Raw genomic sequence first — 113318 nt, forward strand, 5'->3', positions numbered from 1 at the left:
CAATGACAGAGCCGAGGCGACCAGGCCGCCGGCGGCGCCGATCGCGAGCGTGAGGACAAGATCGCGCGAGCGCGCGAAAGCTGGCCCCCTCATGCCGCCGTTTCGGAGCGCGTGATCCAATCGGCCAGCCGGTTCGCCGCTTCTTCGACCTCGTCCAGCCGGCGATGGAAGCAGGCGCGCAAGAACGGCGCGCCCGCAGGGCCGAACGCCGTGCCCGGAGCAATGGCGATGCGCGCTTCGTCGGCGATGGTGAAGGCGGCGGCCCGCGTGTCCTCGATGCCGTCGATCTTGAAGAAGGCGTAGAACGCTCCGTCCGGCGGCGTGATCGAAACGCGGTTGGTGGCCTGAAGACGCGAGCAGAAAATGTCGCGCGCCCGGTGCGCCCGTTCGATCTGGCTTTCGACGAATCTCTCGCCCTGTTCGATCGCCGCGACCGCGCCGCGCTGCATGAAGGCCGCGACGCCGGAATTCGAGTATTGCACGAGGTTCTCGACGATCTCCCCCAGTTCCGGTGCCGTCTCGATCCAGCCGACGCGCCAGCCGGTCATCGCCCAGTTCTTGGAAAAGGAGTTGATGAAGATGATCGGGTCGTCATCCGCCATCACGTCATGGAAGGACGGCGCGCGGGCGCCGGCATAGTAGAAGCGGCTGTAGATCTCGTCGGCGATGATGACGAGGCCGCGCTCGCGGGCGAGCTTCAGGATCGAGGCCAGGGTTTCTCGATCGGCGGTCCATCCGGTCGGGTTCGCTGGCGTGTTGACGAAGAGCGAACGCGTCTTCGGCGTGATCGCAGCGGCGAGCTTGTCGAGATCGAGTTGCCAGCCGGCCTCGGAATAGTCGAGCGCGACCTCGACCGGCCGCGCGCCGGCCAGTCCGGCCGCCGCCGCGAAATTCGGCCAGGCCGGGCCGAAATAGATCGCCTCGTCGCCGGCTCCGGTGGTCGCCGCCAGCGCCATGTGGATCGCATGCATGCCCGAACCGGTGACGAAGAAGCGCTCGGCGGGGAGATCGCGATCGTAGAGCCGGCTCGAATAGGCCGACAGCGCCTCACGCAGCTCCGGCAGGCCGCGCTGATAGGTATAGAAGGTCTCACCCGCCTTCAGGCTCTCGGCCGTCGCCTCGGCGATGAAGTCCGGCGTCGACAAGTCGCCCTCGCCCGCCCAGAGCGGAATGACGCCCTCGCGCCCCCGCACATGGTTCAAAATCGCGACAATGCCGCTCGAAGGCGCCTCGACGGCTTCGCGACGCAGGCGTGACAGATCGATCATGGAAATGGACGCATCTGGAGTGGAGCTCTCGCACTGACACAGCGCAGGGAGCAGACTTTGCAAGCCAGATAGCACTCCCCGAGGCGGGGTGAAATCCGAAAACGTCGTTTTGGTCGACTTATGGATTTAGACCCCGGGGACGAACAGCCTAAACCCGCCTTTCCGCTCCTTCCCGCGCGGCCAAAAGGTCCCGGATCTCTTCCAGGAGCTTTTCCTCGCGCGGCACTTTGGCGACTTCCGGGGGCTTTGCCTCTTCCTTTCGCTTCAGGCGGTTCATGCCCTTGACCACGAGGAACAGGATGAAGGCGACGATCAGGAAGTTGATCGCCAGCGTCACGAAGTTGCCATAGGCGAAGACCGGACCCTGCTCGCGGGCCTGGGCGAGACTCGTTGCGGTGACACCCTCGGCAAGCGGCACGAACTTGTTGGTGAAATCCACCCCGCCCGTGATGACGGCGACCAGAGGCATGAAAAGATCGGCAACGATCGAATTGACGAGGCCGGAAAACGCCGCACCGATGATGATGCCGATCGCCAGATCGACCATGTTGCCCTTGAGGGCGAATTCCCGAAATTCGTTCAGCATTTCCTTCCTGCCTCGCTGCCTGCCCGGTCCGTCCGGCTCCGCAGAGCAGAACTTAGGCGCCTTACTAAGGCGAACAACATCCATGTGTCGCCGCGCGGAAAACCGATCCGGTCTCCGATCGGACTTGAGCTTTCCCGGCCACTTGCTACAACTTTCCCCAAGGGCCGCGTGGGTCCGATGGGAGGAGATTCATGAAACATTTCGCGCGCCTCGCCGCGTCTGCCGTTGCCGTCGGCCTGGCCTTTGCGCCCGCCGCCGCCTCGGCCCAGCAATTCATCAATGTGCTCACCGGCGGCACATCCGGCGTCTACTATCCGCTGGGTGTCGCGCTCTCCAAGGTTTATGGCGACAACATCGAAGGCGTGAAGACGCAGGTGCAGTCCACCAAGGCGTCGGTCGAGAACATCAAGCTGGTCAGCCAAGGCCGCGGCGAGATCGGCTTTGCGCTTGGCGATTCGGTCAAGGCCGCCGCCGAGGGCAACGAGGAAGCGGGCTTTGCGCAGCCGGTCGAGAATCTGCGCGCGATCGCCGCCATCTATCCGAATTACGTCCAGATCGTCGCCTCCGAGGAATCGGGCATCACCGATCTCGAAGGCCTCAAGGGCAAGGGCCTGTCCGTCGGCGCACCGGCCTCCGGCACCGAGCTCAACGCTCGCGCGATCTTCGAGGCCGCCGGCATGAGCTATGACGATCTTGGCAAGACCGAGTATCTGCCCTTCGCCGAATCGGTGGAACTGATCAAGAACCGCCAGCTCGACGCGACGCTGCAATCGGCCGGCCTTGGTGTCGCCTCGATCCGCGATCTGGCGTCCTCGATCTCCATCAACATGGTCGCCGTCCCGGCAGAGATCGCCGAGACGCTGGGCGCGCCGTTCCAGGCCGCCGAAATTCCCGCCGGGACCTATGAGGGCCAGGACGAGGCGGTGCCGACGCTGGCGATTACCAACATCCTCGTCACCTCGTCCGAGGTCGACGAGGAATTGGCCTATCAGATGACCAAGCAGCTCTTCGAAAATCTCGACCAACTGGTCGCCGCCCATAATGCCGCCAAGTCGATCGACCCTGAAACGGCGGCCAAGAACCTGCCGGTTCCGCTGCACCCGGGCGCGGAGCGCTACTACAAGGAAGCCGGCCTCCTCTGATCCGGGGAACCGCTTCCGATGCCCGGCGGCCGCGCTTTCAAAGGCGCGGCCGAATTTTTTGGGGCGGTCCCTTGCTCGCCAGGGGGTGGACGATAACGTTTCAACGCGCGGTGAAACGCAACCCTCCCCCCCTCTGCGCAGAACCCGTGAAATCAAAGAAAGACGTTCCATGCCCGAAACCGATCCCGCCTCTCTACCCTATCGACCCTGTGTCGGCATCATGGTGCTCAATCGTGCAGGGCTGGTCTGGGCGGGACGCCGGCTGATCGAGGACAGGGGCGAGATGACGGGGGCGGATAAGCTCTGGCAGATGCCCCAGGGCGGGATCGACAAGGGCGAGGATCCGCTGGAAGCGGCGCGGCGCGAACTCTATGAGGAGACCGGAATGCGCTCCGTCTCGCTCCTCGCCGAAGCGCCGGACTGGATCAATTACGATCTCCCGCACGAACTCGTCGGCATCGCCTTCAAGGGGAAATATCGCGGCCAGACCCAGCGCTGGTTCGCCTTCCGCTTCGAGGGCGATGAAAGCGAGGTGCAGATCGATCCGCCGCCGGGCGGCCACGACGCCGAGTTCGACCGCTGGGACTGGAAGCCCATGCACGAGCTTCTCGAACTGATCGTGCCCTTCAAGCGTGGCGTCTACGAACAGGTGATCGCGGCCTTCCGCCATCTCGAAAAGCCCGTGCCGTGAGAAGCGGCACCAGAACCGGAGCGCCGATGGACGACACCTCCCTTGCCCTGCTGCGAGAGGGTCTTGTGAAACACGGCAGGCTTCGTGTCGCGATCAATCTCGGCAACGCGTCGCTCGCCCGGCGGGATCCCGGGTCGGGGGCGCTTTCCGGCGTCAGCCTCGCCCTGGCGCGTGCGCTCGCCGAAAAACTGGGAGCAGAGCCCGATTTCATCCTCTATCCCGGCGCTGGCAAGGTGGTGGCCGATGCCGGCGCGGACCGTTGGGACGTCGCCTTTCTCGCCATCGACCCGAAACGGCGCGAGGTCGTTGCCTATTCAAGCCCCTATGTGTTGATCGAGGCGAAGGCGATCGTGCGGGCGGACTCGCCGCTCCAGCATGTCGACGAACTCGATCGCGACGGCGTCTCGTTGCTGGTGGCCGAGAACTCGGCCTACGATCTCTATCTCAGCGAACACGCAAGCCATGTGGCCTTGGTGCGCGCCGAAACGCCGGGCGCTTCCTTCGACCGGTTCAAGGCCGATCCCTCGTCTGCCGACGCGGTGGCGGGCGTTGCCCAATCACTGGAAAAGGCCTTCGCGGGCGACACCGGATTCCGCTTTCTCGACGGACGGATCACCGCGATCGAACAGGCCATGGCGGTGCCAGTCGCCAAGACGGGACTCGTGGAAGCGCTCACCGAATTCGTCGAGTCCAGAAAACGCGAGGGCTTCGTGCGCGAGGCCCTCGATGCCACTGGCATGCAAAGCCTGCTTGTCGCGCCGCCCGCCTGACCGGCTGACCAGCTGGAAGGCACAAGAAAACGGCCCGGAAGCCGAAATGGCTGTCCGGGCCGAAGGTCTTCGCACGCAGATTGAGACGTTCAGCCGGGCAGACCCGCCCGAGCCTCCCGGAGCTGGTCAAGGGCGTGCTGAGCCTTTGCCTTCTCTTCCGGGTCCGACGCGTCGGAGACGTCTTCCTCCGCATCCTTGATGCTCTGCTCGAGGGCAGCGATGTCCACCTGATCGGCTGGCTCGGCCTGTTCGGCCAAGAGCGTCAGGCCCTTCTCGTTGACGTCGGCGAACCCGCCCCGCACGAAGATCTTCTCCTCGGTGCCACCTTCCTTGGTGACGATGACGATGCCCGGCTTGACCGTCGTCATGACGGGGGCATGGCTCGCCATGACGGTGAAGAAGCCTTCGGACCCCGGCACGCTGACGGCCGTGACCGCTTCCGACATCAGAAGCTTTTCCGGAGAGACGAGTTCGAACTGGAAGCTATCGGCCATCGGTCTTTCGTTCCTTCGCGGCGGCCTCGAAATGCCTGACCGCCGTCTCGAACTGATCGCGGCAACCGGGGTTGCAGAACCCGACCACCGCGCCGTTATGGATTGTCAGAGAATCGCCCGCGATCGGCTTTCCCGACCACGGGCAGGTCTCGTTGATCGCGTCCTCGATCCTGAGGCCGCGACCGTCATTCATCAGGCGGCGTCCTGGGCGAGCTTCTTGGCCTTCTCGACCGCCTGCTCGATGGAGCCGACCATGTAGAAGGCGGCTTCCGGCAGGTGATCGTACTCGCCATTGACCAGGCCCTTGAAGGACTTGATCGTGTCTTCCAGCGCGACGAGCTGGCCCGGCGTGTTGGTGAACACCTCGGCGACCGCGAAGGGCTGCGACAGGAAGCGCTCGATCTTGCGGGCGCGGGCCACGGTGAGTTTGTCCTCTTCCGACAGCTCGTCCATGCCCAGAATGGCGATGATGTCCTGCAGCGACTTGTATTTCTGCAGGACCTGCTGCACCCGCCGCGCCACGTCATAATGCTCCTCGCCGATGATCATCGGCGACAGCATGCGCGAGGTGGAGTCCAGCGGATCCACGGCCGGGTAGATGCCCTTTTCCGAGATGGCACGGTTGAGAACCGTCGTCGCATCCAGGTGGGCGAAGGAGGTCGCCGGCGCAGGGTCGGTCAAGTCGTCGGCAGGCACGTAAATCGCCTGCACCGAGGTGATCGAGCCCTTGGTCGTGGTGGTGATGCGCTCCTGCATCTGGCCCATGTCGGTGGCGAGCGTCGGCTGATAGCCCACCGCCGAAGGAATACGGCCAAGAAGCGCCGACACCTCGGAGCCCGCCTGGGTGAAGCGGAAGATGTTGTCGACGAAGAACAGAACGTCCTGGCCCTGGTCGCGGAAGTGCTCGGCGATCGTCAGACCGGTGAGCGCAACGCGGGCGCGGGCTCCCGGAGGCTCGTTCATCTGACCGTAGACGAGAGCGGCCTTCGACCCTTCGGCCGAACCGTTGTTCTCGTGCGGGTCCTTGTTCACGCCGGACTCGATCATCTCGTGATAGAGATCGTTGCCCTCGCGGGTGCGCTCGCCGACGCCGGCGAACACCGAGTAGCCACCATGCGCCTTCGCGACGTTGTTGATCAGTTCCTGAATCAGAACCGTCTTGCCGACGCCCGCGCCGCCGAACAGGCCGATCTTGCCGCCGCGAGCGTAAGGCGCGAGGAGGTCGATAACCTTGATGCCGGTGACCAGGATCTGCGATTCCGGCGACTGCTCGATATAGGGCGGAGCCGACTGGTGAATCGCGCGCTTCTGGGAGGTGTTGATCGGCCCGATCTCGTCGATCGGCTCGCCGATGACGTTCATGATGCGCCCGAGCGTCTCGTCGCCCACCGGCACCTCGATCGGCGCGCCCGTATCAACGACGTCCTGTCCGCGGACCAGACCTTCGGTCAGGTCCATCGCGATCGTGCGGACGGTGTTTTCGCCGAGATGCTGCGAAACCTCGAGCACCAGGCGCATGCCGTTATTGTCGCATTCGAGCGCGTTCAGGATCGGCGGAAGGTGGTCGTCGAACTCGACGTCGACGACCGCGCCGATGACCTGATGCACGCGGCCAATGTTCTTGTCAGCCATCGATAAGGCCTCCTCTCGATACTAGCGTCAAAGCGCCTCGGCGCCCGAAATGATTTCGACCAGCTCGGTCGTGATCTGCGCCTGGCGCTGGCGGTTGTAGGAGATCGACAGCTTGTCGATCATGTCGCCGGCGTTGCGCGTCGCGTTGTCCATGGCCGTCATCCGCGCGCCCTGTTCGGAGGCGGCGTTTTCGAGCATGGCATGCAGGAGCTGGACCTTGATGTTGCGCGGGATCAGGGCATCGAGGATCGCGCCCGGCTCCGGCTCGTATTCGTAGACCGCGGCGTTGGATCCCTCGTCGGACTCGTCCTCACCGCCCGAAAGGTCGGCCGGAATGATCTGCTGTGCGGTCGGCACCTGTGTGATGACGTTCTGGAATGCCGAATAGAAGATCGTGCAGACGTCGAATTCGCCCTTGTCGAAGAGCTGCATGATCATCTCGCCGAGCTGGTCGGCCTCGTCGAAGCCGATCTGCTTGACCTCACGGAAATCGACGCGCTCGACCACCTTGTCGGAAAGGTCGCGACGCATCAGGTCCCACGCCTTCTTGCCGACGGCGAGGAACTTGACCGTCTTGCCCTGGCCTTCGAGTTCACGCTGGCGCTGGCGCGCGAGCTTGACGATCGAAGCGTTGAAGCCACCGCACAGGCCGCGCTCGGCGGTGAAGACGACGAGGAGATGCACGTCGTCCTTGCCGGTGCCGACCATCAGCGGCGGGCCGTCGCCCTCGACGGCGCCGGCGATGTTGGCGAGAACCGACGCCATGCGATCGGCATAGGGCCGGGCCGCAGCCGCAGCTTCCTCGGCCCGACGCAGCTTCGCCGCCGCGACCATCTGCATGGCCTTGGTAATCTTCTGCGTGGATTTGACCGACGCGATGCGGTTTCGAAGGTCCTTGAGTGATGCCATGGTCTGGCGCAGTCTCCCGCTGGCGCGGCCTCATCCACCCTCGGGCGGAAGAGGCCGTAGCACCTCGTTTTCCGGATCAGGCGAAGGTCTTGGCGAAGGAATCGATCGCCGACTTCAGCTTCTCGCGGATCTCGTCGGAGAGAGCCTTCTCGGTCGCGATCTGCTCCAGAACGCCCTTGTGCTCGGTGCGCATGGCGTTGAGCAGGCCTTCCTCGAACTCACCGACCTGCTCGACCTTGAGCTTGTCGAGATAGCCCTGGGTACCGGCGAAGATCACCGCCACCTGCTCCTCGGTCTTCAGCGGCGAGAACTGCGGCTGCTTGAGCAGTTCGGTCAGGCGCGCACCGCGGTTGAGGAGACGCTGGGTCGAAGCGTCGAGGTCCGAGCCGAACTGCGCGAAGGCGGCCATCTCGCGATACTGGGCGAGTTCGCCCTTGATCGAGCCGGCAACCTGCTTCATCGCCTTGATCTGCGCGGACGAACCGACGCGCGACACCGACAGGCCGACGTTCACCGCCGGGCGGATGCCCTGGTAGAACAGCGTCGTCTCGAGGAAGATCTGGCCGTCGGTGATCGAGATCACGTTGGTCGGGATGTAGGCCGACACGTCACCCGCCTGGGTCTCGATGACCGGCAGAGCGGTCAACGAACCGGCACCGTGATCGTCGCCCATCTTCGCCGCGCGCTCGAGAAGCCGCGAGTGAAGATAGAAGACGTCGCCCGGATAGGCTTCACGTCCCGGCGGACGGCGCAGAAGCAGCGACATCTGGCGGTAGGAGACGGCCTGCTTGGACAGATCGTCATAACCGATCACGGCATGCATGCCGTTGTCGCGGAAGAACTCGCCCATCGCACAGCCGGTGAAGGGCGCGATGTACTGCATCGGCGCCGGATCGGAGGCGGTAGCGGCGATGACGACGGAATATTCCATCGCACCGCGCTCTTCCAGCGTGCGAACGAACTGCGCGACCGTCGAACGCTTCTGACCGACAGCGACGTAGATGCAGTAGAGCTTGTCGTTCTCGCGGTTCTCGTCGTGAGCCGGCTTCTGGTTGAGGAAGGTGTCGAGCAGGATCGCGGTCTTGCCGGTCTGGCGGTCGCCGATGACAAGCTCGCGCTGGCCGCGGCCGATCGGGATCAGCGCGTCGATGGCCTTCAGGCCCGTCGACATCGGCTCATGCACCGACTTGCGCGGGATGATGCCCGGCGCCTTGACGTCGACGCGGCGACGCTCGCCGCTGTCGATCGGGCCCTTGCCGTCGATCGGATTGCCGAGACCGTCGACGACGCGGCCGAGCAGGCCCTTGCCGACCGGCACTTCCACGATCGCGCCGGTGCGCTTGACGGTGTCGCCTTCCTTGATCTCACGGTCGGAGCCGAAGATCACGACGCCGACATTGTCGGCTTCGAGGTTGAGCGCCATGCCCTGGATGCCGCCCGGGAACTCGACCATCTCGCCGGCCTGGCAGTTGTCGAGGCCGTAGACGCGGGCGATGCCGTCGCCGACCGACAGGACCTGACCGACTTCCGAGACTTCCGCCTCGTTGCCGAAGTTCTTGATCTGGTTCTTCAGGATCGCGGAGATTTCCGCGGCGCGGATGTCCATCAGCCGACCTCTTTCAGTGCAAGCTTGAGCGAATTGAGTTTGGTGCGAAGCGAGGTGTCGATCTGGCGGGAGCCGATCTTGACGATCAGCCCGCCGAGAATGGCCGAATCGACCTTCTCGCGCATGGTTACGGTCTTGCCCGCGTAGCCCGACAGCGTCTCGGCGAGCGCCGAACGCTGATCGTCGGTGAGCGGATGCGCGCTCGTCACGTCGACCTCGACCTCGCCGCGCTGCTCGGCGGCGAGCTGACGGAACCGGCGAATCATGCCGGGCAGGACGAAGAGACGGCGATTCGACGCCACCACTTTCAGGAAATTGCCGGTGAGCGGGCCCGGCTTGGTCTCTTGAACCACGGCCTCGATGGCGCGCAGCTGATCGTCGGAGGAAAAGGCCGGGCTTTCCACCAGACGACGGAAATCGGCGCTCTCGTCGATCAGCTGATTGAAGGAAGCGAGCTCGGACTCGACCGTCTCGAGCGCATTTTCTTCGAGCGCGAGTTCAAACAGGGACTGGGCGTAGCGGTCTGCGACCCCCGAAACGGGAGAGGATGATTGTGCCACGGACGACCGTTTCTCTTTCGCGTTTCTTCAATGCTCGCCGCGCGGTGTGAGCCGGATGCTTCAAGCCATTGAAACCGTTGATGAGGCAGGACAGACGACTGGCGGGACGCCGGCCCTCCTCCCTGAAGACAGCGACCGTCTAGCATAGGGATTTCACCGCGACAACACGGTTTGGACGCTTCCCAGGGCCGGTTTAGGCCGATTGTTCCCGTACTTTTGGATAATTCCGCATGCGAAGGTTCGAGAGGCTGCCAGACGATCGCCCTCGCCGCTCCCTCATACCGCGATCAGGCCGAGCGCTGGACCCAGCAGAGCCACGGCCAGAAGCAGCTCGATCAGCAGATAGAAGAGCGCGCGTGCGGTGGTGCCGTCCGACAGGAGCGAGACCAGGCGACCAAACGCCGAAAACAGCCATCCGGCGCCGAGAGCGAGCTGCACGAAGGGCTGGTCATAGAGAGCGGCACCGAGGATGCCGACGCCGAGCCAGAAACCCGCGAGACTCGCCCGCGCCCCGCCGAGCGCGTCCTTGCGAACGGCGCTCGGCGCAAGCCCGATCGCCGCCAGAGTGGTCACCGGCGCAAACAGGGCGAAGAGCCCGATCAGAGCCGTAAAGCAGGCAGCCGCGAAGGGCAGCCAATCGGCATTCGTGGTCGGCAGGGCGAAGTCCATGGGTATTCCCGGCTCAGTTTCTCGCGGACGGCCCGGTCGGGATGAAGCGCCCCGGCTCAAAATGCCGTTCGTCGGCGCCCGGTTTGTCGGCCGATCGAGTCGGGGCTGTCAAGCAAGAGGCCCGACCGCCATCTTCCGGATCCGCCCGTGAACCCACTCGCGGGTTCAAGACCGTTCGCCGACCAGTTTCTCGATTTCCATAGCACTCGTCTCGGCGCCTTCGAGATCGATTGCAGCACGGTCCTCGCGTCGGCGCTCATAGGCGGCGGTGATCGCGTTCGCCAGCGTCTGCGGCGTGAGCGCGGTCGATTCGACCACCGACAGGAGTCCCATCGTTTCCATCCGGCGCGAGCGGAACGACTGCTCGGTCTCCTCACCGTCGTCATAGGGCACGACGACGGCGGGAATCTCCGCCCGCATCAGATTCATCACAGTGTTGTAGCCGGCCTGGGAAACCGACAGCGCCGCACCGTCGAGCAAGGCCTGGAAGCGCGAGGAGAACCGCTCGACGATCGTGCGCTCATCAGCCAAGGCACTGAGGCGCGCGAACTCCGCGGCATCCGCGCGCGGCCCGGTGAGGATGTGCCACACCTTGTCGCGGATGGCAGGCGGCGTCAGCTCGCGGGCGGCGAGCGCCGTCTTCATGAGCGTGCCGGCCGCGGCCCCGCCGCCGGCGGAGACCACGACGCGATCATTGGGCTCGCCCCGCTCGCGCGCGGCTCCCTCGGTCACGTAGCCCGTATAGGTGACGAGATCGGCGAGTTCGCCGGCATGGGGGTAGGTCTCGTCGAAGGTGAACAGGGTCGGGTCGGAATGGACGAGGACGGCGTCGAGATGCTCGCGCGCGAGATCGGCGCCGAAACGCGCCCGCTCGGGATGCTTCGTCGCAACCAGAATGTCGCGCACCGAGGTCACGCATTTCACTCGCGGTTTGTCCTCTGCAGCCCGTTCGAGAAGCGGCACCAGCTCGAACCGGAAGCGCCAGCGGCCGAAGGGAAACATTTCCAGAAGCACGACGTCCGGCTGCACCTTTTCATAAAGGTCGATCAGCGCTGCCGTGCGCATCGCTCGCCATTCATCGGTGATCGGCGCACCGGTCTCGTCATAGAGATGCTTGAAGTCTGCGCCTTCGATCGAGACCGGCGGCAATTGCACCACTTCGGCATCGGCGAAGGGCATCTGCGGCACGGGATGGCCGCCGAGCGCCACGGTGACGTCGATGCCCCGGCGAGCCAGCGCGCTGGTGATCAGCTCGCCCCGCCTGAGATGGCCGACACCCAGGAGATGCTGGACGTGAAAGAGCACGCGCATCAATGGCACTCCGTTTTCGAGGGAACGCCGTTGGCGCGGCGGTAAAACCGATCGATCGTCTCCCGCAAAGCCCCGTCAAGACGGGAGGCGGCGACCGAAATGTCGTGGCAGGCGACCGCCCGCCACGCTGCGGCCATGGAGAAGCGTGCCCGGCGCTGCGGATCGAGCAGCGCGGCCACCGCCCTGGCGAAAGCGAGGGCGTCTCCTTCCGGGACAAGCAGCGCCGTCTCGCCGTCGGCGACCACGGTCGCGACACCGCCCGAGCGCCCTGCCACGACCGGCAGGCCAGCCGCCTGTGCTTCGATCAGTGCCATGCTCCAGGCCTCCTTGACCGCCGGCCAGACATAGAGATCCGAACTCGCCAGGATACCGGGCAGATCATGCGGCCCGACTTCGCCGAGCAATGTGGCGGAAACGCCGCCAGCCTCGAAGGCGGCGCGCACCTCCGCCTCGGCGGGGCCGGTGCCCACGACCAGAAGCTCGAACGCCTCTCCGTCTAGCGCCGCAAGCGCCTCCGCCAGCACGCGGTAGGAGGCAAGCTTCTGGTCCGCCCGCATCATTCCGACGGTGACGAGCCACGGGCGCCCGAGCGAAAGGCCGAAATCCGCTGCAAGCCGCGCCCGCCCGGTTTCCCGCGCCGGGGGAGCGCTCGCGAATGGCGTCGTGTCCATGAAGGGCGGCAGGGCGAGCATGGGCACACCGGCGCGAAGATGCGGCTTCACTCCGGCTTCGTCGGCGGGGTTCAACGTCACGGCGAGATCGGCATGGCCGAGCGCCTCGAGACTGGCGCGGTAGCCGAGGTCCCAGGGCCCGCCCCGCTGCTTGTTCGCGACCGAGGCCTCGGCCACCACATAGGGGATGCCCAGAGCCTGCGTCACAGCCGGTCCGAGCCAGTCCGGCGCCTTGTGATAAAGGTGATAGGTGAACCAGAGATCGGGCGCCTTGCCGCTCTTCCGGACACGATTGAGAGCGCGGCGCGCCTCGCGCTCGCCCAATGCCCGAAGCCGTTCCTGGCGTGTCGGATCGCCGCGATCGTAGCTGCGCAAGCGCGAGGCAAGCGCGACCTCATGGCCGGCCCGCCGCAATGCGGCGACGAGGTTGCGGCCGACCGTCCGGTCGCCGGATGGCGTCGGATCGTCCGGCGCCTTCATCGGCGCGTAAAAGGCGACTCTCATTGAAGCCTCGCCCTACGAGGCTGCGGTGCGCGACACCCGGAAGCCATCTTCTGGAACCCGGTCCGTTCCGCCCCCGCGCCGTGTTCGGCCTTCGGCAAGTGCCTGATCCACGAGGCGCCGGATCGTGTCGACCCCACCGAGCAGGCCGGGAATCTCAGTGGATTGCGGCTTCTGCTGGCCGGGAAGCGCCTTGATCGCCCGGGCCATGACGGCGGGATCGTGCGCCTCGTCGTCGCACAGCATGGTGAGAAGGCCGAGTTCCTCGGCGCGCGAGGCCCGGATGAACTGTTCGAGCCGCGGCTGCCGGCGCGGCACGATGACCGCCCGCTTGTCGAAGGAGAGGATCTCGCAAAAGGTGTTGTAGCCACCCATGGCGACAAGCCCGACCGCCTGTTCGATCAAAGGCTCGATGGAAGCGACGAAGGTGATCAGATCGACCTTGTCGAGTTTGGCCGCCCGGGTCTGGAAATCGGCAGCGTAGCCCGTCTCCATGAACGGGCCGAGCACGATCTTGGCGCGCGGGGCGATGGTCGGGTCGCTCTCGTAGGCCTTGAGCACCCAGTCGACCAGACGCGCCCCGTCGCCGCCGCCGCCGGTGGTGACGAGAACATAAGGGTCTTCCTCGATGAGAATCGGATCGTACAGGGCGCCCGAGGGCTCGTCGGCGCGGGGCAGATATCCGGTGAAGACCGCCTTGTCGCGCACGCTCTGAGAGACGCCGATCCCTTCCAGCGGATCGCAGATCTCCGGCAGACCGTAGATCCAGATATCGTCATAGCGATCTTCCACGGCCGCGAAAGCGTTCTTGCGTGTCCACTCCTCGATCAGGCGGGAGGGCTCGTCCATGATGTCGCGCAGGCCGAGAACAAGCCGGCAACCGGTGGTCTTGAGGTAGTCGAGGCTTTCCTCCACCTCGCCGCGCATGCCGAGCGGCTCCTTGTCGACCAGGAAGATGTCGGGATCGAAGATTTCGGCCGTCTTCTTGATGATCGCCGAGCGGATCTCGGTCAGATCCTCGATCGAAAGGCCGGGATTGGATGGGGCGTAGGAGTCGGCGCCGAGCTTGACGACACCGGGGACGCGGATGAAGTCGACCTGCGGGGGAAAGCTGAATGATCCGACGACCGGCGATCCGGCGACGATCAGGATCGAGATCTCCGGACGATGGGCCACAAGCGCCTGGGCGATGACCCGACTTCGTCTGAGATGGCCGAGCCCGAACGTGTCATGGCTGTAGATCAGGATACGCGCCGACCGAGACTGCATGCTGACTCCTGGCGCAGCCCTGATGTTCGCTCGGCAGAACGAAGGCGTATTTGCTGCCGTTCTGCCCGTTCGCTGCGGTGGCCGATCCTTGTCCGCCTCGGATGCATCCCGGAGGCACGGCCCGACCACCGGTTTCCTCTTCCTATTGCGTTGCAGCGGCGCGATCAAGTCGACCGGCATCCTGGCGGTCACGCAGCCGGGAAAAAGCCGCTAGAGTGCGTCAGGAAGACCACGCCCCCTGACGTCACGAGGACTTGAGCGTCGAGCGGCGTAAGGAGTTGCCGTCGACGGCGAAGGACAAGGCGATGGATGGATCAGGAGGGACGCGAATGGCTGCCGGCGGTGTTGCGATTCTCAAATCCCTGCGGCCATCGCGAAACGCCGTCAGCCTGCCGGCCCGGGTCGCCGAAGACATCCGCAGCTTCGAAGCGCGGAGCGAACAGCTGACCGGCTGGATCCAGCTGGCGATCGGCGTCTTCATCCTGACGCTCTTCGTCATCGCGCCGAAACCGGCCGACGGGGACCTGGTCAGCCCCGTTCCGTTAGGGCTCGGCGCCTACATCGCGCTGACGGCACTGCGGCTCTACCTGTCCTATCGCATCGGCCTGCCGCGCAGTTTCCTCTTCGTCTCCGTTCTCCTCGACATTGCGCTGCTCTACGGCCTGATCTGGCTGTTTCACCTGCAATACGGGCAGGTGGCGGGATTTTCGCTGCAGGCGCCAACAATCCTCTACGTGTTCATCTTCATCGCCCTTCGGGCGCTGCGCTTCGAGCCGGTCTGGGTGCTGGTGACGGGCCTCACCGCAGCGGGTGGCTGGGTCGGCATGACGATGCTGGCCATCTGGTACGACGGCACGGCACAGATCACCCGCAGCTTCGTCGAATATGTCGCCAGTACGAAGATCATGATCGGGGCCGAGGTCGACAAGATCGTCGTCATCGTCGCGGTGGCGGGCATCCTGGCGGTTGCCATCGGGCGCGCCCAGAAGCTCCTGCTGAAAACCATTCGCGAAGGCGTCGAGCGTGCGGAAATCCGCCGTTTCCTGCCGGCCGAGGTCGAAGCGCGGATCACCAGCGCCGAACTCGCGGTGGCGGCCGGCGACGCGGCCGAGCGCCATGCGGCGGTAATCTTTCTCGACATTCGCGGCTTCACCAGCTTCGTGCGCGAGAGCGATCCGAAGAGCGTCGTCCAGGCGCTGGTGCGACTTCACGCGGTGGTGGTTCCGATCGTCGAGCGCCATGGCGGACTCGTCGACAAATATCTCGGCGACGGCCTGCTCGCGACCTTCGGCGCTGCGCGCGAGAGCGACACGGCCGCGGCCGACGCCCTCAGCGCACTCTGCCAGATCATCGACGCCTCGCAGGCCTGGACGTCCGAGATCGCAGCGGAATCCGGGCTGGCACTCTCGGTGAACGGAGCGGCCGTGGCGGGGCCGGTTGTCTTCGCCGCGCTGGGCGACACCCGGCGTCTGGAATACACCGTCATCGGCGAGGCGGTGAACCTCGCCGCCAAGCTTGAAAAGCACAACAAGCAGGAGGCAACGCGAGCCCTGACCACAGCGGAAACTCTGGCACAGGCGTCGGAGCAGGGTTTCGTGCCGAGCGCCCATGAGGTCGTTCGGCGGGAGCGTGCAGTCGCCGGCGTCGACGAGCCCCTCGATCTGGCAGTCCTCGCCTAAGGCTGAAAGCCGTCTGGCCTCGGAACGCCGAGCGTGCAAGAACCCCCGGCTCGGGGCGAGCCAGGGGCACCTCCTGCCACTGGAGAACCCGTCAGCGGCAGATGGTCTTGTAGCCGACGATGATGCGGTGGCCGTGGCGGCGGCTGTAGCGCTTGATCGGCCTTTCGAAGCATTCGGCGTCGTCGTGGCGGTCGATGTGGTGACCGCCGCGGGGATAGCCGTGGCCGCGGGGGCGTTCGGCCTTGACCCCGGCTATGGCGCCGACGAGGCCGATCACGGCACCGATGACAGCGCGGTCGCGATCCCGGTCGCGGGCCGAAGCGGTGGTGGTGGAGACGGAGACAGCCGAGGTGGCGAGGACGGCGGCGGCGACGGTGGAGAGGATGGTCTTCTTGAACATGGGGTGCTTCCTTCGGGTTGGGGCGGCTCGTCTCGTCCGCCGATGGGAAGACACTACCCACACCCTCACCGGCCCGCTGTGACGGGGATCACATCGCGAAAACGAGCGGCCGGAAGCAGGCCGCCCGCGTCGTTCCTCTCCAAGGTCTTGAAGAAATCGCGCGACGCAGCGCGCGGTTCCTACTCCGCCGGCGCCGCGCTCTGTTCGGCGGACGGCGCATCGTCCGCGCTGTCCTTCGACCGGCTTCGTACGAAGATGCGATAGACGACCACGAAGAGCAGCGGGATGAAGAACACGCCGAGAACCGTCGCCGAGAGCATGCCGCCGAGAACGCCGATACCGATGGCGTTCTGCGCGCCCGAGCCGGCACCGGTGGCGATCGCGAGCGGCAACACGCCGAGCATGAAGGCAAAGGACGTCATCAGGATCGGACGAAGCCGCATGTACGAGGCTTCGATCGTGGCTTCCAACAGTTCCTTGCCCTGCGCCTGGAGTTCGCGCGCGAACTCGACGATCAGGATGGCGTTCTTCGAGGCGAGACCGATGGTCGTGAGCAGGCCCACCTTGAAGTAGATGTCGTTCGCCTGCCCGCCATAGGTGGCCGCGAGCACCGCGCCCAGAATGCCGACGGGAACCGTCAGGATGACGGCAAAGGGAATCGCCCAGCTTTCGTAAAGCGCTGCAAGACACAGGAAGACCACCAGCACCGACAGCGCATAGAGCGCCGTCGCCTGGGAGCCGGACAGGCGCTCCTGATAGGACAGACCCGTCCATTCCGAGGTGAAGCCGTTGCCGAGACCGGCAACGATCTGTTCCATCTGGTCCATGGCGTCGCCGGAACTGACGCCGGGCGCGGCGGAACCCTGGATGTTCACTGCCGACACGCCGTTGTAGCGGGCAAGCCGGGGCGGCCCCTGCGACCAGGAACTGCGGGAAAAGGCCGAAAACGGCACCATCTCGCCATTGCTGTTGCGCGCATACCAGCGATCGATGTCGGAGGGCTGCATGCGGAACGGCGCGTCGGCCTGGACATAGACCGGCTGGATATCGCCATTGTTGTTGAAATCGTTGACGTAGCTGCCGGCCCAGGCCGTCGACAGATTCTGGTTCACCGAACCGAGATCGAGATTGAGCGCGCCCGCGAGCTTCTGATCGATGTCGATGTGGAATTGCGGCTGGTCGGTCTCGCCATTCGGCCGCACGCCGGTCAGCAGCGGATTCTGGTTGGCGGCGCCCAGAAGCTGGCCCTGCGCGGCCATCAGCGCTTCATGACCCTGATTGCCGGTGTCCTTGAGATAGAGTTCGAAGCCGCCCGACGTGCCGAGACCCTGGATCGCCGGGGGTGTCAGGGCGAAGACCTGGGCGTCGCGAATCTGGAAGAAATTGCCCATGGCACGCCCGACCACCGCCTGAGCGTTGACGGCAGGATCCTCGCGCTCCTCGAAATCCTTCAGCTTGACGAAGACGATCGCGTTGTTCTGGCCCGAGCCGGAAAAGGAAAAGCCGATCACCGCGAAGACGGACTGGACCGCCTCTTCCTCCTGCTCGAGGAAATAGCCCTCGACCCGTTCCACGACGGACAGCGTGCGCTCGGCGGTCGCGCCGGCGGGAAGCTGGATCAGGGTGAACAGCACGCCCTGATCCTCCTGCGGCAGGAAGGAACTCGGCAGTTTCAGATAGGTGTATCCGGCGGCGGCCGACAGCATGAGAAACAGGATCATCACCCGGAACGGGCGGCGCACGATGCCGCCCACCGTCTTCGTGTAGCCGCGATTGGTCTTGTCGAAGCCCTTGTTGAACCAGCGGAACAGGATGAAGCGCGATTCCCGCGAGGAGGGCTTGAGAAGCGTCGCGCACAGGACCGGGACGAGGATCACCGCGAACACCACCGACAGGAACATGGCCGTGACGATGGTGATCGAGAACTGCTTGTAGATGATGCCGACGGAGCCCGAGAAGAAGGCCATGGGCAGGAACACCGCCGACAGGACGAGCGCGATGCCGATCAGCGCGCCGGTGATCTCCGACATCGACTTGATCGTCGCTTCGCGGGGCGAGAGCTTCTCCTCCTCCATCACGCGCTCGACGTTTTCCACGACCACGATCGCGTCGTCGACCAGAAGGCCGATTGCCAGCACCATGGCGAACATGGTCAGCGTGTTGATCGAAAAGCCTGCCACCGCGAGCACGGCGAAGGTACCGAGAAGCACGATCGGCACCACGATCATCGGGATGATCGTCGCCCGCCATGTCTGCAGGAAGACGAGCATCACCACGAAGACGAGGACGATCGCCTCCAGAAGCGTCTCCACCACCTTCTCGATCGAGAGTTCGACGAAGGGCGTCGTGTCGTAGGGATAGACGATGTCGACCGAAGAGGGCAGCGTGCTTGATAGGGTATCCAGCGCCGCGCGGACGCCGTCAGCCGTCTCGATGGCGTTGGCGCCGGCCGCGAGATTGACACCGAAACCGGCCGCCGGCCGTCCATTGTAGCGCCCGGCGGTCGCGTAGCTTTCAGCCCCGATCTCGACCCGCGCCACGTCGTTCAGGGTCACCACCGACCCGTCGGTCGCCGTCTTGAGCACGATCGCCTCGAAGGCTTCCGGGCTTTCGAGCTGCGACTGGGAGGTGATGGTGAAGTTCTGCTGCTGCCCGTCGACCGCCGGCAGCGCACCGAGCTGGCCGACGGAGACCTGCGTGTTCTGCGCGCGGATCGCCGCCGTTACATCGGACGGCGTCAGCTGATAGCGGGCGAGCTTGCTCGGATCGAGCCAGACCCGCATCGCGTAGCCCGAGCCGAAGATCTGCAGATTGCCGACGCCATCAACGCGCCGGAGCGTGTCTTCGAGACGTGTCGAGATGAGATTGGCGAGGTCGATCGAGGTCAGAGACGGGTCGTTCGAGACGAGGGACCCCACCATCAGGATGCCGCCCGAGGATTTGGTGACCTGAACACCCTGATCCTGAACGGGCTGGGGCAGCTGCGCCTCGACCAGTTGCAGCTTGTTCTGGGTCTGCACCTGGGCGGTATCGGGGTCGACTCCGCTCTCGAAGGTCAGCGAGATCTGAGACGATCCCGATGCCGACGATGTCGAGGAGATATAGACCAGCCCATCGATGCCGGTCATGTTCTGCTCGATGATCTTGGTCACCGAGTTTTCCACCGTCTCAGCGCTGGCGCCGGGATAGGTCGCGGAGATCTGGATCGTCGGCGGAGCGACGTCGGGATATTGCGAGACCGACAGGCTGTAGAGCCCGAGGAGGCCGGCCAGCATGACCGACAGCGCGATCACCCAGGCGAAGACCGGGCGGTTGACGAAGAAGATGGACAGCACGAGAGCCTACTCCGTCTTGGCCGACTGGGCTGAATCGGGCGTTTCTCCGCCAGCTCCGGACGGGGTCGCGACGCCGTCGACCGTGCCGTCGCCGGCATCGGCCTCAGAGGCGGCCTCTTCGCCGTCCGGCTGCGTGTCCGCCGCGGCATCGGCGGATCCCGCCGCGTCCGAAGCGGCCTCATCCGAAGCCGCGGGTTCGGCATTCGCACCATCCGAATCCGTGGCATCCGTGTCGCCGGAGCCGGCCTCGGTCCCTTCGCTCGCACCTTGCTGCGCACCGGCGTCATCGGCGGAAGCTTCGGCCACGAGCCCATCTTCGCCGACCGTCACGGGAAGCGGATCGACGGGGGCTCCTTCGCCAATCTTCTGAATCCCGTCGACGATCAGCCGGTCGCCCGACGACGCGCCGCCGGTGACGAGCCAGTTCTGGTCGACGTCGCGGGCAATCGTCAGCTGTCGGCGCACCGCCGTGCCCTCTTCCGAGACGAACCATGCCACCGGCTCGCCCCGCTGATTGCGGGTGACCGCGCGCTGCGGCACCAGGATGCCGTTACTGGTCTCGCCGAGCGTGACGGTGGCGCGCATGTACATGCCGGGAAGGAGCAAGCGGTCGGGATTGTCGAAGACGGTGCGGAAGATCAGCGTCCCCGTGGTTTCGCTCACGACCATGTCGGCGGCCGAGACCGTTCCCGTCAGCGGATATTTCCGGCCATCGGCGAATTCCAGCGTGATCGTTGCCGATGGCTCGTCGGAATCCTTGCCGTTCTGGGTGATCTCCCCCGTCTCCATGCGACGGCGGAAATCGACCAGCCTCTCGCTGGATTCGGTGAGGTCCACATAGATCGGATCAACCTGACGAATGGTCGTCAAAGGCGTGGACTGCCCGGCCGTCACGAGCGCGCCCTGATTGACACTGGAGCGCTCGGCGAGACCGGCGATCGGCGCTTGGATGACGGTCCGGCGCTGATTGATCTCGGCGCTCTTCAAGGCTGCCTGAGCCTGGGCGACGCCGGCTCGGGCCTCCAGATAAGCACTGCGTGCGTCCTCGGCTTCCTGCTCGCTGATCGCGCTCGAATTCAACAGTCGCTGATAGCGCTGCCACCGCGATTCGGTGCTCGACAGGGAGGCTTCGGCCCTGGCGACATCGGCCCGCGCGGCCTCGACCTGCGCGGTGTAGGAATCGTCGTCGATCCGATAGAGAACGTCGCCCGGCTCCACCTCGGTCGCGTCCTCGTAGACCTGTTCGGCGATCACGCCATCCACCTGGGGCCGCACCTCGACGGTCTTGTAGGGCGTCACCCGGCCCGCAACCTCAGTCGTGATGTCGACGTTCCGCGCCTCCAGCGTGATCACGCCGACCTGCTGCGGCGGGCGTTGCTGCTGCCCCTGGGCCTGAGCCTGCGAGGCTTCCTCGGAACCCGTGCAGGCGGCGGACAACGAAAGCAGCCCGATCATCGTGGCGGAAATCGCAAGACGCGCCGGACGGAGAGGCCGGTCAGCCCTGAAAGAAACGTTCGAGACCATGAAATCTTTCTGCCACCGAGTGGGAAACGCGCCAGCTGCGACACTGCGGCTCGCCGGGACGCTGCCAACCAATTATAAGTCTGACATCGCAATCAGCAAGTTACGGTGTGTCGCCGCAGACCGAACGCGACCTTCCCGACACTGGAATGTGATTAGCCGAGTTTCCGCTGCAATGCAGCAAACACCTTCGTTATCGAAGTCGCAGGCGGACGAGGGTTCTCCCGGAAATCGGGTCGCTGCCGGCAGCGGGTCGCAATAGCGTCCTTCAAAATTCTGAAGGAAACGTCAAAGATGCCGGACCCGCGAGCCCCCGAACCGTCTCGTCGCCCGTTGCCTGAGCGCCGCATGGGGACCGCGCAGTGGATGACACTGATCGCGCTTTCGATTCTCTGGGGTGGCTCGTTCTTCTTCACCGAGATCGCACTTGGCGAACTGCCAGTCTTCACGCTCGTCGCGCTTCGGGTCATGCTGGCAGCGGCGGCGCTCCATGTCGTTCTTCGCGTGCTCGGCGTCAAAATGCCATGCGACAAAGCGGTCTGGACCGCCTTCTTCGCCATGGGCTTTCTCAACAATCTCGTGCCGTTTTCCCTGATCGTCTGGGGTCAGACCCATATCGCCTCGGGTCTCGCCTCGATCCTGAACGCGACGACACCGCTCTTCACCGTCCTCGTCGCCCACGCCGTGACTCGCGACGAACGCCTGACGTCGAACCGGGCGTTCGGCGTGGTGACCGGCTTTCTGGGCGTGGTCGTTCTGATCGGCCCTTCCGCGCTGAATTCTCTCGGCACCGACGGTCTCGCCCAGCTCGCCTGTCTCGCTGCGGCCTTTTCCTATGCCTTGGCGGGCGTCTTCGGTCGACGCTTTCGGCGCATGGGGGTCTCGCCCATAGCAACAGCCACCGGCCAGGTGACCGCTTCGGCGACGATGCTGGTTCCCCTCGCCCTTCTCCTCGATCGGCCATGGACGCTCGCCATGCCCGGGGCGGACACGATCGCGGCCATCCTCGGCATCGCGCTGCTTTCGACCGCCCTTGCCTACGTGCTCTATTTTCGGCTGCTCGCCACGGCGGGCGCGACGAACCTCCTCCTCGTCACCTTCCTGATCCCGGTCAGCGCCATCCTGCTCGGCGCGCTGGTGCTGGGCGAAGTTCTGCAGCCCCAGCACTTCGCGGGCATGGCGCTGATCGGGGTGGGCCTCGCCGCGATCGATGGCCGGCTTTGGCGGCAAAGGGAGCGATCGAGCTGCGTATAACGCGAGTCGAATGGCGGTCGGGGCAGCCTATCGCCCGCCGCGCCGCCAGCCTCTGGCCGACGGAGGCGCCAGCCGATCCTAAACGTGGATCGGCTTGGCAAAAGCCGCGAAAGCCGCCTCGCGCACGGCCTCCGACAAGGTCGGATGAGCGTGAGAGGTGCGCGCGAGATCCTCCGACGAGCCGCTGAACTCCATGAGGAGCGCGGCTTCGGCGATCATGTCGCCGGCATCGGCGCCGAGAATGTGGACGCCGAGCACGCGGTCGGTCTTCTTGTCGGCGAGGACCTTCACGAACCCGTCGGTCTTCAGCATCGACCGGGCGCGGCCATTTGCCATGAAGGGGAACTTGCCGACATTGTATTCGACGCCAGCCTTCTTCAGCTCTTCCTCGGTCTTCCCGACCGAGGCGACCTCGGGCTCGGTGTAGACCACCGACGGGATCGCATCGTAGTTCACATGGCCAGACTGGCCGGCGAGAATTTCGGCGAGCGCCACGCCCTCGTCCTCGGCCTTGTGGGCGAGCATCGCGCCCTTCACCACGTCCCCGATCGCATAGATGCCCTCGACATTGGTCCTGAAATGAGCGTCGATCTCCACCCGGCCGCGATCGTCGAGGGCCACGCCGGCCTCCTTCAGGCCGAGGCCTTCCGTGTAGGGCTTGCGGCCGGTCGCCACCAGGACGACGTCGGCGTCGATCGTCTCGGCATCACCGCCCTTCACCGGCTCGAAGGTGACCGATGCGCCATTCTTGCTCTTCTCGACGTCCGTCACCTTCGCGCCGAGCTTGAAGGTCAGGCCCTGCTTGACGAGCAGTTTCTGGAAAGCGGTCGAGACTTCGCTGTCCATCGGGCCCAGGATCTTGTCGAGGAACTCGACGACGGTGACTTCGGCGCCCAACCGCGCCCAGACCGAGCCGAGTTCCAGCCCGATCACGCCGCCGCCAACCACGACCATCTTCTTCGGAACCTCGGGAAGCGCGATCGCATGGTCGGACGAGACGATGGTGGTCTCGTCGAACTGGACGTCGAGACCCGGAATGCCGGCGACATCGGATCCCGTCGCGATGCAGATATTCTTGGCCTTCAGCGTCTCGGTGGAGCCGTCGTCCTTCGTCACCTCGACCTCGCCGACCGACTTGATCCGGCCGGTGCCGATCAGGCCGGTGATCTTGTTCTTCTTGAACAGGAAGGCGATGCCCTCGACATTGGACTTCACCGTCTTGTCCTTGTGGGCCATCATCTTCTCGAGATTCAGCTTTGGGCTGACCTCGATCCCCATCTCGGCGAAGGAATGGCCGGCTTCGGCGAAGGCTTCCGAGGCGTAGAGCAGGGCCTTGGACGGGATGCAGCCGACATTCAGGCAGGTGCCGCCATAGGTCTTGCGTTTCTCGACGCAGGCGACCTTGAGGCCGAGCTGCGCCGCTTTGATGGCGCAGACATAGCCGCCCGGTCCGGAGCCGATGACGACGAGATCGTAGGTGTCAGCCATTGCAGAGTCCTGTCATGCCAGGGACGGGCAATTCCCGCCGAAAAAGAAGACCAGAAGATCGGCCCGGATGTCGAGCCGACAAGGACGAGGGTTCGATGTGGGGATAGCCGCATCAGGGGCGAGTGCAAAGACATGAGGCCCGAAAATCAGGGCAGAATCGCTCGCGCACCCGAAACATCCAGGATCGCACCGGTGGAGTAGGAGGCCTCCGGCGAGGCGAGCCACAGGATCGCACGGGCGACTTCCTCGGCCGTACCCGGCCGCTTCAGCGGCAGGGTCGCGGAGATTTCCGCGACCCTGTTGGGCTCTCCGCCCGAGGCGTGAATGTCGGTCTCGATGATGCCGGGGCGGACGGCGGTGACGGAAATTCCCTCCTCCGCGACTTCCTTGGCCAGGCCGACGGTGAAAGTGTCGATCGCACCCTTGGTCGCGGCATAGTCGACACGCGAGCCACCGGCACCCAGCTTGGCGGCGGCGGACGACAGGTTGACGATCGCCCCGCCCTGGCCGCCGCGTTTCGTCGACATGCGCCGGATCGCTTCGCGGGCGCAGAGGAAACTACCGGTGACGTTGATGCGGAAGATCCGCTCGAGCCGCTCGGCGCTCATCTCGGCAACGGGACCGAGTTCGTCGACGATGCCGGCATTGTTGACCAGCACCTTGAGCGTGCCGAGTGCGTCCGCCGCCTCGAACAGCGCGAGAATGTCGGCCTCGGCGCCGACGTCCCCTTTCACGGCGATCGCCTTGCCGCCGGCGGCTTCGATCTCCGCCACCACCTTTTCAGCGGCCGCGCGGTTCGAGGCATAGTTCACGACGACCGCATAGCCGGCCTTGGCGCCGAGAATGGCGGTCGCCGCGCCGATGCCGCGCGAGCCACCGGTGACGATCATGACGTCGGTCAAGTGAGGTTCCCTTGGATGTGCGTTATTCCACCGGCGCCAGTGTCAGCCGCGAACGGTCAATATAGTCGGGAAGCCGGGTGTTCTCGTCGACAATGGCCACCTGCAGCTGCTCGATGGTTAGATTCTTCGCACCCGTCAGATCCGCTCCGCGCAGATCGGTCCCGGTAAGGTCTGCATTGCTGAAGTTCACGCGCGCGAAGATCGCATTCTTGGCGTCCGCATTCCGAAGATTGGCGTCGCTCAGATTAATCCCGGTAAAATCGAGCCGCCGAAGAAAGACGCCTGGAAACTGGAAATGATGATGGCTGCCGGCGTTCAACGAATCAATTCGCGCGCTCATCTGCGGCTTTCCTCCTCAACACGTCCAAGACAGCCTTCAAATCCTGTGGAGGCTGCTCATCACCATATTCGCCCGAGCGCCGTTCGAGATAGAATTCGAGAAGCTTAAAGACCGGCTTCGCAAGATCGGGAAAATCCTCCGTCACGTCCCCGAGAATATAGATCGCCGCGAGGCGAACTTCCATCTTGTCGTCGCCGAGTTGGCCGGCCGCTCGGTTGAAGAGTTCCATGACATGGGCGCGGCGGGCCAGCGTCGCCTGAACAACGGCCGAGCCAGCCTGGGTCGTCTCCGGTCCAAGCTTTTTCCAGGCGAGATAGGCGCCGACGGCGGCGGCCGCCGTCAGCGCCAGATTGCGCAGGATCTCCGAGAGATCGACCAGCGTCTCCATCCCGAAGCTCTTTCACGCAGGGATCAGAGGTCGAGGACCAGCCGCTCGGGATCTTCCAGGCTCTCCTTGACGCGAACCAGGAAGGTCACGGCTTCCTTGCCGTCGACGATCCGGTGGTCGTAGCTGAGCGCCAGATACATCATCGGCCGGATGACCACCTGGCCGCCGATCGCCATCGGTCGCTCCTGGATCTTGTGCATGCCGAGAATGCCGGACTGCGGAGCGTTGAGGATCGGCGTCGACATCAGGGAGCCGTAAACGCCGCCATTGGTGATCGTGAAGGTGCCGCCCTGCATGTCGGACATGCCGAGCTTGCCATCGCGCGCGGCGCGGGCAAGACGGCCGATCTCCTTCTCGATCTCGGCGATGGTCATGGCGTCGGCGTCGCGGATGACCGGGACGACGAGGCCCTTGTCGGTGCCGACGGCCATGCCGACATGGCAGAAGTTCTTGTAGACGATCTCGTTGCCGTCGATCTCGGCATTGACCGCCGGAATCTCCTTCAGCGCGTGGCAGACGGCCTTGGTGAAGAAGCCCATGAAGCCGAGCTTCACGCCATGCTTCTTCTCGAACAGATCCTTGTATCGCGACCTGAGATCCATCACCGCCTTCATGTCCACCTCGTTGAAGGTGGTCAGCATGGCGGCGGTATCCTGCGCGTCCTTGAGGCGCCGGGCGATGGTCTGGCGGAGGCGAGTCATCTTGACCCGCTCCTCGCGCGACTCGTCGTCGGGCGCGGATGGGGCGCGGGCGGCCTTGGGCTTCTCCTGCGGCGAGGACGGTGCGCCCTTGGCGGCCGCTTCGAGGACGTCGCCCTTCAGCACCTGGCCTTGCTTGCCCGATCCCTGGACGTCGCCGTCCTTCAGGCCCTTTTCACGCATCAGCTTGGCGGCGGCGGGCGCCGGCGCCCGGCCCTCTTCCGCCTCGACCTGACGGCGCGGCGTCTCGTCGGTGCCGCCACCGACGGCGGTCGAGCCAGAGGCGGAAGGACCCTTGGCGCCGTCGCCGGAGCCGGCCGAGGCGCCTTCCTCGATCTTCATCAGCAGCGCGCCGACCTGCACCTCGTCGCCTTGAGCGACAGCGAGTTCGCGCACCACACCCGCCACCGGCGAGGGCACTTCCTGCGCAGCCTTGTCGGTTTCGAGTTCGAGCAGCGCCTCGTCCATGGACACGCTGTCGCCGACCTTCTTGAAGAGCTGGCCGACGGTCGCCTCAGTGACGGACTCGCCCGCCGCCGGGACGTTGACTTCGACAAGCTTGCCAGACCCGGCCGAAGCGCCATCAGCCGAAGCCTTTTCGTCGCCGGAACCGCCGCCGCCATAGTCGGACGCCGTCTCTGCGGCCTGGTCCGCCTCGGCAGCCTTGCTCTTCGGCTTCTCGGTCGCATCCGTGGTGCCGCCGGCCTTGCCTTCGCCCTCACCGATCGCGCCGATCACCGCGCCGACCCCGACCGTCTCGCCTTCCTTGACGGCGATGTCTTCGAGGACACCGGCCGCCGGGGCCGGCACTTCGACCGTCACCTTGTCGGTCTCGAGTTCGGCGACGGTCTCGTCCTGCTCGACCCGGTCTCCGGGCTTCTTGAACCACTGGCCGATCGTCGCTTCGGTGACGGATTCACCCAGGGTCGGGACTTTGATTTCGGTTGCCATCGGTCTCGTTCGTTTCGTTGTCAGGCGTCAGATGCGGGCGGTTTTCGGCGGCATCAGCCGAGCGCGTCTTCGAGGAAGTCCGCGAGCTGCTTCAGATGGTTCGCCATCGTTCCGGCGGCCGGCGATGCGGCGGCCTGGCGGCCCGTATAGCGAACCCTTCGTTTCTCCGCCCCGATATGGTCCAGAACCCATTCGAGATAAGGGTCGATGAAGGACCAGGAGCCCATATTCTTCGGCTCTTCCTGGCACCAGACCATCTCTGCCTGCTTGAAACGCGAGAGTTCCTGGATGAGGGCCTTGGCCGGGAACGGGTAGAGCTGTTCGAGGCGCAGGAGGTAGACGTCGTCGATGCCGCGCTTCTCGCGCTCCTCGTAAAGGTCGTAATAGACCTTGCCCGAGCACATGACGACGCGGCGGATATTGTCGTCGGAAACGAGCTTGGTCTCTGCGTCCTTGTTGGTCTCGGCATCGTCCCAGAGCAGGCGATGGAAACTGGTCTCGCCCGCCATCTCCGTCAGCTTCGAAACCGCCCGCTTGTGGCGCAGCAGCGATTTCGGCGTCATCAAGATGAGCGGCTTGCGGAATTCGCGCTTCAGCTGACGGCGCAGGATGTGGAAATAGTTCGCCGGCGTCGTGCAGTTGGCGACCTGCATGTTGTCTTCCGCACACATCTGCAGGAAGCGCTCGAGCCGTGCCGAAGAGTGTTCCGGCCCCTGCCCTTCGTAGCCATGGGGCAGAAGCAGAACGAGGCCTGACATGCGCAGCCATTTGCGTTCGCCCGACGAGATGAACTGGTCGATCACGACCTGGGCGCCGTTGGCGAAATCGCCGAACTGGGCTTCCCAGAGGGTCAGGGCGTTCGGCTCGGCGAGCGAATAACCGTATTCGTAGCCGAGCACCGCTTCTTCCGAGAGCATCGAGTTGATGACCTCGTAGACCGCCTGGCCCTTGGCGAGATTTGCGAGCGGAATGTAGCGGCTCTCGTCTTCCTGATCGTAGAGCACCGAATGGCGCTGGGAGAAGGTGCCGCGCTCGACGTCCTGGCCTGACAGGCGCACCGGATGGCCCTCGGTCACCAGCGTGCCGAAGGCGAGCGCCTCGGCCGTCGCCCAGTCGATTCCTTCGCCGCTGTCGATGATCTTGGCGCGATTGTCGAGGAAGCGCTTCACCGTGCGATGGGCGTTGAAACTCTCCGGCACGACCGCGAGCTTCGAGCCGATATCCTTCAAGGTCTTGAGCGGCACGCCGGTGATGCCACGCCGTGGCTCGGTCTCTTCTTCGGCCTTGCGCAGCCCGGTCCAGGCGCCGTCGAGCCAGTCGGCCTTGTTCGGCAGGTAGCTCTGGCCGGCCTCGAACTCCTCCTCCAGCGTCTTGCGCCAGTCCGCCTTGCGGCTTTCGATCTCCTCCTCGGAGATCAGACCCTCCGCGACGAGCTTCTTGGAGTAGATCTCCAGGCTCGTCGGATGGTTGCGGATGGTCTTGTACATGATCGGCTGGGTGAAGGCCGGCTCGTCACCCTCATTGTGGCCGAACCGCCGGTAGCAGAACATGTCGATGACCACCGGCTTGTGGAACTTCATGCGAAATTCCGTCGCCACCTTGGCCGCATAAACGACCGCTTCCGGATCGTCGCCATTGACGTGGAAGATCGGCGCCTCGACCGTCTTCGCCACGTCGGAGGGGTAGGGCGAGGAGCGCGAGAAGCGCGGATTGGTGGTGAAGCCGATCTGGTTGTTGATGATGAAGTGCAGCGAGCCGGCGACACGGTGACCGCGCAGCGCCGACAGGCCGAAGCATTCTGCCACCACGCCCTGCCCGGCGAAGGCCGCATCGCCATGGATCAGGAGGGGCAGTATCTGCGAGCGCTGATCGAGCGGCACGATATCGGAGCGCGAGCGCCCGGCGATCTGGTCCTGCTTGGCGCGGGCCTTGCCCATCACCACCGGATCGACGATCTCGAGATGCGACGGGTTGGCCGTCAGCGACAGATGCACGTTGTTCTGATCGAATTCGCGGTCGGAGGAGGCGCCGAGGTGATATTTCACGTCGCCGGAGCCTTCCACGTCGTCGGGCTTGAACGAGCCGCCCTTGAACTCGTGGAAGATCGCCCGATGCGGCTTGCCCATCACCTGAGCGAGAACGTTCAACCGGCCGCGATGGGCCATGCCGAAGACGATCTCCTTGAGGCCCATCTGGCCGCCACGCTTGATAATCTGCTCGAGCGCCGGGATCAGCGCTTCGCCGCCGTCGAGGCCGAAGCGCTTGGTGCCCTTGTACTTGACGTCGATGAACTTCTCGAAGCCTTCCGCCTCGATCAGCTTGTTGAGGATCGCGCGCTTGCCCTCATTGGTGAAGGCGACACCCTTGTCCGGACCTTCGATGCGCTCCTGCAGCCAGGCCTTTTCGGCCGGGTTCGAGATGTGCAGGAACTCGATTCCCATGGTCGAGCAATAGGTGCGCGTCAGAATGTCAACGATCTGGCGGATCGTCGCGAACTCGAGCCCGAGCACATTATCGATATAGATCTTGCGGTCGTAGTCCGCCTCGGTGAAGCCGTAAGCCTTGGGCGACAATTCGTTGTAGTCGTCGTCGGCGGGCTTGGCGATACCGAGCGGATCGAGCTGGGCGTGCAGATGGCCGCGCACGCGGTAGGCGCGGATCAGCATCAGCGCGCGGACGGAATCGCGGGTCGCCTGGTTCAGCGCTTCCTGCGAGAGCTCGGCGCCCTGCTTCTGCGCCTTTTCCTTGACCTTGGTCTCGATGCGCGCTTCGACCGGCCCCCAATTGCCGTCGAGCGCCGAGACCAGTTCGCCGTTCAGCGGGATCGGCCAGTTCTGCCGCTCCCAGGACGGGCCGCTGGCATTCTTCCGAACGTCATCCTTCGCGTCGCCCAACTCCTGGAAGAAGTCGCCCCATTCGGAACCGACCGAAGACGGATCCTCCTCGTAGCGGGCGTAGAGCTCCTCAATATAGTCGGCATTGCCGCCATAGAGGAAGGAGGTGAGGGCGAGAGACTGGTTCGCTTCGCTGCGTGCCATGTGAAGATCGCGGCGCGGGAGCCGGCGCCGCCTCCTATCGAAAATTCTTCGACCGACCGGGCGAATCCCAAGAGCCGGTTACAAAACGCCGTGGCCTTTCGGCCCCGAAAACGGCCCTGCCAAGGCCAGAATATGGCAAGAACGGGAACGGGACCCGCCAAACCGCGGGTCCAGTTACACGCTTATCCTTTCAAAACTTCGACCAGGGTCTTGCCGAGCTGCGCCGGCGACGGCGAGACCTTGATGCCGGCGGCTTCCATGGCCGCGATCTTGTCTTCCGCGCCGCCCTTGCCGCCGGAGACCACCGCGCCGGCATGGCCCATGGTGCGGCCCGGAGGCGCCGTGCGCCCCGCGATGAAGCCGACCATCGGCTTCTTGCGACCCTTGGCCGCTTCGTCCTTCAGGAACTGCGCCGCGTCTTCCTCGGCCGAACCGCCGATCTCGCCGATCATGATGATCGACTCGGTCGCCTCGTCCGCGAGGAACATCTCCAACACGTCGATGAACTCCGTGCCCTTGACCGGATCGCCGCCGATGCCGACCGCCGTCGTCTGGCCGAGACCCTCGTTCGTCGTCTGAAACACCGCCTCATAGGTCAGCGTTCCCGAGCGCGAGACGATGCCGACATTGCCCTTCTTGAAGATGTTGCCCGGCATGATGCCGATCTTGCATTCCTCCGGCGTCAGAACGCCCGGGCAGTTCGGTCCGATCAGGCGGGAGTTCGACTTGTCGAGCTTGGCCTTCACCTTGATCATGTCGGTCACCGGAATGCCTTCGGTGATGCAGGTGATCAGCGAAATTCCCGCGTCGATCGCCTCCTCGATCGCGGCGGCGGCGCCTGCCGGCGGCACGTAGATCACCGACGCGTCGGCCCCGGTCTTGTCCTTGGCCTCGGCGACGGAGGCGAAGATCGGAAGCTGCACGGTCTGCCCGCCGGCATTGCCCTCCCACATCTCGCCGCCCTTCTTCGGGTGCGTGCCGCCGACCATCTTCGTGCCGAAATAGGCAAGCGCCTGTTCGGTGTGGAAGGTGCCGGTCTTGCCGGTCAGGCCCTGGACGATGACCTTGGTGTTCTTGTCGACGAGAATGGACATGGTGTTAGCCTTTACGATTACGCCAGAAAGTCTTCGATGAAGGGATTGCAGACCCGGACGTCGCCGTATGTCTGACCGTGGTTCAGGTCCTCGCTGTAGACAAGGTCGAGCCCGGCCCGCGCGGCCGCTACGATGATCAGTCCGTCCCAGTGAGAGATATCGTGGCGATGCGCCGTCTGAAGCGCTTCGATCACATCCGAAGGCGCCAGTGCCACGACGTCATCGTCCTGAAGCGTCCGGACCCATTGCATCGCCGCGTCCGCTCCGTAGGCCAGCTTCCTGCGGAGGACGCTATAGAGCTCCAGCATGACCTGCGTCGACGTGACGATCTGCCGGATCTGCATCAGACGCCGCGCCGCGTCCCGCTTTACAGGGTCGGGCGAAGCGGTATCGGCGGCATAGACGATGATATTCGTGTCAAAGAAGGCCGCGCTCACGCATCACCTCCTCGTAGAAGAGTTCCCTGTCGAACAGCGGCTCGCCTTCAGTCAGGCGCGGCGTGCGCCGCTCGGCATTGTTGTCCGCCGTCTCGAACACTCGGCTCCACGCTTCAGCACGGCTCGACTGCGTCGCCTCGCGCTTGACCTCCCTCTCGAGAAAATCGCGCACCATCGCATTGACGCTCGTCCGCTTCATCGCGGCGAGCACGCGCACCTTGTCGAGAAGATCTTCGTCGATGGCGAGGGTGATGTTCTTTGCCATGGGCAATCTCAACACGGGTTATGCGTTACACATAATCCGTGTTGAACGTCCCTGCAATCTTCATCCTACCGCCGCGACGATCTTCTTCGCCGCGTCGTCGAGATCGTCCGCCGACGTGATGTCGAGGCCGCTCTCGTTCAGGATCGCCTTGCCCTTGTCGACGTTGGTGCCTTCCAAGCGCACGACCAACGGAACCTTGAGGCCGACCTCCTTCACCGCCGCGACCACGCCTTCGGCGATGACGTCGCAGCGCATGATGCCGCCGAAGATGTTGACGAGAATGCCCTTCACGTTCGGGTCGGCGGTGATGATCTTGAAGGCCGCAGTGACCTTTTCCTTCGACGCGCCGCCGCCGACGTCCAGGAAGTTCGCCGGCTCCTTGCCGTAGAGCTTGATGATGTCCATTGTTGCCATGGCGAGGCCCGCGCCGTTTACCATGCAGCCGATGTCGCCATCGAGCGCCACATAGGCGAGGTCGTATTTCGACGCCTCGATCTCCTTGGCGTCCTCCTCGGTCTCGTCCCGCAGCGCCTTGATGTCGTCGTGGCGGAAAAGGGCGTTGTTGTCGAAGGAGACCTTGGCGTCGAGAACGCGTAGATGCCCGTCCTTCATGACGATCAGCGGATTGATCTCCAGAAGGCTCATGTCCTTTTCGAGGAAGGCCTTGTAGAGGATCGGGAAGAGCTGCATACCGTCCACCTTCGCCGCCCCGCCGAGCTTCAGCGCCGTGCAGAGCTTTTCGGCGTCGCCGGCGGTGACGCCGGTCTGAGGGTTGATTGGCAGGGTGAGGATCTTTTCGGGCGCCTCGGCGGCTACCGTCTCGATGTCCATGCCGCCCTCGGTGGAGGCCACGAAGGCGATCTGGCCGACGGTGCGATCGACAAGGAGAGAGAGATAGAGCTCCCGGTCGATGTCGGCGCCGTCCTCGATATAGAGGCGGTTCACCTGCTTGCCGGCGTCACCCGTCTGCTTAGTGACCAGCGTGTTGCCCAGCATTTCACGGGCGTTCTCGACGACCTCCTCGATAGACTTCGCCAGCCGCACACCACCCTTGGAATCGGGGCCGAGCTCCTTGAACTTGCCCTTGCCGCGCCCGCCGGCATGGATCTGGCTCTTGACGACATAGAGCGGTCCGGGAAGCTGCTTCGCCGCGGCTTCCGCCTCATCGGCCGACGTGATCGCGACGCCCTCGGCGACCGGCGCGCCATAGCCCTTCAGGACTTCCTTGGCCTGATATTCGTGGATGTTCACGCGTCGTGCTCCTGTTCGCAGAGAATGGTCATGACGGCAGGCATGGCGCGAGAAACTCGCGCATCACCGCTGCCGATCCGGAAAGTGAAATGGTGTAAGGCGCCGCGCCTGTCTTGGCCGGCGGAAAGACTGTGAGTGTCTGTCCGCGCATCAAGGCTCCGACGAGCGGGTCGCCTCCATGGACTGGCAGCGAAGGAAAATGCGCCGCGCCTTCGGCACCATAGATCGCGTTCGCCACCTGCCTGAACTCCGCACCGTCGACTTCCAGACGAACATGGGGATCGGCCAGAAAATCGGGCGGAAGATCGAAGCGGAAGTCGATGGTCAGGGACCGATCCCGGCCAGGGCAGGTGATGGTCAAAGGCGTCGCGTCCGTCTCCGGAATGCCGAATGACGCCGAACCGCGTCCGTCATAGCGGTAACCGTGCCAGATGAGGCCCTCCTGGGCCATGGCACTCGCGAGCGAGGCCGCGAGGCCGATGGCAAGGATGGCCGGTCGAACCAGCCTTGAGACGACGGACGCCGGCATGGCTCGTCAGGCCAGGTTGGGCGCGATGCCCTGGCAGGCTTCCATCAGGCCCTTCACCGCATTCACGGACTTGTCGAACTGGGCCTTCTCGTCGGAGTTCAGGTCGATCTCGATCACCCGCTCGACGCCATCGGCGCCGATGATGCAGGGCACGCCGACATACATGTCCCTGAGGCCGTATTCGCCCTTGAGCGCTGCGGCGCAGGGCAGAACGCGCTTCTTGTCCTTCAGATAGGATTCGGCCATCTGGATCGCGGACGCCGCCGGCGCGTAATAGGCCGAGCCAGTCTTCAAGAGGCCGACGATCTCCGCGCCGCCGTCGCGGGTGCGCTGGATGATCTCTTCCAGCCGCTCGTCCGAGCACCAGCCCATCTTGACGAGATCGGTCAGCGGGATGCCGGCGACGGTCGAATAGCGCGGCAGCGGGCACATGGTGTCGCCATGGCCGCCGAGCACGAAGGCCGTCACGTCCTCGACGGAGACCTTGAACTCTTCGGCGAGGAAGGTGCGGAAGCGCGCCGAGTCGAGAACGCCGGCCATGCCGACGACCTTCTCCTTCGGCAGGCCCGAGAATTTCTGCAGCGCCCAGACCATGGCGTCGAGCGGATTGGTGATGCAGATGACGAAGGCGTTCGGCGCATATTTGGCGATACCTGCGCCCACCTGCTCCATGACCTTGAGATTGATACCGAGCAAATCGTCGCGGCTCATGCCGGGCTTGCGCGCCACACCGGCGGTGACGATGCAGACATCCGCGCCTTCGATGGCAGAATAGTCATTGGCGCCGGAAAGATGGGCGTCGAACCCTTCTACGGGCCCGGATTCGGCGATGTCCAGCGCCTTGCCCTGGGGCGTGCCCTCGGCGATGTCGAACAGGACGACGTCGCCCATCTCCTTCAGGCTCGCCAGATGGGCGAGCGTGCCGCCGATCATGCCGGAACCGATGAGTGCGATCTTGCTGCGAGCCAAAGCCGGTATTCCTTCTCCCTGGCGGTCGGAACGAGGCTCTCGCCCTCGCATGACCGCGACCAACGCCACGCCTGCCCGCCGATACCGGCCTGCGCGGCTCGAACTACAGGGGCAATGACATCTGCCGGGAATGAACAACCGGACGGCGCGGTTCCGCCCGCAAACCGCCATGCTGCAATGCAACGGTGCCCCCGTTTGGTGGGCAGGATTAGCCCTGTGCGGAACGGCTTGCAACAGCCAAAATAGGGCATCAGGAAATACAATCGGTTAGATTGATTGCAGCTTACGTAAAGGTGAGAATTTTGATGTTGAAGGCCGGGAGTGGACCGGCGCTCGGCCAGCAATAGAGGCGGCTCCCGTCACCGCCGAGAAAGCGCGTTTCCGCGTGCTCAGCGCACCGGCCGGGCCGCGTTCCGACGGTTCTTCTGCCGGGCGGCCGCGGTTTCGCTGACGGCTTCCAGCGCATCGAGCACGCGTTGGACTTCCTGCCGATCTAGGATGGCGATCGTCTCCGCCAAGCGGTTGGCGAGAAGCGTTGCCTCCGGGCCAAGGCCCGCCGTCTCCACGGTCACCCGCGGATGCGACAATTCGGCCAGCCGTTCGAGCTCCTCCGCATCGTCCCAGATGACGTTCAGATAGCCGATGATCCGCTGCAGGAGATCCCATGTCGGGCGACTGCGGCGGCCATGCTCCAGCGCCGACAGATAGGCCGACGAGATGTTGAGAGCCCTTGCCATCTGCTGCTGGGTGATGCCGCGCTCGCGCCGTAGCGCCCGGATCTTCTCGCCGAACGGGGTCATTTCAGGCGCCGCACCCGGACATAGAGCGCCCCGTCACCACCATGCCGGCGCTCGGCGGCCTCAAAACCGGCCACGAAGGACCGGAAGGCCGGCCCCGCGAACCATTGCGGCACGACCCGTCGCAGGATGCCGCGCGCGCCATCCGGCGAACCGCGGCCGGTGATCACGAGAACGTGGCGCATCCCCATCGCCTGGGCCTGGGCGAGGAACCGGGCGAGCGCGCCGTGGGCGGCGGTCTGGGTCATCTCGTGCAGGTCGATCCGCGCGTCGATTTCGACCCGGCCCTTGGCGAGCTTGCGCCGCAACGGCCGCTCGATCGGGTGCTGGCTCAGACGCTTCGGCGGCTGAGCCTCCCGGCCCGGCAGTCCGGCGGGACGTGTCGTCCACGGTTGCGGGGGCGAATTGGCGGAAGCCGCGTCACTCGCCGGTGCGCCATTCACCCTGGGCTTGGCCTCGGGCTCCGGCATGGCGCGGCCCTTGAGCGGCACTGTCTGGCGGGCAACGCTTGCCCAGAGCCGCTTGTCTTCTTCGCTCAGCCCCCGCTTGCGTCTCATGGGACGAGGTCCCGGGCAAGCTCCGGCGGAACCAGAACGGTAAAGTCGGCCGCGTGGCGAATTCGACCGGCGATCGCTCCGGCCTCATCCCCAGAGCCAACGAAAATATCGGCCCGGCGCGGGCCGAGGATCGCCGAGCCCGTATCCTGGGCGATCATCAAGCGGCGAAACGGCTGGCCGTCGATCGCCAATTCTCTGGCCGCAATGAAATAGGGAAGGCCGTATGTGGCCAGCTCGCGATCGACCGCGATCGAGGCCAGCGGCGTCAGAGGAACCTTGGCCGCGCCGACGGGGCCAAGCTCGGGGTCGATCACCGACCGGTCGTGGAAGAAGATGAAGGACCGGTTGCGGTGCAAGATCTCGTCCTGCCGGTCCGGATGGGCGGCAAGCCACGAGCGAATGCCCTGCATGTCGGCCTCGCCAAGGGTGAGTTCGCCTGCCTCGACCAGGCTGCGGCCGATCGCCGTGAAGGGATGGCCCGATTTCGCGGCATAGCCGACGCGCCGATGGCTGCCGTCCTGCATGACCAGCCGCGCAGAGCCCTGAATGTGGATGAAAAAGGCGTCGACCCTGTCGGCAAGCCAGACGATTTCGAGCCCACGCCCTTCGAGCGCGCCGGTCTCGATCGCCGCGCGGTCGAAATATTCGGTCAACATGCCGCAATCCATCCGCCGCGCGAAGCGGTAGGAGGGGTCGAGCCCCGGCGGACGCGAGACGTCATCGACCTTCACGAGATCGTCGGGCGGACGATAGAGCGGGAAACGGAAACGATCGTCAGGCCTTGCGGAAGCTTCGACGACGGGCTCGTAATAGCCGGTAACGAAACCGGTCTCGGTCCGGGAGGGCCGGATGCCGAGCGGCACGAAGCGGGTCTCGAAGAAGTCTCGCGCCTCGCTCGCGCTTGGGTCGCCGGCCGCGAGAGCCACCTCAGCCGGATCGCGATACGCCGCAGCCCTCAGCCCCAGGGTTCCGGTCGGAAACGCTCCCTCGAGCAGGCGGCTGGCGCTGCGGCGAAACGCATCGAAGGCGAGACCATGATCGGCCTCGCCCCAGCCTTCGATCTCGGCAAAGCTTCGGCGGGAAAACTCGGCCATGGCCCGCTCCGGCGAAGCGTCAGCTTTCGTCGGATTCCGTGCCGACCAGCTTCCAGTTCGGGTCACGCGACCGCAGATCGCGCGCGAAGACCCAGACGTCGCGCACTTCGACCACGGCTTCGGGATCGCCGTCGATCACCTCGCCCTCGGGACCCAGGGTCGCGCTGATCAGCTGCGAGACGAAGCGCACGGTGATCTGTGCCTCGCGATCCTTGACCTCGGCCGCGACGATCTTCGCCTCGTCGATCCCGACGAAGGAGGAGTTCATCTTCTGGCCCTTGGCCTCGCGATCGGCAATCGCCGCCTCGAAATCGGCATAGACCTCGGGCGACAGCAGATTCTTCAGCAGGCGCCGGTCACCGTCGGCGAAGCCGTTGACGATCATCTCGTAGGCGATCCGGGCGCCCTCGATGAAGCTGGTCGGGTCGAATTCAGAATCATTGTCGCGCAGCTTGCGCAGTTCGCTGTTGAGCGGACTGCCGGGGACGGCGATCTTGTCGACCTTCTCGTAGACGACGCGAGCGGGCAGGCCTTCGCCTTCCTCACGGCGCTGCGGCAACGTCACGACATTGCCGTTCGAGGCCGCTTCTTCCTGGGTGCGCTCGGTGCGCGAATAGGGATCGAAGGGAGGACGCTCGTTGCCTGTCCGCCGCCCAAGCACATTGCGCAGCTGAAACAGGACGATCGCCGCGAGAACTATGAAGAAGATCGTCCCGAAACTCATTGCGCGCTGCCACCTCGATTCCTTGGCCTTGAACGGCACACATATAGAGATCACGCGGCGCGCATTCAAATCATCGATCGCGATCCCTATGTGACACTTGCGCGTGGCGGGGCAGAACGACCGCAAATCTCCCGATACGCGGTCCCATCACGCAAGCTTGAGCACGGAAAGGAACGAATTTTCATGCCTTTTGCACTCATTCCGTTCCTCCTTCTGGTGATTCCCGTTCTGGAAATCGCCGTCTTCATTCTGGTCGGCAATCTCATCGGCCTGTGGCCGACACTCGCTCTCGTGGTTGTGACGGCGATCGGCGGCTCGATTCTCTTGAAGCAGCAGGGGATCGGGACTCTGAACCGCATCCAGTCGGAAATGGCGGCGGGTCGCGTTCCGGGCCGTGAACTGGTCGACGGCGTGATGATCCTCGCCGCAGGCATCCTGCTCCTGACGCCCGGCCTCGTCACCGATGCGATCGGCTTTCTGCTCTTCGTCCCGGGCGTTCGCAGCACCATTCGCCGGGTGCTCAGCCAGCGGATCGTCGTGATGACCTGCGACGGCACAGCCGAGCGCTGGCAAAGCCGGCGGCCGGGCGGCCCCAGCGGCGGCGAGACCCGCCGGGGCGGACCGGACGTGGTCGATCTGTCCGGCGATGACTATCAGCGCCGTCCCGATCCCACCTCGCCCTGGCATGGCGACGAGCAGCAGGATGAGTCGCCGCCGAACAGGACGCTGCATTGACACCATGCTGAATCACGGGAGTGGCTGAAAGGTGCTGTGCGCGCTTCGACGGCGTGAGGATTCAACAACCCTATGAAATTCCGTCATCCTCGGGACAAGCCCGAGGATGACGTCGCATAGGGATAAGCGACGGAAAAATCATATATTTTAGCGTTTAAAGCGACTCGCCATTCCGCCCCGGGAAGCGATTCGCCGGAAACGCGGGAATGCTGCACGCTCCGGCGACGGTCCCTAGGCGGCCATCTGTCGCGCGTTGATCGCCTGCATTGCCCGGGCCGCGATCGCAAAGGACTCCAGCCGGGCCTGATGGTCGTGGATCTGACCGGTCAGGATCACTTCGTCCGGTTCCCAGCGCGCGATGAAGGCCGACAATGTGCGCTCGACTGTCTGAGGCGAACCTGTCGCCGAGACCGTCAACGCCTGGGCGAGCATCGCCTGTGCCGACGGGTCGAGATGCTCGAGATAGCCCTCGACCGGCGCCGGGAGCTTGCCGGGATTGCCGGTCCGCAGATTGACGAAGGCCTGCTCCATTGAACTCTTCAGCAGTGCGCCTTCTGCGTCCGTTTCGGCCGCGAAGACGTTGGCGGCCAGGATGAAATGAGGACGCGGCCAGCGCTCCGACGGGCGATAGGTCTCGCGATAGACTTCGAGGGCCTGATCGAGGGCACCAGGCGCGAAATGTGAAGCGAAGGCGTAAGGCAGGCCGAGATGAGCCGCCAGCTGGGCTCCATAGAGGCTCGATCCGAGAATGATGACCGGAACCTGCGTGCCAGTGCCCGGTACGGCCTTCGGCCCCGGCGCCCCGGTCTCGGGTTCGAAATAGCCGATCAGTTCCAGAACGTCTTCGGGAAAGCGGTCGCCGCCGGCGAGATTGCGGCGCAGCGCCCGGGCCGTCGCCATGTCCGTTCCGGGCGCACGCCCGAGCCCGAGATCGACCCGGTCCGGAAACAGGGTCGCCAGCGTTCCGAACTGTTCGGCGATCACCAGCGGCGCATGGTTCGGCAGCATGATGCCGCCGGCGCCGATGCGGATCGTCGAGGTGGCGTTGCCCACATGCGCCAACGCGACGGCCGTCGCCGCGCTGGCGATGCCCGGCATGGAATGATGCTCCGCCATCCAGTAGCGCTTGTAGCCGAGCGATTCGGCATGACGGGCGAGTTCGGCGGAGTTCTTCAGGGCGGTCGCGGCGTCGCTTCCTTCGGGAACGGGCGAAAGGTCCAGAACGGAATAGGCAGGCATCGGAGCTTCCAATACGAAGTGATACTGAGGATTTTTACTTACATGGCGACGCCAGGCGCGAGGGGAAAGGTCGCATGCCTGCGGGCAGGAATGTCTCCTGCGTTCGCGATCTGAAGACAATCTGTCGCCTGGGATGCCTCCGCGACGTCTCCGCCGATGCGGTCCGAGCCTCCGCCTTCCCATTCGCCGCTCGGCGAAGCGCAGTTGCCCTAGGGTAAACTTTGTGCCTAATCATATGGCGGCCTGATCACGGTAGCGTGAAGCCGGCACGACCCGGCGCGCCCAGGGGAATCGTGTAGGGGGATTTCTGCAATGCGTCTCATCATTGCCGGCGCCGTTCTGGCGGCCGGGCTGTGCGTGTCCACGGCCAACGCACAATCTTTCGGCGTCACGAATATCGGCTCGCTGTCGGGCAACGCCAATCGCTGTTATGGCGAGGCCCGGGGCTGGGAAGTCGCCGCCGGCTACGATCGCGGCCACTTCGAATATTGCTACGCCGCGCGCGACCGGGACGGAAACGGCGACGACATCCGCATCGGCTACGGTTCCGGTCAGTGGCAGATCGCCGTTCTGGTCGACTCCCGACCCGACTGGTATGGGCAGCTGGAAATCGACGGCCGAGCGATCGGTGCGAGCGGCACCGCCGCACAGCGCTGGACCTACGCCTGGATCGGCCTGCCGGAACTCGATGCCTTGCGCGGGGGCAGCCATGCGGTCCTCCGCATCGGCCCCTATGACATCGACTTTTCGTTGTCGGGCGTGACCGCAGCGACGCTTCTCGTCGCGGAGCTGACGAGATGATGACCGAGTTGTCGTAAACTACGTATCAATCATTAATAGAGTAAAAACCAGATAAATAAAGATAGCCAATAATGGGAAAGACGTTCTTTTTTCAGTGTGTTCTCGCGTCTTTTCCATGGATATATATTTATCTTATACGAGAAAGACGAAAATGGCGAAATAATTACGATGAAAATAAAAAGAGATACAAGCATTATTATGTATATTATATGCTTTCCCCCGAAGTACCAGGAAAAAAATACTTTATAATCAATGTATGTTGGATGTTTTTTTCTTTTGTTTTTATTGAGGTAATTTTATAATAATAGAATTTATCGTCAAATTATATCCCTCCAGCAGAAAAGTTCTCCTATCGATAGCACTGAGCATCTTGAAAAAAGTCAAATAATATCAGCCGCAGCTTCTTTGGGTGTCAATACAACAACAACTCGTGTTGTTGGCGTATACACCGAATTTGGGGGCGGTCAAAACATTTGGGGATTTGGTGGTGAGGGCGTTTTTGGAGAGTGCGTCGGACCGCGAGGGCCATGGCGGCGGGCGCGGTCAGCCGGCCCCCTCTGCCAATTATAGGCCGCCGTCACCTGCCTCGACCGGCGTGGGCTGGGCCGATCAATCCGGCGGCGCGATCGATCGCGAGGCGATGCCGGTCGGCCACGAAGCCAATGGCGAGACCCTTTACGCCTGCACGGCAGCATTCAACAACGGCAATCATCCGGGCAAGCTTCGGCCGGCCTTCGGCGGCTGCGTCATCGGCTATGGCGGGCGGGAATACACGGTTCGCCAATATTCGACCCTGCTCGGCCAGGGTCGTTGGATCACGGCCTCATCACAATATCAGCTCCCCGAAGGAGCGTATGATGGCGGTAACGAGGCCAATGACAGCCCGCTCTACGTGTGCCGGGCGCCCTTCAACGGCGGGCTGCATCCCGGCAAGGTCGGCCCGTCCACCGGCGGCTGCAACGTCACCTATGGCGGCGTCGAACACACGATCTACCAGTTCGAGGTCCTCGTTCCGTAAAACGGCTCGTCAAGGCGTCATCACACTTGGCCCCGCGCCTTGTCGTCGCCGGGCCTGCATGATAGCGCTCGCGCCCAAAGAAATTCCTGCCAGGCCATGCAACAGCATGACCCGGCGATTGGCGCGCGAGGCTACAGCATTCCGGCGCGCCGAACTGCGAACGAGAAAGGTTGACCATGTCCGACACCAACGACGCCACCGGATCGAACGGCACCGCCACGGGCCAGCAGGCAACGCCGCCCGCGATCAACATCCTGACCCAGTACATCAAGGATCTCTCCTTCGAGAGCCCGAATTCCCCGGCCATCCTGCGCACTCAGGCGCGCGGACCGGCAATCAATATCGGCGTCAATGTCGGTGCCAACGCGATCGAAGGCTCGGACGGTGAATACGACGTCCGGCTGACGCTGAACGCCAAGGCCGGCGAAGGCGCCGAGATGATGTTCCATGTGGAACTGGAATATGGCGGCGTCTTCCGCCTTCAGAACTTCCAGCAGGAGCATCTGCTTCCGGTTCTGTTCATCGAATGCCCGCGCCTGCTCTTCCCCTTCGCGCGTCAGGTCGTTGCGGATGTCACTCGCAATGGCGGCTTCCCGCCGCTGATGATCGACCCGATCGACTTCGCCAAGCTGTTCCAGCAGCGCATGGCCGAGGAGCGGGCCCGTCAGCAGGTCCAGACCAGCTGAGCCAAGTTCTCCAGGATTTCCCGGAATCGAAGCGCCGGCTGCACCATGCGGCCGGCGCTTTTTTTGCTTTCGGAAACCTGCGCCGCAATCACGCCTTGGCGGCGACTGCCTGCTGCGGCTCTTCCTCGAGCTCTGCTGCCGGCCGGCCGAGATAGCGCCACCAGATCGCCTCCTCGCCGAGACTTTCGACGAAGACCAGATGGCGGACGGCTTCGTCTTCCGAGAGCCGAGGCTTCAGCGGAGCGGGCCGGCTCCTGACGCGCCGTACCGTCTCATCCCCTTCCTCGCTCTCCTCACCACCGCCGAAGACGAGGCCAAGGGCCGCCTGCCGGCCGCCGATCAGCTCGATGTATACTTCGGCGAGGAGCTGCGAATCGAGCAATGCGCCGTGCTTGTCGCGGCGGCTGGTATCGATCGAGAAGCGCGAGCAGAGGGCATCGAGGGTCGCCGGCGCCATCGGAAACTTGCGCCGCGCCATGGGCAGTGTGTCGATCACGCGCTCCGGCTCGATCGGCGGATGGCCGAGCCGCTTGAGTTCGGCATTCAGGAAGCGAATGTCGAAGCTTGCATTGTGGGCGATCAGCTTGCCGTCCGAGAAGAAATCCAGGAATTCGTCGGCGACTTCCGCAAAAAGCGGCTTGTCCGTCAGGAATTCGTCCGAAATGCCGTGAACGTCGAAGGCGGCAGGGTCGACCTTGCGATCGGCCGGGCGGATGAAGACGTGGTACTCGCGACCAGTCGGGATGTGGTTCCAGAGCTCGACACCGCCGATCTCGATCACGCGCTCCACATCCGGATCGAGGCCGGTGGTTTCGGTATCGAAAACGATCTCGCGCATGGTTCCTCAGCTCCCCGCTCGCCTTTCTCGTCGCAGACTGACCGATGACGGGCAAGTCAGTCGACCGAGTTGCCCTTCCTTTCCACAGGCGATGCCGATCGGTTAGGATCGAGGACGGACGCCAGCCAGCCATGAGGAGGCTAAGGGGGCATCATGAACATTCAGACACCGACCATCCGCACTGTCGACGATTTTCTGCGCTGGAACGAAGGACGGGAAGGCCGGCGGGAATTCGTGAGAGGGAGGATCGTCGAAATGATGACGGGCGGGACCGAGCAGCATGCTGAATTGATGCTGCAAGTGGCGTTCTGCCTGAAATCGAAACTCCCTGTCTCCGACTATATCGTCACAGCCGCCGATTATGCCGTCAGAACACCGCTCGGGATCCGTTACCCCGACGTTCTGGTGAAGCCGCGCTCGGGCGAAACACGTCGAAGCCTTGCCACGAATGAGGCTGTCCTCGTCGCGGAAATCCTCTCGCCCTCTTCCCTCGCGACTGATTTTGGCGAGAAGGCTCAGGAGTACACCGCACTCGATAGCCTCGCCCATTATCTCGTTCTATCCCAGGACGAGCCTCGCGTCTGGCTCTGGTCTCGCGACGAGGAGGGCGTCTTCAAGCGGCCGGAAATGATCGTCGGCCAGGACGAAACCGTCGAACTGGCCGGACTTGGCATCGCCATCACCCTTGCCGAGCTCTATCGCGGCATCGCATAAGGACAGGCGATAACAAGCGCACGCGGCGACATGCGCGCGGTCGCCATCGAAGATTGTCCGAGCGATGACCCTCAAAGCCCGCATCATCCCTTGCCTCGACGTGAAGGACGGCCGCGTCGTCAAAGGCGTCAATTTCGTCGATCTCGTCGATGCCGGCGATCCGGTGGAGGCCGCGCGTGCCTATGATGCGGCCGGGGCGGACGAGCTCTGCTTTCTCGACATCACAGCCTCTTCCGACAATCGCGAGACGATCTACGACGTCGTCGCGCGCACCGCCGAGGAATGCTTCATGCCGGTGACCGTCGGGGGCGGCGTCAGGACGGTGGCCGACGTGCGCAAGCTGCTTCTGGCCGGCGCCGACAAGGTTTCGATCAACACGGCGGCCGTCAATCGGCCCGAATTCGTCGCCGAGGCTGCCGACAAGTTCGGCGACCAGTGCATCGTCGTCGCGATCGACGCACGACGCGTGGCGGACGATGGCGACGAGCCGCGCTGGGAGATCTTCACCCATGGTGGGCGGACGGCGACAGGCATCGACGCCGTCGAGTTTGCCCGCAAGGTGGTGGCGAACGGAGCCGGTGAGATCCTTTTGACCTCCATGGACCGGGACGGCACCAAGTCCGGCTTCGATATCCCGCTCACACGGGCCGTTGCCGATGCGGTGGCCGTGCCGGTGATCGCATCGGGCGGTGTCGGGACCCTCGATCATCTGGTCGAAGGCGTCCGCGACGGGCGGGCCGATGCGGTGCTCGCCGCCTCGATCTTTCATTTCGGCACTCACACGATCGCCGAAGCCAAGACGCACATGGCCGAAAAGGGTATCGCCATGCGTCTCGACAAGGTCGGCTGAGACCGGCCTCACGAACGCGCAGAAGGGCAGGAATGGAACGCTTCAGCCTCGAAGACCTGGAAAAGATCGTCGCTGCCCGAGCGGGATCGGACGATGCCTCGTCCTACACCGCATCGCTCGCGCAAAAGGGCGTGCCCCATACGGCGAAGAAACTCGGCGAGGAAGCGATCGAGACCGTGCTTGCGGCCGTCGGCGAAGACGACGAACGGATGGCCTCGGAGGCGGCCGACCTTCTCTATCACCTCCTCGTCCTTCTCAATCTACGGCAGGTTCCGCTTTCTGCCGTGATGGGCGAGTTGGCCCGCCGCACGGCCCAGACCGGCCTTGAGGAAAAGGCGGGGCGCGCTGCGGGCGGCGAGACAGCGGAGGACCGCGACTGATGGACCAGCTCGCGCCGGCAAAATACTCGCCCTACAGGGTGTTTGCGGCCGAGGACTGGGCCCGTTTTCGTGCCGACGCGCCGATGACATTGAGCGAGGACGAGGTCGCCCGGCTGCGCTCGCTCGGAGATCCGATCGATCTCGACGAGGTGGCGCGGATCTACCTGGCCGTGTCCCGCCTGATCTACGCCCATGTGGAGGCGACGCAGCTTCTTTTCAGCCAGCGCCAGCGCTTCCTGTTCGGCGATGCGCCGGGCCGCAAGACGCCCTTCATCATCGGCATCGCCGGCTCGGTCGCCGTGGGCAAGTCGACCACCGCCCGCATCCTGAAGGAGCTGCTCGCCCGCTGGCCCACCTCCCCGAAGGTCGATCTGGTCACGACCGACGGTTTCCTGTTCCCCAACGCCGTGCTCGAAGCCGGCGGGCTGATGCGGCGCAAGGGCTTTCCCGAGAGCTACGACGTCGGCGCGATCCTGCGCTTTCTCTCGGCCATCAAGGCCGGACGACCGAAGGTCGAGGCCCCGGTCTATTCGCATCTGGTCTATGACGTCATGCCGGGCCAAAAGGTGGTGGTCGACCGGCCGGACATCCTGATCTTCGAGGGGCTGAACGTGCTTCAGGTGCGCGAGATGCCGAAGGACGGGAAGGCGATCCCCTTCGTCTCGGACTTCTTCGACATCTCGATCTACATCGATGCCGACGAGACCGATATCCATCGCTGGTATATCGACCGCTTCATGCACCTGCGCGACACTGCGTTCCGCAGCCCGGAATCCTTCTTCCACCGCTATTCCAAGGTCTCCGCGGAGGAGGCGCATGCGATCGCCGAGGGGCTGTGGGCGGATATCAACGCCAAGAACCTGCACGACAACATCCTGCCGACCCGACCGCGCGCAGACCTGATCCTGCGCAAGGGCCCCGAGCACCTGATCGAGCAGGTGGCCCTGCGCAAGCTGTAGCCTCGGCTGGCGGAACCGACCCTCACGGCTGTGTCGCATCCTTGGGCTTGCGCCAGTATTCCGGCCAGGGCGCCAGGCGATGCCGGTTCCAGGGCGGGGGATCGCTCGGCACCGCACGAGCCACGATCGGTCGCCGCGTGACAGGATCGAGCGAGACTTCGAGCGAGCCGCTTTGCCGCAATGTGCGCAGTGTGACCAGAACCGCGCCAGAGCGGCATTCGCCAAGGCGGATCGCACGGGCGACGATCGCGACGTCTCCCGTATCGCAGGCCTGACCGGTCTTCCGGTAATCGTCGGTCCAGGCGACGCGAATGCCATTGCGGGTCTCGAAGCGGCAGAAATCTTCCTTGCAGGGCGGGGCGATCCGGTTGTCGCGATGCGCCTCGTCCGCCTCGCCTTTTCCTCCGGAAAGGAAGCTTCGCTCCCACTGATCGGCGACGAAACGCTTCGGCCGATCCCTCAGATAGGCGATATCGCCGTCTTCCGCGAACGCCGCGACCATCTTGCCATCCTCGTAGATGAGGAGCTGCGGCAGCGGGTCCGTGTCGCGGATCGTCAGAAGACCCACAATGGCGAACGGAAGCGCAATCCATCGAAACTGGCTGGCGAAGAAAGCGACCGCCAGAATAGCCGCGCTCAGCCATGCGACGCCGAGCCCGTCGATCGGTCCCGTCCCCCGATCCGGCAGGACGCCGTAGAGCCATTCGGAAACTGCCAGCACCAGATCGAGCGCGAGCCCCATCAGGGAGAAACACCAGCCGTCGAGACCGAAGGGCATCAGCAGCGAGCCGATCAGGCCGAGCGGCATGATCGCCAGCGTGAAGAGCGGCAGGGTCAAAACATTGGCGACGAGGCCGAAGGGCGCCACCCGGTGGAAATGATAGGCCGCGAACGGCGCCGTCGCCGCGCCCGCCATCACAGAGCTTGCGATGATGCCGATGATGGTTGCGGCCACGAGGCGCAGAGCGGTCGCGGCGAGAGAGCGTCGCTCCTCCATCTTCTTCGGCCCGCGCCAGCGCATGAAGGCGCCGTAGCCCGCGATCAGTGCCAGCGTGGCCGAAAAGCTCATCTGGAAGCTCGCCGTCACGACCATGTGCGGAGACAGGAGAATCACCACGATGGCGGCGATCGAAACATTGCGCAGGGTAAGCGCCGGCCGGTCGCACATCACCGCCACGAGCATCACCGCGAGCATGACGAAGGCACGTTCGGTGGCGACGTTTGCCCCTGACAGGAAAAGATAGAGCGCGGCGATCACAAGGGCCGCAGCGGCGGCCAGCTTCTTCACCGGATATTGCAGCGATAGCGCCGGAAACAGCGCGAAGAGCGAGCGCAAGAGAATGAGCGCCGAACCGGCCACGATCGCGAGATGCAGGCCGGAGATCGAGAGGACATGGGCGAGCCCGACCCCGCGCAGCCAAGTTTCGGCTTCGTCCGAGATCCCCGCCCGCTCGCCGGTGACGAGGGCGGCCGCGATCGCGCCCGCCTCTCCGCTCCCGGCAGCCTCGACAATGCGATCGGTCATTGCGCCGCGCAAGCGTGAAAGCGTGATGGCGGTAGCGGCAAGGCCCGTCGGCGCAGGCGGCGGTGACAGACCCTCGGCCGGCACGGCGTCCGGGGCCCCCAACGCGAAGCCCTGCGCGCCCACACCGTCGAAAAAGGGCAAAAACGCGAAATCATAGCCGTCCACGGCGGCCGGGCCCGAGGGCGGGCCGAGCCGCACGAGACCATAGTAGGGTTCACCCGGCGCGATCGGATCGTGCTTCGCGCTTACCATGATTTTCGCGCGTTCCGGCGGGCGGGAAAGTACCGGCCGGGTCGTACCGCTGATTTCCACGAGGTAGCGCATGCGACCTCTGTCGTCGCGCGCCCGCTCCACGACCGTGGCGGCGATCCGCGTGGTCGCCGTGCCGGAAATGATCGTCGTGTCCGTCGCCCGGATTTCTGCGAGCGAAACCAGCCCGCCGCAGAGGAGGCCTGCTAGGGCGGTCAGGCCTAGCCGGAGAACGGGACGGGCCGCCGCGCGCCATGCGGCCAGCGCGAAGAGGAGGGCCGCGACGCTCGTCGCGGTGAGATTCGGCCGCCAGTCGAAGACGAAGACCGCCAGCACGCCGATCATCAGGGAGACGGGCAGCATGTGGAAGCCGGAGCGGGCGGCGCCTTCGCGCTCTATCTGCCGCTTGAACCACGCCCCGACGCCACGAGGGGAGAACCACCTTCTTCCGGCCACGCCGCCCAGGCGCCGGCCGAGGCCCGGGTCGGCCGCCACCAACGCCATGCCCATCCGCGCGGGCTCTTGCGCGGGCGCGTCGCATGGCCAGAGGCCTGATCCGGGCTCGGGCGAAGCTGAGGCAATGGCGACGGGCTCCCCCTTGCTTGCCTTCGAAAGTGCCTATGCTACACAGCCCGCAAATGATTGCGACGTTTTCAGTGGCGTAGCGCAGACCGATCCCATCGACATTGGAGTTGAAATGGCGGACACCGTCGTCACCCGCTTTGCCCCCTCGCCCACCGGATTCCTGCATATCGGCGGCGCGCGCACGGCCCTGTTCAACTGGCTCTACGCCCGGGCCAAGGGCGGCAAGATGCTGCTTCGCATCGAGGACACCGACCGCGCCCGCTCGACCGAGCCGGCGGTCCAAGCAATCATCGAAGGGCTCGACTGGCTCGGGCTCACCGCCGACGAACCGGCCGTCTCGCAATATGCCCGCATTGAGCGGCACCGGGCCGTGGTGGAGGAACTGCTCGCCCGCGGCCAGGCCTATCGCTGCTATGCGACTCAGGCGGAACTCGACGAGATGCGCGAAAAGGCCCGCGCCGAAAAGCGCCCGCCGCGCTATGACGGGCGCTGGCGCGACCGCAATCCGAACGAGGCGCCTCCGGGCGTCGATCCGGTCATCCGCTTGCGCGCCCCGCTCGAAGGCGAGACCGTCGTCGACGACCTCGTTCAGGGCAAGGTCCGCTTTCCCAACAAGGATCTCGACGATTTCGTGCTTCTGCGCTCGGACGGCAACCCGACCTACATGCTCGCCGTCGTCGTCGACGATCACGACATGGGCGTCACCCACATCATCCGTGGCGACGACCATCTGACCAATGCCGGCCGCCAGACGCTGATCTACAAGGCGATGGACTGGGACATTCCGGTCATGGCGCATATTCCTCTGATCCACGGACCGGACGGGGCGAAGCTCTCCAAGCGCCATGGCGCGCTCGGCGTCGAGGCCTATCGCGAGATGGGCTATCTGCCGGTGGCGCTCCGGAACTATCTCGTCCGGCTGGGGTGGGCCCATGGCGACGAGGAGATCATCTCGACCGAGAAGATGATCGAATGGTTCGACCTCGATCAGATCAACAAGGGCGCGGCGCGATTCGACTTCAAGAAGCTCGAAGCCTTGAACGGCCACTGGATCCGCGCCTCCAGTGACGAAGAACTGGTCGACATGCTGATGGACAGCCGTGACGTGCTGCCGAATGGCGAGATCCTCAAAACCGCCGACGACGCGACGACGCGGGCGAAGCTCACCGAAGCCATGCCGGGCCTCAAGGAGCGCGCCAAGACCCTGGTCGAGCTGACCGACGGCGCGGCGTTCCTGTTCGTCAGCCGGCCCCTGCCGATCGAGGAGAAGGCCGAGACGATTCTGGCCGATGGCGGTCGGGACGTGGTCGCGGCCCTTCTGCCTCGCTTCGAAGCGGCCGAAAGCTGGGATGCCGCCAGCCTCGAAGCGCTGGTGCGCGCCTATGCCGAAGAGGCTGGACTGAAGCTCGGAAAGGCCGCGCAGCCGTTGCGCGCCGCCCTGACCGGCCGCACGACATCACCCGGCGTGTTCGACGTTCTTGCCGTTCTCGGCCGCGACGAGGCGCTCGCCCGGCTGCGCGATCAGGCCGCCTGATCCTTGGCCATTTTTCGCAGCGCACACGGCTAAGCACCATGAAACTTGTCGAACTCTCGCCATTGGAGTAGGCAGGGAGTGGTCGAAATGTGTGCGCTGCAATAGGTTTGTCCTGAGTAGCGGCAAAGATCGAAAGGGGTACGAATGACTGACCAGTCGGCGAAGTTCACACTGGGATCGTCGGATGCCGATCTCCCGCGGCGCAGCGGTACCATTGGACCGGATGTCGTCGACGTGACGTCTCTCTACAAGAACACCGGCGTGTTCACCTATGACCCCGGCTTCTCCTCGACCGCGTCCTGCGAATCGAAGATCACCTATATCGACGGCGACGAGGGCATGCTGCTGCATCGCGGCTACCCGATCGACCAGCTTGCCGAAGAGGGGGACTTCCTCGAGACCTGCTATCTGCTTCTGTATGGCGAACTGCCGACTCAGCGCGAGAAAGACGATTTCGTCTACCGCGTGACGCGGCACACCATGATCCACGAGCAGATGAGCCGGTTCTTCACGGGCTTCCGCCGCGACGCCCATCCGATGGCGGTGATGTGCGGCTCGGTCGGTGCGCTGTCGGCGTTCTATCACGACTCGACCGACATCGCCGATCCGCATCAACGCATGGTCGCGAGCCTGCGCATGATCGCGAAGATGCCGACCATCGCGGCGATGGCCTACAAATACCACATCGGCCAGCCCTTCGTTTATCCGCGCAACGATCTCTCCTACGCGGAAAACTTCCTGCACATGTGCTTCGCGGTGCCCTGCGAGCCCTACCGGATCAACCCGGTGCTCGCTCGCGCGATGGACCGGATCTTCATCCTGCACGCCGATCACGAGCAGAACGCCTCGACCTCGACGGTGCGCCTCGCGGGCTCCTCGGGCGCCAACCCCTTCGCCTGCATCGCGGCCGGCATCGCCTGCCTCTGGGGCCCCGCCCATGGCGGCGCCAACGAGGCGGCGCTCAACATGCTGATGGAGATCGGCTCGGCGGATCGCATCCCTGAGTTCATTGCGAGAGCCAAGGACAAGAACGATCCGTTCCGTCTGATGGGCTTCGGCCACCGGGTCTACAAGAACTACGATCCGCGCGCCAAGATCATGCAGAAGACCTGCCACGAGGTGCTGGACGAGCTCGGCATCAAGGACGATCCGCTGCTCGAGGTGGCGATGGAGCTGGAGCGCATCGCGCTTACCGACGACTACTTCATCGAGAAGAAGCTCTATCCGAATGTCGACTTCTATTCGGGCATCACGCTGAAGGCCCTCGGCTTCCCGACCACCATGTTCACGGTGCTGTTCGCGGTTGCCCGGACCGTCGGCTGGATCGCCCAGTGGAAGGAAATGATCGAGGACCCGCATCAGCGCATCGGCCGCCCGCGCCAGCTCTACACCGGCGCTGCGCTCCGCGACTACGTCGCGATCGGCGAGCGGAGCTGACTTCGGCGATTTGGTCGACAGCCATCGAAAGACGACACGGGCGCCGCGGGGCGCCCGTTTTTCGTTCAGGGATGCGCGAGACGGCCTGACCGAGATGCCGCGATACGATCGAGCACGATGTCTGCGGCTGCCTCGCCCGGTGCGCGGTCGATCGCCATCAGCTGCCGGATCTCGTCGAAGCCCTCGAGTTGCGCCCGTCGCTCGGGCGTGTCGGTCAGCAGGCGTTGCAATCGTCGAGCCAGAAGCTCCGGCCGGATGATCTCGTGGAAATGCTCGGGAACCAGCGGGTGGCCGACGATGAAGTTCGGCATCGCTGCCGTCCAGGCGCTGATCAGATGGCGAAACGGATAGGCGATCGGGTCGAGCCGGTAGGCGAGCGCCATCGGGATGCCGGCGAGCGCAAGCTCGAGCGAGACCGTTCCCGAGGCCGCGAGCGCGGCGTCGGCCTTGGCGAAGGCGGCCCATTTCGCCTCTCCGCCGGTGACGATCTCCGGCTTGATCGGCCAGTTCGCCGCCGCCTCCTCGATCCGCTTGCGGTGACGCGGCAGGGTCGGAAGCGTCGCCGTCAGCCCGGGTGCCAGTTCTGACAGGCGGGCGAGCGTCGCCCCGAAATCGTCGATCAGACGCTTGATCTCGCCGCTTCGCGAGCCCGGCAGGATCACGAGATGCGGCGGATCGCCGGGCTTGCGGTCGGCAAGCGGCGACGGTCTTTGCGCCATGACGCGACCAAGGCCCGGATCCTTCAGCAAGGGATGGCCGACATAGCTGGCTGGCGGGCCGTCGAGCCGCGCATAGATCGCCGGTTCGAAGGGCAGCGTGCAGATGGCGTGATCCACATAGGGGCGCATGGCGGCTGCGCGCTTCTCGCGCCAGGCCCAGACCGTCGGCGGCACATAGTTGATGATCGGGACCTCAGGCAGCTTCGCCCGCACGCGCTTGGCGACCCGGTGGGAAAAGGTCGGGCTGTCGATGATGACCAGGGCGTCCGGCTTCGCCGCGATGATCTGGTTCGCCGTCTCCCGAAGCCGCATCAGGAGTTGCGGCAGCCGCGCCAGGATCGCCGACACCCCCATGATCGACAATTCGTCGATATCGAAGAGGGTTTCGAGCCCCTCCGCCTGCATCGCTTCTCCCGCCAGGCCGACAAGTTCGAGGTCGTCTCCCAGCCGTGCTTTCAGGGCGCGGATCAGATCGGCGCCGATCTGATCGCCCGACGGTTCGCCGACGACGAAGGCGATTCGCATCAATTCGGCTCCGTTGCGCTGGCCTGCCCGAGCCGCGTATGGGTTTGCGCTTCCAGGCCGACAACGCTGATACCGGCCTCCCGCGCCGCCGCGACCAGATCATCATGATCGATCAGAAGGCTCGCTCCCGCACTGACGCCAATGGCCTCGATGCCACCCTCCCGCGCTTCGGCGATGGTGGTCACGCCGATCGAGGGCAGATCGAAACGCGCATCCTGCTGCGGCTTGAATGCCTTGACGAGCACCAGGCGCTCGGACCGCCCCAGGCGGCCGCGTTGCGTCAGATCGGCGACGCGGCGAAGCATTTCGCGCGTGCCCTCCGCTGCCTCGACCGCGATCACACGCTCCTGCGAGGCGACCACCGCCTGGCCGATATCCAAGGCGCCGAGCGTCTCGGCGGATCGCTGGCCGAGGGCGAGCGCCGCCGACAGGCTCGCCTCCGGCACCTGTCCGGCTATCAGACCGGATGGCGCCAACAGCCGAGGCTCGATGTCCTGCACCGCGACGGGTTCGAGTCCCTCCGACTGCAGAAAGCGGGCGACGTTGCGCAGGAGATTGTCGTCACCACCCCGCACGATCCTAAAAGCCGTCGGCAACAGGAAGAGCGTTCGAAGGCTCGGCCAGACGGAGCGGAAGTCCGGGCGCTTGCTGACGGTCCCGCAGGTCACGACCCGCCGGACGTTCTGCCGTTTCAGATAGGCGATCGCGTCGCCCGTCTTGCCCCAGGGAAAATAACCGCCGTCAAAACCGCTCCAGTCGTCGTCCTCGGCGTCGGCGATGCCGGCGACATGGAGCGACCAGCCGCGTCTCTGCGCCGCTTCGGCGACGATCCTCGGCAGGCGTCCGCCGCCGGCAATCAGGCCGAGGGGTTCGCCCGGAAAGCGCGGCTCCATCGGCTTCCCGGCCTCAGGCGAGTTGCGTGTGACGCGGGAAGCAGAGCGCGCGGTCGCCGCCGGAGCGGATGAAGCCGAGAAGATCCTGCACCAGCGGATCGGCGGGGAACTCGGTCTGCACCTCGTCGATGTTTTCCTTGAAGGTCAGATCATCGGAAAACAGCATCCGGTAGGCCCGGCGCACATTGCGCACCGCCTCGCGGTTGAAGCCAGCCCGTTTCATGCCGATGATGTTGAGGCCGGAGAGATAGGCGCGGTTGCCGAGCACCATGCCGAAGGGGATGACGTCGCCCTCGACCGCCGCCAGCCCGCCCACATAGGCGTGGTGGCCGATGCGCGTGAACTGGTGGATGCCCGAACCGCCGGCAATTGTCGCGAATTCGCCGACCGTGCAGTGGCCGGCCATCATGACATTGTTGATCAGCGTGACGTTCTTCTCGATCACGCAGTCATGGGCGACATGGGCGCCGGTGAAGAAGGCGCAATTGTCGCCGATCGTCGTCTCGGACCGGCCCTGCACCGTGCCCGGATTCATGGTGACATGCTCCCGGATCAGGCAGTTCTCGCCGATCACCAGACGCGTATCCTCGCCGCGATATTTCAGATGCTGGGGCGCATGGCCGAGCGAGGCAAAGGGCCAGATCTGGGCTCCGGCGCCGATCGCCGTGTTGCCCCAAATCGCCACATGGGAGCGCAGCCGGCTGTTCGCGCCGAGCTTCACTTGCGGGCCCACATGGCAGAAGGGACCGATCTCGCAGCCCTCACCGATCTCCGCGCCGTCCTCGATCACGGCCGAAGGATGGATCACCGTCTCTGCCATGATCAGGCTTCGTCGCGCGGGACGAGCATGGCCGACACCGTCGCCTCGGCGACCTTGGTCTCGCCGACCTTGGCCACGCACTCGAATTTCCAGATATTGGCGCGCTTCTTGGTTTGCACCACGTGGTATTCGAGCACGTCACCGGGGATCACCGGCTTGCGGAACTTGGCGTTGTCAATCGTCATGAAATAGACGAGCGACGGCGCGTCGCCCCCGCGCGCCAGCGTGCAGATCGCACCCGCCGTCTGGGCCATGCCCTCGATGATCAGGACGCCAGGCATGACCGGCGCGGAGGGGAAGTGGCCCAGGAAATGCGGCTCGTTGGCCGTGACGTTCTTGATACCCACGGCGCGCCTGTCGGCATCGATCTCGACGATCCGATCCACCATCAGGAACGGATAGCGATGCGGCAAGAGGGCCATGATCTTGTTGATGTCTGCGCTCTCGAGCGCGGTCGTCTCACTCATCCTCACCCACCTTCGGCGCCCGTCCCCTCTTTGTGAGATTGGACAGAACCTTGATCTCCCGCATCCACTGGCGAACGGGCCGTGCCGGTATGCCTCCCCAGCGCTCGCCCGGCGGCACGTCGCTTTCGAGCCCGGCGGTCGCAGCGATCTGGGCCCTGTCGCCGATGGTGACATGGCCGCTGATGCCGGCCTGCCCACCGATCATCACACCATCCCCGATCTTGCAAGAGCCCGAAATGCCGACCTGGGCGACGATGATACAAAAGCGACCGATCGTGACGTTGTGCCCGATCTGCACCTGATTGTCGATTTTGGTGCCCTCGCCGATCACCGTGTCGCGGACGGCGCCCCGGTCGATCGTCGAGTTGGCACCGATTTCCACGTCGTCCTGAATGATGACGCGGCCGACCTGAACGACCTTCTCGATACCGGCCGGTCCGGGCACATAGCCGAAACCGTCCTGGCCGATCTTGACGCCGGGATGAAGGATCACGCGATCCCCGAGAAGCGCGTTCGACAAGGAAACCTGCGCTCCGATTCGGCAGTTGCGGCCGACGGAGCAATTGGCTGCGATGACCGCGCCCGAGGCGACCAGCGTTCCCCGACCGATCGCGACCCCGGGACCGATCGACGCGAAGGCTTCGATGGTCACGTCTTCTTCGAGCCGGGCGGTGGGATGAACCGCGGCCTGAGGCGAGATGCCTGTCGAACCGTAGGTCGATTGCGGGGTCAGGGCGGCGGGGTGCAGTGCCCGTCCCGCAGCGGCAAAGGCCCCCTGCACCTGCGGCGTTACGAGAGACGCCAATCCATCCGGCAGCAGATGACGGTGCTTCGGCGCCACGATGACGCAGCCGGCGCGCGTCGACGCAAGCTGGTCCGCATAGCGCGGGTTATCGAAGAAGGACAGATCCGATGCAGCGGCATGGTCGAGCGGGCCGATGCCGGTCACAACCAGATCCGGATCGGTGCCCTCACCGATCTCGCAGCCCGTGAGCCTCGACACGTCGTTCAAGCTCAGCCCCGCGCCTCGGGGAAAGAAGGCAGTGTCGGGCATTGGTATCCGTGTGGAGCCGATGCCGGCTCCACTCCCGTTTGTTCTAGAAGCGCGACGAGAAGCCGAAGGAGAATTCCTGGGTCTCGTCGAAGTCTTCTTCGGCGAGCGGGTGAGCATAGTTCACCCGCAGCGGCCCGAAGGGCGAGGCCCAGATCAGGCCGACGCCGGCCGAAGCACGCACGGAGAAGTCGGTTCCCACGACGCCAGGGGCGCCCTCGAACTCGCTGCCCCACAAGGAGCCGGCATCGGCGAACACCGCGCCGCGGAAGCCGAGATCACGGTTGATACCGGGCAGCGGGAACGTCGCCTCGGCCGAGAGATTGGCATAATTCTCGCCACCGATGGCGACACCGTTCTGCCGCGGGCCGATGCCTTTGGTCTCGAAGCCGCGGACGATGTCCTGGCCCTTGAAGAAATTGTCGAAGACACGGAGGTCGTTGCCAAAGGTCGAGACGTTGCCGGCGCCGCCAGAGAGCTGGCCGATCATATCGTACTCTTCGCTCAACAGCTGGAAGTAGGACGCCTTGCCCGTGGTCTTGATGAACTGGGCGTCACCGCCGAGACCGGCGAATTCCTGGCCTGCGCTGACAATCCAGCCTTCCCGGGGGTCCTGATTGTTGTCGAGCGTGTTATAGGTCAGCGTGTAGGAGACCGAAGAGGTCGTGTAGGGGCTATCACAGATCGCCTCATTGATGATGGGCGAGTCGGTGAAGGCCGGGGCGGTGAGACCGGTCACGGAGACGGGATTGCCGTTGGAATCGAAGCCATTGGCATTCGGGGTGCCGCAACTGCTGGTCAGAAGGTCGCCGTTGACCGGGGCGTCGAAAAGCTGAAAACGCGTCGGATCACCACCGCCCGGCGGGAAGGTCGCAAACTCGTTGATGCCGACGCCATCACCGAACTCTTCCTGCTTGTAGTTATACGCAACCTGGGCCGTCAGATTCTCGGTGATCGGCGCTGCCAGCCGTAGGTCGCCGCCGACGCGCGTGACATCGTAGTCGTCCGTCTCGCTCGTCGAATAATAGACGTCGAAGCCGGCGGCGAGGCGCTGGCCGAGGAAATAGGGTTCGGTGAAGGAAAGCTGGTAATTCCTGCTGTCGGTGCCGAAGCCGGCGGTCACCTTGATGAACTGGCCGCGGCCGAGGAAATTGCGCTCCTGGATGCCGATTTCCGCCACCGGACCCGAGGAGTCGCCGCTCGTCGTGTAACCGCCACCGATCGAGAATTCGCCGGTCGCCTTTTCGACGACGTCGACGATGACGATCACGCGGTCGGGCTCGGAGCCAGGGGCCGTCGAGATGTTGACGCGATCGAAGTATTTCAGGTCTTCCAGACGCTGCTTGGCCCGCTGGATCAGGACCTGGTTGAAGGCGTCCCCTTCGGCCACGTCGAACTCGCGCCGGATGACATAGTCGCGGGTCTTGGTGTTGCCGCGGATCTCGATCCGTTCGACATAGGCGCGCGGGCCCTGATCGATGACGTAATCGATGGAGATCGTCCGGTTCGTGAAATCGCGATCGCCACGCGGGGTCACCTGGGCGAAGGCATAGCCCTTGGCCGCAAGATTGTTGGTCAGATTGACGAGCGAGTCCTCGACATCCTTGGCGCTGTAGACTTCGCCGGGCTGGGTCTCGAGCTCGCTGTAGAGCGCATCGGTGTCTACGCCTTCGATGGTGGAGTCGATACGCACGTCGCCGAAGGTGTAGCGCTCGCCCTCGTCGACGGTGATCGTGATGTAATAGGCGTTCTGGGACTCGTCGAGCTCCGCGACCGAGGACAGGATCCGGAAGTCGGCGTAACCGTGATTGTAGTAAAAGCGGCGCAGCGTCTCCTCGTCGGCGCGCAGACGGGCCTCGTCATAGACGTCGTCGCGCTGCAGGAAACTCAGGAAACCACTCTCGCGAAGCGCGATCACCTGCTTCAGTCGGCCATCGCTGTAGGCATTGTTGCCGACGAAGCTGATCGTCTCGATCTGCGTGCGGTCGCCTTCCTGGATGTTGAAGATGACGTTGACGCGGTTCTCGCCGATCGGCTGCGTCGTTGCCGTGACGATGGCGTCACTGCGACCGATGCTCACATAGGCTTCGCGGATCGTCTCGACGTCCGCATCGACCGTAGCCTGGGAATAGGCGCCGCGCGGCGAAGTCTGGACGGAAGCGACGAGCTGTTCGTCCTTGATCTTGGAGTTGCCCTGGAACAACACCTGATTGACAATCTGGTTTTCGTCGACTTCGACGATGAGCGTTCCGCCCGACTGGCTGATCCGAACGTTGGAGAAAAGGCCGGTCGAATAGAGCCGGCGCACGGCCTCGTCCTGGTCCGCTTCGGTCACGTTCTGGCCCGGCGAGATCTGCATGAAGCCGCGGACCGTCTCGGCTTCGACCCGGCTGTTACCCCGCACCGAGATCCGATTGATCGTCGCAGCCTCGGCGACGGCCGTCGCGGCAAGGTTCGCGGTAATCGATGCGGCGGTCAGGACTGTCGAAGACAGCGCGATGGCCATGGCCGTGCGCAAGATGTTCGTTCCAGCCTTCATATCGTTCACCACCTTTTCGTCTGCGTCCCGCAAAGCCGCATGCTTCATTTCAGGTTCAGCGTTGTACCGGCTTTGCCGTCCCGTTCAAGCAAACTCGCCGCACGGGATTGAGGAATCGGAAACGCCGTTGCAAGGCGGTCACGAACCTTGGCGTGATGGTTAATGATTTGCATCCCCAAGCCCCCCAGCCCGGAGTCCCGTTTACACGAGACCGGTTATGTCGTTCCAGAATGCGAATATCATAAGCAAAGTGACTAACGCGAGCCCAATTCTGAAGCCCACTTCCTGAACCTGCTCGCTCAGCGGCCGTCCGCGCACCGCCTCGAAGGCATAGAACAGCAGGTGACCACCATCGAGCATGGGGATCGGCAACAGGTTCAGGATGCCGATCGAGACCGAAAGAAGCGCCGCGAGATTCAACAGCGCCGCGATCCCGATCGTCGACACCTGGCCCGACACCTGGGCGATGCGGATCGGGCCGCCGATCTGATCGGCGCTCTGGCGACCGGTCACGACCTGCCCGATGAACTCCACCGTCCGCGCGGTGACGAACCAGGTCTGCGACACGCCATATTCGAGCGACTGGACCACGCCGAGTTCCTCGACCCGGAATCCTGCGGTCGTATTGTCAGCGCGCAGTCCGACGATGGGCAGGGTGAAGGAATTGCCGAACTCATCGGTTCGCGTTTCCATGCGGGGTGTGACGGTCAGATCAACCTGGCGCCCGTCACGTTCCACCACGAAGTTGATCGGGTTCTCGCCCTGCGCCGCCACATAGCGCTGGAGATCGGAGAAATAGGCGATTTCCTCGCCGTCGGCGGAAACCACCCGGTCGCCCGGCTCGAAACCTGCCTCCGCGGCCGGGGAATCCGGCTCGACGCCGGCAATGACAGGGTCGCCGACCACGCGACCGTTGAAGAAGGCGACACCCGCGAAGATGACGATCGCGAGCAGGAAATTTGCGATCGGCCCGGCTGCGACGGTGGCCGCCCGGCGTCCGACACTCGCCGCCGGAAAGGCTTCCACCCGTTCGGCTTCGGACATCCTGTCGACCGCGCCATGGTCCGGCACCGAGGCCGCATTCTCGTCGCCGAGAAATTTCACGTAACCGCCGAGCGGGATGGCCGCGAGCTTCCAGCGGGTGCCCTGTCTGTCGGTAAAGCCTGCCAGTTCCGGGCCGAAACCGACGGAAAAGGCGAGCGCCTTGATGCCGCACCAGCGACCGACCAGAAAGTGTCCCAACTCATGGAAGAAGACGATGATGGTCAGAACGAACAGGAACGGAATGATGTAGATCAGTCCATTGTCCCACAGGCCCGAGATCAAAGGCACGCTTTCCATCGATTGTCGTCCTTCCCCCTCGGCGCTCGAGCCGCACGGCTCCGCCTCTTTCTATAGCAGCGCTCAATCTCGGCGCAATGATGGCTGCGATTTCGCGTCGACCATCACAGCCCGGCTCACACCGGGAATATGCCGGCCGCCGGATCGGTGAAACCCGACACCAGGGCGCCGACGATCCAGGCCAGGGCGATGGCGACGATCAGGGCGTCGATCCGATCCATCAGACCGCCGTGTCCGGGAATGAGCCGGCCGGAATCCTTCACGCCGAAACGCCGCTTGATCCAGGACTCGTAGAGATCGCCCGCCTGCCCCGCGATCGAGAGCGCGCAGGCGAGCACGATCAGGAAGACGCTCACCGATCCGATCGCCACATAGGCGAACAGGCTTCCGAAGGCGACACCCGCCACCAACCCGCCGAGCGCCCCGGAGATCGTCTTTTTCGGCGAGACGATCGGCATCAGCTTGGGCCCACCGATGGAGCGGCCGGTGAAGTAGGCGAAGATATCCGTCGACCAGACGATCGTCACGATGAAGCCGATGGTCAGGAGACCCGATGGATCGCTGCCGCGCAGAAGCGCCGGCGGCAAGGCCGCGACACCGGCATAGACCAGGCCGCCGAGTAGCCAGTCGGCCTTTCGCTCGTCGCGATCGACGAAGGCCAGGAAGGCGGCACCCGCGGCCAGGATCAGGGCGGAGGCCAGTTCGAAGCCGAAGGCGAAGGCGAGGAGCGAGAAATAGAAGGTGCGCCGGGCGAAGGAGAAATGCGGCCGCACGCGCTTTGCCCGGGTCATGCGCGACCATTCGTCGAAGACGATGAAGCCGACGACGCAGCACAGAAGCCGGAACCACCAGCCGCCGGCAGACACCAGAATGAGGACGAGGATCCCGAGAATGACGGCCGAGATCAGCCGCGAGCGAAGGTCGCTCCAGCTGCCCTGAGAGAAGAAGCGGCGGATCTCGAGGCCCATCGTGACGAGGCCTTAAGAGGCGATTTCCCGCGACAATCCTCCAAAACGACGATCGCGGCTGGCATATTCGGCGATCGCGGCTTCGAAAGCCTGGCGATCGAAATCGGGCCAGAGACAGGGAAGAAAGACGAATTCCGAATAGGCCGCCTGCCAGAGCAGGAAGTTCGACAGGCGCAATTCGCCGCTGGTGCGGATGATCAGATCGGGGTCGGGAATGCCGGCGGTATCGAGATGTTCGTCGAGATAGTCGGCGGTCAACGCATCGAGAGCGACTTCACCGGCGGCGAATTTTTCGGCAATCCGGCGGACCGCCCGCGCCACCTCGTCACGCGCCCCGTAATTGAAGGCGACGACGAGCGTCTGCCGGTCATTGTCCTTGGTGAGGTTCTCCGCCTCTTCGAGCAGGGAGAGAATGTCGGGGGCGAGATCGTCCCGTCCACCGATCACCCGGACGCGAACGCCTTCCTTGTGAAGATCGGCGAGATCGCGGCGGATGAAGTGCTTCAGAAGCCCCATCAATTCCTCGACCTCGTCCTTCGGACGGCGCCAGTTCTCCGAAGAGAAGGCGAACAGGGTGAGGTACTGGATGCCGAGTTCGCCCGCCGCACGGACGGCCGCTCGCACGGCCTCGACGCCGCGGCGGTGTCCCATGCTGCGCGGCAGTCCGCGGGCGCGCGCCCAGCGTCCGTTGCCATCCATGATAATGGCGACATGTTGGGGATGACGCACTTTGCTCGTCCTTCCGTCTGGATGTCCCCGATGAGGGCGTCTGAAGCTCAGACGCTACACCTGCATGATTTCGCCTTCCTTGACGGAGAGCAATTTGTCGATCTCCGCAATTGTATCGTCGGTCATTTTCTGAACCTTGTCGGACATCTGCCGGCTTTCGTCCTGGCCGATGTCGCCGCCCTTTTCCATCTTCTTGAGCGTGTCCATCCCGTCGCGCCGGACGTGGCGGGCGGCGACGCGGGCGCTTTCGGCATATTGATGGGCGACCCTGACCAGTTCCTTGCGGCGCTCCTCGTTCAGCTCAGGAAGCGGAATACGCAGCGTCGTGCCGTCGGTGACGGGGTTGAGGCCGAGATTGCTCTCGCGGATCGCCCGCTCGACTTTGCCGACCATCTGCTTGTCCCAGACCGAGACCGAGACCATGCGCGGCTCCGGCACCGAGATGTTGGCCACCTGATTGATCGGCATCTGCGAGCCATAGGCCTCGACGGTGACCGGATCGAGCAGATTGGCCGACGCACGACCGGTGCGAAGACCGGCGAGGTCGCTCTTGAGGCTCGCGACGGCGCCGTCCATGCGGCGCTTGATTTCATTGAGATCGATTTCGGCCATCTTCGGCATTTCCTCTTTTGAATCTGAATTCGTTGGCGGCTCGCGTCTCAGTCGGAAACGGTCGTCGCACGTCCCCGCCCCGACAGGATGCGGGCAAATTCGCCCTGCTCGTGGATGGAAAAGACCACGATCGGAATATGGTTCTCGCGCGCCAGCGCGACGGCGGCAACATCCATGACCGCCAGACCGCGATTGAGCACCTCCGCATGGGTGAGGTGGTCGTAGCGTTCGGCGTTCGGGTCCTTGTTGGGATCGGCGGAATAGATGCCGTCGACCTGGGTGCCCTTGAAGAGTGCCGCCGCACCCATTTCGGCGGCCCGCAGCGCACCGGCGGAATCGGTGGTGAAGAACGGGTTGCCGGTGCCCCCGGCGAAAATCACGACGCGGCCCGCCGCCTGATGGGCGAGCGCCGAACGCTGGGTGAAGTTCTCGCAGATTTCCGGCATGGCGATCGCCGAAAGGACGATCGCATCGACGCCGAGCTTGGTCAGCGAGGTGCGCAGCGCCAGCGCGTTGATGACGGTGCCGAGCATCCCCATGTGGTCGCCGGTCACGCGGTCGCCGCCCTTCGACGCGACGGCGACGCCGCGGAAAATGTTGCCCCCGCCGATGACCACCGAGATCTCGACGCCGAGCTTGCGCGCCTCGGCGATGTCGGAGGCGATGCGATCCACGACGGCCACATCGATCCCGAACCCCTGCTCCCCCATCAGGGCTTCGCCCGAAACCTTGAGCAAGACGCGGCGATAGCGGATTTCGGAATTCATCGGCGACCCTGGTTCCGGGCGACCGGCGGCGGCCCGCCTCGTCGCCGTTGTGACCCGCATGCACGCGACATGCGGTCTTGATCAATGCAGGGGCTGCCCGGTCGAAGCAGACGCGTGAGGTCTACGGCGAAACAGCCCGCCTGCCGATACAATAAGGGCGCCCGCTTGTGAAGCGAGCGCCCAACGATGTTTTTCGCGTTGAAGTATCACCGACACACTCTGGAGACGGCACCCGCCTCGCAAAACATGCGGCGGCGCCCGTCAGCGCTTGCCGGCAGCCGCGGCGACTTCGGCAGCGAAATCGCTCTCTTCGCGCTCGACGCCTTCGCCGAGGGCAAAGCGCACGAATGCGGTGATCTTCGCCGGGGCGCCGATCTCCTTTTCCGCCTCGGCAAGCGCCTTCTCGACGGTCAGGTCCGGATTGATCACGAAGGCCTGCTTGAGGAGGACGACCTCCTCGTAGAATTTACGGAGCCGGCCTTCGACCATCTTCTCGATGATGTTCTCCGGCTTGCCGGACTGGCGGGCCTGATCGGAGAAGATTGCCTTTTCGCGCTCGACGATCGCCGGATCGATGTCATCGGCGCTCAGCCCCTGCGGGTTTGTCGCCGCGACATGCATCGCCACCTGACGGCCGAACTGGGTGAGCGCCGCCTTGTCACCGGCCGACTCCATGGCGACCAGAACGCCGAGCTTGCCGAGACCGTCGGCGACCTGATTGTGGATGTAGGTCGCGACAACGCCTTCGCCGACCGACAGCATCGCGGCCCGGCGCAGGTTCATGTTCTCGCCGATCGTGGCGACGGCGTCGCGGATCGTGTCGTTGACGCTCTTTTCCGAACCCGGATAGGTCGCGGCGGAGATCGCCTCGACGCTCCCGTCGGTGCTCAGCGCGACCTGGGCCACGTCCTTCACCAGGCTCTGAAAGGCCTCGTTGCGGGCGACGAAGTCGGTCTCGGAGTTGACTTCCACGACGACCGCCTTCGGGCCGTCGGCGGCAACGCCGATCAGGCCTTCGGCTGCGGTGCGGCCGGACTTCTTGTCGGCCTTGGAGATACCCTTCTTGCGCAGCCAGTCGATCGCGGCGTCCATGTCGCCATTGGTCTCGTTGAGCGCGGTCTTGCAGTCCATCATGCCTGCGCCGGTCTTCTCGCGCAGTTCTTTGACCATTGCAGCGGAAATAGCCATTCTAGCCTCTCTCGAAATGCTTTGGCGCACCGGCTCGGGATGAACAGGTGCGCCGGAAATGTGACGCGGTGATTACACGGATCGGGCCGGGCGGTTCACGGAGACGGGCCGAACAGACGCCCGTCTCGCATGCGCCCGGCGGAACGCCGCGGTCAGCTCGCGGCCTGGCCGGTGGCGTTTTCGGCGATCTGAGCCGCCTCGCCCGCCGTATCGCCGCCGACGGCGGCTTCTTCCGGCAGTTCCTCGACCGGCGCTTCTTCCATCTCGCCGATGTCGACGCCCATGTCGCCCTGCTGGCGGGCGATGCCGTCGACGGCGGCGCGCGCGATCAGGTCGCAGTAGAGCGCGATGGCGCGGGCGGCGTCGTCATTGCCCGGGATCGGATAGTCGATCGGTGCCGGATCGCAGTTCGAATCGACCACCGCGACGATCGGAATGTTGAGGCGCCGCGCCTCCTCGATGGCGATCGATTCCTTGTTGGTATCGATCACGAAGATCATGTCCGGCACGCCGCCCATGTCGCGAATGCCGCCGAGGGCCCGATCGAGCTTGTCGCGCTCGCGGGTGAGCGTCAGGCGCTCCTTCTTGGTGAAGGCCTGGGCGTCGCCGCTGTTCAGGAGCTCGTCGAGCTTGCGAAGCCGCTGGATCGAATGGGAAATCGTCTTCCAGTTGGTCATCATGCCGCCGAGCCAGCGGGCATTGACGTAATACTGGGCCGAACGCTGGGCGGCTTCCGCGACGAGGTCGGACGCCTGGCGCTTGGTGCCGACGAAGAGCACGCGACCGCCGCGGGCCACCGTGTCAGAGACAGCCAGCAGCGCGCGATGCAGAAGCGGCACCGTCTGGGCGAGATCGAGAATGTGGATGTTGTTGCGCGCCCCGAAGATGTAGGGCGACATTTTCGGGTTCCAGCGATGGGTCTGGTGACCGAAATGCACGCCCGCCTCGAGAAGCTGGCGCATGGAATAGTCTGGCAAAGCCATATGAAGTTGTCCTTTTGACCGGTTATGCCTCCACGGAACGAAGCGGCCGATCGACCGCCACCGGTGGGCGATGGCTGACCAGAGACAAGCCCCAGCCGTCCAGACCCGATTTCCGTGTGTGGAATGCGCGCGGCCTTAACGCATCGGGCGCGGTTTGGCAAGCTGGGTGCTGGTTCGCTGGCGTTCTATGGGCGTATGGTGCCCTCGACCCAACGCTGCCACACACCAAAACTATCTGGTCCACTGATGCGGGCGCCGGCTTAGTTGTAGCCTTACCGCCTAGATACTTAGCGATCGCGCAATAAAATGTAAAATAGCCTAATTATATAAAATTCATATCTTATAGGACCACGTCATATTCAACTCGAAGCGTCTTTCGTCTGTGCATTGATGAAGCAAATCACGAATTGCTGTGAGCCCTTCACCAGACTGCTGCGGCGTCGCATCGTACCCCTCATGCATTAGGACATTACGAGCGCTCCGTAGAGAGTGAAGTCGCTGTGCAAGATACGGGGACAACACCCCGGCGTCGCTCAGACATTCAATTCTCGCCTTCAGCTTCATCGATCGAGCTTTAGAGGGTGAGACTGGTTTTACAGGAACTTGATGTGAGAACCGCGCTGGCACGCCATTGACTAAACCACAGGCATAGAGGAGCTCCTCCAATGCTGATTCTGCGACGACAGCTTGGAGTGCAACACTTGCACCTGCGTGTTGCCGATTGTGGAGGATCATTGCTTGGTAGGTCATTACAATCAACGATATGGGGTCAGCCACATGATAGCTCCCACGGGCGCTGATAAGGCGAGAAGCAAGATTGAACCCAGCTATGACATCTGCAGCGCATATAAACAGCCGCCTGCCTGTACGTCCTATAATTCTGGACACAAGCGCATTCGTCGCGTGTGCAGGGACGCCGAATGAACCGGGACCACGCGAAACCCAGTCAAAGGTCTCATGAAGACCAGGAAAAAGCGCATCATCAATTGACGAAGCCCGTAAGTAAGCATGCGTACCATAGACGCAAGCCGTCACAAAGGTCGCAAGACGCATTCTAGCACCCTGAACTCGCAGAATATGCTTAGTGCTCTCCATTACTTCTTCTGGAACCAAGCCAGATCCGTCAAAATGCACTTTAATGATACCGCCCAATTCGGGCTCACCGCTGAAATCAAATGCAAGCAGGCCAACATTAATTGCCAGCACCTCAACACCGTTCGGGAGGCGGGTCCGACCAACAACTTTGAAGCGGCAACCGTCAGGAACTTTATCGCCAAATCGATAAGTATCACTTGAAAGTACTGCGAAGCGGTCTGGAAACGGTGTCCGGCGCAGTGTCATGGTACATCCTGCCCGAGGTGTAGTGACTGGAACTCTCCGAGGCCAGTTTCCGGAATCAAACTAAAGAGCTTCCGAGCCTCTTTCATGCGCGTTTTACAATACGTTTCTGCATTATTGAAGTATAAATCTGACCTTTCTGCTTGACACGAACGCGCCGTTTCGGCGAACAACGTGCCAAACTGTCGAGAGGACTTCTTCGTTACTCCGCCGGCGCGCCTGCCGGGCAAGACGCCCCCTCCAGCAGTTCCAGATCGACCAGCTTGCCCGAGAGCGAGTAGCCGTCGAATTGCAGGAGCTGGTCGCCGGTGACGCCGTTTTCGAAAAGGGTGTAGGTGCTCTCGAAGACCGGCAGGCCGTCGGCGTCGCTGTCGGTATTGTAGAAGGATTCGCTGACGCGCCAGGCCTTGAGCCCGGAAAGCTGGTCCGAAAGGCTCAAGCCGGGATTGGCAGCCTCTTCCGCTATCGCCGCATCTGTCGCCGCCCCGTCTTGCTGGTCTGGGCCTGACACGCCCCCGTCGGCCGAAGCGTCTTCATCTCGCGACGCTCCTTCTTCGGTCGGCAGGCGCTCATCTTGCACGTCGGCCAGGTCATCGGCCGCGCTCGGGTCTGCATCGGTCGAGGCTTCCGGCTCTGCGCCGGTCTCGAGCTCATTCGGCGTCGCGGGATCGTCGGTCGTCGTGGGCGCCTGGTCTTCATCCGCCGCGGCAGCTTCATTCCGCATCCCGGACTGCGCATCCCGGCGGGCCTTCGCCGTATCGTCGGCCGCCTGCAGCTCCTGCCTCACCTCTTCATCCGAGAGCGGCGTGATGATGGCCGTCGTCGTGGTCATCTTCTCGGCTTCGGCGTCGCCGTCGAAGACATGGGCCTGGAAGATGACGTCGCCGCGTTCAGCGGCCGCGATGATCGCGCGGGTGTGGTCGAGGGGATAGAGCGAGCGGGGGATTTCGACCTCGCGCTCGGTGGGCTGGCTGTAGCGCACGACCGTGGTCTCGCCTTTGGTCTCGGCACGGCCCTTGATCACATTGTCGGAGATCGTGTCGACGAAGGTCTTGGCGTCGAAATCGAGCGTGCTGCCGTCGAGCGCCTCGCGCATCTTGATCTGCTGGTCGGTGACGATCATCTCCTGATCCTGCACGAACCTTGCGACGAAGCGATAGTCGATGTCCTGGGCCTCACAATCGGTGCGCGCCATTTCGATCGCGATTCGACCGTCCACCGCCGCCATCGCGTCGCTCGCCTCTTCGAGCGCCAGATCGTAGGCCGCGCGGTGCGGCACGAGCCGGACGCTCTCCTCGGCCAGGACGGGCATTGGAGAGACGGAGATCGCAAAAAGGACCGCAAACGCTTGTCTTGCCATAAAACCACGATCTTTCGCTGGCTCTGAGGATCGGCTACCGATCGAATCGTCACGGCGCCCGGCGCCATGCCTCCAGATTTCCTTGAAAAACACGACGGTGCCGTGTCTTACGGTCCTATTCGCCCAGAGAGAGGAACACAACATCATGGCCGACACGATCGAAAGCCGTCTTCAAGCCGCCGGCGTCACCCTGCCGGATGCCGCCGCGCCCGCCGCGAACTACGTGCCGACGGTGACCTTCGGCAATATTCTGCAGACCTCCGGCCAGCTCCCGCTGGAAAACGGCGCGCTGGCAGTCACCGGCAAGCTCGGCGGAACGGTGAGCCTGGAAGACGGCCAGAAGGCCGCGCGGGTCTGCGCCGTGAACGTGCTCGCGCAGGCGAAGTCCGCGCTCGGCGGTGATCTCTCCAGGATCGGCCGCCTTCTGAAGCTCACCGTCTTCGTGTCGAGCGATCCGAGCTTTACCGAGCAGCACAAGGTCGCCAACGGCGCCTCGGATTTCCTGGTCGAGATTCTCGGCGACAAGGGCCGCCACGCCCGTTCGGCGGTCGGCGTGCCGGCGCTGCCGATGGATGCGGCGGTGGAAATCGAGGCGATGTTCGAGATCGTCTGACGTGATGCGGGCTTACGACGGGCCGTTCCGCTGGCTGGTGGAACGGCCGATTGCCCATCGCGGGCTGCATGACGGCAACCGTACGATCCCGGAGAATTCGATCTCCGCGGCCCTCGCCGCGATCGCCGCCGGCTATGCCATCGAATGCGACGTACAGATGTCGGCGGACGGCACACCGCACGTCTTCCACGACGCCAATGTCAACCGCATGACCGGCCGGCATGCCGCCTTTGCCGGGCTCGACGACCGCGCGATCGCGGAACTGCGGCTCGGCCCGACCACGGCGACGATCCCGACCCTGTCGCATTTCCTGTCGATCGTGCATGGCCAGGTGCCGGTCGTGGTCGAGTTGAAGGGCGGAGACCGGGCCGGAGATCCAGGCTATTTCTCGCGCATCAAGCCGCTGATCGACGCCTATCGCGGCCATCTCGCCCTCATGTCCTTCGATCACTGGGTGATCGACCAGATGCTGGAAGACCGGCCCGTCGGTCGGCCGATTGGCCTGACGGCCGACGGCAGCCGCGCCGGAGTCCTTGCCACTCACCGCGCCGTCTTCGAGCGCGGCTGCGACTTCGTCTCCTACGACGTGCACGATCTGCCCAACAGCTTCGTCGACTGGGTACGCCGCGAACGCAGTGCGCCCGCCCTGTCGTGGACGGTACGCAACGAGAGCGAACTCGTCGTCAGCGCGCGTCACGTGGACCAGATCACCTTCGAGGACTTCGCGCCGCAGCATTAGGCGCTTGCGCCCGGGCGCAAAGGGCTTACCTCTAGCCCCATGAGCCAGTCATCCGAAGCCGGCCAGTCGGCCCTGTCCATTCGCGTCGTCGACCAGGTGGCGGCGGTGGATGCCGGCGTCTGGGACGCGCTCGCCTCGACCGTGCCGCCAAAGTCCGAGGCTTCCGCGAGCCCCGCCAATCCCTTTCTCTCCCACGCCTTCCTCAAGTCGCTGGAGGATTCCGGCTGCGTCGGCAAGCGCGCCGGCTGGCTGCCGCAGCATCTGGTGCTCGAAGATGCGGGCGGGACGCCGATCGCCATCGCGCCCGCTTATCTGAAATCCCACAGCCAGGGCGAATACGTCTTCGACTATGGCTGGGCCGACGCTTTCGAGCGCGCCGGCGGGCAGTATTATCCCAAACTCCAGATGTCGGTGCCCTTCACGCCCGTCACCGGCCCGCGCTTCCTGGTCGGCCATGGCGAGGATGCCGACCGCCGCCGCCGGGCGCTCGCCTCGGGCGCCAGGGCCTATGTCGCCCAGACCGGCATCTCTTCGGCCCACGCCACGTTCTTGCGGCCGGAAGACCTCCATGTGGTGGAAGAAGCGGACTGGCTGCACCGCATCGACCAGCAGTTCCACTTCTACAATCGCGGCTATGACAGCTACGACGGCTTCCTGGAGACCCTGTCGTCGCGCAAGCGCAAGAATCTGCGCAAGGAACGGCGCGACGCACTGGCGAACGACATCACCGTCGAATGGCTGACCGGCTCAGACCTGACCGAATCTGCCTGGGACGCCTTCTTCACCTTCTACATGGACACCGGCGAGCGCAAATGGGGCCGGCCCTATCTCAACCGGCGCTTCTTCTCGCTGATCAGCGAGCGCATGGCCGACCGCATCCTGCTGGTCATGGCGAAGCGCGAGGGCCGCTACATCGCCGGTGCACTGAATTTCCTCGGCGCGAACGCGATCTATGGCCGCAACTGGGGCTGCATCGAGGACCACCCCTTCCTGCATTTCGAGATCTGCTATCACCAGGCGATCGACTATGCGATCGCCCACGGGCTCGGCGTCGTCGAGGCCGGCGCGCAGGGACAACACAAACTCGCCCGCGGCTACGAGCCGGTGACGACCCACTCGGCGCATTTCATCGCCCATCCCGGCCTTCGCGCCGCAATCGAGGACTATCTCGAAGCCGAACGCGACGAGGTGGAGCGCGTCGGCGAGGTGCTCGGCGAGCACACGCCGTTCAAGCGGGGATAGCACTTCAGGTCGACGCCCCTCATCGGGGTGCGAAAAGGCCCATTATTCCCACCAAGCGCCGCAAAGCATGGACTTGGCGTCGCCCTTGCCTACCCTGTCGACGCGACAGGACAATGGAGACAGATCACCATGAGCGCCGCAACGCCCGCCTATGACGACGGCAATATCTTCGCCAAGATCCTCCGGGGCGAGATTCCCAGCGATCGCCTGATCGACGACGAGGTGGCGATCGCGATTATGGACATCATGCCGGAGTCCAAGGGCCATTGCCTGTTGATCCCGAAGACCGCCTCACGCAATCTTCTCGACGCCTCCGACGAGACGCTGGCCAGGGTCATGCCTGTCGTCGCGAAGCTGGCGCGGGCGGCGAAGGCCGCGTTTTCCGCCGATGGTGTAAGAGTTGCGCAGTTCAACGAGGAAGCTGGCGGGCAGACGGTCTTTCATCTGCATTTCCATATCGTCCCCGTCTATGAGGGTGTGCCGTTGAAGCGCCATGCCATGGGCGAGGTGCCGGCCGAGACACTGAAAGAACACGCCGAAGCGATCCGCGCGGAACTCGCCAAACTCTGACGGGCTGCGCCCGCAAAACCGATCATCGTCGATCCCCTGGCGCCCGTTTTCCCTTCTGGGAGGCGGGCGTTTTGACGTGTGGAAACAGGATTCGCTGCCCTCTTCACCGAAATTAAATGCTGCAGTGATCATCTGCTTGCCGATCATAAGCTTGTTTATTATATGCAAGCCATGACGAACGAGCCTGCTACGCCCTACACCCCCAGCCTCGGCTTTCTGCTGATCGATGCCGCGCGTTTGATGCGCCGCCGCTTCGAGCAGGAAAGCCGTGATCTGCCGATGACATCCGCGCAGTCGCAGATCATCGCGCGGCTTTCCCGCAACGAAGGAATCCGCCAGGCGGGCCTCGCTGCGCTTCTCGACATCGAGCCGATGACGCTCTGCCGGCACATTGACCGGATGGTGGCGGCCGATCTGGTGGAGCGGCGCCAGGACCCGAAGGATCGGCGTGCCCGGCAATTGTTCACGACCGAAACGGCCCGTGCCCTGCTGGACCCCATGCGAAAGCGCGCCGCGGTGGTCTTCGAGGAAGCGCAGAGGGGCCTCTCCGAAGAAGAACGGCAGGCGCTGATGGCGTGTCTGGAAACGCTCGTCCGCAACTTGTCCGACTCGGACGCCGGAGAGCCGCCACCCGGTGCCACGTCCAAGGCTCGTTTCAAGAATTCCGGCAAAGCCGAACGCCATACGATGGCGGCAGAGAAAGAGACCATCCGATGAACGCCCAACCCGACAAGAAGAGCCACGCCGAAGCCGAGCCGGCGGAGGAGACCGGACCGAGCGTCGACCCTGCGGCGCAGGACACAAAACCCCTCTCCGCCGACGCGACCGAGACCGGCGCTCCGCCTGCGAAGAAGAAGCGCAAGAGCGGCATTCGCAAGCTTCTGATCTTCGGCCTTCCTCTCGCGATGGCGGTCGGCGGGGCCTATTTCTGGGTCACCGGCGGCCGCTACATCGAGACCGAGGACGCTTATGTCCAGCAGGATCGCGTGACGGTCATGCCCCAGGTGAGCGGCCAGATCGCCAGCGTGGCGGTCGAGGAAAACGGACCAGTCAAGGCCGGTGATGTGCTCTTCACCATCGATGACAGCGTCTATCGCAACGCCGTGGAGCAGGCGCAGGCCAATCTCGAAAGCGCGCGCCTGACGGTCGAGAAGCTGAAGGCCGCCTTTGGCCAGGCCGTCGCCGACCGGCAGACGGCGGCGGATTCCGTCGAGACGGCGCGGACCACCTTCGAGCGTCAGCAGTCGCTGGTGAAGAGCCGGGTCGCCTCGCAGAGCGCGCTCGACGACGCCCGCCTCGCCTTGCAGAAGGCGCAGGGGCAGCTTTCGAGCGCCGACCAGGCGGTGCTTTCCGCCAAGGCGGCGCTGGCCGGCGATCCCGACATCGCGACCGACCGCCATCCGATCGTCCTGCAGGCTCTGGCCGACGTTCATGCCGCCGAACTCGATCTCGAACACACGGTGGTGCGTGCCTCCGAACCCGGCATCGCCAGCCAGACCGCCAGGCTCCAGGTCGGGCAGTATGTGACGCCCGCGACCGCAGTGATGACGGTGGTCGAAAGCGGCCAGAGCTGGGTCGAGGCGAACTACAAGGAAACCGAACTCACCCACATGCAGCCGGGTCAGAGCGTCGAAGTGGGTTTCGACGCCTATCCCGACGTCGAGCTGAAAGGCACTGTCGGCTCGATCGGGGCCGGCACCGGCTCGGAATTCGCGCTGCTTCCGGCGCAGAACGCCACCGGCAACTGGGTCAAGGTCGTTCAGCGCGTGCCCGTGCGCATTCATCTCGATCAGGGCAGCGAGATGCCGGCCCTTCGCGCGGGCATGAGCGCCAGCGTCACGGTCGACACCCACCACGTCCGGGGCGTGCCGCAGTTTCTTCAGCCTGTCGTCGCCTCGCTCGGCCTGAATGACTGGTTGAAAGGCAACACCGCGGTCGCTGCGACGATCGACGACCAGAACACGCTTGCCAAGACCGCCCTCGCCAAGGGCGATGCTCCGGCCGCCGCGGACAAGGGAGAGGCCGCCGCCGCGACCTTTGAGCAATGAGCACCGCCCCGGCCGCAGCCGGCGGTTCCGAAACCAAGCCCGTTCCCTACAAGGGCCTGATCACCGTCTCGATCATGCTCGCGACGGTGATGCAGGTGCTCGACACCACCATCGCCAATGTCGCCCTGCCCAACATGCAAGGGGCGCTGGGCGCGACCCAGGACCAGATCACCTGGGTGCTGACCTCCTATATCGTCGCCGCGGCGATCATGACGCCGGTCACCGGCTGGCTGTCGGACCGTTACGGCCTGCGCGAGGTTTTCATCGCCTCGGCGGCGGGTTTCGTCATCGCCTCAATGGCCTGCGGCATCGCCACGAGCCTCGAGGAGATGATCCTCTTCCGCCTGTTTCAGGGCCTGTGCGGCGCCGCGCTCGTGCCGCTTTCCCAGACTGTACTCCTGCAGATCAACAGTAAGGAAGAGCATGGCCGCGCCATGGCGATCTGGGGCGCGGGCATCATGGTCGGCCCGATCGTCGGCCCGACGCTCGGCGGCTGGCTGACCGAGACCTTCGACTGGCGCTACGTCTTCTTTGTCAATCTGCCGATCGGCGCATTGGCTCTCGCCGGCATGGTGCTGTTCCTGCCAAGATCCGAGACGCGCCAGCGCGGCTTCGACTTCTTCGGCTTCGCCATGCTCACCCTGTTCATCGGCGCGCTGCAGATGTTCCTCGATCGCGGCGAGCAGGTGGACTGGTTCGCCTCGCCGGAGATCTGGATTGAGCTCGGCCTCGCGATCACCGGGCTGTGGGCCTTCACGCTCCACATCACCGGCCGCGACGACGCCTTCATCGATCCGAAGATCTTCACCGACAAGAACCTCGTCATGGCGCTGGTCATGATCTTCGTCGTCGGCATGATCTTGCTCGCGGGCCTCGCGCTGTTGCCGCCGATGCTGCAGAACATTCTCGGCTATCCGGTGGTGACGACCGGCATGGTGCTCGCTCCGCGCGGCGTGGGCACGATGATCTCGATGATCGTCGTCGGCCGCCTCGTCGGCAGGGTGGACACGCGCATTCTGATCTTCACCGGCCTCGTGCTGACGGCGATCTCGCTCAACATGATGAGCGGATTTTCGATCACCATGGATCAGATGCCGATCATCACGTCGGGCGTCATCCAGGGTCTCGGGCTCGGCCTCGTCTTCGTGCCGCTCTCGACGCTTGCCTTCGCGACGCTGGAACCCCGTTTCCGTGCCGACGCCGCTTCGCTCTTCAGCCTGTTGCGCAATATCGGCTCGTCGGTCGGCATCTCGATCGTCTCGGTGGAACTCGCCCACAATCTGGTGATCAACCGTTCCGAACTCGTCTCCGGCCTCAACCCGTTCAACCCGAACTTCTCGAACATGGCCGGGTCGCTGCCGGTCGATCAGGCGACGCTGATGGCGGTTCTCAATGCGAAGGTGCAGGCCGAGGCGGCGATGATCGCCTATGTCGACGACTTCAAGCTGATGATGATCATCACGCTCTGCGCGATTCCTCTTCTGGCCTTCATGAAGCCACCGAAGGCTCAAGCAAGCGCCGAGGCCGGTCATGCACCGGCCATGGAGTGACGCCTCTACGCAATGATGATCAAAGCGCTCCAATCGCCGTCCAGAGACCGGCGGCGATGAGGACAGGGCCAAGGAACCTGGCGAAGCGATCCCCGCGGGGCATCAGCTTTTCAAGAAGGACGACGATGGCAAGGCCGGCGATCCAGTAGACATTCATGATCCCGCCGACGAAGAGGAGTGCCATCAGGCTCCAGCAGCAGCCGAGGCAGTAGGCGCCGTGCTCCATGCCCATGCGCAGGGCGCCGCCCGGGCCAGGGCGCCAATGTCGCGACAAGAACTCGGCCGGGGCACGGCAATGTTCGAGGCAGACGGTCTTGAATGGCGACAATTGATAGATCCCTGCAGCGATCAAAAGACCGGCCGCAAGCCAGACATCGGTCGACCACATCATGGGTTGCGAAAGAAGGAGCGCCTGCTCTGCCGACCATTGCAATGCGGTCGCCACAACCGAAAAGACGAGCCAGACCGCGAGATAGCCCGCCAGGAACAGGCCCGAGGGAACGATCCCGGCCGGCATTCGCCCCTTGGACTGGGCATGGCGCGTCACCCGGGCGTGGAGCAGGATCATCGGCGCGGCGCTTGGAGTCATCATGGCGATCATCATGATCCACCACATGGCGACCATGATCACCCATGTGAGCCCCGACCACGACATCACCGGCATTGGCATTCCGCCGACGCCCGGTGCAAGCTGCAGCCGGCTCATCGCCCACAAACTCATCCCGGTGCCTGCTCCCGAATGGAGCCATACCCAGGCGAGCAGCGTGATGGCGACCAGACCGGCAATGACGATCGACCGATCGCGTCGCAGAAGAGTCTCGACGAAAGTGCCGGCTTCGCGGGCGGAATTCATCTGACGGTCTCGGAGAATTGGTTTCGATCTCTGGCCGATGTCGCGGTCAGGCGTCGATGACGCCATGTGGCCCGTAGGCCGCATTCCACAAAGCGGCGTAGCGCTGCTCGCGGTGCATTTCCAATGCGCCCTGGGCAGTGAACGTGCCGCTGCCCATCTCCGCGCGTCGGAATTCAAAGCCTTCCGGAAGCAGGATCAGCGCACGGTGGGCCGCGCCTGTCACCGGATTCAAGATCGGTTCGACATCGAGCTTCATGTGCCCCGCAATGTGGAATCCCGCATTGCGCCCTTCGACGTCGCAGTGAAACTCGATCGGCGCGAAGACCGGATCGAACTCTTTCGCGATGGTCGAGCCGTAGATGTTGAAGACCGTCGTCGGCTCCTGCTCCTCACCGCCGAGGATCTTGAAGAGCGCCTCGCGCTGCTCTTCGGTCGCCGAAACGTCGATGAAGCCCTGAACGGTGCCGCCGCCCTCATGCACCGGGCCCGGCCAGCGATAGACCGCCGCGACCTTCAGCCCGTCGAGCCGGACGTCACCGAACCAGCCCTCTTCGATCAGCATGCATTCGAGACCCTCGCAAAGGCCTTCGCTCGGCTTTCCGTTGAATTCACAAGGACATCCGTAATCGCAGCTGCAGGCGCCAATTTTCGGACCCTTGATCTGCCAATCCACATAAGCCATGGCGCCACCTCAGCAACAGGAACGCCAGTTCTATTATTGGATATCCGAAAATTGCACAAGCAACCTTTTGCCTTCCCCTAGGGCGCCTCTCTCAACGAGACCCGCAGAAGACTCCATGATATCGTCGCCGTGAATTGAGCCGAAGGCCAAAAGGGCAGGCATGCACAAATCATGGCCGGAGAGGGTTGCGGCGACTGGGTCATCGCCGCAAAGGTCCGAAATCGCGCGATAAAAAGCTCGACGGCCGCGAAAGCAACCGGCTCTCGCCGCAGGCTTATCTTCAGGCGGGAGAGTACTTCTGATCGAGGGCATCGATCGCCTCGACATTGGGGCCAGAGGAACTCTGCGGGTCGAACTCGGAAGCGAGATACTTCTCGACGATCGCCTTGGCGAGTTCCGGCCCGATGACGCGGGAGCCCATGGTGATGATCTGGGCGTTGTTGCTCTTGGCTGCGCGCTCGGCCGAATAGGTGTCGTGGGTCAGCGCCGCCCGGATGCCGGGGATCTTGTTGGCCGAGATCGAGACACCGAGCCCCGTGCCGCAACACAGGATGCCGCGATCGAAGCGTCCTTCCTTGACCGCCATCGCCAACCGTTCGGTGGTGTTGGCGTAGCGCTCGTCGCTCTGTTCGGGCGTCGGGCTACCATCCTCGAAGGTGACGTCGTCGCGGGTCTTGAGATAGTCCGCAATTGCCTTGACGAGCGGCTGGCCGGCGCTGTCGCCGCCGATGATGATCTTCATGGTCATAAGCGTTTCCCCAAATTCTGATCGCCCACGGAGCGAGGCGTTCGCCTCTCCTGACTCCGTCAAGGGCGCGTGGTCAATATGCGTGGCCCGGAGCGTCTGAAGGTCTTCTCCCGAGCGAGACCCACTCAAAGAACGAACAGGAGCCTATCGCTGTTGAGCCGGGAGGGCCGCACCAGGCAAGGTTCTCATTTGCCCCATGTGGGCAGTCGCCCTACCAGGCGCAAATCCGGGTATCGGTGGCATCGCTCGCCCAGCAGGCCGGCTCGTCGCGCTGGCGTACATAGGTGCCGGGCAGTGGCACGCTGCGCGTGCCGTCGAAATTGCCGTAGGCAGACGCAAAGCCCGGGCTCTCGACCAGAAGCGAAAAGGTCGGATAGCCCGGCGCCGAAATCTCGAAACTGCCCGACCCGTCGGTCAGCTGGAAATCGCAAGGGTAATAGCCGTCATCGGTGGTGAAGCACCGGGCCGGCTTGGCGGCGGCCTGCGAGGCGACGAAGAGCAGGACGGCGGCCATGGCCGCCGCTCCGAGTTTCGAACGAGTCATGCCCATGTGAAGCGGACCTCCCTCAGCGCCCCGCAGGCAACCTACATGAGCGGCCCGAAAACCGGAACGGTTTTTCGGCAGGCAGGACAGCCCAGCCGGGCGGGTCGAGACGCCGCTCCGGCCGGTGGCCCCTGAGAAGGACTAGCGCGTCAGCCTCTTGTAGGTCGGGCGCTTGGGATTGACCGATTCCGGGCCGAGACGGCGCACCTTGTCCTTCTCGTAGTCTTCGAAATTGCCCTCGAACCATTCCACATGGCTGTCGCCCTCGAAGGCGAGGATGTGGGTGGCGAGGCGGTCGAGGAACATGCGGTCGTGGCTGATGACCACGGCGCAGCCGGCATATTCCTCCAGCGCATCCTCGAGCGCGGTCAGGGTCTCGGTGTCGAGATCGTTGGTCGGTTCGTCGAGAAGGATGACGTTGGCGCCGGATTTCAGCATCTTGGCGAGATGCACGCGGTTGCGCTGACCGCCGGACAGCGTGCCGACCTTCTGCTGCTGGTTCGGACCCTTGAAGTTGAAGTTGCCGACATAGGCGCGGGAATTCATCTCGTACTTGCCGAGCTTCATGATGTCGACGCCGCCGGAGATCTCCTCCCAGACGTTGTTTTCCGGATTGAGATCGTCGCGGCTCTGGTCGACATAGCCGAGATCGACGGTCTCGCCGACGGTGATCGTGCCGGAATCGGGCTTTTCCTGCCCGGTGATCATCTTGAAGAGCGTCGACTTGCCGGCGCCGTTCGGGCCGATGATGCCGACGATGCCGCCGGCCGGCAGCTTGAAGGAGAGGTTCTCGATCAGCACCCGGTCGCCGAAGCTCTTGGTCAGGTTCTCGACCTCGATCACCCGGTTGCCGAGGCGCTCGCCCGTCGGGATGACGATCTTGCCGTCGGCGGGCTTGCGGTTCTCGGCCGCCTCCACCAGCTCGTGATAGGCGCGGATACGGGCCTTCGACTTGGTCTGGCGGGCTTTCGCGCCCTGGCTGATCCACTCGCGCTCGCGGTTGATCGCGCGCATGCGGGCATCGTCCTCGCGGCCCTCCTGGGCCATGCGCTTGGCCTTCTTCTCCAGATAGATGGAGTAGTTGCCCTCGTAGGGCACGCCATGGCCGCGGTCGAGCTCGAGGATCCAGCCGGTGACGTTGTCGAGGAAGTAGCGATCGTGGGTCACCATCAGCACCGAGCCCTCATACTCGCGCAGGTGCTTTTCGAGCCACAGGATCGTCTCGGCGTCGAGATGGTTGGTCGGCTCGTCGAGGAGCAGGATGTCCGGCTTCGACAGGAGCAGCTTGCACAGCGCGACGCGGCGCTTCTCGCCGCCCGACAGCGGGCCGACATCGGCATCTGAAGGCGGGCAGCGCAGGGCGTCCATCGCCATTTCGACCTGGTTTTCCAGATCCCACAGGTTCTGGGCGTCGATGATGTCCTGGAGCTTGGCGCCCTCTTCCGCCGTCTCGTCGGAATAGTTCATCATCAGTTCGTTGTAGCGGTCGAGGATCGCCTGCTTGTCGGCAACGCCTTCCATGACGTTCTCGAAGACCGTCTTGTCGGGATCGAGATGCGGCTCCTGAGGCAGGTAGCCGACGGTCGCGCCTTCGGCGGCCCAGGCCTCGCCGGTGTATTCGGTGTCCTTGCCCGCCATGATCTTCAGAAGCGTCGACTTACCCGCGCCGTTGGGGCCGAGAATGCCGATCTTGGCGTCCGGGTAGAAGGACAGGTGGATGTTGTCGAGAACCTTCTTGTTCCCGTAGGCCTTGGAGAGGCCGGACATGTGATAGATGAACTGGCGTGCCATGGCGCGCTCCGTCTTCGAGCCGAAAAGTGATGTGTGGAGTTGCGCCGTCTCTAAGCCATCCGCGCCGTAGGAGCAACGCCGTCGCCATGACCGCGGCGAAGAAGTGACTGGAACCCGCCCCGCGCCGGCCCGAGCGACGGTTTTCACCATTCATTCACCGCAAAACCCGCCGGAATCGGAAAATTCGCCCGATTTTCTGCCGCCAGGCCGCCAAGATTAAGGTTTGCGCCGGCCCCGACACCGCGAAGGCCAGTGGCTCGGCAGTGTCGGACGGCCGCATTCGGAGGCAGCACCGCCCTGCACCTGGCTCTGGGAGATCCCAGCGACGAGCGTCCAGTCGGGCTCAAAACGTCGAATTTTCAGAGCTTTTTGCCTTCCGCACTGAACGGACCCGCCGAAACGCAGCGACCAGCCGAGACGTCAAGGCCAACATGCTTGCACAAACGTGAATCTCGCGCCGAAAATTCGAATGTCGGCACCAATCATTCCGCAAGTATAATTCGTCGATATATTGGATCAAATTTGAATCGAATTGCACTTCGACATTTTCGTCTGAAGTAAAACTGGAGCGTCATTCTTCACCCATCGACGGGGAGAATGACAATGAAAAAAACATTCAAACATTTGAGCGCCGCAATCCTGGCGATGGGTATGCTGGCAGCACCGACGCTCGCCAATGCCGCCGCATCCTCGCACATGGCGACCACGGGGATCACCTCGCAGCCGATCGGGCACTACGAATTCTGCAAGCAGTATCCGTCCACCTGCAAGGCGACTCCCTCGCCGGCAGCGGTTCGGCTGACGCCCGAGCTGTGGTCGCGGATCGTGCAGGTGAATGACGCGGTGAACACCAGCATCGTGCCGCGCACCGATCAGGAGATGTACGGCGTGCCGGAAGTCTGGTCCTATCCGACCGTCCAGGGCGACTGCGAAGACTTCGCACTGTTGAAGCAATACATGCTGGCGCGGGAGGGCGTTCCGAGTTCCGCCCTGTTGATCACGGTGGTGCGCCAGACGAATGGGGAAGGTCATGCCGTCCTGACGCTCAGAACCGATCAGGGCGACTTCATTCTCGACAATCTGGACACTCGCATCCTCGCCTGGGAGGCGACCGACTACACCTATCTGAAGCGCCAGTCCGAGCGCAATCTCGGCAAATGGGTCGGCATCGACGACCCCCGCGACATGCTGGTCGGCAGCGTCCGCTGAGGCGTCACACGAGCCCGGTCGCCGCGCCCGGCGGGGGAACGGCGACCACAAGGTCTGCAATCTGAGGAATTGCCCGGAATTTCCCCGTCCTTTTCCGGGCATTGCCGGAGGCCGGCGTCGCGCCGAAAGTCGTGACCCGCCTCCGGCCTTTTCTTTGCCATGGCGAGAGCTGGAGCCAACTCCGCGCGCTTTGCCCCCGCCGTCCTACTCCAGATCGATGTCGAGGATCGTCATGGTGAAGTGGTAGGACAGCTCGCCCTCTTCGGTGTCCTTGGACATCAGGCCGACGAATTCGTCATTGATGTAGACTTCGGCGGAGTCCGCCTTCCGAGGCAAGCCGCGCACTTTCAGATCGACACCCTTGAACGTCTCCCTCAGATAGGCTTCGAGCTTGCGTATTTCGGCGGGGCTCACGGGCTTCTCCTCGCTGGATTGGGGAGATGGTTAGCTAGGTGGCGCGGCCGAATTTCAATCCCTTCAAAGACTAAAGACCGAGCCTCAGTCTTCGCGACCGAAGCTCTGGTCCATTTCCCGGGCGGGCTGATCGCAGCTCGTGGTACCGATCACCTTGGCCGGCACGCCGGCAACCGTCGAGTTCGGCGGGATCTCCTTCAGAACGACCGAGCCGGCCGCGATCTTGGAGCAATTGCCGACCTTGATGTTGCCGAGCACCTTGGCGCCCGCGCCGATCAGGACGCCCGAGCCGATCTTGGGATGCCGATCGCCGAACTCCTTGCCTGTGCCGCCGAGCGTCACGTCCTGAAGGATCGAGACATTGTCGCCGATCACCGCGGTAAAGCCCACGACTAGCCCGGTCGCGTGGTCGAGGAAGATGCCTCGTCCCATGCGCGCGGCCGGATGGATGTCGGTCTGGAAGACCGCCGAGGAGCGCGCCTGGAGGTAGAGCGCGAAGTCGCGGCGCCCGTTCTGCCAGAGCCAGTGAGCGAGCCGGTGGGTCTGGATCGCGTGAAAGCCCTTGAAGTAGAGGAGCGGTTCCAGATAGCGCTCGCAGGCCGGATCGCGGTCGTAGACGGCCTGAATGTCGATCCGCAGCGTTTCGGAAAAGACGCTGTCATTGGCGATCATCGCCTCGAAGGCCTGGACGATCTGGATCGCCGGCACGTCGGGGTGATCGAGCCGCTGCGACACGCGATGCACCAGTGCCGCCTCGAAGCTTCGCTGGTTGAGGATGGTCGCATGGATGAAGCTTGCGATCACCGGCTCGGCGCTGGCGACGGCCTCGGCCTCCTCGCGGATCTGCGCCCAGATCGGGTCGACGGCCTGGAGCCGCTCCTGGCTGGCACTCTGGAGGCCCTTGGACTTCACGACGCTCATGGTGCTCTCCCATGGCTGGGTTTCCGAGGCCCTTCCGGACCCGCTCGAGGTCAAGATGTAAGGGATCGACGTTTTGAGGGAAAGGGAGTCGAGGGCCGGAGCACCGCCTTCGCTGCCGAGTTTTGCTTGACGTTTCGGTGAGCCGATCTCAAACGGGCGCATCCAGAAAGGCCACGGCCCGCGCCTTGAACGCCTTGTCGCCGACGGCGAGCATGTGATCCCGCCCTTCGATCGCCAGCAATTCGGCGTTCGGCATCAGCTCCACAAGCGGCCCCGGCGCCCCGGCGACATCGTCCTTGGTGCCGACGCCGATCAGCACCGGTTGGGCGATCCGGCCGACTTCCTCGCGGGACAATTCGGCGCGCGAGGTCTCGATGCAGGCGGCGAGCGCAAGGCGGTCGCTCTTCGTCTTGTCGGCAAAGGCCCGGAACATGCGTCCGCGCGGATGCGTCACGTCGTCGAGCGAGGGCGCGCGCAGCGCATCAGCGATCGGATCCCAGTCGCCGACACCCTCCACCAGACCGATCCCGAGACCGCCGAGGATCAGCCGCTCGACGCGGGTAGGACTCGCCAGGGCCGCGAAGGCCGACACCCGGGCGCCCATGGAATAGCCGAAGAAATTTGCACGCTCGATGCCAAGGTGGTCGAGCAGCGCGAAGGCGTCACCCACCATCTTCTGCGGCGTGTAGGCGGCGGGCTCCTTCGGCTTGTCGCTTTCCCCATGGCCGCGATGGTCGAAGGCGACCACACGAAACCCCGCCTCGGTCAGCGTCACCACCCAGCCCGGCTCGATCCAGTTCACCCGCATGGAGGAGGCAAAACCATGGACGAGGAGCACCACCGGCGCCTCAGCGTTGCCCTCGTCGAGATAGGCGAAGCTCAGCCCCTCATGGGAAAATCGATCGGTCGCCATCGGAGCCCCTTTTGTCCTGACATCGTCCATGCATGTCGATAGGGCGCCCCTTGCCGCGGGAAACCCCTGTTCTTTTGCGAAAGCCGACACTATGGTCCGCCCGCATCTTCAGAATACAGCGAAGGTTTTCAGAACCCATGGCCGGACATCCGATCCCGCATTTTTCGAACGACGCCGGGCATGCCGTCATCGAGATCGGCGTCAAGGAATTCATGTGCTGTGGCGCCAATCCGCCCCATGACCATCCTCACGTGTTTCTGGACATGGGCGACGAGCCGGAAATCGTCTGCAGCTACTGCTCGACACTCTATCGCTGGAACAAGTCGCTGAAGGCCGGCGAGACCAACCCTCCCGGCTGCGTCTTCGAGGAAGAAGCGGCCTGAGCGAATTCGCAGGACGCACATGACCATCCGAGAGGGTAAGCAGGGCGCCGCGGCGGGAGCCGCCGGCAGATTCCGCACGCCTCCGCCGCGGATCGCCATCGCCGGGGCGGGGATCGCGGGGCTGACGATGGCTCTGCTGCTCGCGCGCCATGGCCTCAACGCCACGGTTTTCGAGCGCGCGGCCGCGCTCGAGGAAGTGGGTGCCGGCCTGCAGCTCTCGCCCAACGCGCTCCGGGTCCTCGACCAGCTCGACCTTCTGCCGGCACTGCGCGAGGTAGCCGTCGAGGCGACGAGCGTCGATCTGCGCCGGTCCGGCGGCAGGCGGATCGCCTCGGTCCCGGTTCATGCCGAAGACGACACCCCCTACCTCTCCATCCACCGGGCCGATCTGCAGGCGGTGCTGCTCGCCGCGGTTCGTGGCACGCCGGCCATAACGCTACAGCTCGGAGCGGAGCTCGGCCGCGTGTCGACGGATTTTTCCGCCGCCACGATCGAGGTCGAGACGAATGGCGCGCGTGAACACGACGTGGTCGATCTCCTGATCGGCGCCGACGGGGTACGCTCACCCCTTGCGAAGCAGGCCCGCCTCGCTCCGGCCGTTCCGACCGGGACGACCGCATGGCGTACAACGATCGAAAGCGCCGATCTGCCGCCGGAGTTTCGGCCTGCCAACGTCGTCGCCTGGCTCGGCGCACGGCACCACGCTGTCGCCTATCCCATCCGGGCGGGCCGCGCCGTCAATCTGGTGATGATCGCACCCGGCCAGGAGACGGATCCGGCCTCGGGCGAGACGGTGCCGCAGCAGTTCCGGTCCTGGGACTCCCGGCTCACCGGGCTGATCGAACGCGCAGCGCCGCCGACACCCTGGCCGCTGGCCGGCGCCCCGGCCTCGCGCCCTTTCGTCATCGGCGGCGACCGCATCGTCCTGATCGGCGATGCCGCCCACGCCATGGCGCCCTATGCCGCGCAAGGCGCAGGCATGGCGATCGAGGATGCCGCGGTGCTGGCGGCGGCTATCGCCGAAAATGCCGATATCACCGCGGCCGCGCGCGCCTACGAGGCCATCCGCCGGCCGCGGATCGACAAGGTGCGCAATCGCGTGGCGTTTCACCGATTCGTCTACCATCTGCCGCTGCCCTTCTCCCTCGGGCGCGACACGGTACTCGCCCTGCGGCCCAAAGCCGCGCTCCGCTCAGATCTCGCCTGGCTCTACGACTGGCAGCCGCCCGGGATCGTCACAGCTCCCGCCTGAGCGCGAGGAGTGGCGGGAACGGACCCCACGCCTGCCTCGTTTCTGAAAGCCCGCTCGGCAATAAAGCGCCGCGACGCGGCCTTGGCGCGTATTCGCGCCGGCCGCGATCCGGTCATCCCAGAACGAGCGGGGATATTGCAAGGGACGGAACCCAGGGGTCATCGATTCATGCCCAGTATCAGACGCACCGGCCGCCTTCTCGGCGTTGCCGCACTCGCCACCTCGACCGCGCTGTCCGGCCCTCTCGCCGCGCCGCTCGACGGTGTGCCGCTTCGCTCTTCCCTGCAACAGGGCGCTCCCCAGGACGCTGGCCGGGACAATCCGAATTCGGCAGCGGCGACGCTGCGGCTTGCCCAGCAGGACGAGGAGCTGCCGCCCGTCGACGCCGCACCGGCCGAACCGGCACCGGAGCCGCAAGCCGAACCGGAGGCATCCCCCGCCCCGGAACCTGCACCCGAGCCGGCTCCAGAGCCGGTGCAGCAGGAGGCAGCACCCGAACCTGCGCCGGAGCCCGCTCCTGCGCCGGAACAGGCTCCCGAACCTGAGCCCGCCCCCACACCTGAACGGGCCCCCGAGGCCGAGCCACAGCAGGCCGAGCCTGCCCCGGAACCCGAGCCGCAGCCCGAACCGGCACCGGAACCGCAGGCGCAGCCGGATGCTTCAGACGCCCCGGCCGCAGAGACTCCGCCGGCGGCCGAAGCGAGCGATCAGGCTCCGGCCGACCAGCCCGCAGCGGACGCACCTGCCCCCGATTCACCCGCGGTCGAAGAGGCACCCAGCCCTGCGGACACGCCGGACGTGCCGGCCGAAGACAGCGAGGCGCCGCCGGCCGAGATGCCGTTTGGCGTGCCTTCCGAGGCGACGGGCGAGCCTGCGGATGCCGAGCCCGACAATGCGCCGGCGCCGAGCGAGCGACCGGCCAACGAGCCGGTCCCGACGCCCAATCCCGGGGCGGAAGATGCCCCCGTGCCGCAGCCGGCACCCGACGCGGAGGCCACAGCGCCGACCGATGACGGTGAGCAATCGGCCGATCAGGCGCCTGACGCGATGGATCAGCAGCCTGACGACGCCGAGCCGGCGCCGGCCGACGCCGCGGCCGATGCCCCTGATCCGACGGCCGATGCCCCGTTCGGGATGCAGCCCGATGCTTCGGCCGACAGCGGCGAGACATCCGACCGGCCGGGCGAATCGCCGGAACCGGTGCCTGCCGAAACCCAGAACGAGGCGGTCGCGCCGGATGATGTCAGCGCCAGCGACGCCCGTGTGCAGCGGCTCGAGGAACCCGTCGCCGTTCCGTCCGTCACCGCCGAACAGGGCGAGCGTTTCGAGCGCCCGCGCCGCGACCGGGGAGACGGCGAGCGAGGCGGTCGCCGTGGTGACCGCGAGGCCCGTGGAGAGGAGGACCGCAGAGACGGTGCGACCGAGCTTCCGCCGGGTGTCGAGATCGTCGACCGGGTCGGTGACCGCGACATTCTTTCGATCGTCGGGGCTGGTATCGCCGGTGCCGTCGCTGGCGGTGCGGCCGGTTATTTCATCCGCGGTGACGACGAGGGGCGCCTCGTCCAGAATGCGGATGATGAATATTACGAACGGCTGCCGCGCGGGCGCACCCGCCAGACGGTCGTTCGGCCGAACGGTGTCCAGGTGGTGACGATCTCGAACCGTTACGGCGACATCATCCAGCGTTCGCGTATAATGCCGGACGGACGGGAGATCGTGCTGTTCTACGATCCGTATGCGGCGCGGAGCGAGCGTCCGACCTACGATCTCGATCCGGCCCGCGACCTGCCGCCGCTGCGTGTCGAGATCCCGCGCGACGAGTATATCGTCGATGTCTCCGAACCCGACGAGGATCTGTACTACCGCACGATCGTCGCGCCGCCCGTCGAGACGGTCGAGCGGATCTATTCGGTTGACGAGGTCCGTCGTTCCGAACGCATCCGCGACAAGGTGCGCCGCATCGATCTAAACACCATCAATTTCGGTTTCGGATCCGCCACGATCGAACAGGATCAGGTCGACAACCTTCAGGCCCTCGCCGATGCGATCAACGAGGTTATCGACAAGAACCCGGCCGAGACCTTCCTGATCGAAGGCCACACCGATGCGGTGGGCAGCGACCTTGCCAATCTCGCTCTCTCCGACGAGCGCGCCGAGGCTGTCGCGGCGGCGCTGACCGAGTATTTCGACGTTCCGCCGGAGAACCTCGTCACCCAGGGCTATGGCGAAGCCTATCTGAAGGTCGACACGCAGGAGCAGAACGCCGAGAACCGACGCGTGACAGTTCGCCGGATCACCCCGCTGGTGAAGCCGGTGCAGACCTCCAGCGCCAACTGAGCGCTCGAAGACAGCCCATAACCAGACATGCGGGCCGGCGATCTCGAAGGGGTCGCCGGCCTTCCTTTTTTCAAGAACCGGGAGATCGTCATGAGCCTCGACAATCAGACCCATATCGTGACCGGCGCGGCGTCGGGTATCGGCCATGCCATTGCCACGCAGCTCATTGCCGAAGGCGCGAAAGTGCTCGGCGTCGACACCGACGAAGTCGGACTGGAGCGCCTGTCGGGTCGCACCGACCGCCTCGTCACGCTCACCGGTGACGTTTCCCAAGAGGAGACAGTGGAACGGGTGGTTTCGCTCGCCCTCGAACGCTTCGGCGGAATCGACGGCATCGTCTGCAATGCCGGCATCATGAAGCGCGTGCCGGTGGGCTCACTCGACCTTGAAGACTGGCAGCGGGTGATGGACGTCAACCTCACCCAGAGCTTCCTCTTCGCCAAGCATGGCGAGAAGGCCTTGCGCGCGAGTCGCGGTGCGATGCTGCTGATCTCCTCGACCCGGGCCTTCATGTCCGAGGCGAACACCGAGTCCTATTCCGCGACCAAGGGTGGCCTCTTCGCGCTCGCCCATTCACTGGCCGTCAGCCTGTCGCCGGAGGTCCGCGTCAACGCCATCGCGCCCGGCTGGATCAACGTTTCCGGCGAGGAATTGCGACCGGAGGATCATGCCCAGCATCTCGTCGGGCGCGTCGGCCTACCGGCCGATATCGGCCAGGCGGCGGCTTTTCTGCTGGACGGCGAGAAGGCCGGCTTCATCACCGGCCAGACCCTAGTTGTGGATGGCGGCATGACCCGCAAGATGATCTACCAGGAGTAGTTTCACGCCGCTTCGATATCACCTCGACCATCAACTCGTAATAAGCGATATTTGAAATGTGACTCAATTATTGATTGCGTCAATCCATGACTTTCAGTAGCCTTCGTCCCGGATTGCGGCCCTCTCGTGAGGTCGACCGCCTATTGAGAGGATCGAGGCGATGATCGTGCGGACGGCTATCGGGCTTGTCGTGGGCCTGGCCATCATGGGGCTTTCGCTCTTCACCACAACCTTGGCGATTGCCGCTCCCCCGCCGGAAAAGCGCGTCGCGCTCGTCGTCGGCAACAGCGCCTACGAACACACGATCCGGCTCGACAATCCCTCCCGTGACGCGCGGGCCGTGGCCGACAAGCTGCAGAGGCTCGGCTTCACGGTGATCGAGGGCTACGATCTCGACAAGATCGGCATGGACGCGAAGGTTCAGGAGTTCGCCCGCTCGGTGCGCGACGCCGATCTCGGCCTGTTCTTCTATGCGGGTCACGGCATGCAGGTGAACGGGCGGAACTATCTCGTTCCCGTCGACGCAATGTTCGAGGACCCGTCCGATCTCGACTTCAACGCCGTGCCGATGGATTTCGTCACCCGGCAGATGCGTTACGATGTCGGCGTCCGGCTCGTGGTGCTCGATGCCTGCCGCGACAATCCCCTTTCGCGCTCGCTCGCCCGCTCCATGGGCGGAGGCACGCGCTCGGCCCAGGTGAGCGACGGTCTCGCCAAGATCGAGATTGGCGGTGACGGCAGCGAAGGCACGGCGATCATCTTCGCGACGAGCCCGGACGAGGTCGCCTATGACGGCGAGGGCACGAACCATTCGCCCTTCACCCAGGCCTTTCTCGACCAGGTCGACGCACCCGACACCGATATCCAGGTCGTCATGTCCCGCGTGACCGGACAGGTTCTCGAAGCAACAAAGAACAAGCAGCGCCCCTGGATCAGCGCGTCGCTGACCGGCGAGGTCTATCTCAATCCGCAAAGCCAGCCCGACGCCGAAAACCGCTTGGCGAGTCTGGAGCCCGCCGTCAGCGTTTCGACGAGCCCCGCACGCGTCGTTCCCGCCGCGCCCGAGCTTGGCCTCGCCGCAGCGGCGACCAGCGGCGGGTCGGACGATGCCGACAGCCTCGCGCGGGAGACGGCCCTCTACAACATCGCCCGCGAATCCGGGCTGCGGGCCGATTACGAGGCCTATGTCGAGACCTTCCCGAACGGGCTCTACGTCGTCAATGCCCGCAAGCATATCGAGCGGCTGCGCGGGGCGGGACAGGCGGCCGTCGTCGCCAGTCTCGACCCGAGCACCGGCGCGCAGGTTTCCAGGCAGGATCCCGTGGCGGCCGCCAACCCGGCGACGCCAAAGGTCGATACGGCGCTCCGCACCCTGCCCTCGGGCGCCGGCACGGAAAGCGTACTCGGGCTGGACCGGCAGAAGCGCAAGGAACTCCAGCTGCGTCTCAATCTCGCCGGCTTCAATTCCGGGACACCGGACGGCATCTTCGGCCCGAACACGCGCAACGCCATCATCGCATGGCAGAGCGCGCGGGGTGTCCATGTCAGCGGCTACATGAACCAGCCGCAATACGATCTTCTCGTCCAGCAGACCCAGGCGGCGCTGGCCGCCTATGTGCCACCCGCTCCGAAGGTCACGACCCGCAAGAAGACCCGCTCCTACACGAAGAAGCGCCATTCCAAGCCGCGCGTCATCGGCCGGGTGAAGAAGCGACGCAGCGGATCGGGCGACGCGGCCGGAGCGGCCTTCATGGGCGGTCTGATCGGCGGGGTGATCGGCGGCGCCATCGGCCGCTGAGATCGGCCGGGTCGAAGGTCAGATCTCGGTGAGGATGCGCTCTGCGAGGTTCGGGGGCGGCAGATCGCAGGACTGCTTCTTCCCGAATAGGCGATACCGGTTTCGCGCCACCCATTGGTAGACCCGGTCCCGGAGCGGGCGGGGAACCCATCCAAGGGCCGCTGCCCAGCGCCAGCGCGGCAGGCGCGCCAGGACGGCGATCGTCGCGTCGGACTGAAAATATGTGTTGCCGTCGATGATCACGGCGAAGGTTTCCGGCGAGGCCGGATCGATGCCAAGCGCCTCCGCCATCCTCCCCCCGTAAGCCGACTGAATAGGCGCGAAGCGGAAGAGTCCCGCCGCGTCCCGGCGCGCCACGAACCGCATTCCCGAAGAGCAAAGAATGCAGATTCCATCGTAAAGAATGATGCCGTCGTCCGGCCAGGCTCTCGGGTTGCCGCTCATCGTTCATCCAGAATCGCCAAGGCGACCAGCATCAAGACGATCGCCGGCCCGGTCTTGACCAACGCCCCCAGAGGTTCGAGCCACATGGCGGGCGTCAGGATCGCCGCCATTCCCATATAGAACAGCGAAACCGCGATCCCGGCCCAAAGGCCCCAGAAGGCACTGCGTCGAAACGCCACGAGAACCCCCACAGCAATGTCCATCAGGCTCGACGCCAGGGTGACGAAGGTCGCGAGCGGCTTCGCAAAGCCGCTGTCGATCAGGATCTGCCGCGCGGCATCGAAAGCGTTGAGTGCGATCAAGCCGGATACGATCCAGAAGACCGCAAGCACCGGAAAGATGAGACCCTTGAGCAGGAAGAGCCGGGCAAACCAGCGCTCCTGAACGCTCACGGAGAGGCCCCTGACGAGATCGCGCGAGGAGGCCGGATCGATCCCCGTCGCCGCGGCCCATGGGCGAGGGTCTCCGGTGACGCCGCGACGCATCTCCGCAAGCGCCGTCGAACGGATGGGCGGGCGCCAGCCGAGAAGCCCCGCGAAGTCGCCCGCCCTGCTGCCGAGCGAAAGCAGGAACGCGGGCAGGCGCAACCGGCCCGAAGGCCCGCCGTGGCGCGCGGCGAGATGATCAATCATCTCGCCGACACATGTCTCACCAGACTCCATGATGTCCCAGCTTTCGGCCCGCTCGCGCCGTCCCGCCTGCCAGTCCTTCGCGAGGACGTCGATGGTGCGTGCGATGTCGAACACGTCGGCGACGCGGAAGGGCCGGTCTTCCAATTCCTCGGGAAAACGGATCGGCAGCATCGCCGCGGCGCGCAGGAGGGCGCTGCCGCCGAAGGCAGCCGGGGCGAGCACGAAGCCCGGCCTGAGGATGACGTGAGGCAGGGCGGAGCCGGTGATCGCGCGCTCCGCCTGACGCTTGGTCCGGCTGAAGGCGGTGCGATCGTCTTCCGGACTGCCCGGCATGGAGATCTGCACGAGCAGCGCGGGGCGATCGAGCTGCCTGATCGCCGCCAGCAACCGGTCGACGAAGCGCGCATGAACGTCCTTATTGCCGCCACCCGGCCCGTCCTGCAGCACGCCGATCGCGTTGACGACGATATCGGCGCCCGAGTCTCCCAAAAGCCGGCACAGCGCGTCCTCGGACAGGTCCACGACAGGAGCCTCGGTCGCCGCCTCGCCAAATCGGGCCCGCTGGGCCGCGGTGAAACGCCGGGCGACCGGGACGACACGATGTCCCCGCTCCTTCAGCCAGACGGCCACCGACTCCCCAATCAGGCCGGACGCGCCCAGGATCAGGATCGTGGGTGATGCCGACGCTGCTCGGGTCACAGGCTGGGCCTCGAAATCATCAGCCAGAGGATGGCCAGAACCGAGCCGAAGCCAGGGAAGCCGAAGACGAACCAGATCCGGAACAGCCGGTGATAGGCGGCGGGCAGCACCATCGCCTCAGAGGACGCAGCGGCCGTTGCCAGATCGCGCATGCGCATCTGGATGAACACGACGGGCAGCCAGAAAGCGCCGGCGACGGCATAAAGAACCAGCGCGAGGCCGAGCCAACCTTCGGTGAGCGAAGCTCCGGTCTCCCAGGCGAGAAGCAGACCCGTCACCGGCTGAAGCGCGACCGCCGTCGCCGTGAACAGAAAATCGGCCCGCACCACGACGGACGCGGTGCGCGCGATGAAGGCTACGTCGCGGGAAAGATGCGCGGCCAGCATGAAGAAGGCGATCCCCGTCCCCGTGCCCAGGATTACGGTCGCGCCGACGACATGCAGGAATTTCAGAAGAAGATAGAACACGGGGACGTCTTGGGCACAAAGGAGCAGGCGAGCGCGCCGCTTGTATCACGAAGAGATGACCAAGAGTTCACGCAGATCATTCGGGAGTTCGAGCATCCCCGACCTTGCGGGAAAGGGGCGATCACACGTACGGAGACGAGCGCAGCTTCCGAAGGGAAACGCCGATAAATCGGCGAAAGTCACATATCTGCAACGGGCCGCCCGACTAGAGCCGCTTTCGTTAATAAAACGCGAAATGCATTCGGTCCATAAAGCCTGACGAATCGCCGTTTCGGCGAACCGCCGCTCCGCCATTTCAAAACGAGGGGAAATTCGATGCATCGACGCAAACTCACCCGGGCCGCGCTCGGCGCCTTCACCGCCCTGTTCCTTGGTACCGCCGCTCTTCCGGCCAATGCCGCCCAGTGCGGCAACAGCGCTGCCGGCTTCAATCAGTGGAAGCAGCAGATGGCGCAGGAAGCCGTGCGCGCCGGCATCTCCCAGCGCACCGTCCAGCGGGCGCTGATGCCGACCCAGTACTCGCGCAAGGTCATCAGCCTCGACCGCAACCAGCATTCCATGAACCTCTCGCTCGAGGCCTTCATGCAGCGCCGGGCGCCTGCCTCCTTCGTCTCGAAGGGCAAGCGGATCATGCAGCAGAACGCCGGCCTCCTGAACGCGATCGAGCGGCGCTACGGCGTCCAGAAGGAAGTGCTTGTCGCGATCTGGGGCATGGAAACCGGTTTCGGCCGCAACTCCGGCAATATGAGCGTCTTCAATTCTCTGGCGACTCTCGCCTATGACTGCCGCCGTTCGGCCTTCTTCACCGAAGAGCTGCTCGCGGCGCTGGCGATCGTCGATCGCGGCGACATGAGCCCGAACCAGATGCGCGGCGCCTGGGCCGGCGAGATCGGCCAGACCCAGTTCCTCGCCAAGAACTATCTGCGCTTCGCGGTCGACGGCGACGGCAATGGCCGCCGCGACCTGATCAACTCCAAGGCCGACGTCCTGGCCTCCACGGCGAATTTCCTGCGTCAGCACGGCTGGCGTCCGGGCGCCGGCTACCAGCAGGGTCAGCCGAACTTCTCGGTGCTCCGCGACTGGAACCGCGCCGGCGTCTATCAGAAGGCGCTCGCGCTCTTCGCTTCCCGGCTCGCGGGCTGATCCAGCCTTCTCCACGAGCATGAAAAGGGTCGCGGCCGCCGGTCGCGGCCCTTTTTCACGGGCCGGTGCGGATGAATCCCGGCGGCGTTGCTGCGACGGAGCGCTGCCGCCCTCACGCCTCTGCCAGAAGCGCCCGGGCGGTGATCATCCGCATGATCTCGTTCGTTCCCTCGAGAATCTGGTGGACGCGCAGGTCTCGGACGATCTTCTCGATGCCGTAATCGGCAAGATAGCCGTATCCACCGTGAAGCTGTAGCGCCATGTTCGCGACCTCGAAGCTGACATCGGTGACGAAGCGCTTGGCCATGGCGCAGAACTTGGTCGCGTCGGGTTCCTTGCGGTCGAGCTTCCAAGCCGCCTGGCGCAGGAAGATGCGGGCGGCCTGCAGCTCGGTCTCCATGTCGGCGAGGCGAAACTGCAGCCCCTGGAACTCGGTGAGCGATTTGCCGAAGGCCTTGCGCTGACGCATGTAGTCCACCGACTTGTCGAGCGCCGCCTGGGCCGCACCAAGCGCGCAGGCGGCGATGTTCAGCCGGCCGCCGTCGAGCCCCATCATGGCGTAGGAAAAGCCTCGCCCCGCTTCGCCCAGAAGCGCATCGCCCGGAACCCGGCAATCCTCGAAACGAACTTCGGCCGTCGGCTGGGCGATCCAGCCCATCTTCTTTTCCGGCGCGCCGAAGGAAAGCCCCTCTGCGCCGTCTTCGACCAGGATGGCCGAGACGCCCTTCGCTCCCTCGCCACCGGTACGGGCCATGACGAGATAGAGATCGGAAAAGCCGGCCCCGGAAATGAAGCTCTTGGTGCCGTTCAGCACATAGCCATTGCCGTCCGGGCGGGCGCTGGTTCGAAGCGCCGCTGCATCTGAGCCCGAGCCGGGCTCGGTCAGGCAGTAGCTGGCGACGATGTCCATCTTCGCCAGCTTCGGCAGCCATTTCTCGCGCTGCTCCTCCGAGCCGAAGGAATCGATCATCCAGGCGACCATGTTGTGGATCGACAGGAAGGCCGAAACCGCCGGATCGCCATAGGACAGGGCCTCGAAGACCAGGACGGCGTCGAGCCGGTCGAGACCGGTGCCATAGGGTTCGCGCACATAGATCGCCGCCATGCAGAGTTCGGCGAGTTCCTCCAACAGGTCGCGGGGAAGTGCCCGCTCCTCCTCCCAGCGAGCCGCGTGGGGCGCCATCTTCTCGACGGCGAACTCGCGCGCCATCGTGAAGATCTGCGCCTGCTCCTCCGACATCGCGAAATCCATGATCCTCGTCCTCCCTGTGGCGCCCGCCACGCGACCTCTCCGGTCGGCCAGACGCTCTAACCCTTTGTTTTTTCGCATAAAGCCATGCGCATTGCCGCGCAATTCTTCGGCACCGGCCACCGCCTGAGGCCATACCGGCGAAGGTCGCGCCACCATTTCCGTTCTTCGGCCGGAGGCCCGCGCGACAGACGGCTCCGCCTAGCCGTCGAGCTTTCTCTGATCGTCCACCACCTTGCCGTCATTGGGCAGGCTTCCCGGCGCGACGAAGACCACTTCGCCCCTGACACGGCACTCGGCGCGCAGCGCCTCCGCCAGCGTTTGGGCGAGGCCCTCGGGCTCGCCTTCGCACTCCACCTGCAGGGCGAGCTGGTCGTGGCCGCCCTCTTCCGTCACCACAAGGCGGGCCCGGCCGAGGCCGGCGTGGAGTTTGACGATCCGCGCCACCTGGGCGGGATGCACGAACATGCCGCGCACCTTGGTGGTCTGGTCGGCACGGCCCATCCAGCCCTTCAGCCGGGGCGCCGTTCGCCCGCAGGGCGAAGGCCCGGCCATGAAGGCGGACATGTCGCCGGTGGCGAAGCGGATCAGCGGATAGAGCGGGTTGAAGGTGGTGACGACCACCTCGCCGACTTCGCCCGGCTCGACCGGATTGCCGGTGCCGGGGCGCACGATCTCGACGAGGGCGTCCTCGTCCGTCACCATGCCGTCGGCCAGGCCGCCCGTCTCATAAGCGATCAGGCCGAGCTCGGCAGTGGCGTAGCACTGCCGGATCGCGATTCCCCGGCCGGAATACCAATCCCGCAGATTGGGGAACAACGGACCGCCGGTCACCAGCGCCTTGGTGAGGGAGGAGACGTCGGCGCCCTTGGCGTCGCCGCGTTCTAGGATGGTCTTCAGGAAGTCCGGCGTGCCGACATAGGCGGTCAGGCGAAGCCGTTCGATCGCCTCCACCTGCTGGTCGGTGTTGCCCACGCCGCCGGGGAAGACCGCCGCGTCGGCCGCCGTGCAGGCGTGGTCGAACATGATGCCGGCCGGCGTCAGATGATAGGCGAAGGCGTTGAGCACGCGATCGCCCGCGCCGACGCCCGCCGCGTGAAGTGCCCGGCCCATGCGCCAGTGCTCCACCTCGCCCTCCGGTTCGACGATCGGCCCCGGCGACAGGAACAGGCGGCGAAACCCGCCCGGCTCTCGCGTGGCGAGACCACCCAGCGGCGGGTCGTCCGCCTGCAGCGCCGGCAGGTCCGACTTGCGCAGGAGGGGCAGCGTCGCGAGGCTCGCACGATCACGGATCGTCTCCGCGTCGAGACCGGCCAGGGCACGCCGGTAATAGGGGGCGTTTTCTGCGGCGTGGGCGAGTTGCCGGCGCAGACGTTCGAAGAGGTTCGCCTCCCGGTCCTCGGGCGAGCGAGTTTCGAGCGTATCGAAGAAATCGGACATGGGGTGTCCTCCGCTAGAGCCAGCGCTTGCGACGGCGGAAGCTCTTGACGTTGCGAAACGAACGGCGCTCGCCGCCGCCCAGGTAGAATTCCTTGACGTCCTCGTTCTCGACCAGTTCGGCACCGGTGCCGTCGAGAACGATCTTGCCGCTTTCGATGATGTAGCCGTAGTCGGCGACCTTGAGCGCCATATTGGCATTCTGCTCGACGAGCAGGATGGTGATCCCGAGTTCCTGATTCAGCCGGCGGATGATGCCGAAGACTTCCTTCACCAGAAGCGGGGACAGGCCCATCGAGGGCTCGTCCATCATGATCATTCGGGGTTTCGCCATCATCGCGCGGCCGATGGCGAGCATTTGCTGCTCGCCGCCGGACAGATAGCCGGCAAGCCCCTTGCGCTCCTTCAGCCGCGGAAAGAAGCGGTAGACCTCGGCGATTTCCGCCTCGATATCGGCGTCCGGCCGCGAGAAGGCGCCGAGCCGCAGATTGTCGCGGATGGTCATGTCCTGGACGATGCCGCGGCCTTCCATGACGAGGAATATCCCGTCGCGCACCTTCCTGTCGGCGGGGGTTCGGGTGACGTCAGCGCCGTCATAGGTCACCGTGCCGCGGGTGATCTCGCCGTCCTCGGTCTTCAGGAGGCCAGCGATCGCCTTCAAGGTGGTGGACTTGCCGGCGCCATTGGCACCCAGAAGCGCGGTGATCTCCCCGCGCCGGGCCACCAGCGACATGCCGCGCAGCACGAGGATCACGTCGTTGAAGACCACCTCGACATTGTTGAGTTCCAGCAGCGGCTGGTTGTCGCGCGCGGCCTTTCCGGCCGGTCTTGCAGTTTCGGCAGTGAGGGTCATCGCATCCCGACTCTTCGCTTGAAGGCGCGGTCGCCGGCCGGCTGATGGAGAGAGCCGGCCGGCGGTATCGTTCGTGCCGACGCCTACTGGCCCAGCCACTCGTCGCGGCGCGGCACGTCGATCTCGGCGATTTCCTCGATCACCGCCTTGCCGTCGGTGAAGGAGCCGGAATTGATCGTCACCTTCAGAAGGCCGCGATGGTCCTCCGGCGTCCAGGTCGAGGGCGAGCAGACGCCTTCGAGTCCTTCCGGCACCCAGTCGGACTTCTGGTACATGCCGTCACGGATGTTCTTGCCGGTGATGCCGCCATTGGCCTTGGCCCATTCCATGGCTTCCTTCATGTAATAGGCCGAGCAGACGCCGCGGATGTAGTGATGGGTCGGCCGCTCGCCGACCTGGCCGCCGCCATTCTCGAGGATGGTCCTGACCAGTTCCATGCCCGGAACCTCGGCGCCGTAGAAGGGTGTCGAGGAGGGGAAGATCAGGTTCTGCGCCTCGGCGGCTTCCACGGTCTGATAGTCACCGGCCCAGGGATTGCCCATATAGGTGGCCTCGACGCCGACCGTGTTGCAGCTCTTGATCATCGAGACGACCGAACCGCCGAGATTGCCCATATAGACGTATTGGGCACCGGAATCCTTGATCGTCAGGCACTGGGCCTTGAAGTCGCCCGGCGCGAGCGGCACGACGACCGGCTGGGCGACGGTGAAGCCCAGCTCCTCGGCGTAGGAGGCGCAAGCCTCCTTCGGCGCATTCGGATAGGGGTGGTTGTCGCCGGTGTGGACGAAGGTCGGATTCTCGACACCCTTCTCCTTGGCGTCCTCGGAAGCCCACTGCACCAGCGCGCGGCAAGCGTCGGAATAGGACGGGCCATAGAAGAAATTGTAGGGCGCCGGGGCCTTGGTGTTCGGGTTCTTGCCCTGCGGGTCGGTCAGATGCGCCGAGTATGAGCCGGAGATCGTCGGGATCTCCTCGCGCGCGACGAAGGAGATCAGCGCTTCCGTGTCGGCCGTTCCCCAGCCCTGCAGGGCGACCATGTCGTTGCCGACCCATTTCTTGAACTGGGCGATCGCCTCGGGAACCTTGTAGGCGTAGTCGACGGTGTCGAGCTCGACCATCGTGCCGTCGATGCCGCCATCGGCGTTGATCTGCTTGAAGGCGTCGGCGACGCCGGGGCCGTACTGCTTGCCGACGAAGGACGTGGCGCCCGTATAGTCGGCGAGATGGCCGACGAGGACGCTGTCGTCCTGGGCCAGCGCCGGGGCGCCGGCGATGATGGTCGTCGCCGCGAGTGCGGCGTTGAGTGTCAGTCTGTCGAGCCTTGGCATTGTCGATTCCTCCCTGTCGCGGTCTTCAGGCGGTTCGGAAAGGGTGGCGGTGCCGCGAAGACCGCCCCGATCCGTCGGGCCGTTCCGCCTCTCCCCGGCGAAACGGCGAAAGCTCAGTGCGAGAACGGAAACAGCTTCCAGCTCGCACGCATCATGCGCCAGCGGTGGACGAGTCCCTCCGGTTCGAGAACGAGAAACAGGATGATCGCCGCACCGACGCTCATCTGCTTGATGTAGGCGGTACCTTGCGCGATCGCCGGGACGACGGTCGCCACACCGTTGGCGAAGATCTCCATCGCCTGCGGCAGGAGCAGGATGAAGGCGGCGCCGAGCAGCGATCCCGAGACCGAGCCGAGCCCGCCGATGATGATCATCGCCAGGAACTCGATCGACAGGATGATGGTGAAGCCTTCCGCCGAGACGAAGCCGAGATAATGCCCGTAGAGCGCGCCGCCGATGCCGGCGAAGAAGGACGAGATGCCGAAGGACAGAATGCGGTAGCGCGTCAGATTGATGCCCATGATCTCGGCGGAGAGATAATGGTCGCGCACCGCCACCAGGGCCCGCCCATCCCGCGTGCGGGCGAGATTGGCGACGGCGACGAAGGCGACCACCACCCAGAACAGGACCAGATAGAGATAGCGCGCGTCGCTGTTCAGCTGGAAGCCGAAGAAGCTCGCGGTCTCGGCCAGCGACCCGTAGGTGCCGCCGGTGAACCAGTCGGCGCGGGCGAAGAAGTCCTGCAGGATGTATTGCGAGGCGAGCGTGGCGATGGCCAGATACAGCCCCTTCAGCCGCGCGGCGGGAATGCCGAAGATCATGCCGACGGCCATGGTCATCAGCCCGGCGAGCGGGATCGCGATCAGGACCGGAATGCCGTTGCCGGATATCCAGGCCGAAGCGAAGGCCCCGAAGCCGAAGAAAGCGCCATGGCCGAGCGAGATCTGGCCGGTCATGCCGGTGAGGACGTTCAGCCCCAGCGCGGCGATGCCGTAGATGCCGATCAGGATGAGCTGGGACAGCACATAGCCGCCGAAGACCAGCGGGCAGAGCGCCACCAGAACGACGCCAGCCAGAACCGCCATGGTCTCGTTGCGGGTGCGAAACAGCGTCCGGTCGGCGGCGTAGGTCGAGCGGAAATCACCGGTCGGTCTTGGATTGGGAACGTGGGCCACGGGGTTACACTCGCTCGATGTCGGGCGTGCCGAACAGGCCGTAGGGTTTGATCATCAGGATGATGAGAAGCACGTAGAAGGGCGCCACCGAATACATGTTGCCGACATGGAGGTACTGGCCGTCAACGAATTCGGCGAGGTTCTCCAGAATGCCGATGGTCAGGCCGCCGATGATCGCGCCGACGATGGAATCGAGCCCGCCGACGATGACCGCCGGAAACACCTTGATGCCGATGATGGCGAGCGAGTTCGAGACCGCCGAGACGAGGCCGATGACGACGCCGGCGATGCCGGAGACGACGGCCGAGATCGCCCAGGCCATGGCGAAGACCCGGCCCACCGAGATGCCCAGCGACTGGGCGATCTGCTGGTTCCAGGCGGTGGCCCGCATGGCGAGCCCCCAGCGCGAATACTGGAAGAACCAGAAGAACAGGCCCATGACGACGAGCGACAGGACGAAGCTCATCAGATAGGCCGTCTCGACGTTCAGCCCGGCGATCGAAACCGTGCCCTGATCGAAGACCTGCGGAAACCGGACGGCGTTGTTGCCGAAGATCCAGTTCATCGTCGCCTGCATGAAGATCGACAGGCCGATGGTCGCCATGATCACCGAGATGACCGGTTCGCCGACCAGCGGGCGCAGGAGAATGACCTGCACCAGAACACCGAACAGCATCATGAAGACTAGCGAGAACAGGAAGGCCAGCCAGAAGGGCAGGCCCATGTTCACGACGAGAGCGAGGCAGACCCAAGCGCCGAGCACCACGAACTCCCCTTGCGCGAAGTTCACCACCTGCGTGGATTTGTAGATCAGCACGAAGCACATGGCGACGATGCCGTAGAGCATGCCGACGATGACGCCGTTGACGAGAAGCTGGATGAGAAGAGAGGTGTTCATGCCGCCTGGCTCTCCGTCTTTGGGGCGTCGGGTGCGTTGTCGAGGGTCTCGATCGCAAGCGTCGTGACCACCCGCTGCTTCGAGCCGTCCTGGAAGTGGATGACCGTGTCGATGTCCACGTGGGTCGCGCCGGAATAGATGCGCGCGATGATGTCCTCGTATTTCTCGGCAATCACGCCGCGCCGGACCTTCTTAGTGCGGGTGAGTTCGCCGTCGTCGGCATCGAGTTCCTTGTAGAGGAGGACGAATTTGGTGATGCGCTGCTGGGCCGGAAGCGTGGCGTTGACCCGCTCCACCTCCTCGCGCAACAGCGCATAGACCTCCGGCCGCGAGGCGAGGTCGGAATAGGTGGTGAAGGAGATCCGCCGCTCCTCGGCCCATTTGGCGACGATCGGATAGCGGATGCAGATCATCGCGCCGAGATAGGGCCGGTCCTTGCCGAGGATCACGGCCTCGGCGACATAGGTCGAGAATTTCAGCTTGTTCTCGATGAACTGCGGCGAGAAGCGGACGCCGCGGGACGTCGTTGCCAGATCCTTGATCCGGTCGATCACCACCAGATGGCCCTCCTCGGTCAGATAGCCGGCATCGCCGGTCTGGAACCAGCCATCCTCGGAAAAGCTCTCCTTCGACGCTTCGGCGTTGCGATAATAGCCGCTCATCATGTGCGGATGGCGCACCAATACCTCGCCGAGACCTTCCGGGTCGGGATCGCGGATCGCCAGCGTCACCCCCGGCATCGGAAAACCGACCGTCTCGTAGTCGACATGGCCGGCCTGGTGGATCGTATGGGCGCCGAGCGCTTCGGTCTGGCCGTAGAGCTGTTTCAGGGGCAGGCCCATCGCCTGGAAGAAGCGGAACGTGTCCGGTCCCATGGCGGCCCCGCCGGTGGCCGCGGATTTCAGCCGGGAAAAGCCCAGCCGGTCTCTCAGGTGGCGGAACAGGGCCCATTCGGCGACGGAGTCGCGCCCACCCTTCTCCATCGCCGCCATGCCGCGGGCGACGCCCCAATTGTAGATGCCGCGTTTCCAGGGCTTGGCGTCCATGATGCGAGCGCGGATGTCGGCCGCGACCCCTTCCCAGGCGCGGGGCGACAAGAGCACGAAGGTCGGGCCGATCTCGCGCAGATCGGCCATCATGGTCTGCTCTTCCTCGGGGAAGTTCACCTTCATCCGGGCGAGGAAGTTCCACGCCACCGAATACATCTGCTCCATGACCCAAGAGAGCGGGAGGACGGCAACATATTCGTCGTCTTGGCCGCGCGGATCGGCCCTCAGATAGGTCGCCGCATGGCCGATGAAGGCGTTGCCCGTCCATTCGGCGAGCTTGGGGCTCGAGGTCGTACCGGAGGTGGTGCAGAGGATCGCGACGTCGGCGCCGTCGGTGGCCTCCACCATGCGCTGCCAGAGGCCGGCATCCTTCTCGAACGCACGCCGGCCCCGTTCTTCGAGGTCCGAGATCGCGATCAGCCGCGGATCGTCATATTTCCGCATGCCGCGCGGATCGGTGTAGACGATCGCCTTCACGCTCGGGATGACGTCACCCAGATTGAGAAGCTTGTCGACCTGCTCCTCGTCTTCGGCGACGATCACCTTCGGGTGGGCATGGTCGGCGAGATAGCGGATCTCCTCTTCCAGCGCGTCGCGATAAACGCCGAGGCTCATCGCCCGGCAGGCATGGGCGGCGACTTCGCCCCAGACCCATTCCGGCCGGTTGTCGCCGATCAGCGCGACGACGTCGCCCGGACCGACGCCGAGTTCGGCGAAGGCTGCGGCCATGCGCGAGATATGCCCCTCGACCTCCGCCCATGTGTAGCTGACCCAGATGCCGAATTCCTTCTCGCGCTGGGCGACGAGACCCGGAAAGCGCTCGGCGTTGTGGCGAAGGAGTTTCGGCAGCGTCGTCAGCCGTGCCGCTTCCTGCAGCTCCGGCGCGGCATCCGGCCAGCCGATCTCCTCGCCGCTGATTTCGAGACGACGACCTGTCATGCCATCGCCTCCGTTTCCTCGGCAGCGAGCGCGTCGAGCATCTCGTCCTCCTCCCCGAGATAGGCCTTCTTCACATGCTCGTTGGCCAGCACCTCTTCAGGACTTCCGGCAGCGATGACGCGGCCGAAATCGAGCACCGCGACCCGGTCGGACAGGTCCATCACCACACCCATGTCGTGCTCGATCATCATGATCGTCATGTCGAACTCCTCGCGCAGGGCGAGGATGAAGCGGGCCATGTCCTCCTTTTCTTCCAGGTTCATGCCGGCCATCGGCTCGTCGAGGAGGATGAGTTCGGGCTCGATCGCCATCGCCCGGGCGAGTTCCACCCGCTTGCGCAGGCCGTAGGACAGGATGCCCGCCGGCTCGTTGCGCACATGCTGGATTTCGAGGAAGTCGATGATCGTCTCGACGAAGCGCCGCTCCTTGAGCTCTTCGCGCCGCGCCCCGCCGACCCAGTAGGCCATGCCGGTGACAAAGTTGTTCTTCAGCCGGTGGTGGCGGCCGACCAGAATATTGTCGAGCACGCTCATATGCCCGAACAGGGCAAGGTTCTGAAACGTCCGGCCGATGCCGAGATGGGCCCGGTCATTGATCGAATGTTTCAGAAGATCGCCGCCTTGCCACGCGATGTTGCCGCTCGTCGGGCGATAGCGACCCGAGATGCAGTTCAGCATCGACGTCTTGCCGGCGCCGTTCGGCCCGATCAGCGAGAAGAGTTCGCCCTTTCGCACCTCGAACGACACGTTGCTCAACGCTCGGACGCCGCCAAAGCGCAGCGACACGTCGTCGACCTTCAGGATCACATTGCCTCGATCCGCCAAAAACTCCTCCCGTTGGCGTTGTCCGCCGGCTCCGGGCCTCCCCGCCCTTCGCCGATGGTCATTCTCTGCGCGCTCATCATCGAGCGCTACAAGTCATTCCCAGACCTCACACTTTTGCCGGACGGACGTCCGCATGCCGTTCATCATCTCCGACTGCGCCGCTCCAGAAAGGCGCCAATGCCGGATCGCGCCTCCTCGGTTTCCCAGGTGTCCGCCAGCGCTTCAGCCGTCCGCTCCACGACGGCCTCGTCGATCACCGGCCCCAGCGCCCGCAGGAGTGCCTTCGACTGGCCGACCGCCTGTCCGACACAGTCGAGATACGGTGCCACCTCGGCCTCCACCTCCTCGTCGAGCGCAGCGGGTTCGACCGCCTTCGACACGAGCCCGAGCGAGACCGCCTCCTCGGCGTCGAACATCCGCGCCGACATGAACACCCGCCGCGCCCGCGCCTCGCCCATCTTGGCAGCAACGAAAGGCGAGATCGTCGCGGGCACGAGGCCGAGCTTGGTTTCGGTGAAGGCGAAGCGCGCCGCCCGACTCGCGACGGCCACGTCGCAGACCGAGATCAGGCCGAGACCGCCGCCGAAAGCCTGCCCGTTGATACGGCCGATCAGCGGCTTCGGCAGCTCGTTCAGGGCCTTGAGCATGCGCGCGAGGGCCGTCGCCTCGGCGATGCGCTCCGCCCGGCTCGCTTCGAACTGCGCCTTCATCCAGGTGAGGTCGGCCCCGGCGCAGAAGCTCTTGCCCTCCCCGGTCAGGACCACGGCGCGAACCGACGCGTCTTCGCCGAGCGACTTGGCCGCCTTAGCAAGCTCGCCGATCATTGCCGCATTCATGGCGTTGTGCCGTTCGGGTCGCGCCAGCGTCAGGGTGGCGACACCGCGCGGGTCGCGCTCGATCCGGATCGTGGACATGCTGGTCATGGCCGACCTCCCATGGCTCGGGAAGCGGCCGGTGCTGGCTGCCGGTGCGATTTCAGGCCTTTTGCGAAGGCCGCGGCTTCCGCGAGTGCCGCGGGATCAAGGCCGGTGCGGTATCCCTTGCCGGTCAGGAAAGCGTCGATGGCTTCCGTGGCCACATTGCCCTTCGCTCCGGTCGCATAGGGACAGCCGCCGAGCCCGCCCGCCGCCGCATCGAACACACGGATGCCGAAGCCGAGACTCGCCTCGATGTTGAGAAGCGCCCGGCCGGCCGTGTCGTGATAATGCCCGGCGAGCCGCTCGGCCGGAACCGCGCCTGAGACCGCGTCGAGCATGGCGGCGATGGTTTCGGGCGTCGCCTGCCCCAGCGTATCGCCCAGCGAGACTTCGTGGCAGCCCATGGCATGGAGCGCCGCCGCGACCCTTGCCACGGCGGCGGGCGCGACCGGCCCCTCATAGGGGCAATCGGTGACGCAGGAGACATAGCCGCGGACCGGAATGCCGCTCTCCTTCGCCGCCGCCAGAACCGGGCGGAAGCGCTCGAGGCTTTCGGCGATCGAACAGTTGATGTTCTTCCGGCTGAAGCTCTCGGACGCCGAGGCGAACACCGCCACCGCATCGACCTTCGCGGCCTCGGCCGCCTCGAAGCCCTTCAAATTGGGTGTCAGAGCCGAATAGGCGCAGCCGGGCGCACGTCGGATGCCCGCCATCACCGCGGCGGCATCGGCCATTTGCGGCACCCATTTCGGCGAGACGAAGCTCGTCGCCTCGATCCGCGTGAAGCCGCAGGCCGAAAGCCGGTCGATCAGCGCGATCTTGTCGGCCGTCGCCACGGGCGCGGGCTCGTTCTGAAGCCCGTCGCGCGGCGCCATCTCGACGATCACCACGGTCTGATCCGCCGCTTGGCTCATGCCTCCTCCCCGAATGTCACCAGAACGGCGCCATCCTCCACCTGATCGCCCAGGGCAACCAGAAGCTCGGCGATCGTGCCGTCCCGGGGGGCCTTCAGCGTGTGCTCCATCTTCATCGCCTCGAGCACGACGAGCGGCGCTCCGGTCGTGACGCGGGCACCCGCCTCGACCGCGAGCTTGCTGATCGTGCCGGGCATGGGCGCGACGATGCGATCGACCGACGGTGCGGTTTCGGCCGCCGCGGAGGGGCGATAAAGCGGCAGGATATGGGCTGCCCCGTCCGAGAAGACGGTCACCGCGTCGTCGGACAGGAGGAGATGGACGCTGGACTGCGTTTCCTCGACCACGACGCGCAAGACCATCGCGCCGGCTTCGTCGGAGCACTCGCTCGCCACGAGATCGATCCGGACGGTCTCATCCGGCCGATCGCCCGGCGCGACATCATAGGCTCCCCCGCCCCGGTCGGTCACGACCATGTCGGTGCGACCGCCCTCTTCCGCGAACCGCACCGCCTGACGCGCCGGACCCCAGGCGCGGAAACCGGCCAGCCGTGCGAAGGGGCTTCGATCCTCGACATCCGACGCGGCACCGCCGCAGTGAACGGCCAGGGCCGCCAGTGCGCGGATGCGGGCCGACGGAAGAGCGGGGGCGGTCAGCTCGCTCGCATCGCGATCGATCAGGCCCGTGTCGACCTCCCCAGCCGCAAAGCCCTCATGTTCGGCGAGCCGCTTCAGAAACGCGGCATTGGTGACGAGGCCGGCGATCCGCACCGCGCCGAGGGCGCGCGCCAGCCGCCTGAGCGCGGAGGGGCGGTCGGGTCCATGGACGATCAGCTTGGCGATCATCGGATCGTAATGGGGCGTCACCCGATCGCCCTGTCGCACGCCGGTGTCGATGCGCAGCGCCGGCGAGCCCTCGGCCAGGTGCAGATGGGTGATCCGCCCTGTCGCCGGCAGGAAGCCCTTGGCCGGGTCCTCGGCGTAGAGCCGGGCCTCAAAGGCGTGACCGTCGATCTGAAGGTCCGCCTGGGTTAACGGCAGCGCCTCGCCGCTCGCCACGCGAAGCTGAAGTTCGACGAGGTCGAGCCCGGTGATCGCCTCGGTCACCGGATGCTCCACCTGCAGCCGCGTGTTCATCTCCATGAAATAGAAGCGGTCTGGCCGCAGCCCGTCGGAGGCGTCGACAATGAACTCGACCGTCCCGGCCCCCGAATAGCCGATCGCCTTGGCCGCCGTAACCGCCGCCTCGCCCATGGCAGCGCGCATCTCCTCCATCATGCCGGGGGCCGGCGCCTCCTCGATCACCTTCTGGTGCCGTCGCTGGAGCGAACAGTCGCGCTCGAAGAGGTGGACGACGTTGCCATGCCCGTCGCCGAAGATCTGGATTTCGATATGACGCGGCGTTGCGACGAACTTCTCGATCAGGCAGCGCGGATCGCCGAACGCCGATTGCGCTTCCCGTCGCGCCCCTTCCAGCGCGTCTTCAAACCCGGCCGGATCGTCCACCCGGCGCATGCCCTTGCCGCCGCCGCCGGCGCGCGCCTTGATCAGCACCGGATAGCCGATGCGCTCGGCCTCGCCCGCGAGGAATGCCGGGTCCTGCTCCTTGCCGTGATAGCCGGGAACGACCGGAACGCCCGCCTCCTCCATCAGACGCTTGGCGGCGTCCTTCAGCCCCATGGCGCGGATCGCGCTCGCCGAGGGCCCGACGAAAATCAGGCCCGCCGCCGCGACCGCCTCGACGAAATCCGGATTCTCCGACAGGAAGCCGTAGCCCGGATGGATCGCATCCGCGCCCGTGCGCCGCGCCGCCTGGATGATCGCCTCGGCGTTCAGATAGCTCTGCGAGACCGGTGCCGGACCGATCAACACCGCCTCGTCTGCCATCGCCACGTGCATCGCCCCGGCATCGGCCTCGGAATAGACCGCGACGGTCCTGAGGCCGAGACGCTTGGCAGTCCGGATCACCCGGCAGGCGATTTCGCCGCGATTGGCAATGAGGAGGGTATCGAACATCGCTCTCCTCACATCCGAAACAGACCGAAGCGCGTGTCTTCGATCGGCGCGTTGAGGCTGGCGGCGAGCGACAGCGCGAGGATCTCCCGGCTCTGGCGCGGATCGACGATGCCGTCGTCCCAAAGCCGGGCCGAGGCATAGAGCGGGTGGCTCTGGCGGGTGAACATCTCCTCCGTCGGCTTGCGGAACTCGGCCTCCTCCGCCTCGCTCCAGCTCTGCCCGCGCTTTTCCATCGCCTGACGCTTGACGATGGCCAGCGTCTTCGCCGCCTGTTCGCCGCCCATCACGGCGATGCGGCTGTTCGGCCAGGACCAGAGGAAGCGCGGGGAATAGGCTCGGCCGCACATGCCGTAATTGCCCGCACCATAGGAGCCGCCGATCAGCATGGTGATCTTCGGCACCGCCGTGGTCGAGACCGCCGTCACCAGCTTGGCACCGTTCTTGGCGATGCCGCCGGCCTCGTATTTCCGCCCGACCATGAAGCCGGTGACATTCTGCAGGAACACCAGCGGCACCTTGCGCTGGGAGCAGAGCTCGACGAAATGCGCCGCCTTGACCGCGCTTTCGGAAAAGATGACGCCATTGTTGGCGACGATGCCGACGGGAATCCCGTGGACATGGGCAAAGCCGCAGACGATGGTCGTGCCGTAGCGGGCCTTGAACTCGTCGAAGCGCGAGCCGTCGACGAGCCGCGCGATCACCTCGCGCACGTCATAGGGCGTCTTCGGATCGGCCGGCACGATGCCGAGGATTTCGTCCGGATCGTAAGCCGGCTCTTCCGGCGCCTGCCGCGCGATCGTCGCCGGTTCGGCGCGACCGAGATGGCCGACGATGTCCCGCGCCAGTTCCAGCGCATGCAGATCGTCATGAGCGAGATGATCCGCGACGCCGGAGAGGCGCGTATGAACGTCGCCGCCGCCGAGATCCTCGGCCTCGACATCCTCGCCCGTCGCGGCTTTGACGAGAGGCGGGCCGGCCAGGAAGATCGTGCCCTGATCCTTCACGATGATGGTCTCGTCGCTCATCGCCGGTACATAGGCACCGCCCGCCGTGCACGAGCCCATGACCACGGCGATCTGGGCGATCCCCTTGGCGCTCATCTGCGCCTGATTATAGAAGATGCGGCCGAAATGATCGCGGTCGGGGAACACCTCGTCTTGGTTCGGCAAATTGGCGCCGCCGGAATCGACCAGATAGACGCAAGGCAGCCGGTTCGCCTCGGCGATCTCCTGGGCGCGCAGATGCTTCTTCACCGTCAGCGGGAAATAGGTCCCGCCCTTCACCGTCGCGTCATTGGCGAGCACCATGACCTCGCGGCCCTTCACCCGGCCGATGCCGGCGATCGCCCCGGCCGCCGGCACCTCACCGCCATAAAGGCCGTGAGCGGCGAACAGGCCGATCTCGAGAAAGGGCGAATCGCGATCCAGAAGCCCCTCCACCCGGTCGCGCGGCAGCAGCTTGCCCCGCGCCAGATGCCGCTCGCGCGCCCGCGTCCCACCCCCTGCAAGCGCCCGATCGGCCGCCTCGCGCGCCACATCGAGCTGCGCGAGCATCGCCTTGCGGTTTTCGCCGAAGACTTCGGAGCGTGGGGAGATCGCGGAGGTCAGGACAGACATTCCTGCCCCCCGTTCGTCATCGGATTAGTTCGATCGCCACGCCGAGATCGACCTTCAGCCATGCTCGATCGGCAGTCAGCGTCGCACACCCCTGCCGCCGCGCCAGGGCGAGGCAGGCCCGGTCGGCGAAGGAAAATTGGTGTCGCCGCGTGACCGGCCTGAACGAAGCCGCCAGAAGCGCGAGTTCCAGATCGAAGGAAACGACGAGGAGAGGCAATCGAGTGATCGCGTCCTCCGCCGCGGTACTCTCGAAACCGCGATCGGTGAGCTTTGCGATCGCTTCCGAGACGTTCACGGTCAGGATCGCCGCATCCTTCAATGCCGCTTCGACAATCTTGCTGCCAGGTTCCCCGAAAATCAGCGCCAGAACAGCCGAGCTGTCGAGAACGACCGTCATGGCTCGTCCGAGTCTTCGCGCCGAGCCTCGGCGCGTCGCTCGGCAATGAGTTCATCGACGGGTGAGCCTTCTCCCTTGTCGTGTTTCGCCACAAGAGCCCGAACCCTCTCCAAGGCTGCCGCGGGCGAGAGAATGCGGAGTTCTCCTTCGACAACCTCAGCGGTGACGGCGCTCTCCCCGCGAAGAAGCATCGCATCGCGCATTTCCGCGGGGATCGTGATGCGACCATCGCTTCCGACCGATAGCCGCATTCGACCGACCGAGCCGAATTGCGCAGGCTTGGAGCCATGACGGACATCATAGGCCTTCTTCCAGTAGGCATATTGAGTGGCGGCCGTGTTCGGATTGCCGCCTTCGGCGGTGTAGGCCTCGATCACCCTTTTGCGGTCCGCTCGCCGACCCAGTCGCTCGCTCAGCGTATTTGCGATTTCCCAGACACGCCCCGTCTTGGAGTCCGAACGGCCGGGCTGAGATGGAATAGTCCTGACGGCGTTCGACATCGGCATTCCCTATGTATGGATTTTGCCAAAATCTATACATGATCGAAATACCCATCAAGCCGTCTCCGCGAACAGTTCGCGGCCGATCAGCATGCGCCGGATTTCCGACGTGCCGGCGCCGATCTCGTAGAGCTTGGCGTCGCGCAGCAGGCGCCCGGTCGAGTACTCATTGATATACCCGTTTCCGCCGAGGGCCTGGATTGCCTGGAGCGCCATCTGCGTAGCCTTTTCGGCGGCATAGAGGATGCAGCCGGCGGCGTCCTTGCGGCTGGTCTCGCCCCGGTCGCAGGCGGCGGCGACGGCGTAGACATAGGCCCGCGCCGCATTGGTGCCGACATACATGTCGGCGAGCTTGGCCTGCATCAGCTGAAACTCGCCGATCGCCTGGCCGAACTGCTTGCGCTCGTGAACGTAGGGCACGACGACGTCGAGACAGGCAGCCATGATGCCGACGGGCCCGGCGGCCAGCACAACGCGCTCATAGTCGAGGCCGCTCATCAGCACCTTCACGCCGCCGCCGACCTCGCCGAGCACGTTCTCGTAGGGCACCTCGCAATCCTCGAACACGAGCTCGCAGGTGTTGGAGCCGCGCATGCCGAGCTTGTCGAGCTTCTGGGCGGTCGTGAAACCCGCCATGCCCTTTTCGATCAGGAAGGCGGTGATGCCGCGTGGGCCGGCGTCGGGATCGGTCTTGGCATAGACCACCAGCGTGTCGGCGTCCGGCCCGTTGGTGATCCACATCTTGGTGCCGTTGAGAACGAAGCGGTCGTTCTTCGCGTCGGCGCGCAGCTTCATGCCGACGACATCCGACCCCGCGCCCGATTCCGACATGGCAAGGGCGCCGACATTCTCGCCGGAGACGAGCTTCGGCAGATATTTCTGCTTCTGTTCGGCATTGCCGTTCCGGCGGATCTGGTTGACGCAGAGATTGGAATGGGCGCCATAGGACAGCCCGACCGAGGCGGAAGCCCGGGAAATCTCCTCGATGGCGACGCAATGGGCGAGATAGCCGAGCCCGGAGCCGCCATATTCCTCCTCGACGGTGATGCCGAGAAGGCCGAGTTCGCCGAGTTTCTGCCACAGCCAGTCCGGAAACGCGTTAGTGCAGTCGATTTCCTCCGCCTTCGGCGCGATCTCGTCCTGAGCAAAGCGATGCACCATCGCGCGCAGCGCCTCGACCTCCTCGCCAAGGGCAAAATTCATCGTCTTGTCGAACATTTCTTGCCTCCCACAAGAAACCGCCGGCCGCTCCCACAGCTGGCGGCGTTCACATTGTCGGCGTCTCCTCCACGCCAAGACTCTGCATGGCCATCGCCACGTAGATCTCCGCCACCTCGTCCCGGGACAGCCGGCCGCCATCGCGATACCAGGTGGTGACGCCGGTCAGCATGGCGATCAGCCCCATCGCCTGCACCGGAACGTCGGTGACCGCGAAGACGCCGAGCCTTCGGCCCGCCTCCAGAATGCCGCGCAGCCTCTCCTCATAGGCGCGCCGCAGTTCCTTCAGGCGGGATAGCCCCGCCGGCTCCAGGCTCCTCAACTCCATGTAGGCGATGAAGACATCGTCCGGCTGCGTCAGGTGGTAGAGCACGTGAAAACGCACGAATTCGCCGAGACGCTGGCGCGGATCGCCGCCGCTGGGCACCGATGCGTCGAGCGCGACCAGAAGCGCGCGCATATGCCCTTCCATCAACTGCACCAGAAGCGCCTGCTTGCTGGCGAAGTGATTGTAGATTCCGCCCTGGCGAATGCCGACCCGCTCGGCGATTTCGCGCATCGACACCGCCGGATAGCCGCGCTCGGCGAACAGGCTCAGCGCCGCGCGCTCGATCGCCTGTTTCGTATCGGCCTTGGGCTGGCCGGAAATGCTCGTCTTGTCCTTGAGCATCGATCGATCCCGGTGGATGAACGATCATTCACTAGCGCGAAATGTCTCGTGATGCAATCGCTTGCTTATCCGTTCGGTCAGGAGATCAATGCGCCCGCATACCCATCGTTCGAGATGGCGACTGACACCTCCGGCCTTGGCTCGCAGCCGGATTGGCAGGCCTTTTTGGCCATTCGCCAGCCCCGTAGCGCCGGGAAGAACTTCCCGGATTTATTTCGCCCATACCCCATTTGGGGATGCCGGGATCCGGACCGGAGGTCGCTGCCATCCGTCGAATGACAACTATTGCACCGCGGTGCGTAGCAGGATTTCGATCCACTCCGCTTGGGCCTGGATCGGCTTTCTCATCTGCCTCTTCTGGTTCGGCGTCGGAACGATCCTGTTCAGCCTGTTGCAGACGGCACTGGCCGGCCTTTCAGACGGTGAAGCGCCGTGGCAGGCCTGCCTGCCGACCTCACGCCTAATATCTCCTCCCTGATAATTTCGGGCATCAAGCGCCAAGGCGAGATCGAGATGATCGCGCGTTGTGGCGAGGCGGGTGCGAACGCCCTGTCCGCCAGGCTTACCTCTTCGGCCGCTGCCGCGGACGCCCAGTCAACCGGCAACGCCCCTACCCTGTCCCAACCGCGGAAGTCCGCTTCTCAATGAAAGTGATGTGATGAGGACGCAGGTCGATCGCCCGCCGGGCCGGCGGCAACAGCGTGTGCTCGGCAAGCAAAGGGGGTGGCGACGACCTCCTTTCTGCCAGTCAACACGGCTCACGGCGCGTTTGCCGAAGCAAAAAGGGCGGTGCTCTGCCGCCAGTCTTATAAAAGATACTATTTTCGTTTGACCTTCGAATTAGGTTCGTTATAAGCTGACATCAATTCGCATCCGCGCATGCAGCGAAATGCAGGAATCCGGGAGATCCGTTGTTCGCGGCCAGCGGAAGCGGGCTATCGCAGGGAACGAGGAGAAAGCCCGGCGACCGCTCGTTTCACGCAGCCCATCCATTGCGGCCAACGCGGCATGCGACTACGAATCGTCACGTGACGAAGATCTGGGAGGAATCAATGGTCACTAAAATGCTCCTCGCCGGCAGCACCGCCCTCGGTGCGCTGGCGTTTTCGGCCGGGCTCGCCGGTGCCGTGGAACTCAGGTTCCAGTGCTATCAGGACGGCACCGAGTGCCAGACCTGGCGCGAAGAAATCGAAAAGTTCGAAGAGCAGAACCCTGACATTCAGGTCACCGTTGACGAGGTGCCCTACAAGGCGATCCTCGAAAGCCTGCCGGTGCAGCTCGCCGGCGGCAGCGGCCCGGATCTCGCCCGGGTCAGCGATCTCGGCGGCCTCGCCCAGTACATGCTCGACATCCGCGAATATGTCGACGCCGATTATTGGGAGACGAATTTCGGCGACGAGCTGAAATGGACCCGCGTCAATGGCGAGGGCGACGAGGGCATCTACAACCTGCCCGACCAGCTGACGATCACCGGTCCCTTCGTCAACAAGACGCTGTTCGATCAGGCCGGCGTCGAAGTGCCGACCGGCGAGACGAGCTGGGAGGAGTGGGCGGAGATTTCCACGCAGGTCGCAGAAGCCACCGGCACGCCCTATCCGATGGCGATGGACCGTTCCGGTCACCGCTTCGCCGGGCCGGCGATCTCCTACGGCGCCAAGTATTTCGACGAAAGCGGCGAGCCCATCACCGTCGATCAGGGTTTCCGCGACTTCGCCCAGAAATTCGTCGACTGGAACAAGGACGGCACCATGGCGCCGGACGTCTGGGCCGGTTCCGGCGGCGCCAGCTATCAGGACGCGGCGCAGGAATTCATCAATGCGAGCCTCGTCTTCTACATGTCGGGCTCCTGGCAGGTCGCTCGCTTCGGTGACGAGATCGGCGATGCCTTCGACTGGCAGGTGGTTTCGCCGCCTTGCGGCGAAGGCGGCTGCACCGGCATTCCGGGTGGTGCCAGCATTGTCGGCTTCAAGCATACCGAACATCCTGAAGCCGTCGCCAAGCTCCTCGACTTCATGGCCCAGAAGGACGTCTATGCCGACTTCATCGGCAAGACCCGCGCCATTCCGGCTCACAAGGGCCTGCAGGAAGAAGGCGTCGAATATCCCGGCGCGTCCGAGAACGTGAAGGAAGCGCTCGCGGCCTTCACCAAGGCGGCCCAGGGCCTGAGCCCGGCGGCCTTCGCCTTCCAGGGCTACAAGAACAACCGCGCGATCATGAACGCCACCGTCGCCCGCCTGACTCAGGCGATCGTCGGCGAGTCGAGCCTCGACGAAGCCCTGAGCCGTATCGATGCCGACGTTCAGGAAGCGGTCCAGGCGTCCGGCGGAAACTAGGCCGCCTCGACGACAGCGTCCCGGCCGCAAGGGCCGGGCCTGATGAAGGGGTGCCGGAGGATCGGTCTGGCACCTTCTTCCCGGTCTGCAAGGACCGATGAAGAGGACCGGCGGCGAGACGCCTCTTGCTCCGCCGGCTTCGCAACAGGCGATCCACGAGCGACGAAAGAGCCTCCGAGAGAGGTTCGCATTGCCCTGCCCGCGCATCGTTCACGCCAAATGTGCTCCAGGTGCTCCCATGGTGAACCCGCTCAATCAGGCAGCCCAGTTCGGCTATCGGACCGCCTTTGGCCTGTTCGAAGTGCCGATGGCTGGCGCCCAGCGCCTGATCGGCATCGGCCGCATCGCCTGGCTGTTCCTTCTGCCCAATCTGGTGATCTTCGGCCTCTTTACGTTCCTGCCGATCATCCTCAACTTCTTCTACGCGACCACCGGATCGGACGCGATCCTCCTCTCCCAGCGCCCCTATGTCGGCGCGGAGAACTTCGCCTCGCTGCTCTCCTGCGACAACTATCTCGACCCCAATAGCTGCCGG

At 64.6% G+C, this 113318-nt stretch carries 108 protein-coding genes (2 of these 108 cut by a window edge); 31 read left to right on the forward strand and 77 right to left on the reverse strand.

Annotated elements, in window-relative coordinates; translation table 11 throughout:
• From MF134_RS04060 to mscL, 3 genes are all read right to left on the reverse strand, one after another.
• Window positions 1–93: the 5' portion of an AbrB family transcriptional regulator gene (locus MF134_RS04060; protein WP_255338124.1), read on the reverse strand. The gene continues 990 nt to the left of window position 1, outside the view; only the first 93 of its 1083 coding nucleotides appear in the window; it begins with the start codon at window positions 91–93; its stop codon lies off the left edge, out of view.
• The gene (locus tag MF134_RS04065; RefSeq protein ID WP_255338125.1) at window positions 90–1268 is read right to left on the reverse strand and encodes a pyridoxal phosphate-dependent aminotransferase; all 1179 of its coding nucleotides are present in this window, start codon (window positions 1266–1268) and stop codon (window positions 90–92) included. The genes MF134_RS04060 and MF134_RS04065 overlap by 4 nt, the downstream gene beginning before the upstream one ends.
• 148 nt (window positions 1269–1416) lie before the next feature.
• Window positions 1417–1854 (reverse strand): large conductance mechanosensitive channel protein MscL, encoded by a 438-nt coding sequence (gene mscL / locus MF134_RS04070; RefSeq protein ID WP_255338126.1) that lies wholly within the window; start codon window positions 1852–1854, stop codon window positions 1417–1419.
• Window positions 1855–2045: 191 nt separating this feature from the next.
• Between mscL and MF134_RS04075 the strand changes: the two genes are divergently transcribed.
• The 3 genes from MF134_RS04075 to MF134_RS04085 all read left to right on the forward strand — a co-directional run bounded on the left by MF134_RS04075 (window position 2046) and on the right by MF134_RS04085 (window position 4457).
• On the forward strand, window positions 2046–2996 hold the full coding sequence (locus MF134_RS04075; RefSeq protein ID WP_255338127.1) for a TAXI family TRAP transporter solute-binding subunit: 951 nt from the start codon (window positions 2046–2048) through the stop codon (window positions 2994–2996).
• Window positions 2997–3165: 169 nt separating this feature from the next.
• On the forward strand, window positions 3166–3687 hold the full coding sequence (locus MF134_RS04080; RefSeq protein ID WP_255338128.1) for an RNA pyrophosphohydrolase: 522 nt from the start codon (window positions 3166–3168) through the stop codon (window positions 3685–3687).
• A gap of 26 nt (window positions 3688–3713) precedes the next feature.
• Complete coding sequence (locus tag MF134_RS04085; protein ID WP_255338129.1) at window positions 3714–4457, forward strand: transporter substrate-binding domain-containing protein; 744 nt, start codon at window positions 3714–3716, stop codon at window positions 4455–4457.
• Window positions 4458–4546: 89 nt separating this feature from the next.
• Here MF134_RS04085 and MF134_RS04090 read toward each other — a convergent pair whose 3' ends face one another.
• The 10 genes from MF134_RS04090 to MF134_RS04135 all read right to left on the reverse strand — a co-directional run bounded on the left by MF134_RS04090 (window position 4547) and on the right by MF134_RS04135 (window position 14079).
• Window positions 4547–4951, reverse strand: coding sequence for a F0F1 ATP synthase subunit epsilon (locus MF134_RS04090; RefSeq protein ID WP_255338130.1), 405 nt, complete (start codon window positions 4949–4951; stop codon window positions 4547–4549).
• The gene (locus MF134_RS04095; protein ID WP_255338131.1) at window positions 4941–5144 is read right to left on the reverse strand and encodes a glutathione S-transferase; all 204 of its coding nucleotides are present in this window, start codon (window positions 5142–5144) and stop codon (window positions 4941–4943) included. The genes MF134_RS04090 and MF134_RS04095 overlap by 11 nt, the downstream gene beginning before the upstream one ends.
• A complete protein-coding gene (gene atpD, locus MF134_RS04100) occupies window positions 5144–6583 on the reverse strand; it encodes a F0F1 ATP synthase subunit beta (protein WP_255338132.1) in 1440 nt (479 codons plus the stop codon). Before atpD ends, MF134_RS04095 begins: the two co-directional genes overlap by 1 nt.
• 27 nt (window positions 6584–6610) lie before the next feature.
• Window positions 6611–7492 (reverse strand): F0F1 ATP synthase subunit gamma, encoded by an 882-nt coding sequence (locus MF134_RS04105; protein ID WP_255338133.1) that lies wholly within the window; start codon window positions 7490–7492, stop codon window positions 6611–6613.
• A 76-nt stretch (window positions 7493–7568) separates the two neighbouring features.
• A complete protein-coding gene (gene atpA / locus MF134_RS04110; RefSeq protein WP_255338134.1) occupies window positions 7569–9098 on the reverse strand; it encodes a F0F1 ATP synthase subunit alpha in 1530 nt (509 codons plus the stop codon).
• Window positions 9098–9658 carry a F0F1 ATP synthase subunit delta gene (locus MF134_RS04115; protein ID WP_255338135.1) on the reverse strand — a complete coding sequence of 187 codons (561 nt, stop codon included), beginning with the start codon at window positions 9656–9658 and terminating at the stop codon, window positions 9098–9100. Before MF134_RS04115 ends, atpA begins: the two co-directional genes overlap by 1 nt.
• Before the next feature lie 276 nt (window positions 9659–9934).
• Window positions 9935–10327 carry an AGROH133_08824 family phage infection protein gene (locus tag MF134_RS04120; RefSeq protein WP_255338136.1) on the reverse strand — a complete coding sequence of 131 codons (393 nt, stop codon included), beginning with the start codon at window positions 10325–10327 and terminating at the stop codon, window positions 9935–9937.
• A gap of 165 nt (window positions 10328–10492) precedes the next feature.
• Window positions 10493–11638 carry a glycosyltransferase family protein gene (locus MF134_RS04125; protein ID WP_255338137.1) on the reverse strand — a complete coding sequence of 382 codons (1146 nt, stop codon included), beginning with the start codon at window positions 11636–11638 and terminating at the stop codon, window positions 10493–10495.
• Window positions 11638–12813 (reverse strand): glycosyltransferase family 4 protein, encoded by a 1176-nt coding sequence (locus tag MF134_RS04130; RefSeq protein WP_255338138.1) that lies wholly within the window; start codon window positions 12811–12813, stop codon window positions 11638–11640. The genes MF134_RS04125 and MF134_RS04130 overlap by 1 nt, the downstream gene beginning before the upstream one ends.
• A 12-nt stretch (window positions 12814–12825) precedes the next feature.
• Window positions 12826–14079, reverse strand: a complete 1254-nt coding sequence (locus MF134_RS04135) for a glycosyltransferase family protein (RefSeq protein ID WP_255338139.1) — start codon at window positions 14077–14079, stop codon at window positions 12826–12828.
• Window positions 14080–14408: 329 nt separating this feature from the next.
• On the opposite strand from MF134_RS04135, the gene MF134_RS04140 reads away from it, so the two are divergent.
• On the forward strand, window positions 14409–15758 hold the full coding sequence (locus MF134_RS04140; RefSeq protein WP_255338140.1) for an adenylate/guanylate cyclase domain-containing protein: 1350 nt from the start codon (window positions 14409–14411) through the stop codon (window positions 15756–15758).
• Between the two features lie 91 nt (window positions 15759–15849).
• Here the strand turns inward: MF134_RS04140 and MF134_RS04145 are convergent, their stop codons facing one another.
• The 3 genes from MF134_RS04145 to MF134_RS04155 all read right to left on the reverse strand — a co-directional run bounded on the left by MF134_RS04145 (window position 15850) and on the right by MF134_RS04155 (window position 20948).
• On the reverse strand, window positions 15850–16158 hold the full coding sequence (locus MF134_RS04145) for a hypothetical protein (protein WP_255338141.1): 309 nt from the start codon (window positions 16156–16158) through the stop codon (window positions 15850–15852).
• 179 nt (window positions 16159–16337) lie between these two features.
• A complete protein-coding gene (locus MF134_RS04150; RefSeq protein ID WP_255338521.1) occupies window positions 16338–19490 on the reverse strand; it encodes an efflux RND transporter permease subunit in 3153 nt (1050 codons plus the stop codon).
• Between the two features lie 9 nt (window positions 19491–19499).
• A complete protein-coding gene (locus tag MF134_RS04155; RefSeq protein ID WP_255338142.1) occupies window positions 19500–20948 on the reverse strand; it encodes an efflux RND transporter periplasmic adaptor subunit in 1449 nt (482 codons plus the stop codon).
• 414 nt (window positions 20949–21362) lie between these two features.
• Here MF134_RS04155 and MF134_RS04160 point away from each other — a divergent pair, with 414 nt between their 5' ends.
• On the forward strand, window positions 21363–22268 hold the full coding sequence (locus MF134_RS04160) for a DMT family transporter (RefSeq protein WP_369695406.1): 906 nt from the start codon (window positions 21363–21365) through the stop codon (window positions 22266–22268).
• 78 nt (window positions 22269–22346) lie between these two features.
• Here the strand turns inward: MF134_RS04160 and lpdA are convergent, their stop codons facing one another.
• The 16 genes from lpdA to MF134_RS04240 all read right to left on the reverse strand — a co-directional run bounded on the left by lpdA (window position 22347) and on the right by MF134_RS04240 (window position 37790).
• Complete coding sequence (gene lpdA / locus MF134_RS04165; protein ID WP_255338144.1) at window positions 22347–23756, reverse strand: dihydrolipoyl dehydrogenase; 1410 nt, start codon at window positions 23754–23756, stop codon at window positions 22347–22349.
• Between the two features lie 146 nt (window positions 23757–23902).
• Window positions 23903–24658 carry an SDR family oxidoreductase gene (locus MF134_RS04170; protein ID WP_255338145.1) on the reverse strand — a complete coding sequence of 252 codons (756 nt, stop codon included), beginning with the start codon at window positions 24656–24658 and terminating at the stop codon, window positions 23903–23905.
• A gap of 22 nt (window positions 24659–24680) precedes the next feature.
• Entirely contained in the window at window positions 24681–24998 is a 318-nt protein-coding gene (locus MF134_RS04175; protein ID WP_255338146.1) for a pentapeptide repeat-containing protein, read from the reverse strand.
• Window positions 24982–25386, reverse strand: coding sequence for a hypothetical protein (locus MF134_RS04180; RefSeq protein WP_255338147.1), 405 nt, complete (start codon window positions 25384–25386; stop codon window positions 24982–24984). The genes MF134_RS04175 and MF134_RS04180 overlap by 17 nt, the downstream gene beginning before the upstream one ends.
• A 23-nt stretch (window positions 25387–25409) precedes the next feature.
• A complete protein-coding gene (gene odhB / locus MF134_RS04185; protein WP_255338148.1) occupies window positions 25410–27035 on the reverse strand; it encodes a 2-oxoglutarate dehydrogenase complex dihydrolipoyllysine-residue succinyltransferase in 1626 nt (541 codons plus the stop codon).
• Between the two features lie 53 nt (window positions 27036–27088).
• Window positions 27089–30073, reverse strand: coding sequence for a 2-oxoglutarate dehydrogenase E1 component (locus MF134_RS04190; protein WP_255338149.1), 2985 nt, complete (start codon window positions 30071–30073; stop codon window positions 27089–27091).
• A 182-nt stretch (window positions 30074–30255) separates the two neighbouring features.
• A complete protein-coding gene (gene sucD / locus MF134_RS04195) occupies window positions 30256–31167 on the reverse strand; it encodes a succinate--CoA ligase subunit alpha (protein WP_255338150.1) in 912 nt (303 codons plus the stop codon).
• A gap of 17 nt (window positions 31168–31184) precedes the next feature.
• Window positions 31185–31604: a PIN domain-containing protein gene (locus tag MF134_RS04200; protein WP_255338151.1), complete on the reverse strand. Its 420-nt coding sequence runs from the start codon at window positions 31602–31604 to the stop codon at window positions 31185–31187.
• On the reverse strand, window positions 31585–31869 hold the full coding sequence (locus tag MF134_RS04205; protein WP_255338152.1) for a DUF6364 family protein: 285 nt from the start codon (window positions 31867–31869) through the stop codon (window positions 31585–31587). Before MF134_RS04205 ends, MF134_RS04200 begins: the two co-directional genes overlap by 20 nt.
• A gap of 60 nt (window positions 31870–31929) precedes the next feature.
• Entirely contained in the window at window positions 31930–33120 is a 1191-nt protein-coding gene (gene sucC, locus MF134_RS04210) for an ADP-forming succinate--CoA ligase subunit beta (RefSeq protein ID WP_255338153.1), read from the reverse strand.
• Window positions 33121–33148: 28 nt separating this feature from the next.
• Window positions 33149–33649, reverse strand: coding sequence for a hypothetical protein (locus MF134_RS04215; protein ID WP_255338154.1), 501 nt, complete (start codon window positions 33647–33649; stop codon window positions 33149–33151).
• Window positions 33650–33655: 6 nt separating this feature from the next.
• Window positions 33656–34618, reverse strand: a complete 963-nt coding sequence (mdh, locus tag MF134_RS04220) for a malate dehydrogenase (RefSeq protein ID WP_255338155.1) — start codon at window positions 34616–34618, stop codon at window positions 33656–33658.
• A 389-nt stretch (window positions 34619–35007) separates the two neighbouring features.
• Window positions 35008–35418, reverse strand: coding sequence for a helix-turn-helix domain-containing protein (locus tag MF134_RS04225; RefSeq protein ID WP_255338156.1), 411 nt, complete (start codon window positions 35416–35418; stop codon window positions 35008–35010).
• Complete coding sequence (locus MF134_RS04230) at window positions 35415–35972, reverse strand: Smr/MutS family protein (protein ID WP_255338157.1); 558 nt, start codon at window positions 35970–35972, stop codon at window positions 35415–35417. The genes MF134_RS04225 and MF134_RS04230 overlap by 4 nt, the downstream gene beginning before the upstream one ends.
• Entirely contained in the window at window positions 35969–37066 is a 1098-nt protein-coding gene (gene mltA / locus MF134_RS04235) for a murein transglycosylase A (RefSeq protein ID WP_255338158.1), read from the reverse strand. The genes MF134_RS04230 and mltA overlap by 4 nt, the downstream gene beginning before the upstream one ends.
• A gap of 19 nt (window positions 37067–37085) precedes the next feature.
• The gene (locus tag MF134_RS04240) at window positions 37086–37790 is read right to left on the reverse strand and encodes a Tim44/TimA family putative adaptor protein (protein ID WP_255338159.1); all 705 of its coding nucleotides are present in this window, start codon (window positions 37788–37790) and stop codon (window positions 37086–37088) included.
• A 183-nt stretch (window positions 37791–37973) separates the two neighbouring features.
• Here MF134_RS04240 and MF134_RS04245 point away from each other — a divergent pair, with 183 nt between their 5' ends.
• On the forward strand, window positions 37974–38525 hold the full coding sequence (locus MF134_RS04245) for an FxsA family protein (protein WP_255338160.1): 552 nt from the start codon (window positions 37974–37976) through the stop codon (window positions 38523–38525).
• Window positions 38526–38756: 231 nt separating this feature from the next.
• On the opposite strand, the gene MF134_RS04250 is transcribed toward MF134_RS04245, so the two are convergent.
• A complete protein-coding gene (locus MF134_RS04250) occupies window positions 38757–39764 on the reverse strand; it encodes an LLM class flavin-dependent oxidoreductase (protein ID WP_255338161.1) in 1008 nt (335 codons plus the stop codon).
• Window positions 39765–40076: 312 nt separating this feature from the next.
• Between MF134_RS04250 and MF134_RS04255 the strand changes: the two genes are divergently transcribed.
• The 3 genes from MF134_RS04255 to secB all read left to right on the forward strand — a co-directional run bounded on the left by MF134_RS04255 (window position 40077) and on the right by secB (window position 42269).
• Window positions 40077–40565 (forward strand): hypothetical protein, encoded by a 489-nt coding sequence (locus tag MF134_RS04255; RefSeq protein WP_255338162.1) that lies wholly within the window; start codon window positions 40077–40079, stop codon window positions 40563–40565.
• A gap of 487 nt (window positions 40566–41052) precedes the next feature.
• Window positions 41053–41583 (forward strand): DUF3421 domain-containing protein, encoded by a 531-nt coding sequence (locus MF134_RS04260; protein ID WP_255338163.1) that lies wholly within the window; start codon window positions 41053–41055, stop codon window positions 41581–41583.
• A gap of 176 nt (window positions 41584–41759) precedes the next feature.
• Window positions 41760–42269 carry a protein-export chaperone SecB gene (secB, locus tag MF134_RS04265; RefSeq protein WP_255338164.1) on the forward strand — a complete coding sequence of 170 codons (510 nt, stop codon included), beginning with the start codon at window positions 41760–41762 and terminating at the stop codon, window positions 42267–42269.
• Between the two features lie 88 nt (window positions 42270–42357).
• On the opposite strand, the gene dnaQ is transcribed toward secB, so the two are convergent.
• Entirely contained in the window at window positions 42358–43107 is a 750-nt protein-coding gene (gene dnaQ, locus MF134_RS04270; protein WP_255338165.1) for a DNA polymerase III subunit epsilon, read from the reverse strand.
• Between the two features lie 153 nt (window positions 43108–43260).
• On the opposite strand from dnaQ, the gene MF134_RS04275 reads away from it, so the two are divergent.
• From MF134_RS04275 to coaA, 4 genes are all read left to right on the forward strand, one after another.
• Window positions 43261–43821 (forward strand): Uma2 family endonuclease, encoded by a 561-nt coding sequence (locus tag MF134_RS04275; protein ID WP_255338166.1) that lies wholly within the window; start codon window positions 43261–43263, stop codon window positions 43819–43821.
• Window positions 43822–43885: 64 nt separating this feature from the next.
• Entirely contained in the window at window positions 43886–44671 is a 786-nt protein-coding gene (gene hisF / locus MF134_RS04280) for an imidazole glycerol phosphate synthase subunit HisF (RefSeq protein WP_255338167.1), read from the forward strand.
• A 32-nt stretch (window positions 44672–44703) separates the two neighbouring features.
• Complete coding sequence (locus MF134_RS04285) at window positions 44704–45051, forward strand: phosphoribosyl-ATP diphosphatase (RefSeq protein WP_255338168.1); 348 nt, start codon at window positions 44704–44706, stop codon at window positions 45049–45051.
• Entirely contained in the window at window positions 45051–46010 is a 960-nt protein-coding gene (gene coaA, locus MF134_RS04290; protein WP_255338169.1) for a type I pantothenate kinase, read from the forward strand. The genes MF134_RS04285 and coaA overlap by 1 nt, the downstream gene beginning before the upstream one ends.
• Window positions 46011–46032: 22 nt before the next feature.
• Here the strand turns inward: coaA and MF134_RS04295 are convergent, their stop codons facing one another.
• Entirely contained in the window at window positions 46033–48294 is a 2262-nt protein-coding gene (locus tag MF134_RS04295) for a ComEC/Rec2 family competence protein (RefSeq protein WP_255338170.1), read from the reverse strand.
• 187 nt (window positions 48295–48481) lie between these two features.
• Between MF134_RS04295 and gltX the strand changes: the two genes are divergently transcribed.
• Both gltX and gltA read left to right on the forward strand, forming a co-directional pair.
• Window positions 48482–49903: a glutamate--tRNA ligase gene (gene gltX, locus MF134_RS04300; RefSeq protein WP_255338171.1), complete on the forward strand. Its 1422-nt coding sequence runs from the start codon at window positions 48482–48484 to the stop codon at window positions 49901–49903.
• Between the two features lie 144 nt (window positions 49904–50047).
• A complete protein-coding gene (gene gltA / locus MF134_RS04305; protein WP_255338172.1) occupies window positions 50048–51340 on the forward strand; it encodes a citrate synthase in 1293 nt (430 codons plus the stop codon).
• A 65-nt stretch (window positions 51341–51405) separates the two neighbouring features.
• Here gltA and lpxB read toward each other — a convergent pair whose 3' ends face one another.
• From lpxB to MF134_RS04380, 15 genes are all read right to left on the reverse strand, one after another.
• Complete coding sequence (gene lpxB / locus MF134_RS04310; protein WP_255338173.1) at window positions 51406–52584, reverse strand: lipid-A-disaccharide synthase; 1179 nt, start codon at window positions 52582–52584, stop codon at window positions 51406–51408.
• Window positions 52584–53477 carry an LpxI family protein gene (locus tag MF134_RS04315; protein WP_255338174.1) on the reverse strand — a complete coding sequence of 298 codons (894 nt, stop codon included), beginning with the start codon at window positions 53475–53477 and terminating at the stop codon, window positions 52584–52586. Before MF134_RS04315 ends, lpxB begins: the two co-directional genes overlap by 1 nt.
• A 13-nt stretch (window positions 53478–53490) precedes the next feature.
• Window positions 53491–54297 (reverse strand): acyl-ACP--UDP-N-acetylglucosamine O-acyltransferase, encoded by an 807-nt coding sequence (lpxA, locus tag MF134_RS04320; RefSeq protein WP_255338175.1) that lies wholly within the window; start codon window positions 54295–54297, stop codon window positions 53491–53493.
• A gap of 2 nt (window positions 54298–54299) precedes the next feature.
• Window positions 54300–54764 carry a 3-hydroxyacyl-ACP dehydratase FabZ gene (gene fabZ, locus MF134_RS04325; RefSeq protein ID WP_255338176.1) on the reverse strand — a complete coding sequence of 155 codons (465 nt, stop codon included), beginning with the start codon at window positions 54762–54764 and terminating at the stop codon, window positions 54300–54302.
• On the reverse strand, window positions 54757–55818 hold the full coding sequence (lpxD, locus tag MF134_RS04330; protein WP_255338177.1) for a UDP-3-O-(3-hydroxymyristoyl)glucosamine N-acyltransferase: 1062 nt from the start codon (window positions 55816–55818) through the stop codon (window positions 54757–54759). Before lpxD ends, fabZ begins: the two co-directional genes overlap by 8 nt.
• Before the next feature lie 43 nt (window positions 55819–55861).
• Window positions 55862–58354 (reverse strand): outer membrane protein assembly factor BamA, encoded by a 2493-nt coding sequence (gene bamA, locus MF134_RS04335; protein WP_255338522.1) that lies wholly within the window; start codon window positions 58352–58354, stop codon window positions 55862–55864.
• A gap of 201 nt (window positions 58355–58555) precedes the next feature.
• Complete coding sequence (rseP, locus tag MF134_RS04340; protein WP_255338178.1) at window positions 58556–59695, reverse strand: RIP metalloprotease RseP; 1140 nt, start codon at window positions 59693–59695, stop codon at window positions 58556–58558.
• 116 nt (window positions 59696–59811) lie between these two features.
• A complete protein-coding gene (locus MF134_RS04345) occupies window positions 59812–60663 on the reverse strand; it encodes a phosphatidate cytidylyltransferase (RefSeq protein ID WP_255338179.1) in 852 nt (283 codons plus the stop codon).
• 12 nt (window positions 60664–60675) lie between these two features.
• On the reverse strand, window positions 60676–61362 hold the full coding sequence (locus MF134_RS04350) for an isoprenyl transferase (RefSeq protein WP_457589951.1): 687 nt from the start codon (window positions 61360–61362) through the stop codon (window positions 60676–60678).
• An 84-nt stretch (window positions 61363–61446) separates the two neighbouring features.
• Window positions 61447–62004 (reverse strand): ribosome recycling factor, encoded by a 558-nt coding sequence (frr, locus tag MF134_RS04355; RefSeq protein WP_255338181.1) that lies wholly within the window; start codon window positions 62002–62004, stop codon window positions 61447–61449.
• Window positions 62005–62051: 47 nt separating this feature from the next.
• A complete protein-coding gene (gene pyrH / locus MF134_RS04360; RefSeq protein ID WP_255338182.1) occupies window positions 62052–62771 on the reverse strand; it encodes a UMP kinase in 720 nt (239 codons plus the stop codon).
• A 261-nt stretch (window positions 62772–63032) separates the two neighbouring features.
• A complete protein-coding gene (gene tsf / locus MF134_RS04365) occupies window positions 63033–63959 on the reverse strand; it encodes a translation elongation factor Ts (RefSeq protein WP_255338183.1) in 927 nt (308 codons plus the stop codon).
• A gap of 152 nt (window positions 63960–64111) precedes the next feature.
• Window positions 64112–64942, reverse strand: a complete 831-nt coding sequence (rpsB, locus tag MF134_RS04370) for a 30S ribosomal protein S2 (RefSeq protein WP_255338184.1) — start codon at window positions 64940–64942, stop codon at window positions 64112–64114.
• 333 nt (window positions 64943–65275) lie between these two features.
• Complete coding sequence (locus tag MF134_RS04375) at window positions 65276–66283, reverse strand: DUF4145 domain-containing protein (RefSeq protein WP_255338185.1); 1008 nt, start codon at window positions 66281–66283, stop codon at window positions 65276–65278.
• A 199-nt stretch (window positions 66284–66482) separates the two neighbouring features.
• Complete coding sequence (locus tag MF134_RS04380) at window positions 66483–67787, reverse strand: EipB family protein (RefSeq protein WP_369695407.1); 1305 nt, start codon at window positions 67785–67787, stop codon at window positions 66483–66485.
• On the opposite strand from MF134_RS04380, the gene MF134_RS04385 reads away from it, so the two are divergent.
• The 7 genes from MF134_RS04385 to MF134_RS04415 all read left to right on the forward strand — a co-directional run bounded on the left by MF134_RS04385 (window position 67786) and on the right by MF134_RS04415 (window position 74402).
• Window positions 67786–68253 carry a RidA family protein gene (locus MF134_RS04385; protein WP_255338186.1) on the forward strand — a complete coding sequence of 156 codons (468 nt, stop codon included), beginning with the start codon at window positions 67786–67788 and terminating at the stop codon, window positions 68251–68253. The two genes, MF134_RS04380 and MF134_RS04385, sit on opposite strands and share 2 nt — an antisense overlap.
• A gap of 4 nt (window positions 68254–68257) precedes the next feature.
• The gene (locus MF134_RS04390) at window positions 68258–68992 is read left to right on the forward strand and encodes a glycerophosphodiester phosphodiesterase family protein (RefSeq protein ID WP_255338524.1); all 735 of its coding nucleotides are present in this window, start codon (window positions 68258–68260) and stop codon (window positions 68990–68992) included.
• Between the two features lie 39 nt (window positions 68993–69031).
• Complete coding sequence (locus MF134_RS04395) at window positions 69032–70234, forward strand: GNAT family N-acetyltransferase (protein ID WP_255338187.1); 1203 nt, start codon at window positions 69032–69034, stop codon at window positions 70232–70234.
• 129 nt (window positions 70235–70363) lie between these two features.
• A complete protein-coding gene (locus MF134_RS04400) occupies window positions 70364–70804 on the forward strand; it encodes an HIT family protein (RefSeq protein WP_255338188.1) in 441 nt (146 codons plus the stop codon).
• Window positions 70805–70882: 78 nt separating this feature from the next.
• Window positions 70883–71521 (forward strand): MarR family winged helix-turn-helix transcriptional regulator, encoded by a 639-nt coding sequence (locus tag MF134_RS04405; protein WP_255338189.1) that lies wholly within the window; start codon window positions 70883–70885, stop codon window positions 71519–71521.
• Window positions 71518–72852, forward strand: coding sequence for an HlyD family secretion protein (locus MF134_RS04410; RefSeq protein WP_255338190.1), 1335 nt, complete (start codon window positions 71518–71520; stop codon window positions 72850–72852). Before MF134_RS04405 ends, MF134_RS04410 begins: the two co-directional genes overlap by 4 nt.
• On the forward strand, window positions 72849–74402 hold the full coding sequence (locus tag MF134_RS04415) for a DHA2 family efflux MFS transporter permease subunit (protein WP_255338191.1): 1554 nt from the start codon (window positions 72849–72851) through the stop codon (window positions 74400–74402). The genes MF134_RS04410 and MF134_RS04415 overlap by 4 nt, the downstream gene beginning before the upstream one ends.
• A 19-nt stretch (window positions 74403–74421) precedes the next feature.
• On the opposite strand, the gene MF134_RS04420 is transcribed toward MF134_RS04415, so the two are convergent.
• The 5 genes from MF134_RS04420 to ettA form a co-directional block, all read right to left on the reverse strand.
• Entirely contained in the window at window positions 74422–75255 is an 834-nt protein-coding gene (locus MF134_RS04420; RefSeq protein ID WP_255338192.1) for a DUF2182 domain-containing protein, read from the reverse strand.
• 46 nt (window positions 75256–75301) lie between these two features.
• Window positions 75302–75937, reverse strand: coding sequence for a DUF1326 domain-containing protein (locus tag MF134_RS04425; protein ID WP_255338193.1), 636 nt, complete (start codon window positions 75935–75937; stop codon window positions 75302–75304).
• 280 nt (window positions 75938–76217) lie between these two features.
• Window positions 76218–76679, reverse strand: a complete 462-nt coding sequence (gene derI / locus MF134_RS04430; RefSeq protein WP_255338525.1) for a D-erythrulose-4-phosphate isomerase — start codon at window positions 76677–76679, stop codon at window positions 76218–76220.
• A 217-nt stretch (window positions 76680–76896) separates the two neighbouring features.
• Window positions 76897–77235, reverse strand: coding sequence for a hypothetical protein (locus MF134_RS04435; RefSeq protein ID WP_255338194.1), 339 nt, complete (start codon window positions 77233–77235; stop codon window positions 76897–76899).
• 135 nt (window positions 77236–77370) lie between these two features.
• The gene (gene ettA, locus MF134_RS04440; RefSeq protein WP_255338195.1) at window positions 77371–79020 is read right to left on the reverse strand and encodes an energy-dependent translational throttle protein EttA; all 1650 of its coding nucleotides are present in this window, start codon (window positions 79018–79020) and stop codon (window positions 77371–77373) included.
• A 603-nt stretch (window positions 79021–79623) separates the two neighbouring features.
• On the opposite strand from ettA, the gene MF134_RS04445 reads away from it, so the two are divergent.
• Window positions 79624–80229 (forward strand): transglutaminase-like cysteine peptidase, encoded by a 606-nt coding sequence (locus tag MF134_RS04445; RefSeq protein WP_457589945.1) that lies wholly within the window; start codon window positions 79624–79626, stop codon window positions 80227–80229.
• A 204-nt stretch (window positions 80230–80433) separates the two neighbouring features.
• Here MF134_RS04445 and MF134_RS04450 read toward each other — a convergent pair whose 3' ends face one another.
• The 3 genes from MF134_RS04450 to MF134_RS04460 all read right to left on the reverse strand — a co-directional run bounded on the left by MF134_RS04450 (window position 80434) and on the right by MF134_RS04460 (window position 82477).
• A complete protein-coding gene (locus MF134_RS04450; RefSeq protein ID WP_255338196.1) occupies window positions 80434–80643 on the reverse strand; it encodes a DUF3126 family protein in 210 nt (69 codons plus the stop codon).
• Between the two features lie 84 nt (window positions 80644–80727).
• The gene (cysE, locus tag MF134_RS04455; RefSeq protein ID WP_255338197.1) at window positions 80728–81564 is read right to left on the reverse strand and encodes a serine O-acetyltransferase; all 837 of its coding nucleotides are present in this window, start codon (window positions 81562–81564) and stop codon (window positions 80728–80730) included.
• A 148-nt stretch (window positions 81565–81712) separates the two neighbouring features.
• The gene (locus MF134_RS04460; RefSeq protein ID WP_255338198.1) at window positions 81713–82477 is read right to left on the reverse strand and encodes an alpha/beta fold hydrolase; all 765 of its coding nucleotides are present in this window, start codon (window positions 82475–82477) and stop codon (window positions 81713–81715) included.
• Window positions 82478–82614: 137 nt separating this feature from the next.
• Here MF134_RS04460 and MF134_RS04465 point away from each other — a divergent pair, with 137 nt between their 5' ends.
• The 5 genes from MF134_RS04465 to MF134_RS04485 all read left to right on the forward strand — a co-directional run bounded on the left by MF134_RS04465 (window position 82615) and on the right by MF134_RS04485 (window position 89066).
• Entirely contained in the window at window positions 82615–82860 is a 246-nt protein-coding gene (locus tag MF134_RS04465; protein WP_255338199.1) for a zinc-finger domain-containing protein, read from the forward strand.
• A gap of 19 nt (window positions 82861–82879) precedes the next feature.
• Window positions 82880–84112 carry an FAD-dependent monooxygenase gene (locus MF134_RS04470; protein ID WP_255338200.1) on the forward strand — a complete coding sequence of 411 codons (1233 nt, stop codon included), beginning with the start codon at window positions 82880–82882 and terminating at the stop codon, window positions 84110–84112.
• A gap of 168 nt (window positions 84113–84280) precedes the next feature.
• On the forward strand, window positions 84281–86449 hold the full coding sequence (locus MF134_RS04475; RefSeq protein WP_255338201.1) for an OmpA family protein: 2169 nt from the start codon (window positions 84281–84283) through the stop codon (window positions 86447–86449).
• A gap of 90 nt (window positions 86450–86539) precedes the next feature.
• A complete protein-coding gene (locus tag MF134_RS04480; protein WP_255338202.1) occupies window positions 86540–87268 on the forward strand; it encodes an SDR family oxidoreductase in 729 nt (242 codons plus the stop codon).
• Between the two features lie 160 nt (window positions 87269–87428).
• Complete coding sequence (locus tag MF134_RS04485) at window positions 87429–89066, forward strand: caspase family protein (protein WP_255338203.1); 1638 nt, start codon at window positions 87429–87431, stop codon at window positions 89064–89066.
• Between the two features lie 18 nt (window positions 89067–89084).
• Here MF134_RS04485 and MF134_RS04490 read toward each other — a convergent pair whose 3' ends face one another.
• From MF134_RS04490 to MF134_RS04500, 3 genes are read right to left on the reverse strand one after another with little or no spacing between them, the layout of a single operon-like run.
• A complete protein-coding gene (locus MF134_RS04490; RefSeq protein WP_255338204.1) occupies window positions 89085–89510 on the reverse strand; it encodes a thiol-disulfide oxidoreductase DCC family protein in 426 nt (141 codons plus the stop codon).
• Window positions 89507–90841 carry an SDR family oxidoreductase gene (locus tag MF134_RS04495; protein ID WP_255338205.1) on the reverse strand — a complete coding sequence of 445 codons (1335 nt, stop codon included), beginning with the start codon at window positions 90839–90841 and terminating at the stop codon, window positions 89507–89509. The genes MF134_RS04490 and MF134_RS04495 overlap by 4 nt, the downstream gene beginning before the upstream one ends.
• Window positions 90838–91308 carry a DUF2269 family protein gene (locus MF134_RS04500; RefSeq protein ID WP_255338206.1) on the reverse strand — a complete coding sequence of 157 codons (471 nt, stop codon included), beginning with the start codon at window positions 91306–91308 and terminating at the stop codon, window positions 90838–90840. The genes MF134_RS04495 and MF134_RS04500 overlap by 4 nt, the downstream gene beginning before the upstream one ends.
• A 315-nt stretch (window positions 91309–91623) precedes the next feature.
• Here MF134_RS04500 and MF134_RS04505 point away from each other — a divergent pair, with 315 nt between their 5' ends.
• Window positions 91624–92451 carry a lytic murein transglycosylase gene (locus MF134_RS04505; protein ID WP_255338207.1) on the forward strand — a complete coding sequence of 276 codons (828 nt, stop codon included), beginning with the start codon at window positions 91624–91626 and terminating at the stop codon, window positions 92449–92451.
• A 112-nt stretch (window positions 92452–92563) separates the two neighbouring features.
• On the opposite strand, the gene MF134_RS04510 is transcribed toward MF134_RS04505, so the two are convergent.
• From MF134_RS04510 to MF134_RS04585, 16 genes are all read right to left on the reverse strand, one after another.
• A complete protein-coding gene (locus MF134_RS04510) occupies window positions 92564–93703 on the reverse strand; it encodes an acyl-CoA dehydrogenase family protein (protein ID WP_255338208.1) in 1140 nt (379 codons plus the stop codon).
• A 198-nt stretch (window positions 93704–93901) separates the two neighbouring features.
• Window positions 93902–95140: a phenylacetate--CoA ligase family protein gene (locus MF134_RS04515; RefSeq protein ID WP_255338209.1), complete on the reverse strand. Its 1239-nt coding sequence runs from the start codon at window positions 95138–95140 to the stop codon at window positions 93902–93904.
• Window positions 95141–95153: 13 nt separating this feature from the next.
• The gene (locus tag MF134_RS04520) at window positions 95154–95990 is read right to left on the reverse strand and encodes an ABC transporter ATP-binding protein (RefSeq protein ID WP_255338210.1); all 837 of its coding nucleotides are present in this window, start codon (window positions 95988–95990) and stop codon (window positions 95154–95156) included.
• 83 nt (window positions 95991–96073) lie between these two features.
• Window positions 96074–97318 carry an ABC transporter substrate-binding protein gene (locus MF134_RS04525; protein WP_255338211.1) on the reverse strand — a complete coding sequence of 415 codons (1245 nt, stop codon included), beginning with the start codon at window positions 97316–97318 and terminating at the stop codon, window positions 96074–96076.
• Window positions 97319–97431: 113 nt separating this feature from the next.
• A complete protein-coding gene (locus MF134_RS04530) occupies window positions 97432–98493 on the reverse strand; it encodes a branched-chain amino acid ABC transporter permease (protein WP_255338212.1) in 1062 nt (353 codons plus the stop codon).
• A gap of 4 nt (window positions 98494–98497) precedes the next feature.
• Window positions 98498–99391, reverse strand: coding sequence for a branched-chain amino acid ABC transporter permease (locus MF134_RS04535; protein WP_255338213.1), 894 nt, complete (start codon window positions 99389–99391; stop codon window positions 98498–98500).
• On the reverse strand, window positions 99388–101379 hold the full coding sequence (locus MF134_RS04540; protein ID WP_255338214.1) for an AMP-binding protein: 1992 nt from the start codon (window positions 101377–101379) through the stop codon (window positions 99388–99390). The genes MF134_RS04535 and MF134_RS04540 overlap by 4 nt, the downstream gene beginning before the upstream one ends.
• Complete coding sequence (locus MF134_RS04545; RefSeq protein ID WP_255338215.1) at window positions 101376–102203, reverse strand: ABC transporter ATP-binding protein; 828 nt, start codon at window positions 102201–102203, stop codon at window positions 101376–101378. Before MF134_RS04545 ends, MF134_RS04540 begins: the two co-directional genes overlap by 4 nt.
• A 143-nt stretch (window positions 102204–102346) precedes the next feature.
• Window positions 102347–103126 carry a crotonase/enoyl-CoA hydratase family protein gene (locus tag MF134_RS04550; RefSeq protein WP_255338216.1) on the reverse strand — a complete coding sequence of 260 codons (780 nt, stop codon included), beginning with the start codon at window positions 103124–103126 and terminating at the stop codon, window positions 102347–102349.
• Window positions 103123–104034 carry a hydroxymethylglutaryl-CoA lyase gene (locus MF134_RS04555; protein WP_255338217.1) on the reverse strand — a complete coding sequence of 304 codons (912 nt, stop codon included), beginning with the start codon at window positions 104032–104034 and terminating at the stop codon, window positions 103123–103125. The genes MF134_RS04550 and MF134_RS04555 overlap by 4 nt, the downstream gene beginning before the upstream one ends.
• Window positions 104031–106049, reverse strand: coding sequence for an acetyl-CoA carboxylase biotin carboxylase subunit (locus MF134_RS04560; RefSeq protein WP_255338218.1), 2019 nt, complete (start codon window positions 106047–106049; stop codon window positions 104031–104033). The genes MF134_RS04555 and MF134_RS04560 overlap by 4 nt, the downstream gene beginning before the upstream one ends.
• Before the next feature lie 8 nt (window positions 106050–106057).
• Window positions 106058–107665 (reverse strand): carboxyl transferase domain-containing protein, encoded by a 1608-nt coding sequence (locus MF134_RS04565; RefSeq protein ID WP_255338219.1) that lies wholly within the window; start codon window positions 107663–107665, stop codon window positions 106058–106060.
• Window positions 107666–107681: 16 nt separating this feature from the next.
• A complete protein-coding gene (locus tag MF134_RS04570) occupies window positions 107682–108062 on the reverse strand; it encodes a type II toxin-antitoxin system VapC family toxin (protein ID WP_255338220.1) in 381 nt (126 codons plus the stop codon).
• Window positions 108059–108439, reverse strand: a complete 381-nt coding sequence (locus tag MF134_RS04575) for an AbrB/MazE/SpoVT family DNA-binding domain-containing protein (protein ID WP_255338221.1) — start codon at window positions 108437–108439, stop codon at window positions 108059–108061. The genes MF134_RS04570 and MF134_RS04575 overlap by 4 nt, the downstream gene beginning before the upstream one ends.
• Before the next feature lie 177 nt (window positions 108440–108616).
• The gene (locus MF134_RS04580) at window positions 108617–109780 is read right to left on the reverse strand and encodes an isovaleryl-CoA dehydrogenase (RefSeq protein ID WP_255338222.1); all 1164 of its coding nucleotides are present in this window, start codon (window positions 109778–109780) and stop codon (window positions 108617–108619) included.
• 49 nt (window positions 109781–109829) lie between these two features.
• Window positions 109830–110450 carry a TetR/AcrR family transcriptional regulator gene (locus MF134_RS04585; protein ID WP_255338223.1) on the reverse strand — a complete coding sequence of 207 codons (621 nt, stop codon included), beginning with the start codon at window positions 110448–110450 and terminating at the stop codon, window positions 109830–109832.
• A 1052-nt stretch (window positions 110451–111502) separates the two neighbouring features.
• Here MF134_RS04585 and MF134_RS04590 point away from each other — a divergent pair.
• Complete coding sequence (locus tag MF134_RS04590) at window positions 111503–112783, forward strand: ABC transporter substrate-binding protein (RefSeq protein ID WP_255338224.1); 1281 nt, start codon at window positions 111503–111505, stop codon at window positions 112781–112783.
• Between the two features lie 238 nt (window positions 112784–113021).
• Window positions 113022–113318: the beginning of a carbohydrate ABC transporter permease gene (locus MF134_RS04595; RefSeq protein WP_255338225.1), read on the forward strand. The gene runs 696 nt beyond the window's last position; 297 of the gene's 993 nt are visible here — the first part of the coding sequence; it begins with the start codon at window positions 113022–113024; its stop codon lies off the right edge, out of view.

Origin of the sequence: Jiella marina, from assembly GCF_024359545.1 — a bacterium.
Taxonomy (GTDB): domain Bacteria; phylum Pseudomonadota; class Alphaproteobacteria; order Rhizobiales; family Rhizobiaceae; genus Jiella.

What these genes read in the sequence shown, in the direction of transcription:
- MF134_RS04065 (WP_255338125.1), bottom strand. Translation starts at nt 1,268, where the DNA reads ATGATCGATCTGTCACGCCTGCGTCGCGAAGCCGTCGAGGCGCCTTCG.
- mscL (WP_255338126.1), bottom strand. Translation starts at nt 1,854, where the DNA reads ATGCTGAACGAATTTCGGGAATTCGCCCTCAAGGGCAACATGGTCGAT.
- MF134_RS04075 (WP_255338127.1), top strand. Translation starts at nt 2,046, where the DNA reads ATGAAACATTTCGCGCGCCTCGCCGCGTCTGCCGTTGCCGTCGGCCTG.
- MF134_RS04080 (WP_255338128.1), top strand. Translation starts at nt 3,166, where the DNA reads ATGCCCGAAACCGATCCCGCCTCTCTACCCTATCGACCCTGTGTCGGC.
- MF134_RS04085 (WP_255338129.1), top strand. Translation starts at nt 3,714, where the DNA reads ATGGACGACACCTCCCTTGCCCTGCTGCGAGAGGGTCTTGTGAAACAC.
- MF134_RS04090 (WP_255338130.1), bottom strand. Translation starts at nt 4,951, where the DNA reads ATGGCCGATAGCTTCCAGTTCGAACTCGTCTCTCCGGAAAAGCTTCTG.
- MF134_RS04095 (WP_255338131.1), bottom strand. Translation starts at nt 5,144, where the DNA reads ATGAATGACGGTCGCGGCCTCAGGATCGAGGACGCGATCAACGAGACC.
- atpD (WP_255338132.1), bottom strand. Translation starts at nt 6,583, where the DNA reads ATGGCTGACAAGAACATTGGCCGCGTGCATCAGGTCATCGGCGCGGTC.
- MF134_RS04105 (WP_255338133.1), bottom strand. Translation starts at nt 7,492, where the DNA reads ATGGCATCACTCAAGGACCTTCGAAACCGCATCGCGTCGGTCAAATCC.
- atpA (WP_255338134.1), bottom strand. Translation starts at nt 9,098, where the DNA reads ATGGACATCCGCGCCGCGGAAATCTCCGCGATCCTGAAGAACCAGATC.
- MF134_RS04120 (WP_255338136.1), bottom strand. Translation starts at nt 10,327, where the DNA reads ATGGACTTCGCCCTGCCGACCACGAATGCCGATTGGCTGCCCTTCGCG.
- MF134_RS04125 (WP_255338137.1), bottom strand. Translation starts at nt 11,638, where the DNA reads ATGCGCGTGCTCTTTCACGTCCAGCATCTCCTGGGTGTCGGCCATCTC.
- MF134_RS04130 (WP_255338138.1), bottom strand. Translation starts at nt 12,813, where the DNA reads ATGAGAGTCGCCTTTTACGCGCCGATGAAGGCGCCGGACGATCCGACG.
- MF134_RS04135 (WP_255338139.1), bottom strand. Translation starts at nt 14,079, where the DNA reads ATGCAGTCTCGGTCGGCGCGTATCCTGATCTACAGCCATGACACGTTC.
- MF134_RS04140 (WP_255338140.1), top strand. Translation starts at nt 14,409, where the DNA reads ATGGCTGCCGGCGGTGTTGCGATTCTCAAATCCCTGCGGCCATCGCGA.
- MF134_RS04145 (WP_255338141.1), bottom strand. Translation starts at nt 16,158, where the DNA reads ATGTTCAAGAAGACCATCCTCTCCACCGTCGCCGCCGCCGTCCTCGCC.
- MF134_RS04155 (WP_255338142.1), bottom strand. Translation starts at nt 20,948, where the DNA reads ATGATCGGGCTGCTTTCGTTGTCCGCCGCCTGCACGGGTTCCGAGGAA.
- MF134_RS04160 (WP_369695406.1), top strand. Translation starts at nt 21,363, where the DNA reads ATGGGGACCGCGCAGTGGATGACACTGATCGCGCTTTCGATTCTCTGG.
- lpdA (WP_255338144.1), bottom strand. Translation starts at nt 23,756, where the DNA reads ATGGCTGACACCTACGATCTCGTCGTCATCGGCTCCGGACCGGGCGGC.
- MF134_RS04175 (WP_255338146.1), bottom strand. Translation starts at nt 24,998, where the DNA reads ATGAGCGCGCGAATTGATTCGTTGAACGCCGGCAGCCATCATCATTTC.
- MF134_RS04180 (WP_255338147.1), bottom strand. Translation starts at nt 25,386, where the DNA reads ATGGAGACGCTGGTCGATCTCTCGGAGATCCTGCGCAATCTGGCGCTG.
- odhB (WP_255338148.1), bottom strand. Translation starts at nt 27,035, where the DNA reads ATGGCAACCGAAATCAAAGTCCCGACCCTGGGTGAATCCGTCACCGAA.
- MF134_RS04190 (WP_255338149.1), bottom strand. Translation starts at nt 30,073, where the DNA reads ATGGCACGCAGCGAAGCGAACCAGTCTCTCGCCCTCACCTCCTTCCTC.
- sucD (WP_255338150.1), bottom strand. Translation starts at nt 31,167, where the DNA reads ATGTCCATTCTCGTCGACAAGAACACCAAGGTCATCGTCCAGGGCCTG.
- MF134_RS04205 (WP_255338152.1), bottom strand. Translation starts at nt 31,869, where the DNA reads ATGGCAAAGAACATCACCCTCGCCATCGACGAAGATCTTCTCGACAAG.
- MF134_RS04215 (WP_255338154.1), bottom strand. Translation starts at nt 33,649, where the DNA reads ATGCCGGCGTCCGTCGTCTCAAGGCTGGTTCGACCGGCCATCCTTGCC.
- MF134_RS04225 (WP_255338156.1), bottom strand. Translation starts at nt 35,418, where the DNA reads ATGACCCCGTTCGGCGAGAAGATCCGGGCGCTACGGCGCGAGCGCGGC.
- MF134_RS04230 (WP_255338157.1), bottom strand. Translation starts at nt 35,972, where the DNA reads ATGAGACGCAAGCGGGGGCTGAGCGAAGAAGACAAGCGGCTCTGGGCA.
- mltA (WP_255338158.1), bottom strand. Translation starts at nt 37,066, where the DNA reads ATGGCCGAGTTTTCCCGCCGAAGCTTTGCCGAGATCGAAGGCTGGGGC.
- MF134_RS04240 (WP_255338159.1), bottom strand. Translation starts at nt 37,790, where the DNA reads ATGAGTTTCGGGACGATCTTCTTCATAGTTCTCGCGGCGATCGTCCTG.
- MF134_RS04245 (WP_255338160.1), top strand. Translation starts at nt 37,974, where the DNA reads ATGCCTTTTGCACTCATTCCGTTCCTCCTTCTGGTGATTCCCGTTCTG.
- MF134_RS04250 (WP_255338161.1), bottom strand. Translation starts at nt 39,764, where the DNA reads ATGCCTGCCTATTCCGTTCTGGACCTTTCGCCCGTTCCCGAAGGAAGC.
- MF134_RS04255 (WP_255338162.1), top strand. Translation starts at nt 40,077, where the DNA reads ATGCGTCTCATCATTGCCGGCGCCGTTCTGGCGGCCGGGCTGTGCGTG.
- secB (WP_255338164.1), top strand. Translation starts at nt 41,760, where the DNA reads ATGTCCGACACCAACGACGCCACCGGATCGAACGGCACCGCCACGGGC.
- dnaQ (WP_255338165.1), bottom strand. Translation starts at nt 43,107, where the DNA reads ATGCGCGAGATCGTTTTCGATACCGAAACCACCGGCCTCGATCCGGAT.
- MF134_RS04275 (WP_255338166.1), top strand. Translation starts at nt 43,261, where the DNA reads ATGAACATTCAGACACCGACCATCCGCACTGTCGACGATTTTCTGCGC.
- hisF (WP_255338167.1), top strand. Translation starts at nt 43,886, where the DNA reads ATGACCCTCAAAGCCCGCATCATCCCTTGCCTCGACGTGAAGGACGGC.
- MF134_RS04285 (WP_255338168.1), top strand. Translation starts at nt 44,704, where the DNA reads ATGGAACGCTTCAGCCTCGAAGACCTGGAAAAGATCGTCGCTGCCCGA.
- coaA (WP_255338169.1), top strand. Translation starts at nt 45,051, where the DNA reads ATGGACCAGCTCGCGCCGGCAAAATACTCGCCCTACAGGGTGTTTGCG.
- MF134_RS04295 (WP_255338170.1), bottom strand. Translation starts at nt 48,294, where the DNA reads ATGGGCATGGCGTTGGTGGCGGCCGACCCGGGCCTCGGCCGGCGCCTG.
- gltX (WP_255338171.1), top strand. Translation starts at nt 48,482, where the DNA reads ATGGCGGACACCGTCGTCACCCGCTTTGCCCCCTCGCCCACCGGATTC.
- gltA (WP_255338172.1), top strand. Translation starts at nt 50,048, where the DNA reads ATGACTGACCAGTCGGCGAAGTTCACACTGGGATCGTCGGATGCCGAT.
- lpxB (WP_255338173.1), bottom strand. Translation starts at nt 52,584, where the DNA reads ATGCGAATCGCCTTCGTCGTCGGCGAACCGTCGGGCGATCAGATCGGC.
- MF134_RS04315 (WP_255338174.1), bottom strand. Translation starts at nt 53,477, where the DNA reads ATGGAGCCGCGCTTTCCGGGCGAACCCCTCGGCCTGATTGCCGGCGGC.
- lpxA (WP_255338175.1), bottom strand. Translation starts at nt 54,297, where the DNA reads ATGGCAGAGACGGTGATCCATCCTTCGGCCGTGATCGAGGACGGCGCG.
- fabZ (WP_255338176.1), bottom strand. Translation starts at nt 54,764, where the DNA reads ATGAGTGAGACGACCGCGCTCGAGAGCGCAGACATCAACAAGATCATG.
- lpxD (WP_255338177.1), bottom strand. Translation starts at nt 55,818, where the DNA reads ATGCCCGACACTGCCTTCTTTCCCCGAGGCGCGGGGCTGAGCTTGAAC.
- bamA (WP_255338522.1), bottom strand. Translation starts at nt 58,354, where the DNA reads ATGAAGGCTGGAACGAACATCTTGCGCACGGCCATGGCCATCGCGCTG.
- rseP (WP_255338178.1), bottom strand. Translation starts at nt 59,695, where the DNA reads ATGGAAAGCGTGCCTTTGATCTCGGGCCTGTGGGACAATGGACTGATC.
- MF134_RS04345 (WP_255338179.1), bottom strand. Translation starts at nt 60,663, where the DNA reads ATGGGCCTCGAGATCCGCCGCTTCTTCTCTCAGGGCAGCTGGAGCGAC.
- MF134_RS04350 (WP_457589951.1), bottom strand. Translation starts at nt 61,362, where the DNA reads ATGGATGGCAACGGACGCTGGGCGCGCGCCCGCGGACTGCCGCGCAGC.
- frr (WP_255338181.1), bottom strand. Translation starts at nt 62,004, where the DNA reads ATGGCCGAAATCGATCTCAATGAAATCAAGCGCCGCATGGACGGCGCC.
- pyrH (WP_255338182.1), bottom strand. Translation starts at nt 62,771, where the DNA reads ATGAATTCCGAAATCCGCTATCGCCGCGTCTTGCTCAAGGTTTCGGGC.
- tsf (WP_255338183.1), bottom strand. Translation starts at nt 63,959, where the DNA reads ATGGCTATTTCCGCTGCAATGGTCAAAGAACTGCGCGAGAAGACCGGC.
- rpsB (WP_255338184.1), bottom strand. Translation starts at nt 64,942, where the DNA reads ATGGCTTTGCCAGACTATTCCATGCGCCAGCTTCTCGAGGCGGGCGTG.
- MF134_RS04375 (WP_255338185.1), bottom strand. Translation starts at nt 66,283, where the DNA reads ATGACACTGCGCCGGACACCGTTTCCAGACCGCTTCGCAGTACTTTCA.
- MF134_RS04385 (WP_255338186.1), top strand. Translation starts at nt 67,786, where the DNA reads ATGGCCGACACGATCGAAAGCCGTCTTCAAGCCGCCGGCGTCACCCTG.
- MF134_RS04380 (WP_369695407.1), bottom strand. Translation starts at nt 67,787, where the DNA reads ATGATGTTGTGTTCCTCTCTCTGGGCGAATAGGACCGTAAGACACGGC.
- MF134_RS04390 (WP_255338524.1), top strand. Translation starts at nt 68,258, where the DNA reads ATGCGGGCTTACGACGGGCCGTTCCGCTGGCTGGTGGAACGGCCGATT.
- MF134_RS04395 (WP_255338187.1), top strand. Translation starts at nt 69,032, where the DNA reads ATGAGCCAGTCATCCGAAGCCGGCCAGTCGGCCCTGTCCATTCGCGTC.
- MF134_RS04400 (WP_255338188.1), top strand. Translation starts at nt 70,364, where the DNA reads ATGAGCGCCGCAACGCCCGCCTATGACGACGGCAATATCTTCGCCAAG.
- MF134_RS04410 (WP_255338190.1), top strand. Translation starts at nt 71,518, where the DNA reads ATGAACGCCCAACCCGACAAGAAGAGCCACGCCGAAGCCGAGCCGGCG.
- MF134_RS04415 (WP_255338191.1), top strand. Translation starts at nt 72,849, where the DNA reads ATGAGCACCGCCCCGGCCGCAGCCGGCGGTTCCGAAACCAAGCCCGTT.
- MF134_RS04420 (WP_255338192.1), bottom strand. Translation starts at nt 75,255, where the DNA reads ATGAATTCCGCCCGCGAAGCCGGCACTTTCGTCGAGACTCTTCTGCGA.
- MF134_RS04425 (WP_255338193.1), bottom strand. Translation starts at nt 75,937, where the DNA reads ATGGCTTATGTGGATTGGCAGATCAAGGGTCCGAAAATTGGCGCCTGC.
- derI (WP_255338525.1), bottom strand. Translation starts at nt 76,679, where the DNA reads ATGAAGATCATCATCGGCGGCGACAGCGCCGGCCAGCCGCTCGTCAAG.
- MF134_RS04435 (WP_255338194.1), bottom strand. Translation starts at nt 77,235, where the DNA reads ATGGGCATGACTCGTTCGAAACTCGGAGCGGCGGCCATGGCCGCCGTC.
- ettA (WP_255338195.1), bottom strand. Translation starts at nt 79,020, where the DNA reads ATGGCACGCCAGTTCATCTATCACATGTCCGGCCTCTCCAAGGCCTAC.
- MF134_RS04445 (WP_457589945.1), top strand. Translation starts at nt 79,624, where the DNA reads ATGAAAAAAACATTCAAACATTTGAGCGCCGCAATCCTGGCGATGGGT.
- cysE (WP_255338197.1), bottom strand. Translation starts at nt 81,564, where the DNA reads ATGAGCGTCGTGAAGTCCAAGGGCCTCCAGAGTGCCAGCCAGGAGCGG.
- MF134_RS04460 (WP_255338198.1), bottom strand. Translation starts at nt 82,477, where the DNA reads ATGGCGACCGATCGATTTTCCCATGAGGGGCTGAGCTTCGCCTATCTC.
- MF134_RS04465 (WP_255338199.1), top strand. Translation starts at nt 82,615, where the DNA reads ATGGCCGGACATCCGATCCCGCATTTTTCGAACGACGCCGGGCATGCC.
- MF134_RS04470 (WP_255338200.1), top strand. Translation starts at nt 82,880, where the DNA reads ATGACCATCCGAGAGGGTAAGCAGGGCGCCGCGGCGGGAGCCGCCGGC.
- MF134_RS04475 (WP_255338201.1), top strand. Translation starts at nt 84,281, where the DNA reads ATGCCCAGTATCAGACGCACCGGCCGCCTTCTCGGCGTTGCCGCACTC.
- MF134_RS04480 (WP_255338202.1), top strand. Translation starts at nt 86,540, where the DNA reads ATGAGCCTCGACAATCAGACCCATATCGTGACCGGCGCGGCGTCGGGT.
- MF134_RS04485 (WP_255338203.1), top strand. Translation starts at nt 87,429, where the DNA reads ATGATCGTGCGGACGGCTATCGGGCTTGTCGTGGGCCTGGCCATCATG.
- MF134_RS04490 (WP_255338204.1), bottom strand. Translation starts at nt 89,510, where the DNA reads ATGAGCGGCAACCCGAGAGCCTGGCCGGACGACGGCATCATTCTTTAC.
- MF134_RS04505 (WP_255338207.1), top strand. Translation starts at nt 91,624, where the DNA reads ATGCATCGACGCAAACTCACCCGGGCCGCGCTCGGCGCCTTCACCGCC.
- MF134_RS04510 (WP_255338208.1), bottom strand. Translation starts at nt 93,703, where the DNA reads ATGGATTTCGCGATGTCGGAGGAGCAGGCGCAGATCTTCACGATGGCG.
- MF134_RS04515 (WP_255338209.1), bottom strand. Translation starts at nt 95,140, where the DNA reads ATGTCCGATTTCTTCGATACGCTCGAAACTCGCTCGCCCGAGGACCGG.
- MF134_RS04520 (WP_255338210.1), bottom strand. Translation starts at nt 95,990, where the DNA reads ATGACCCTCACTGCCGAAACTGCAAGACCGGCCGGAAAGGCCGCGCGC.
- MF134_RS04525 (WP_255338211.1), bottom strand. Translation starts at nt 97,318, where the DNA reads ATGCCAAGGCTCGACAGACTGACACTCAACGCCGCACTCGCGGCGACG.
- MF134_RS04535 (WP_255338213.1), bottom strand. Translation starts at nt 99,391, where the DNA reads ATGAACACCTCTCTTCTCATCCAGCTTCTCGTCAACGGCGTCATCGTC.
- MF134_RS04540 (WP_255338214.1), bottom strand. Translation starts at nt 101,379, where the DNA reads ATGACAGGTCGTCGTCTCGAAATCAGCGGCGAGGAGATCGGCTGGCCG.
- MF134_RS04550 (WP_255338216.1), bottom strand. Translation starts at nt 103,126, where the DNA reads ATGACCAGCATGTCCACGATCCGGATCGAGCGCGACCCGCGCGGTGTC.
- MF134_RS04555 (WP_255338217.1), bottom strand. Translation starts at nt 104,034, where the DNA reads ATGAGCCAAGCGGCGGATCAGACCGTGGTGATCGTCGAGATGGCGCCG.
- MF134_RS04560 (WP_255338218.1), bottom strand. Translation starts at nt 106,049, where the DNA reads ATGTTCGATACCCTCCTCATTGCCAATCGCGGCGAAATCGCCTGCCGG.
- MF134_RS04565 (WP_255338219.1), bottom strand. Translation starts at nt 107,665, where the DNA reads ATGTCTGTCCTGACCTCCGCGATCTCCCCACGCTCCGAAGTCTTCGGC.
- MF134_RS04570 (WP_255338220.1), bottom strand. Translation starts at nt 108,062, where the DNA reads ATGACGGTCGTTCTCGACAGCTCGGCTGTTCTGGCGCTGATTTTCGGG.
- MF134_RS04580 (WP_255338222.1), bottom strand. Translation starts at nt 109,780, where the DNA reads ATGTTCGACAAGACGATGAATTTTGCCCTTGGCGAGGAGGTCGAGGCG.
- MF134_RS04585 (WP_255338223.1), bottom strand. Translation starts at nt 110,450, where the DNA reads ATGCTCAAGGACAAGACGAGCATTTCCGGCCAGCCCAAGGCCGATACG.
- MF134_RS04590 (WP_255338224.1), top strand. Translation starts at nt 111,503, where the DNA reads ATGGTCACTAAAATGCTCCTCGCCGGCAGCACCGCCCTCGGTGCGCTG.